This is a genomic window from Pseudomonas sp. 18173 (genome assembly GCF_050432945.1).
Classification (GTDB): domain Bacteria; phylum Pseudomonadota; class Gammaproteobacteria; order Pseudomonadales; family Pseudomonadaceae; genus Aquipseudomonas.
Map to the genome: position 1 here is coordinate 115344 of NZ_JBKFTN010000006.1, position 115343 is coordinate 230686.

At 60.4% G+C, this 115343-nt stretch carries 100 protein-coding genes, 8 tRNA genes and 1 pseudogene (2 of these 109 cut by a window edge); 22 read left to right on the forward strand and 87 right to left on the reverse strand.

Translation table 11 applies throughout. From position 1 onward, the window contains the following. The 22 genes from araH to ACLD1X_RS09135 form a co-directional block, all read right to left on the reverse strand. Positions 1–265 carry the 5' end (the start) of an L-arabinose ABC transporter permease AraH gene (gene araH, locus ACLD1X_RS09030; protein WP_429367008.1) on the reverse strand. 704 nt of this gene lie to the left of the window's left edge, so only the first 265 of its 969 coding nucleotides appear in the window; it begins with the start codon at positions 263–265; its stop codon lies beyond the left edge, outside the window. 12 nt (positions 266–277) lie between these two features. Next, a complete protein-coding gene (araG, locus tag ACLD1X_RS09035; protein WP_429367009.1) occupies positions 278–1816 on the reverse strand; it encodes an L-arabinose ABC transporter ATP-binding protein AraG in 1539 nt (512 codons plus the stop codon). A 65-nt stretch (positions 1817–1881) separates the two neighbouring features. After that, positions 1882–2886 carry a substrate-binding domain-containing protein gene (locus ACLD1X_RS09040; RefSeq protein WP_429367010.1) on the reverse strand — a complete coding sequence of 335 codons (1005 nt, stop codon included), beginning with the start codon at positions 2884–2886 and terminating at the stop codon, positions 1882–1884. A 141-nt stretch (positions 2887–3027) separates the two neighbouring features. Next, positions 3028–3846: an SDR family oxidoreductase gene (locus tag ACLD1X_RS09045; protein ID WP_429367011.1), complete on the reverse strand. Its 819-nt coding sequence runs from the start codon at positions 3844–3846 to the stop codon at positions 3028–3030. Between the two features lie 273 nt (positions 3847–4119). Then, positions 4120–4995 carry an SMP-30/gluconolactonase/LRE family protein gene (locus tag ACLD1X_RS09050; protein ID WP_429367012.1) on the reverse strand — a complete coding sequence of 292 codons (876 nt, stop codon included), beginning with the start codon at positions 4993–4995 and terminating at the stop codon, positions 4120–4122. A 73-nt stretch (positions 4996–5068) separates the two neighbouring features. Further along, positions 5069–5785, reverse strand: a complete 717-nt coding sequence (locus ACLD1X_RS09055) for a FadR/GntR family transcriptional regulator (RefSeq protein WP_429367013.1) — start codon at positions 5783–5785, stop codon at positions 5069–5071. A 192-nt stretch (positions 5786–5977) separates the two neighbouring features. Beyond that, the gene (locus ACLD1X_RS09060) at positions 5978–6538 is read right to left on the reverse strand and encodes a DUF1285 domain-containing protein (protein WP_413704199.1); all 561 of its coding nucleotides are present in this window, start codon (positions 6536–6538) and stop codon (positions 5978–5980) included. A 16-nt stretch (positions 6539–6554) separates the two neighbouring features. Then, positions 6555–7163: a DUF4823 domain-containing protein gene (locus ACLD1X_RS09065; protein WP_429367014.1), complete on the reverse strand. Its 609-nt coding sequence runs from the start codon at positions 7161–7163 to the stop codon at positions 6555–6557. 168 nt (positions 7164–7331) lie between these two features. Further along, complete coding sequence (locus ACLD1X_RS09070) at positions 7332–8300, reverse strand: GTP 3',8-cyclase MoaA (RefSeq protein WP_429367015.1); 969 nt, start codon at positions 8298–8300, stop codon at positions 7332–7334. 138 nt (positions 8301–8438) lie between these two features. Beyond that, entirely contained in the window at positions 8439–9077 is a 639-nt protein-coding gene (locus ACLD1X_RS09075; RefSeq protein WP_007997056.1) for a TetR/AcrR family transcriptional regulator, read from the reverse strand. 342 nt (positions 9078–9419) lie between these two features. Continuing rightward, complete coding sequence (locus ACLD1X_RS09080; RefSeq protein ID WP_429367016.1) at positions 9420–10205, reverse strand: TatD family hydrolase; 786 nt, start codon at positions 10203–10205, stop codon at positions 9420–9422. Positions 10206–10277: 72 nt separating this feature from the next. After that, the gene (locus ACLD1X_RS09085) at positions 10278–11264 is read right to left on the reverse strand and encodes a DNA polymerase III subunit delta' (protein WP_429367017.1); all 987 of its coding nucleotides are present in this window, start codon (positions 11262–11264) and stop codon (positions 10278–10280) included. Next, positions 11257–11889 carry a dTMP kinase gene (gene tmk, locus ACLD1X_RS09090; RefSeq protein WP_429367018.1) on the reverse strand — a complete coding sequence of 211 codons (633 nt, stop codon included), beginning with the start codon at positions 11887–11889 and terminating at the stop codon, positions 11257–11259. The genes ACLD1X_RS09085 and tmk overlap by 8 nt, the downstream gene beginning before the upstream one ends. Before the next feature lie 19 nt (positions 11890–11908). Next, complete coding sequence (mltG, locus tag ACLD1X_RS09095) at positions 11909–13144, reverse strand: endolytic transglycosylase MltG (RefSeq protein ID WP_429367019.1); 1236 nt, start codon at positions 13142–13144, stop codon at positions 11909–11911. 3 nt (positions 13145–13147) lie between these two features. Then, on the reverse strand, positions 13148–13963 hold the full coding sequence (pabC, locus tag ACLD1X_RS09100; protein ID WP_429367020.1) for an aminodeoxychorismate lyase: 816 nt from the start codon (positions 13961–13963) through the stop codon (positions 13148–13150). Further along, on the reverse strand, positions 13963–15207 hold the full coding sequence (fabF, locus tag ACLD1X_RS09105; RefSeq protein ID WP_429367021.1) for a beta-ketoacyl-ACP synthase II: 1245 nt from the start codon (positions 15205–15207) through the stop codon (positions 13963–13965). Before fabF ends, pabC begins: the two co-directional genes overlap by 1 nt. 111 nt (positions 15208–15318) lie before the next feature. Next, complete coding sequence (acpP, locus tag ACLD1X_RS09110) at positions 15319–15555, reverse strand: acyl carrier protein (RefSeq protein WP_003175607.1); 237 nt, start codon at positions 15553–15555, stop codon at positions 15319–15321. Between the two features lie 196 nt (positions 15556–15751). After that, positions 15752–16492 carry a 3-oxoacyl-ACP reductase FabG gene (fabG, locus tag ACLD1X_RS09115; protein ID WP_008016438.1) on the reverse strand — a complete coding sequence of 247 codons (741 nt, stop codon included), beginning with the start codon at positions 16490–16492 and terminating at the stop codon, positions 15752–15754. Positions 16493–16508: 16 nt separating this feature from the next. Further along, positions 16509–17447: an ACP S-malonyltransferase gene (fabD, locus tag ACLD1X_RS09120; RefSeq protein WP_429367022.1), complete on the reverse strand. Its 939-nt coding sequence runs from the start codon at positions 17445–17447 to the stop codon at positions 16509–16511. A 123-nt stretch (positions 17448–17570) separates the two neighbouring features. After that, positions 17571–18581: a phosphate acyltransferase PlsX gene (gene plsX / locus ACLD1X_RS09125; protein WP_429367023.1), complete on the reverse strand. Its 1011-nt coding sequence runs from the start codon at positions 18579–18581 to the stop codon at positions 17571–17573. 4 nt (positions 18582–18585) lie between these two features. Next, positions 18586–18768, reverse strand: a complete 183-nt coding sequence (gene rpmF / locus ACLD1X_RS09130) for a 50S ribosomal protein L32 (RefSeq protein WP_003179396.1) — start codon at positions 18766–18768, stop codon at positions 18586–18588. A 13-nt stretch (positions 18769–18781) separates the two neighbouring features. After that, on the reverse strand, positions 18782–19309 hold the full coding sequence (locus ACLD1X_RS09135) for a YceD family protein (RefSeq protein WP_007942001.1): 528 nt from the start codon (positions 19307–19309) through the stop codon (positions 18782–18784). A 105-nt stretch (positions 19310–19414) separates the two neighbouring features. On the opposite strand from ACLD1X_RS09135, the gene ACLD1X_RS09140 reads away from it, so the two are divergent. Then, positions 19415–19993 (forward strand): Maf family protein, encoded by a 579-nt coding sequence (locus ACLD1X_RS09140; protein ID WP_429367024.1) that lies wholly within the window; start codon positions 19415–19417, stop codon positions 19991–19993. A gap of 55 nt (positions 19994–20048) precedes the next feature. Here ACLD1X_RS09140 and ACLD1X_RS09145 read toward each other — a convergent pair whose 3' ends face one another. Genes ACLD1X_RS09145 through rluC form a run of 3 tightly spaced genes read right to left on the reverse strand, consistent with a single transcriptional unit; the run spans position 20049 to position 22674 of the window. Further along, positions 20049–21038 carry a S49 family peptidase gene (locus ACLD1X_RS09145; RefSeq protein WP_429367025.1) on the reverse strand — a complete coding sequence of 330 codons (990 nt, stop codon included), beginning with the start codon at positions 21036–21038 and terminating at the stop codon, positions 20049–20051. A 24-nt stretch (positions 21039–21062) separates the two neighbouring features. Next, positions 21063–21725 carry an HAD-IA family hydrolase gene (locus ACLD1X_RS09150; RefSeq protein WP_429367026.1) on the reverse strand — a complete coding sequence of 221 codons (663 nt, stop codon included), beginning with the start codon at positions 21723–21725 and terminating at the stop codon, positions 21063–21065. Beyond that, positions 21712–22674 (reverse strand): 23S rRNA pseudouridine(955/2504/2580) synthase RluC, encoded by a 963-nt coding sequence (rluC, locus tag ACLD1X_RS09155; RefSeq protein ID WP_102669889.1) that lies wholly within the window; start codon positions 22672–22674, stop codon positions 21712–21714. The genes ACLD1X_RS09150 and rluC overlap by 14 nt, the downstream gene beginning before the upstream one ends. A gap of 702 nt (positions 22675–23376) precedes the next feature. On the opposite strand from rluC, the gene rne reads away from it, so the two are divergent. Then, positions 23377–26577 (forward strand): ribonuclease E, encoded by a 3201-nt coding sequence (rne, locus tag ACLD1X_RS09160; RefSeq protein WP_429367027.1) that lies wholly within the window; start codon positions 23377–23379, stop codon positions 26575–26577. 191 nt (positions 26578–26768) lie between these two features. Here the strand turns inward: rne and ACLD1X_RS09165 are convergent, their stop codons facing one another. The 12 genes from ACLD1X_RS09165 to ACLD1X_RS09220 form a co-directional block, all read right to left on the reverse strand. Then, on the reverse strand, positions 26769–27365 hold the full coding sequence (locus ACLD1X_RS09165; protein ID WP_429367028.1) for a nucleotidyltransferase family protein: 597 nt from the start codon (positions 27363–27365) through the stop codon (positions 26769–26771). Continuing rightward, positions 27362–28345: an XdhC family protein gene (locus ACLD1X_RS09170; protein WP_429367029.1), complete on the reverse strand. Its 984-nt coding sequence runs from the start codon at positions 28343–28345 to the stop codon at positions 27362–27364. Before ACLD1X_RS09170 ends, ACLD1X_RS09165 begins: the two co-directional genes overlap by 4 nt. Continuing rightward, a complete protein-coding gene (locus tag ACLD1X_RS09175) occupies positions 28345–30675 on the reverse strand; it encodes a molybdopterin cofactor-binding domain-containing protein (protein ID WP_429367030.1) in 2331 nt (776 codons plus the stop codon). Before ACLD1X_RS09175 ends, ACLD1X_RS09170 begins: the two co-directional genes overlap by 1 nt. Then, positions 30672–31142, reverse strand: a complete 471-nt coding sequence (locus ACLD1X_RS09180; protein ID WP_429367031.1) for a (2Fe-2S)-binding protein — start codon at positions 31140–31142, stop codon at positions 30672–30674. Before ACLD1X_RS09180 ends, ACLD1X_RS09175 begins: the two co-directional genes overlap by 4 nt. A gap of 241 nt (positions 31143–31383) precedes the next feature. Further along, positions 31384–32403, reverse strand: coding sequence for a UDP-N-acetylmuramate dehydrogenase (gene murB, locus ACLD1X_RS09185; RefSeq protein WP_429367032.1), 1020 nt, complete (start codon positions 32401–32403; stop codon positions 31384–31386). Beyond that, positions 32400–32864 (reverse strand): low molecular weight protein-tyrosine-phosphatase, encoded by a 465-nt coding sequence (locus tag ACLD1X_RS09190; protein WP_429367033.1) that lies wholly within the window; start codon positions 32862–32864, stop codon positions 32400–32402. Before ACLD1X_RS09190 ends, murB begins: the two co-directional genes overlap by 4 nt. Further along, on the reverse strand, positions 32864–33628 hold the full coding sequence (kdsB, locus tag ACLD1X_RS09195; RefSeq protein WP_429367034.1) for a 3-deoxy-manno-octulosonate cytidylyltransferase: 765 nt from the start codon (positions 33626–33628) through the stop codon (positions 32864–32866). The genes ACLD1X_RS09190 and kdsB overlap by 1 nt, the downstream gene beginning before the upstream one ends. Continuing rightward, positions 33625–33810, reverse strand: coding sequence for a Trm112 family protein (locus ACLD1X_RS09200; protein ID WP_003179363.1), 186 nt, complete (start codon positions 33808–33810; stop codon positions 33625–33627). Before ACLD1X_RS09200 ends, kdsB begins: the two co-directional genes overlap by 4 nt. A gap of 24 nt (positions 33811–33834) precedes the next feature. Then, positions 33835–34845 carry a tetraacyldisaccharide 4'-kinase gene (gene lpxK, locus ACLD1X_RS09205; RefSeq protein WP_429367035.1) on the reverse strand — a complete coding sequence of 337 codons (1011 nt, stop codon included), beginning with the start codon at positions 34843–34845 and terminating at the stop codon, positions 33835–33837. Next, positions 34845–35273, reverse strand: coding sequence for an ExbD/TolR family protein (locus ACLD1X_RS09210; RefSeq protein WP_429367036.1), 429 nt, complete (start codon positions 35271–35273; stop codon positions 34845–34847). Before ACLD1X_RS09210 ends, lpxK begins: the two co-directional genes overlap by 1 nt. Next, complete coding sequence (locus ACLD1X_RS09215; RefSeq protein WP_019689340.1) at positions 35270–35905, reverse strand: MotA/TolQ/ExbB proton channel family protein; 636 nt, start codon at positions 35903–35905, stop codon at positions 35270–35272. Before ACLD1X_RS09215 ends, ACLD1X_RS09210 begins: the two co-directional genes overlap by 4 nt. 98 nt (positions 35906–36003) lie before the next feature. Continuing rightward, a complete protein-coding gene (locus ACLD1X_RS09220; RefSeq protein ID WP_429367037.1) occupies positions 36004–38238 on the reverse strand; it encodes a DNA internalization-related competence protein ComEC/Rec2 in 2235 nt (744 codons plus the stop codon). 135 nt (positions 38239–38373) lie between these two features. Here ACLD1X_RS09220 and ACLD1X_RS09225 point away from each other — a divergent pair, with 135 nt between their 5' ends. Further along, positions 38374–38889 (forward strand): DUF2062 domain-containing protein, encoded by a 516-nt coding sequence (locus tag ACLD1X_RS09225; protein ID WP_429367038.1) that lies wholly within the window; start codon positions 38374–38376, stop codon positions 38887–38889. A gap of 155 nt (positions 38890–39044) precedes the next feature. Here the strand turns inward: ACLD1X_RS09225 and ACLD1X_RS09230 are convergent, their stop codons facing one another. From ACLD1X_RS09230 to ACLD1X_RS09245, 4 genes are all read right to left on the reverse strand, one after another. Then, entirely contained in the window at positions 39045–39824 is a 780-nt protein-coding gene (locus ACLD1X_RS09230) for an ABC transporter permease (protein ID WP_007996641.1), read from the reverse strand. Further along, positions 39821–40753: an ABC transporter ATP-binding protein gene (locus ACLD1X_RS09235; RefSeq protein WP_429367039.1), complete on the reverse strand. Its 933-nt coding sequence runs from the start codon at positions 40751–40753 to the stop codon at positions 39821–39823. The genes ACLD1X_RS09230 and ACLD1X_RS09235 overlap by 4 nt, the downstream gene beginning before the upstream one ends. Positions 40754–40886: 133 nt before the next feature. Beyond that, entirely contained in the window at positions 40887–41510 is a 624-nt protein-coding gene (locus ACLD1X_RS09240) for a glutathione S-transferase (RefSeq protein WP_429367040.1), read from the reverse strand. Positions 41511–41553: 43 nt separating this feature from the next. Beyond that, complete coding sequence (locus ACLD1X_RS09245; protein ID WP_429367041.1) at positions 41554–42213, reverse strand: transglutaminase-like domain-containing protein; 660 nt, start codon at positions 42211–42213, stop codon at positions 41554–41556. A gap of 252 nt (positions 42214–42465) precedes the next feature. Between ACLD1X_RS09245 and ACLD1X_RS09250 the strand changes: the two genes are divergently transcribed. Continuing rightward, positions 42466–44913 carry an acyl-CoA dehydrogenase gene (locus tag ACLD1X_RS09250; RefSeq protein WP_429367042.1) on the forward strand — a complete coding sequence of 816 codons (2448 nt, stop codon included), beginning with the start codon at positions 42466–42468 and terminating at the stop codon, positions 44911–44913. Between the two features lie 74 nt (positions 44914–44987). Continuing rightward, positions 44988–45395, forward strand: coding sequence for a PA2817 family protein (locus ACLD1X_RS09255; RefSeq protein ID WP_007991629.1), 408 nt, complete (start codon positions 44988–44990; stop codon positions 45393–45395). Between the two features lie 59 nt (positions 45396–45454). Here ACLD1X_RS09255 and ACLD1X_RS09260 read toward each other — a convergent pair whose 3' ends face one another. Then, a complete protein-coding gene (locus tag ACLD1X_RS09260; protein WP_253559296.1) occupies positions 45455–46453 on the reverse strand; it encodes a LysR family transcriptional regulator in 999 nt (332 codons plus the stop codon). An 89-nt stretch (positions 46454–46542) separates the two neighbouring features. Here ACLD1X_RS09260 and ACLD1X_RS09265 point away from each other — a divergent pair, with 89 nt between their 5' ends. The 4 genes from ACLD1X_RS09265 (at position 46543) to ACLD1X_RS09280 (ending at position 50158) form a co-directional block, all read left to right on the forward strand. Then, positions 46543–47169 carry an alanyl-tRNA editing protein gene (locus ACLD1X_RS09265; protein WP_429367043.1) on the forward strand — a complete coding sequence of 209 codons (627 nt, stop codon included), beginning with the start codon at positions 46543–46545 and terminating at the stop codon, positions 47167–47169. A 638-nt stretch (positions 47170–47807) separates the two neighbouring features. Next, complete coding sequence (locus ACLD1X_RS09270; RefSeq protein WP_429367044.1) at positions 47808–49031, forward strand: type II and III secretion system protein family protein; 1224 nt, start codon at positions 47808–47810, stop codon at positions 49029–49031. 119 nt (positions 49032–49150) lie between these two features. Next, entirely contained in the window at positions 49151–49864 is a 714-nt protein-coding gene (locus ACLD1X_RS09275; RefSeq protein ID WP_429367045.1) for a tetratricopeptide repeat protein, read from the forward strand. An 18-nt stretch (positions 49865–49882) separates the two neighbouring features. Further along, entirely contained in the window at positions 49883–50158 is a 276-nt protein-coding gene (locus ACLD1X_RS09280) for a DUF3613 domain-containing protein (protein ID WP_429367046.1), read from the forward strand. Between the two features lie 141 nt (positions 50159–50299). Here the strand turns inward: ACLD1X_RS09280 and ACLD1X_RS09285 are convergent, their stop codons facing one another. The 12 genes from ACLD1X_RS09285 to ACLD1X_RS09340 all read right to left on the reverse strand — a co-directional run bounded on the left by ACLD1X_RS09285 (position 50300) and on the right by ACLD1X_RS09340 (position 60587). Then, positions 50300–51262 (reverse strand): type II secretion system F family protein, encoded by a 963-nt coding sequence (locus ACLD1X_RS09285; RefSeq protein ID WP_429367047.1) that lies wholly within the window; start codon positions 51260–51262, stop codon positions 50300–50302. Positions 51263–51290: 28 nt separating this feature from the next. Beyond that, on the reverse strand, positions 51291–52277 hold the full coding sequence (locus ACLD1X_RS09290) for a type II secretion system F family protein (RefSeq protein WP_429367048.1): 987 nt from the start codon (positions 52275–52277) through the stop codon (positions 51291–51293). After that, on the reverse strand, positions 52274–53707 hold the full coding sequence (locus ACLD1X_RS09295; RefSeq protein ID WP_429367049.1) for a CpaF family protein: 1434 nt from the start codon (positions 53705–53707) through the stop codon (positions 52274–52276). Before ACLD1X_RS09295 ends, ACLD1X_RS09290 begins: the two co-directional genes overlap by 4 nt. A gap of 3 nt (positions 53708–53710) precedes the next feature. Then, positions 53711–54931, reverse strand: coding sequence for an AAA family ATPase (locus ACLD1X_RS09300; RefSeq protein ID WP_429367050.1), 1221 nt, complete (start codon positions 54929–54931; stop codon positions 53711–53713). After that, the gene (locus ACLD1X_RS09305; RefSeq protein ID WP_429367051.1) at positions 54925–55419 is read right to left on the reverse strand and encodes a TadE/TadG family type IV pilus assembly protein; all 495 of its coding nucleotides are present in this window, start codon (positions 55417–55419) and stop codon (positions 54925–54927) included. Before ACLD1X_RS09305 ends, ACLD1X_RS09300 begins: the two co-directional genes overlap by 7 nt. Next, positions 55419–55898, reverse strand: a complete 480-nt coding sequence (locus ACLD1X_RS09310; protein WP_429367052.1) for a TadE/TadG family type IV pilus assembly protein — start codon at positions 55896–55898, stop codon at positions 55419–55421. The genes ACLD1X_RS09305 and ACLD1X_RS09310 overlap by 1 nt, the downstream gene beginning before the upstream one ends. Before the next feature lie 8 nt (positions 55899–55906). Continuing rightward, the gene (locus ACLD1X_RS09315; RefSeq protein ID WP_429367053.1) at positions 55907–57253 is read right to left on the reverse strand and encodes a TadE/TadG family type IV pilus assembly protein; all 1347 of its coding nucleotides are present in this window, start codon (positions 57251–57253) and stop codon (positions 55907–55909) included. A 75-nt stretch (positions 57254–57328) separates the two neighbouring features. Then, a complete protein-coding gene (cpaB, locus tag ACLD1X_RS09320; RefSeq protein ID WP_429367054.1) occupies positions 57329–58147 on the reverse strand; it encodes a Flp pilus assembly protein CpaB in 819 nt (272 codons plus the stop codon). A gap of 15 nt (positions 58148–58162) precedes the next feature. Then, positions 58163–59491 (reverse strand): AAA family ATPase, encoded by a 1329-nt coding sequence (locus ACLD1X_RS09325; protein WP_429367055.1) that lies wholly within the window; start codon positions 59489–59491, stop codon positions 58163–58165. A gap of 2 nt (positions 59492–59493) precedes the next feature. Further along, entirely contained in the window at positions 59494–60024 is a 531-nt protein-coding gene (locus ACLD1X_RS09330; RefSeq protein ID WP_429367056.1) for an A24 family peptidase, read from the reverse strand. Between the two features lie 27 nt (positions 60025–60051). Continuing rightward, complete coding sequence (locus ACLD1X_RS09335; RefSeq protein WP_429367057.1) at positions 60052–60243, reverse strand: Flp family type IVb pilin; 192 nt, start codon at positions 60241–60243, stop codon at positions 60052–60054. Between the two features lie 152 nt (positions 60244–60395). Further along, positions 60396–60587 (reverse strand): Flp family type IVb pilin, encoded by a 192-nt coding sequence (locus ACLD1X_RS09340; RefSeq protein ID WP_429367058.1) that lies wholly within the window; start codon positions 60585–60587, stop codon positions 60396–60398. A 408-nt stretch (positions 60588–60995) separates the two neighbouring features. Between ACLD1X_RS09340 and ACLD1X_RS09345 the strand changes: the two genes are divergently transcribed. Further along, a complete protein-coding gene (locus tag ACLD1X_RS09345; RefSeq protein ID WP_429367059.1) occupies positions 60996–61865 on the forward strand; it encodes a helix-turn-helix domain-containing protein in 870 nt (289 codons plus the stop codon). Positions 61866–62016: 151 nt separating this feature from the next. Here the strand turns inward: ACLD1X_RS09345 and ACLD1X_RS09350 are convergent, their stop codons facing one another. Beyond that, a complete protein-coding gene (locus tag ACLD1X_RS09350) occupies positions 62017–73059 on the reverse strand; it encodes a peroxidase family protein (RefSeq protein ID WP_429367060.1) in 11043 nt (3680 codons plus the stop codon). 298 nt (positions 73060–73357) lie between these two features. Further along, positions 73358–73780 (reverse strand): hypothetical protein, encoded by a 423-nt coding sequence (locus tag ACLD1X_RS09355; RefSeq protein ID WP_429367061.1) that lies wholly within the window; start codon positions 73778–73780, stop codon positions 73358–73360. 72 nt (positions 73781–73852) lie between these two features. Between ACLD1X_RS09355 and ACLD1X_RS09360 the strand changes: the two genes are divergently transcribed. After that, positions 73853–75346, forward strand: a complete 1494-nt coding sequence (locus ACLD1X_RS09360) for a sensor histidine kinase (protein WP_429367062.1) — start codon at positions 73853–73855, stop codon at positions 75344–75346. A gap of 45 nt (positions 75347–75391) precedes the next feature. On the opposite strand, the gene ACLD1X_RS09365 is transcribed toward ACLD1X_RS09360, so the two are convergent. The 9 genes from ACLD1X_RS09365 to ACLD1X_RS09405 form a co-directional block, all read right to left on the reverse strand. After that, positions 75392–76102, reverse strand: coding sequence for a response regulator (locus ACLD1X_RS09365; RefSeq protein WP_429367063.1), 711 nt, complete (start codon positions 76100–76102; stop codon positions 75392–75394). Positions 76103–76689: 587 nt separating this feature from the next. Beyond that, positions 76690–76765: transfer RNA gene (locus tag ACLD1X_RS09370), tRNA-Gly, on the reverse strand. A 3-nt stretch (positions 76766–76768) separates the two neighbouring features. After that, positions 76769–76844 (reverse strand) — tRNA-Glu (locus ACLD1X_RS09375). 104 nt (positions 76845–76948) lie between these two features. After that, a tRNA-Gly gene (locus ACLD1X_RS09380) sits at positions 76949–77024 on the reverse strand. Between the two features lie 2 nt (positions 77025–77026). Beyond that, a tRNA-Glu gene (locus ACLD1X_RS09385) sits at positions 77027–77102 on the reverse strand. A 104-nt stretch (positions 77103–77206) separates the two neighbouring features. After that, positions 77207–77282: transfer RNA gene (locus ACLD1X_RS09390), tRNA-Gly, on the reverse strand. Between the two features lie 2 nt (positions 77283–77284). Beyond that, a tRNA-Glu gene (locus ACLD1X_RS09395) sits at positions 77285–77360 on the reverse strand. 104 nt (positions 77361–77464) lie between these two features. Beyond that, a tRNA-Gly gene (locus ACLD1X_RS09400) sits at positions 77465–77540 on the reverse strand. Between the two features lie 2 nt (positions 77541–77542). Next, a tRNA-Glu gene (locus ACLD1X_RS09405) sits at positions 77543–77618 on the reverse strand. A 382-nt stretch (positions 77619–78000) separates the two neighbouring features. Between ACLD1X_RS09405 and ACLD1X_RS09410 the strand changes: the two genes are divergently transcribed. Further along, entirely contained in the window at positions 78001–78759 is a 759-nt protein-coding gene (locus tag ACLD1X_RS09410; protein WP_429367064.1) for a hypothetical protein, read from the forward strand. A gap of 639 nt (positions 78760–79398) precedes the next feature. On the opposite strand, the gene ACLD1X_RS09415 is transcribed toward ACLD1X_RS09410, so the two are convergent. The 4 genes and pseudogenes from ACLD1X_RS09415 to ACLD1X_RS09430 all read right to left on the reverse strand — a co-directional run bounded on the left by ACLD1X_RS09415 (position 79399) and on the right by ACLD1X_RS09430 (position 83883). After that, a complete protein-coding gene (locus ACLD1X_RS09415) occupies positions 79399–80280 on the reverse strand; it encodes a methyl-accepting chemotaxis protein (RefSeq protein WP_429367141.1) in 882 nt (293 codons plus the stop codon). Then, positions 80260–81363: pseudogene (locus tag ACLD1X_RS09420) on the reverse strand (HAMP domain-containing protein); the annotation flags it as partial. The gene ACLD1X_RS09415 and the pseudogene ACLD1X_RS09420, both read right to left, overlap by 21 nt. A gap of 108 nt (positions 81364–81471) precedes the next feature. Further along, on the reverse strand, positions 81472–82857 hold the full coding sequence (locus ACLD1X_RS09425; protein ID WP_429367065.1) for a PLP-dependent aminotransferase family protein: 1386 nt from the start codon (positions 82855–82857) through the stop codon (positions 81472–81474). A 264-nt stretch (positions 82858–83121) separates the two neighbouring features. Continuing rightward, positions 83122–83883, reverse strand: coding sequence for an SDR family oxidoreductase (locus ACLD1X_RS09430; RefSeq protein WP_008003267.1), 762 nt, complete (start codon positions 83881–83883; stop codon positions 83122–83124). A gap of 236 nt (positions 83884–84119) precedes the next feature. Here ACLD1X_RS09430 and ACLD1X_RS09435 point away from each other — a divergent pair, with 236 nt between their 5' ends. Further along, positions 84120–85124, forward strand: a complete 1005-nt coding sequence (locus ACLD1X_RS09435) for an NADP-dependent oxidoreductase (RefSeq protein ID WP_429367066.1) — start codon at positions 84120–84122, stop codon at positions 85122–85124. A 139-nt stretch (positions 85125–85263) separates the two neighbouring features. Here ACLD1X_RS09435 and pyrF read toward each other — a convergent pair whose 3' ends face one another. Then, complete coding sequence (gene pyrF, locus ACLD1X_RS09440; protein WP_173677935.1) at positions 85264–85962, reverse strand: orotidine-5'-phosphate decarboxylase; 699 nt, start codon at positions 85960–85962, stop codon at positions 85264–85266. 296 nt (positions 85963–86258) lie between these two features. On the opposite strand from pyrF, the gene ACLD1X_RS09445 reads away from it, so the two are divergent. Further along, positions 86259–87017, forward strand: coding sequence for a response regulator (locus tag ACLD1X_RS09445; RefSeq protein ID WP_429367067.1), 759 nt, complete (start codon positions 86259–86261; stop codon positions 87015–87017). Beyond that, the gene (locus ACLD1X_RS09450; protein WP_429367068.1) at positions 87017–88066 is read left to right on the forward strand and encodes a sensor histidine kinase; all 1050 of its coding nucleotides are present in this window, start codon (positions 87017–87019) and stop codon (positions 88064–88066) included. Before ACLD1X_RS09445 ends, ACLD1X_RS09450 begins: the two co-directional genes overlap by 1 nt. A gap of 154 nt (positions 88067–88220) precedes the next feature. Here ACLD1X_RS09450 and ACLD1X_RS09455 read toward each other — a convergent pair whose 3' ends face one another. From ACLD1X_RS09455 to ACLD1X_RS09475, 5 genes are all read right to left on the reverse strand, one after another. Then, a complete protein-coding gene (locus ACLD1X_RS09455; RefSeq protein WP_429367069.1) occupies positions 88221–89276 on the reverse strand; it encodes an AI-2E family transporter in 1056 nt (351 codons plus the stop codon). Positions 89277–89345: 69 nt separating this feature from the next. Continuing rightward, a complete protein-coding gene (locus ACLD1X_RS09460; RefSeq protein ID WP_429367070.1) occupies positions 89346–90152 on the reverse strand; it encodes a DUF4892 domain-containing protein in 807 nt (268 codons plus the stop codon). Positions 90153–90160: 8 nt separating this feature from the next. Then, positions 90161–90820 carry a glutathione S-transferase family protein gene (locus tag ACLD1X_RS09465; RefSeq protein WP_429367071.1) on the reverse strand — a complete coding sequence of 220 codons (660 nt, stop codon included), beginning with the start codon at positions 90818–90820 and terminating at the stop codon, positions 90161–90163. Positions 90821–90870: 50 nt separating this feature from the next. After that, positions 90871–91725 carry an alpha/beta hydrolase gene (locus ACLD1X_RS09470; protein WP_429367072.1) on the reverse strand — a complete coding sequence of 285 codons (855 nt, stop codon included), beginning with the start codon at positions 91723–91725 and terminating at the stop codon, positions 90871–90873. Continuing rightward, positions 91722–92528 (reverse strand): alpha/beta fold hydrolase, encoded by an 807-nt coding sequence (locus ACLD1X_RS09475; RefSeq protein WP_429367073.1) that lies wholly within the window; start codon positions 92526–92528, stop codon positions 91722–91724. The genes ACLD1X_RS09470 and ACLD1X_RS09475 overlap by 4 nt, the downstream gene beginning before the upstream one ends. 204 nt (positions 92529–92732) lie before the next feature. On the opposite strand from ACLD1X_RS09475, the gene ACLD1X_RS09480 reads away from it, so the two are divergent. Continuing rightward, positions 92733–95723: an RHS repeat-associated core domain-containing protein gene (locus ACLD1X_RS09480; RefSeq protein ID WP_429367074.1), complete on the forward strand. Its 2991-nt coding sequence runs from the start codon at positions 92733–92735 to the stop codon at positions 95721–95723. 37 nt (positions 95724–95760) lie between these two features. Here the strand turns inward: ACLD1X_RS09480 and ACLD1X_RS09485 are convergent, their stop codons facing one another. The 5 genes from ACLD1X_RS09485 to ACLD1X_RS09505 all read right to left on the reverse strand — a co-directional run bounded on the left by ACLD1X_RS09485 (position 95761) and on the right by ACLD1X_RS09505 (position 99841). After that, on the reverse strand, positions 95761–96204 hold the full coding sequence (locus ACLD1X_RS09485) for a hotdog fold thioesterase (protein WP_429367075.1): 444 nt from the start codon (positions 96202–96204) through the stop codon (positions 95761–95763). Positions 96205–96236: 32 nt separating this feature from the next. After that, positions 96237–97904, reverse strand: a complete 1668-nt coding sequence (locus ACLD1X_RS09490; protein WP_429367076.1) for an AMP-binding protein — start codon at positions 97902–97904, stop codon at positions 96237–96239. A gap of 80 nt (positions 97905–97984) precedes the next feature. Further along, positions 97985–98440, reverse strand: a complete 456-nt coding sequence (gene sixA, locus ACLD1X_RS09495; protein ID WP_429367077.1) for a phosphohistidine phosphatase SixA — start codon at positions 98438–98440, stop codon at positions 97985–97987. Continuing rightward, entirely contained in the window at positions 98437–98784 is a 348-nt protein-coding gene (locus tag ACLD1X_RS09500; RefSeq protein ID WP_008016536.1) for a DUF4389 domain-containing protein, read from the reverse strand. The genes sixA and ACLD1X_RS09500 overlap by 4 nt, the downstream gene beginning before the upstream one ends. Before the next feature lie 31 nt (positions 98785–98815). After that, positions 98816–99841, reverse strand: a complete 1026-nt coding sequence (locus tag ACLD1X_RS09505) for an NAD(P)H-dependent glycerol-3-phosphate dehydrogenase (RefSeq protein WP_429367078.1) — start codon at positions 99839–99841, stop codon at positions 98816–98818. 195 nt (positions 99842–100036) lie between these two features. On the opposite strand from ACLD1X_RS09505, the gene ACLD1X_RS09510 reads away from it, so the two are divergent. From ACLD1X_RS09510 to ACLD1X_RS09535, 6 genes are all read left to right on the forward strand, one after another. Beyond that, complete coding sequence (locus ACLD1X_RS09510) at positions 100037–102160, forward strand: TonB-dependent receptor plug domain-containing protein (protein WP_429367079.1); 2124 nt, start codon at positions 100037–100039, stop codon at positions 102158–102160. Between the two features lies 1 nt (position 102161). Further along, a complete protein-coding gene (locus ACLD1X_RS09515) occupies positions 102162–103094 on the forward strand; it encodes an ABC transporter substrate-binding protein (RefSeq protein ID WP_429367080.1) in 933 nt (310 codons plus the stop codon). Further along, a complete protein-coding gene (locus tag ACLD1X_RS09520) occupies positions 103091–104992 on the forward strand; it encodes an ATP-binding protein (protein ID WP_429367081.1) in 1902 nt (633 codons plus the stop codon). Before ACLD1X_RS09515 ends, ACLD1X_RS09520 begins: the two co-directional genes overlap by 4 nt. Before the next feature lie 247 nt (positions 104993–105239). Continuing rightward, entirely contained in the window at positions 105240–105755 is a 516-nt protein-coding gene (fabA, locus tag ACLD1X_RS09525) for a 3-hydroxyacyl-[acyl-carrier-protein] dehydratase FabA (protein ID WP_003179264.1), read from the forward strand. An 11-nt stretch (positions 105756–105766) separates the two neighbouring features. Then, entirely contained in the window at positions 105767–106987 is a 1221-nt protein-coding gene (fabB, locus tag ACLD1X_RS09530; RefSeq protein WP_008016529.1) for a beta-ketoacyl-ACP synthase I, read from the forward strand. A gap of 287 nt (positions 106988–107274) precedes the next feature. Beyond that, the gene (locus ACLD1X_RS09535) at positions 107275–107463 is read left to right on the forward strand and encodes a hypothetical protein (RefSeq protein ID WP_056728002.1); all 189 of its coding nucleotides are present in this window, start codon (positions 107275–107277) and stop codon (positions 107461–107463) included. 67 nt (positions 107464–107530) lie between these two features. On the opposite strand, the gene ACLD1X_RS09540 is transcribed toward ACLD1X_RS09535, so the two are convergent. From ACLD1X_RS09540 to ACLD1X_RS09570, 7 genes are all read right to left on the reverse strand, one after another. Then, a complete protein-coding gene (locus tag ACLD1X_RS09540) occupies positions 107531–108415 on the reverse strand; it encodes a hypothetical protein (RefSeq protein ID WP_429367082.1) in 885 nt (294 codons plus the stop codon). Between the two features lie 243 nt (positions 108416–108658). Further along, on the reverse strand, positions 108659–109201 hold the full coding sequence (locus tag ACLD1X_RS09545; protein ID WP_008016527.1) for a DUF2058 domain-containing protein: 543 nt from the start codon (positions 109199–109201) through the stop codon (positions 108659–108661). 28 nt (positions 109202–109229) lie between these two features. Beyond that, entirely contained in the window at positions 109230–110063 is an 834-nt protein-coding gene (gene mazG / locus ACLD1X_RS09550) for a nucleoside triphosphate pyrophosphohydrolase (RefSeq protein ID WP_429367083.1), read from the reverse strand. Positions 110064–110187: 124 nt separating this feature from the next. Further along, complete coding sequence (relA, locus tag ACLD1X_RS09555) at positions 110188–112431, reverse strand: GTP diphosphokinase (protein ID WP_111281583.1); 2244 nt, start codon at positions 112429–112431, stop codon at positions 110188–110190. Positions 112432–112552: 121 nt separating this feature from the next. Then, positions 112553–113905 carry a 23S rRNA (uracil(1939)-C(5))-methyltransferase RlmD gene (gene rlmD / locus ACLD1X_RS09560; protein ID WP_429367084.1) on the reverse strand — a complete coding sequence of 451 codons (1353 nt, stop codon included), beginning with the start codon at positions 113903–113905 and terminating at the stop codon, positions 112553–112555. Further along, positions 113905–114807, reverse strand: coding sequence for a cysteine synthase CysM (gene cysM / locus ACLD1X_RS09565; protein WP_056728010.1), 903 nt, complete (start codon positions 114805–114807; stop codon positions 113905–113907). Before cysM ends, rlmD begins: the two co-directional genes overlap by 1 nt. Positions 114808–114974: 167 nt before the next feature. Further along, a protein-coding gene (locus ACLD1X_RS09570; RefSeq protein ID WP_429367085.1) for a histidine kinase sensor domain-containing protein crosses the window boundary here: on the reverse strand, positions 114975–115343 show its 3' end. 1035 nt of this gene lie beyond the right edge of the window; the window shows 369 of its 1404 coding nt (coding positions 1036–1404); the start codon falls outside the window, past its right edge; it ends in the stop codon at positions 114975–114977.

The window sequence follows — 115343 nt, forward strand, 5'->3', positions numbered from 1 at the left end:
CTCCGGCACAGGCGATCACCGAGCCCACCGACAAGTCGAAATGCCCGGACGCCAGGCAATACAACATGGTGCAGGCAGCAATGCCCGTGGTGGAAATCGCCAGGCCCAGGCCACGCATGTTCAGTGGTGAAAGGAAGTTGTCGATCAGCAAGGTGCAGGCGACAAAGATGCCGACGGCGGCCAGCAGCATCACCCAGTCATCGAGGAAGCGCCGCAGGTCCAGCGGTCTGCGCGTGGTTGGCAGGGTGTTGTTTTGGGTTGTCATCATAGTCACCTCTCAGTTCGCCACGCCGTCAGCGCGTTGGCGCGGCAAAGCCAGTTGCAGCAGGTTGGATTCGTTGGCCTGGTCGCGGCTCAGTTCGCCACTCAGCGCACCTTCACAAAGCACCAGGATGCGGTCGGAAATGCCCATGACTTCCATCAAGTCACTGGACACCACGATCACCGCGATGCCTTCGTTCGCCAGGTTATGGATGATCTGGTAGATCTCGGCCTTGGCACCGATGTCGATGCCGCGGGTGGGTTCGTCAAGCAGCAGCACTTTCATTGGCATCGACAGCCAGCGGCCGAGAATGGCCTTCTGCTGATTGCCGCCGGAAAGAAACTTGATCGGCTGCCCGGCGTGCGGCGTTTTCACCTTGAGCGCCTTGATCTGCCGGTCGGCGTTGTCCTTCTCCCACAGGCCGCGCAACAGGCAGCCAAAGGTGGAATGGGCGCCGCGTGCGCTGATGTTGATGTTCTCGGCGACGCTGGCCAGCGGCAGGATGCCCTCCTTCTTGCGGTCCTCGGGGCACAACAGGATTCCGGCGGCAATGGCGTCCCGGGGTGAGCGCAGTTGCAGTTCATGGCCACGCAGTTCCAGGCGTCCGGCGCTGTTGCGCGCCAGGCCACTGAGCAGGCGCAGCAGCTCGGTGCGACCGGCGCCGACCAAGCCGAACAGGCCGAGGATTTCGCCTTTGTGCACCTCGAAACTCACCGGCTCGCGTAACCCGGGCCCGAGCAAACCGTCGACCTTGAGTGCCACGGCACCACGTTGGCGGGGGCGGTAATCGTAGATGTCCTGGATGTCGCGCCCGACCATGCAGGTGACCAGTTGATCGTGGGTCAGCTGGCTCATGTCGTCGAACGTGCACACGTATCGCCCGTCCTTGAACACCGTCACTGCATCACAAATGCGGAACACCTCTTCCATGCGATGGGACACGTAGAGCACCACTTTGCCCTCGTCCCGCAGTCGGCCGATGATCGCCATCAAGCGCTCGATCTCCCGCGCCGACAGGCTGCTGGTGGGTTCGTCGAAGGCAATCACATGGGCGCCACGGGACAACGCCTTGGCGATTTCCACCAGCTGTCGCTGGCCGAGGGACAGGCGCCCGACTTTCTCTTGCGGGTCGATTTCATCGGCTAGGCCTTTGAGGCAGGCCAGTGCCCTTTGGCGCAGGGCAGCGCGGTTGATCAGGCCGAAACTGGCTGGCAGGTGCCCGAGAAACAGGTTCTCCGCCACGCTCATTTCCGGCACCAGATGCAGCTCCTGGTGGATCACCGCGACGCCACTGCCGATGCTGTCGGCGGTGGACTTGAAGTCCATCGTCCGCTCACCGATCTGCAAGGCACCACTGCTGGGAATGTACGCCCCGCCGAGGATTTTCAGCAGCGTCGACTTGCCGGCGCCGTTCTCGCCCATCAAGGCATGAACCTGCCCCGGATGGGCGGCGAAGCTGATGTTGTCCAGCGCCTTGACCCCGGGAAAGGTCTTGCCGATCCCGTTGAAGCGCAAGCTGCCGCTGTGTTGTTGAGTATTTGTTTGCGCGTGCATAACCCACCTCTTCACACCGATCAGGCAACCCCATCACCGAGGCCGCCACTGAAATCCAACGGCCGTCAGTTCCACAAGCCGATCTTTTCCAGTTCCTGCTTGAAGTTGTCGCGGGTGATCAGCGTCACGTCGTCCATGGCCGTGAATTTCGCCGGTTCAGTGCCGGTGGTGACCCACTCGTACATCATGCTCGCGGTGTTGTAGCCCTCGATGTGCGGGCTTGGCAGCATCGAGCCGTAGAAGCCGCTGTCGGGTTTCTTCAGCTCGCCGATGGCGTCGGTACCGTTGATGCCGATGCCGATCACGTTGGCCGCAGCGAAGCCGGCGCTCTCGGTGGCGCGCACGCCGCCGAGCACGGTGTTGTCGTTCATGCCGCCGATGATCAGGTTCTTCGCCGCACCCGGCAGCTTCACCAGGGCCGAGTTGGTGGCGTCCATGCTGCCCGGCACATCGAGGGTTTTCAGGGCCGCGAACAGGATGTGGTCCTTCGGCATGCCAGCATCTTGCAGGGCCTTGACCGAGCCGTCGGTGCGCTTCTTGCCGGTATCGAGTTCGTTGTAGGTGTTGATCACCGCATAGGTGTCTTTCCAGTCCCAGCCGCGCTTCTTCGCCTCAGTGGCCATGGCGTTGCCCTGCTTCTGCCCGACTTCGAACGCGGCCATGCCCAGGTACGGCACGTCTTCCATGAATTTGCCGCTGGCATCGACGAAACGGTCGTCGACAGCAATCACCTTCAACCCGTTGAGTTTGGCCTTGGCCATGATCGCAGGGCCCAGGGACACGTCCGGCGGACAGATCACGAACCCCTTGGCGCCATTGGCCGCAAGGCTGTCGATTGCAGACAGGGTTTTCTCACCGTCCGGCACGGCGATCTTGATCAGGGTGAAACCCTTCTCTTTCCCGGCCTTTTCGGCAAATGCCCATTCCGTCTGGAACCAGGGCTCCTCCGCTTGCTTGACCAGGAAACCGATTTTCACTTCCTCGGCCGCCAGCAGCGTGCTGCTCAGGCTGACCGCCGAGACCGCCAAAGCGGCACAGCACAGGGAACGGATAGCGTGACGACGATTCATAAGCAGACTCCTTGTTATTGTTCTTGAGCGTTCTTTGAAAGCGTTCTTTGTAGCCAATGGACGGTACAGCCGTACTGCCAATAGTCATATCGTATGATGATTGAATTTCGGACGTAGCAAGACGCCCAAAAGCCCGATCACTCAGTCGTGGTACATCACCGAGCGCCCGCCATCGATGGTGATGCACGAGGCATTGATGAACGGCGCTTCATCACTGGCCAGGAACACGGCCGTCATTGCCACCTCGATCGGCTGCCCGATGCGGCGCGGCGGGTGCAGGTCGAACGCGCGCTGACGTTCGGCGTGGGGGTCGGCGAAACCGTTCCAGTAATCGATGTTGATCTGGGTTTCGATGTAGCCCGGTGCGATGGCATTGACGCGGATGCCCCTGGACGCATATTCGATGCCCAGCGCGCGAGTCAGGCCGAGCAGGCCATGCTTGGCCACCGGGTACGGGAAGCAGCCCGGAATGATGTGGCTGGAATGGGTGGAGGCAATGTTGATGATGCTGCCGATGCCCTGCTCGATCATCTGTGGCAATACCGCCTTGCAGCCGTACCACGCACCGTCCAGGTCAATGGCAAAGCAGCGGCGCCAGTCTTCCTCGCTCATTTCCAGCGGATCACGGAACACGTTGACCCCGGCGCAGTTGACCAGCACATCGATCCGGCCGTGCAGGTCGATTGCCAGCCGGGCCATGGCCTGCAGATCCTGCTGGCGCGATACGTCGGCCTTGATCGCCACCACATCGGCGCCTTGACCGCGCCAGTGCGCCGCGACCCTCTCGACCTTTTCGGCCTGGATGTCGCTGATGATCAACCTGGCTTGCTGGGACGCAAAGGTCGCCACAATCGCTTCGCCAATGCCCTGGGCGGCACCGGTCAGCAATACGACCTTGTTTTTCAGGCGTTCGCCCTTCGGCGGTTCGGGTACCGGTGGCAATGACAACGGTTCAGCCATGGATCAGGACTCCTGTTCGAAAACACGACGAAAACCGGGCATCTGGCGATGTCCGGTCAAAAGGCGTTGAGCAAGAAACAGGTGAGCGCAAAAACGTTTCAGCCTGGAAACGGTCTGAGGCCGTGTCTGCGCAAGGAAATGCGGGGGAGTTTCGCTGCATCACTTCACCTGTTTTGTTTTTTTAAGTGTGAGTGCATGTCACTGGTGAGGCCGACTATAAACCCGGCTTGCGAAAAATCTCAATATATATATTTACATCCCATATTTTGGGATTCAGCCAGCAAAACGAGTGCAATGCTTTCCAGGCACATCCACCGCAATTGACAACACGGCCCCATCCAACGGATGGCCCAGCGGACTTGCCGCGCTGGTGATGTACAGGGTTTTCAGGTCCGCACCGCCGAATACACAACTGGTGGGACGGCTGATCGGCAGTTCGATGATCCGATCGACCTTACCGTCAGGGTTCAACCTGAGCAGACAGTGGCCGTCCCAACGGGCATTCCAGATAAAACCTTCGGCATCCATCGCCGAACCGTCCGGACCGCCGCGCCCATGGGGGCCAAACCAGACCTGCGACGCATCGAGGGCTCCGTCGGTACGGATGAAATGTCGATACAAAGTGCCATCGAGGCTATCGCCGAAATAAACGCCGGTGGCGTCATCGCTCCACAACAGCGTGTTGGGGATGCCCAACCCTCGGAGCAGCGGCATGACCCGAGCGTCCCGATCAATGCGAAACAGCCCGCCGGAGCGCCGTTCGATGGGCAAGTCTTCGCCCCGCTCGCCGATGTTGTTTTGCATGGTGCCGAGCCAGAGCCGGCCCTGGGCATCGCAGCGGGCTTCGTTGGGGCGATTGCCCGGTTGCGGATCGGCCACACAGAACAATGTCAGGCGCGGGTCCAGCCCGGGGGAGTCCAGGTCCAGCCGATACACACCACTGCCCAGTGTCACCAGGGCGTCGCCGCTGGCGCAGGGGATGAATGCCGACACATGCTCCGGCATCTGCCAGATCTGCACATTGGCGCCAATCAGCCGCAACGCCTGTTTACCGGCGATATCCACCCAATACAGGGCCTGGGTCGGCGCATCCCAGAACGGGCCCTCGCCCAGTTTCGCCCGATGCCCGGTAACCGCGGTCCACGTCATGAAGCCTCCTGCAGTGTTCTTGTTTTTATTGTGCAGGAGCGAGCTTGCTCGCTCCTGCAACAGCTCTTCGTTTTCAGCTGGCTTTTCTATCGGCCATGACTTGCGGGTAGTAACGCTTGATCGCCAGGGCGGCGTTATCGATCAGGGTCATGCAGGCCCAGACGCCCCGGGCGGTATCACGGGCCGCGATGGCCTCGGCCAGGTCCCGGTGAATCGGCAAGGTACGACGCAGTTCATCCGGGTCGGCGGCGGACACTTCAAAGGCCACGGCCAGTAACGCGCCGAGGGCGGGAACCATCTGTTCGATGAACTGATTGTGGCTGGCAGCGAGGATGCATTCGTGAAAGAACTGGTCGGCACGGTTGTAGTCGATGCCGCTGTCCACCGCCCGCTCCAGTGCGTTGCAGGCCATCAGGATGGCGTCCACCTGCTCGCCGGTTGCGCGCTCGCAAGCCCAGCGCACCGCCATCGGTTCGATGGTGCGGCGCAGGTCGAGCAGATCGTCGACGAAGTTTTCCGGCAAGCCGCTGCGCGACAACCAGCCGACGACTTGGGGATCGAAGAGGTTCCAGCGCCGCACCGGCAACACCCGCGTGCCGACTTTCGGACCGACCTCGAGCATGCCTTTGGCAACCAGGGTCTTGATCGCTTCGCGGATGACCGTGCGGCTCACGCCAAGTTGTTCGCCGAGCTCGGCTTCGACCTTGAGTGACTCACCCGGCTTGACCTGCCCCGTGGCGAGCCAGCATCCCAACCAGTCAACCGTCGACGCATGAAAGCTGCTGGACATGGACACCTCAAAGCCGTTCGCAATGGAAGCCCACGCTAATCATCATACGATTGGGTGTCAATTTGATTTTTTGGAGAAACTCATAAGCCTAATGTGGGAGCGGGCTTGCTCGCGAAGACGGAGTCACATCCGACAAAGATGTCAGCTGACCCGGCGCCTTCGCGAGCAAGCCCGCTCCCACAGGGTTATGCGTCAGGGCTCGAGGCCGATGGGGAAGAACTCGCCGCCACTCCAGACACCGAGCCAGCGCTGGCCATCTATTTCGCGACTCACCGCCAGCTCCACGAGTTGATAGAACACATTGCGGTGAATCAATGCTTCAAGGTTGCTGCGCACATGCACGTAAGGCGCGGGTTCCTGCGTTACCGGGTCGATGACCACCCGCATCGGGTGCTCGCTGCCTGCCTCGGTGGTTTCATCGACGTTGGTGGTAAAGCGCAACACCTGCGCTTCGCCCTCGCCTTCCACGTCCACCGCAATCGCCACGAACGGCGCATCGTCGACCTTGATGCCGACCTTTTCGACCGGGGTGATCAGGAAATAATCATCGCCGTCGCGGCGAATGATGGTGGAGAACAGTTTGACCATCGGCTTGCGGCCGATCGGCGTGCCCAGGTAATACCAGGTGCCGTCCCGGGCGATGCGCATGTCGATGTCGCCGCAGAAATCGGGATTCCACAGGTGCACCGGCGGCAAGCCTTGGGTCTTGGGGATTTGCCCCAGCAGGTCGTTGGCTTTTTGCGGGCCACTCATGGCGTTCTCCTTGGTTTTACTGGTCGCTGAGCCCCAGCAGGCTGCGCGCATATTGTTCCAGCGGCGGGCCCATCAGGTCTTCGGGTTTTTTATCGTGAAACGTCAGTAAACCGCCACGACTCTTGATGGTCGCAGTATCAATCAAATACTGGGTGCTGGTCTCGATCAACATGATCTGAATCATACCGCTGTCGATGCCGAGGCGGTCCAGGGCTTCCTGATCCAGCCACTCGTCTGAGTTGCCGATACGGTCGTCAGACTTGGCAAACCGGGTGTAGAGCAGATAGTGCGCACCGGCGGCACGGGCTTCGCCCATGGCCTGGTCAAGGCCTTCCGGTGTACGGGCACGGCGGACCATCGGGAAGTATTCGACGAAGCCATCGAACGCGACTTCGGCTATCACGTTGGGTCGTGGATAAAGGGTGCTGCCCGGCGGCACGAAAGCGCCCTGGGCGATGTAGACAAACGAGTCAGGCTGAATGCGCAGGTTGTTTACGCGACGGCTGTCGCTGTGATCGAGCAAGCCCGCATCGCTCATATGGTAACGAGTCCCCTCGGCCATATCGCTGACGTTCATGCAGCCACCAAGTGCCAAAACGGCCAGCAGCAAAACCAGGCTACGCATCCTATCCTCCAGAGGCCGGTGTCGGAAAACCGGCGAATGGCCGTAGGATGCAGCTTTTGCGCCAGCTTGTGACCAGCAAAACTTCATAGACCTCTTCGCGAGCAGGCTCGCTCCCACAGGGTTTGCGCAAATCCCTGTGGGAGCGAGCCTGCTCGCGAAGAGGCCGGTTCAGCCGCCGATAATCTTCATGACAGTCGCGCCGCCGGAGAACGCCACTTCCTGCTTGTCGCCCAAGGCTTTCACCAGCAGGCGTTGCAAGGCCGGCAGCGCCTGGTGACGGGGCTTGTCCAGCAGGTCGCCGATGTAATGGCGATTGCTCGACGACAGGCAGCCATGCAGCCACCCGGTGGAGGACAGGCGAAGTCGCGAGCAGGTACGGCAGAAAGGCACGCTTTCGTTGGCGATCACGCCGAAGTAACCCTGGCCGGGAATTTCATAGCGAACGGCCGTCGCATCGACCGGGGCATCGGCCTGCAGGTACTCATAGCGCTCGCCGATCAGGCCCAGCAGATGCTGAAGGCTGACGAACTGTTGCAGAAAGGCATTGGAATCGTTGGCCAGGTGGCCCATGCGCATCAGCTCGATGAAGCGCAATTCATAACCGCGCTCCAGACAGTAGTCGAGCAACGGCATTACTTGATCAAGGTTCTGCCCGCGCAGCGGCACCATGTTGACCTTGATCTTCATGCCGGCCGCACTGGCCTCGCTCATGCCGTTGAGTACAGTGGCCAGGTCGCCGCCCCGGGCAATGCCGCGGAATGCACTGGCGTCGAGGGTATCGAGAGAGACGTTGAGGCGCCGAATGCCGGCGTTCACCAGCAGAGGCAGTTTCTTCGCCAGCAACTGACCATTGGTGGTCAGGCTGATGTCTTCCAGGCCCATCTTCCCGACCGCCGTCATGAACGCCTCGAGTTTCGGGCTGACCAGCGGCTCGCCGCCGGTAATGCGCAGGCGTTCGATTCCCGCCGCCTCAATCAGATAAGCCACACCGCGGGCCATGGCTTCTGCCGACAGTTCGTCCTGCGCAGCCACCAGCCGCTTGCCGTTGGGCACACAGTAGGTACAGGCGTAATTGCAGGCAGAGGTCAGACTGATTCGCAAGTTGCGAAAACGCCTGCCTTGACGGTCAACGATCATGGTCACTCCGGCGGAAGAATATCGGGTTGCTAAAACTTGACTCAGAAATCAAGTTTTAGCAAGTCCCACTACCTGAGTATATTCCTGCGGTACTGCGCCAAGTAGCAAAATCATGGCGCAATAAGACAACTGAATGGCTCAGCTGCTCGGTGTGTCGGTGTCGCGCTTGCGCTTGTTGCCCATGCGCACGCCGATGTCCATGAGGAACTGGAAGAAACCTTCCTGATCTTCCAGCACATTGCTCCAGAATGGCGAGTGATAGAGCGCGACGGCACCGTGCACCAGCGCCCAGGACGCGCAGTAATGGAAGTAAGGCGGCACGTCTTCAAGCTTGCCTTCGCTGATCCGGCCCTTGATCAGCAGGGTCAGGCGTTCGAAGTTCGAGGCGCGGATCTTGTGCAGCTCCTCGATCATCTCCGGCACCTGGTTGCCCTTGACCACTTTCTCTTCGAGGCGGTCGAACAGGCGATAGCGCTGAGGATCGCGCATGCGGAATTCGAAATACGCGCGGGACAAGGCTTCCTTGTCCTTGTCGACATCAGCCGAATGCAGCAGTGCGTTCAAATCGCGCTCGTAGTCGAGCATCAGGCGCAGGTAGATTTCCGCCTTGGATTTGAAGTGCTTGTAGATCGTGCCTTTGCCGATACCGACGGCATCAGCAATCATCTCGACGGTGACACTGTCTTCACCTTGTTCGAGGAACAGCTTGAGCGCGGTATCGAGAATTTCCTGCTCGCGGCGACGAAACTCACGGACCTTACGAGGTTCTTTATGCATAAGAAAAGGTCTGTCGGGGTCAAAATTCGAAGCCGCGTATTATGCCTAACTTGCACAAAAATGCACGGATCATCCGACCATATCTGTGCTTTCCGGTCATTTCGCGCACGTTTACGGGTTGATGAGAACTCTTCCGAAGCGCATGTATTCCAAATTTGTTTAAAAACCCGTGCCACCAAACTGGACTAGGCGCAATCCTGATCAATACTTGAAATGTCGGCGGGGCATCTCCCCCAAGTGTCACGCCGATATTGGTACCAACGGACCGCGTGCCATTGTTTTACTCCTAATGGTCTTAACCCGGATTCACCCCCCAGAACCCGGGTTTTTTTTGCCTGCGATTTAACCTTTCACATGCGCCAGCGGGAACAGCCGCTTGAAATTGGCCGTGGTTTGCTCGGCAAACCGCTCGTAGGGTTCACCGCGCAACATTGACAGAAATTCCGCTACTTCACGCACGTACTGCGGCAGGTTTGGCTTGCCGCGATGGGGAATCGGCGCCAGGTAGGGTGAGTCGGTTTCCACCAGCAATCGGTCGGCCGGTACCTTGCTGGCCACATCGCGCAACGCATCGGCATTGCGAAAAGTGACAATCCCGGACAGGGAAATGTAATAGCCCATGTCCAGCGCAGCCTTGGCCATTTCCCAGTCTTCGGTAAAGCAGTGCAGTACGCCCGCCTGGGGCAGTGCCGCCTCGCGCAGCAAGTCCAGGGTATCGGTGCGGGCCCCGCGGGTGTGGATGATCACCGGCTTGCCGGTCTGCTGCGCCGCCTGCAGGTGCAGGCGAAAGGACTCTTGCTGCAACTGCGCCGCTTCCGGCTCGTAGTGGTAATCGAGGCCGGTTTCGCCGATGGCGACCACACGCGGGTGATTGAGCTCCTGCAACAGCCAGTCCAGCGCGGGGGCGGCACCCGGCTGCACATCCAGAGGGTGCACACCCACCGAGCAGTCGACGTCGTCATAACGTTCGGCCAGGGCCTTGACGTCGGCCGCGTTGTCCGCGCTGACACCAATGCATAGAAAGTGCCCTACCCCGCGCTGCCGGGCAGCCTCCAGGGCAGCATCCAGGGAGCCGTCGTGGGCGGCGAGGTCGAGGCGATCAAGGTGACAATGGGAATCTACGAGCATAAAGGGCTGCAACTTGCATCGAATGGGTGGGACGGCCGGATGTTCTGATATTCAGAGTCTAGGCGCGGGCAGTCATCTTTGGCCAGGCAACGACGCCCATTGCACCAGCAAGGCCTCCAGCAGCAAGGCCGGATTGAGGTTGGCTTTGCTCAAGACTTTCTGTCGCTGGGCGAGGATCCAGTCCTGAATATCGAGGACTTTACCCTGGGCGCTTTTCTGCGCCAGGTATTGCACGACTTTGCGCATGTCGGCCAGGCCGAGGCCGGCTTCATCCTGGGTCAATTGATAGCGCAGGATCAGGCTCGACCAATCGCAGAACCAGTCGAACAGGCGCAGCATCGGAATGTTTTTCCATTCTTCTGCCAACTGCGTCGGCGATTGCTGTTGCTTGAGGAGTTTTTTCACCCCTTCGACCACCTGCGTGCGCTGTTCACGCACGCCCTGGGCCTGAAGATTGACCGCTGCCAGTGGCGAACCGGCGGCCAGCGTCAGCAGTTCGACGCGCTCATCTTCGGAACACTCCGGCAATGCCTGAGCCAGCCACTTCAAGCTCATGGCCTCGCCCGGCAGCGGACAGGCTTGCTGAACGCAACGACTCTTGATGGTTGGCAACAAGCGGCTTGGCTGATGACTGACCAGCAACAGAACGGTATCGCCGGACGGTTCTTCAAGGCTTTTGAGCAAGGCGTTGGCGGCGTTGATGTTCATCGACTCGACCGGCTCGATCAGCACCACTTTGCGACCGCCCAACTGCGCGGTCTGCACCACGAAACCGACCAGGTCGCGAACCTGATCGACCTTGATCGCCTTGTCGGCTTCCTCCGGCTCCAGGATGTAGTTATCCGGGTGGCTGCCGGCCTTGAGCAGCAGGCAGGATTTGCATTCGCCGCAGGCGTCCAGCGCGACCGGACGCTGGCACAGCAGGCTGGCCATCAGGCGCTCGGCCAGTGCCCGCTTGCCGATCCCGGCCGGGCCATGCAGCAGGTAGGCGTGCGCATGCTGGGTGCGACCCGCCAGTTGCTGCCAAAGGTTCTCCTGCCACGGATAGGCCTCAGCCACGGCTCAACTCCAGCAGACGCGGCAACAAGTCATCCAGCGATTGCTGGACCTGTGCCAACGGTTGGGCAGCATCGACCAGCACATAACGCGCCGGATCAGCTTTGGCCCGCTTGAGGAAGGCATTGCGCACGGCATCGAAAAAGGTCCGTCCTTCGAGTTCGAAGCGATCCAGGCGACCGCGAGCACTGGCGCGGGCCAACCCCACCTCGACTGGCAGATCGAAAATCAGTGTGAGGTCCGGGCGCAGATCGCCTTGAACGAAGGTTTCCAGGTTCGCGATGCGCTCCAGCGACAAGCCGCGACCACCGCCCTGGTAGGCATATGTCGAATCGGTAAAACGATCACACAAGACCACGGCACCGCGGGCCAGCGCCGGGCGAATCACCTCAGCCAGATGCTGGGCACGCGCGGCGAACACCAACAGCAACTCGGTATCCGGATTCATGACTTCGTCGACGGGGGCCAGCAGAACTTCACGGATGCGCTCGGCCAGCGGCGTGCCGCCCGGCTCGCGAGTCAGCACCACCTCGATGCCGGCAGCGCGCAAGCGCTCGGCCAGGTACTCACGATTGGTGCTCTTGCCGGCGCCTTCCGGGCCTTCCAGAGTAATAAACAAGCCAGTCACAGGCAGTCCTTAGTCAGAGTCATTGCGGGCTTTTCGGTGCGTTGGCATCGGGGGCTGGCGTTTCAGGGGCCGGCGCTGGATCTTGCGACGGCACCTGCGGCAGCGCCTCGGGGGCCGTGTTCGGTGAAGCCGCCGGGATCGGCATCTGCTCTTGCGAAGCCTTGGCCTGCTGCGTACCGCCTTGTTCAGCCTGGGATGGCGGTGGTGTCTCTGGCGTGGAGACGGGCGCCGGGCTGGAACGGTAATCGGCGCGACGCTTGAGCTGGAACTCCTTCACCGCATTGTTGTGGGCATCCAGGTCATCGGAGAACACGTGAGTGCCATCACCGCGCGCCACGAAGTAAAGGCTGTTGCCCTCCACCGGATTGAGTGCCGCATGGATGGCTTCGCGACCGACCATCGAAATCGGCGTCGGTGGCAGGCCTGCATTCATGTAGGTGTTATAGGGCGTCGCTTCCTTGAGGTGCGCCCGGGTCAGCTTGCCGCTGTAGCGGTCGCCGAGGCCGTAGATCACCGTCGGATCGGTCTGCAGCAGCATGCCAATCGCCATGCGCCGTACAAACACGCCGGCAATCTGCCCCCGCTCCTGGGGTACGCCGGTTTCCTTCTCGACCAGCGAGGCCATGATCAGCGCCTGATAGGGTTCGGTGTACGGCGCATCCGCGGCGCGCTGCTCCCACTCCTTGGCGAGCACTTCGTCGAGGCGGTCGTAAGCGGTTTTCAACAACTCGATGTCGGACATGCCGCGCACGTAGCGATAGGTGTCAGGGAAGAAACGTCCTTCCGGAAAAATCCCGGTGTGGCCGAGCTTCTCCATGACCTGGCTATCGCTCAAACCGTTGAGGCTATGATCGAGCTTCTCTTCCTTGGCCAGCGCGGCACGAACCTGACGGAAATTCCAGCCTTCGACCAGGGTCAGGCTGTACTGAACCATTTCCCCGCGTTTCCACAGGTCGATCAGGCTTTCGACGGTCATGCCCGGTTGCATGCGATATTCGCCACTGTGCAAGGGTTGTTTGGCGAGATTGAAACGCCAATACACGCGCAGCCAGAATGCGTCCTTGATGACGCCATCGGCTTCGAGTCGGTAGAAGGTTCGGGTCGGCGTGGTGCCCTTCGGCACATTCAGCAATTGTTCCTGGGCAATGTTCAACGGCTGTACCAGCGCCGAATGAATTTTCCAGGCTGAAGCACCCAACAGCAGCCCTGCCAGAACCAGTCCGGTTTCCAGCAGCAGCAAGAGTTTACGTCTCACGTATCAAGCATCCAGTAGTGCACGGGCAATGGATTGAAGTTTACGGGTGAGCGGCCCAACCGGCCAGCTCAGTGCTGCATAAGCACGCACCGGCCACACGCCATACACACTGTTACAGACAAAGACTTCGTCAGCCCATTGCAGCTGTTCGAGGGGAATATCGGTGATTTGCGTGGGAATTCCCAGCGACTTGGCCTGAAACAATATTTCGGCGCGCATCACGCCGGCCACGCCACAGCGCTTGAGGTCAGCAGTGATGAGCACCCCATCACGCACCAGGAACAAATTGCTGAACACGCCTTCGATCACACGCCCGGCCTGATCGAGCATCAAGCCTTCGGCATGTTCGGCGTCCTGCCATTCGGCGCGGGCGAGGACTTGTTCAAGACGATTCAGGTGCTTGAGCCCGGCAAGCAATGGTTGCCTGGACAATCGCGTGGCGCAAGGGAACAAACGAACACCCTGCTCGCCATGCACGGCAGGGTAAGCCGCCGGGGGATTGCCTTGCAGAATGCGTCGGGCCTGGGCCGAAGGATCGGGGGCGTAACCGCGCAGACCGTCGCCGCGGGTGAGAATGAGCTTGAGCACGCCATCACCCAGCGCTGCGGCGTAGGCCAGCAGTTCGCTGCGGATCAGTTCATGCCCGGTTGTTATCGCCAGGCGCGAACAGCCATCCGCCAGACGCGACAGATGTCGGTCCAGCAACACTGGCTGGCCGTTGCGCACGGCAATGGTCTCAAACAGACCATCGCCATAAGCCAGGCCGCGATCCTTCAGCGACAAAGCGTCAGCCGGCTGACCGTCGACCCAGCTGTCCATCAGCCTGCGAACCGGCGGAACACCAGCGAGCCGTTGGTGCCGCCAAAACCGAAGGAGTTGGAAACGACCACATCGATATCCATGTTGCGCGCCGTGTGCGGCACGAAATCGAGGTCGCAGCCTTCGTCCGGCTCATCAAGGTTGATGGTCGGCGGCGCTACCTGGCTGTTGATTGCCAGCACGCTGAAGATCGCCTCGACCGCGCCCGCCGCACCCAACAGGTGGCCGGTCATGGACTTGGTGGAACTGACGGCCAGCTTGTAGGCGTGATCGCCAAACACCGACTTGATCGCACAGGCTTCGGCAAGGTCGCCGGCCGGGGTCGAGGTGCCATGGGCATTGATGTACTGGACCTGATCGCTGTTGATCTTCGCATCGCGCAAGGCGTTGGTGATGCAACGGGCGGCACCGGCGCCATCGGCCGGCGGTGATGTCATGTGGTAAGCATCGCCACTGGTGCCGAAGCCGATCAGCTCGGCATAGATGGTCGCGCCGCGAGCCTTGGCGTGCTCCAGTTCTTCGAGAACCAGCGCACCGGCGCCATCGGACAGCACGAAGCCGTCGCGGCCCTTGTCCCATGGACGGCTGGCGCGGGTCGGTTCGTCGTTGCGGGTCGACAGCGCGCGGGAGGCACCGAAACCGCCCATGCCCAGGCCGCAGGCCGCCATTTCGGCGCCGCCGGCAATCATCACGTCGGCTTCGTCGTACATGATGTTGCGGGCTGCCATGCCAATGCAGTGGGTACCGGTGGTACAGGCCGTGGCGATGGCGTAGTTGGGTCCCTGTGCCCCCAGATGGATCGACAGGAAGCCGGAAATCATATTGATGATCGAACCTGGCACGAAGAACGGGGAAATCCGTCGTGGGCCAGTGTCGTGCAGGGTGCGGCTGGTTTCTTCGATATTGGTCAGTCCGCCAATACCCGAACCCATGGCCACGCCGATGCGCTCACGGTTGGCGTCGGTGACTTCCAGGCCGGCATTGCGTACCGCCTGAAAACCTGCGGCCAGACCGTATTGAATGAACAGGTCGAGCTTGCGGGCTTCCTTGACCGACAGGTACTCCTCGACATTGAAGCCCTTTACCGAGCCGCCAAAGCGGGTGGAATAGGCAGAAAGGTCGGTGTGTTCGATCAGACCAATGCCACTGCGGCCAGCCAGAATGCCCTGCCAGCTGCTTGGCACATCCGTGCCCAGTGGCGACAACATACCCATACCGGTGACTACGACGCGTCTACGCGACACAGCACTCTCCTTTTTTTCAAATGACGACTTTTGCATCAGGCCTAAAGAAAAAACCGCACGCCATGATGGCAGTGCGGTTTTTCCATGACAGCGAGCAACGATTACAAACTATTACGCCTGGTGGCTAGTAACGTAGTCGATTGCAGCTTGTACAGTAGTGATCTTCTCAGCTTCTTCGTCAGGGATTTCGGTCTCGAATTCCTCTTCCAGAGCCATCACCAGCTCAACGGTGTCAAGGGAGTCGGCACCCAGGTCTTCTACGAAGGAAGCAGTGTTGACCACTTCTTCTTCTTTAACGCCCAGTTGCTCAGCAACGATTTTCTTGACGCGCTCTTCGATGGTGCTCATACCTTGTTTTCACTCCTAATGGACAAATTCAGGCAGCTGGCCAGTGGGTAAGTGTATAGAAAGGCTTTTCAGCTTTTCAACTGAAAGCTTCACTCCTCAAACCCGGTGACCCTCTGCCTATAAATAGATTGCAGCTTTATAACGGATTTTAGACAGCTCGTATGACATTTTTTTGAAGCAATCCGTCACATTTGAATTACATGTACATCCCGCCGTTCACCGGGATTGTAGCTCCGGTAACGTAAGCCGCACCGTCCGACGCAAGAAAAGCGACCACGGACGCGATCTCTTGAGCTTGCCCCAGACGACCCAGCGGAATCTGCGTCTGCAAGGCTTCACGCTGTGCCTCGGGCAGTTCACGGGTCATATCGGTATCGATGAACCCAGGGGCCACCGAGTTTACCGTAATCGAACGCGAACCGACTTCACGCGCCAGTGCACGGCTGAAACCTTCGAGGCCGGCCTTGGCGGCAGCGTAGTTTACTTGGCCTGCGTTGCCCATGGCACCCACAACCGAACCAATACTGATAATTCGGCCCCAACGGGCTTTGGTCATGCCACGCAAAACGCCCTTGGACAGGCGGAACAGACTGTTCAGGTTGGTATCGACAACGTCGTGCCACTCGTCGTCTTTCATGCGCATCATCAGGTTATCGCGGGTGATACCGGCATTGTTGACCAGGATCGCCGGTGCACCGAACTGCTCCTGAATGCTCGCCAGGACCGCAGCCACGGACTCGTCACTGGTGACATTGAGTTCCAGGCCGGTGCCCTGGATACCGTTTTCCTTCAGGGTGGCGGCAATGCGCTCGGCACCCGACGCGGAGGTCGCCGTACCGATAACGATGGCGCCCTGACGACCCAGCTCCAGGGCGATAGCCTGGCCAATGCCACGGCTTGCACCGGTGACCAGTGCAACTTTACCTTGCAGACTCATGCAAGCTTCTCCTGATTCAGGCCAACGCTGCGCGGGCGGCAGCGAAAGCGTCTGGGGTATTGAGGTTGGATGTCGATACGCCTTCGGCGCAACGCTTGTTCAGACCAGCGAGCACCTTACCCGGGCCGCACTCGACCAGACCGGTTGCGCCCTTGGCGGCCAGGGTCTGTACGGATTCGACCCAGCGTACCGGCTTGTACAGTTGCTCGAGCAGATCGCGCTTGAGGGTTTCCAGATCGGCCGGCACTTGGGCACTGACGTTCTGCACTACAGGAATCTGTGGCGCCTGCCAGTCGATAGCGGCAATGGATTCGGCGAAACGCTCGGCAGCCGGACGCATCAGCTCACAGTGCGACGGTACGCTGACCGGCAGCGGCATGGCACGCTTGGCGCCACGGGCCTTGCAGCCTTCGATGGCGCGTTCAACGGCAGCCTTGGCGCCGGCAATCACCACCTGGCCCGGCGAGTTGAAGTTGACGGCGCTGACCACTTCGCCTTGCGCCGCTTCGGCACAGGCAGCCAGCACATCGGCATCTTCCAGACCGAGGATGGCAGCCATGCCACCCTGCCCGGCCGGAACCGCTTCCTGCATCAGCTGGCCGCGGCGCTCAACGAGCTTCACCGCGTCAGCCAGCGTCAGGCTACCGGCAGCAACCAGGGCGCTGTATTCGCCCAGGCTGTGCCCGGCAACGAAAGCCGGGCGCGCGCCACCTTCTGCCAGCCACAAGCGCCACAGGGCAATCGAAGCGGTCAGAATGGCCGGCTGGGTTTTATCGGTTTGATTGAGTTGCTCTTCCGGCCCTTGCTGGGTCAGTGCCCACAGGTCGTAACCCAGTGCTTCGGAAGCTTCTTTGAATGTTTCGAGGATCAGCGGATATTGTGCGCCCAGCTCGGCCAGCATGCCGAGGGACTGCGAACCCTGTCCTGGAAAGACGAATGCGAGGGAAGCAGACATGTAACAAGCCCCTAATGATCTTGTCGCCGGAGAATGACGCCCCCCTTGGGGACGCAAGAAACTGACAGTTGGATGGCCCATCGAACCAAGCGGTCACATTTAAGCATTGTCCGACGAAAACGCCTAAGACAACAAATCCTCCAGACGGCCGTGGAGACGCTCAGGCAAGTTCTCCTGAATCTCTATCAATGCACGTTGAATCGCACTCTGGAAGCCCTGAACCCCGGCGGAACCGTGACTCTTCACCACGATGCCCTGCAAACCGAGAAAGCTTGCACCGTTATGTCGCGCCGGCGCCAGATCAGCCTGCAAGCGCTTCATCAAAGGCAGCGCCAAGGCACCGACAGCGCGAGAGGCGAGGTTTTTCCTGAACAAGGCTTCGATGCGCGTGGCAATCATGGTCGCAAGACCTTCGCTGGACTTGAGCAGGATATTGCCGACAAAACCATCGCAGACCACTACGTCCGCCTCACCGCGATACAAGCCATCCCCTTCGATGAAGCCGATATAGTTGATACCCCGGGCGGCCTGCAGCAACGTCGCAGCCAGCTTGACCTGCTGATTGCCCTTGATGTCTTCGGTACCGATGTTCAGCAGCGCTACCCGTGGACGGGCTATGCCCAGGGTCTCGGCCGCCACCGAGCCCATGACCGCAAACTGCAACAGATGCTCGGCACTGCAATCGACGTTGGCACCCAGGTCGAGCAATTGGCAGTAACCCTTTTGCGTCGGAATCGCCGCCACCATGGCTGGGCGGTCAATGCCCGGCAGGGTTTTGAGCACGAACCGCGACAACGCCATCAGCGCACCGGTATTGCCGGCACTGACACAGGCCTGGACCTTGCCGTCGCGCAGCAACTCAAGGGCCACGCGCATCGATGAGTCCGGCTTGCCACGCAAGGCCTGGGCGGGTTTTTCGTCCATGGTGATGACTTCACTCGCCGGAGCAATCGACAGGCGCGCGCGATCCACAGCCGAATGGCCAGCGATCAATTCTTCAAGAAGGGAGGGTTGACCGACGAGGGTCAGGTGCAGCGAGGGCGTAGCAGACAGACAAGCAAGGCTGGCCTGGACAATGCTGCGGGGACCGAAGTCCCCGCCCATTGCGTCAATCGCGATGACTTGAGCGGACAAGTGATTACTCGTCAGCGCCCTTGTCGATCACTTTACGGCCACGGTATACGCCTTCTGGCGATACGTGGTGACGCAGGTGAACTTCACCGGTGGTTTTTTCTACAGACAGGGTGCTAGCCTCGAGAGCGTCGTGCGAACGGCGCATGTCACGGGCAGAGCGGGATTTTTTGTTCTGCTGAACAGCCATAATTGATTAACTCCTAAACGTTTGGGTCACGCTTTAACTGCGCCAATACACTGAACGGGTTGGACCGCGTTACCTCGTCCTCGCTCGGTTCGGGCTCATCTGCTCCCGCCGGCTGCTGGCATTCTTCCGGATGATGAGCAGGCACAATGGGCAAGGCGAGCAGAAGCTCCTCCTCGATCAGTGACTGCAGATCCAAAGGATCTTCGCCCAGTTCCAGCACGTCATAACCTTTCGGCAACGACTGGGTATTCGCACCCTCCTTCACCACAGCGTAACTGCATTCGCTATGGATCGGCAGGGTGACCAGCTCAAGACAACGCTGGCAAACCATTTTGACTTCAGTGTCGATAAAGCTGTGGATAACCACAGATTTACGTTCATCTCGTTCAAAAACGAATTTAGCCTGCACCGTACCGACATTGTCGGAAAGCGGGTCGCAGAGTCTCTCCAAATCGGCCAGCAGCATTTCACCTTGAAGGGTGGTGCCACGATCAGCCAATTTGCGCGGGTCAACGTGAGGTGGAATCGGGTCATTCAACATAGGCGCAGCATTATAGGGATGCACCCGCCCATGTCAAAGGAAATTCAGCCCTGTCCGTCACTTGGAACCCTCGCTAGAATTCGCACCTGCCTTCTGGAGATGCGCATGCTGCCTTTATTACTCGCTTCCGGCTCGGTCTATCGCCGGGAATTACTGACTCGCCTGCAGCTGCCTTTCATGTGCAGCTCGCCGGATATCGACGAAAGCCACCGTCCAGGCGAACCCGCCGTCGAGCTGGTCAAGCGCCTCGCCGAAGAGAAAGCGCGCGCCCTGGCCGACAGCCATACCGCTCATCTGATAATCGGCTCCGACCAGGTCGCCGTGCTGGGAGACCGAATTATCGGCAAGCCCCACACGTTCGAAAAGGCCCGCGAACAACTGCTGGCCGCCAGCGGTGCGAGCGTGACCTTCCTGACCGGCCTGGCCCTGCTCAACAGCCAGACCGGGCACTGCCAGGTCGATTGCGTTCCGTTCACCGTACACATGCGCACACTCGACGCACCCCGTATCGAACGCTACCTGCGTGCCGAGCAACCCTACGACTGCGCTGGCAGCTTCAAGGCCGAAGGCCTGGGGGTCAGCCTGTTTCGCAGCACCGAGGGACCTGACGCCACCAGCCTGGTCGGCCTGCCACTGATTCGCCTGATCGACATGCTGCTGGCCGAGGGCGTGCAAATTCCCTGAGCCCCAGCAATGAAAAAACCGGCCACGCGGGCCGGTTTTTCATGTCACCCGCAAATCAGCGCAGCGACGGACCACTGAACCCCATCCACATCGCCAGATGCTCAGCCACGCTGGCACCGAGTTTTTTCGAGAAGCGATCGAACGGCGACTCCTGAACGGTAAAGTCCACCAGTTCCTTTTCGCCGATCACATCCCGCGCAACCGAACTGGCATTACCCAGCCCATCGATCAACCCCAGTGGCAGCGCCTGCTCGCCGGACCAGACCAGGCCGGAGAACAGCTCCGGATGCTCCTTGTCCTTCAGGCGATCGCCGCGCCCCTGCTTGACGCTGTTGATGAACTGCTGGTGGGTCGTATCGAGCACGCCCTGCCAGAAGGCGGTTTCATCCGGCTTTTGCGGCTGGAACGGATCGAGGAATGACTTGTGCTCGCCAGAGGTGTAAGTACGACGCTCGACACCCAGCTTCTCCATGGTGCCGACAAAACCATAACCGGCCGCCGTCACACCGATGGAGCCGACCAGGCTCGCCTTGTCGGCATAGATCTGATCCGCTGCGCTGGCGATGTAGTAGGCACCGGAAGCCCCGAGGTCGGAAATGACCGCATACAGCTTGGTGTCCGGATGCAGACCGCGCAAACGACGGATCTCGTCATAGACATAACCCGACTGCACCGGACTGCCACCCGGACTGTTGATGCGCAGGATGACACCCTTGACCTTCTCGTCCTCGAAAGCCGCGCGCAAGCTGCCGACGATATTGTCCGCACTGGCCGGCTCCTTGTCGGCAATCATGCCAGTCACATCGATCAGCGCCGTGTAATTGGCACTGCGGGTGGCGGCCTTTTCCATATCCATCAGCGGCGAAAACAGAGCAATAGCGCCGAACAGGTAGATAAAAGTCAGAAGCTTGAAGAATATTCCCCAGCGACGGGACCGGCGCTGCTCCTGCACACTGGCCAGCAGCGTCTTTTCCAGCAGCTTCCAGCTTTTGTCGTCACCGCCCTCTGCGCTCGCCTTGGCGGGCGCCTTCCATTCGTCGGTCATGCCATCCACCCCAAAAACAACCGGTTAAGCCCGCTGACTCAGCCAGGCATGCAATTCTGAAAAACGGTCGATGGCCAGTCGCGGCTCATACAACTTCAACGCATCGATCGATTGAGCACCATAGCTGACAGCCACTGAGCCCATGCCGGCGTTGCGCGCCATCTGCAAATCAAAAGACGAATCCCCCACCATCAACGCCTGCTCCGGGCGAACCTCGCAATGAGCGAGAATCTGCTCGAGCATCAACGGATGGGGCTTGCTGGCAGTCTCGTCGGCGGCACGGGTGATGTCGAAGTAATTCTCCCAGCCATGGGACTTCAACACCCGATCCAGCCCGCGACGGGCCTTGCCGGTCGCCACAGCCAGATGATAACCCTCGGCGCGGAATGCCTCGAGCGACTCGACCACACCCTCGAACAGCGGCGAAGGAACAGCCTCGGAGGCAATGTAATGCTCGGCATAATGTTCGCGAAATGCGATCAGTTCGGCGTCGCCAATCTCGGGGTACAGGGTGCGGATCGCCTCCGGCAAGCCCAGGCCGATAATGCCTTTGACGGCAAGATCATCGCGCTGTTCAAACCCGGAACGCTGCGAGGCAACATGCATCGCCTCGACAATCCGGCCAATGGAGTCGGCCAGGGTACCGTCCCAATCGAAGATCAGCAGCTTGTAATCAGATGGGCGCACTCAATCGCTCCACGGTCTTGGCCCACATCTCGTCGACCGGTGCCTGCAACTTCAGCTCGCCACCGTCAGGCAGCGGCACGGTCAGCATGTAGGCGTGCAGGAACAGGCGCTTGCCACCCAGATCGCGGATTTCCTTGCTGAAACCCTCGTCGCCATACTTGGTGTCGCCAGCGATGCAATGCCCGGCGTGCAAGGTATGGACGCGAATCTGGTGAGTACGACCGGTAATCGGCTTGGCTTCGATCAGGGTGGCAAAGTCGCCGAAACGGCGCAGGACCTTGAACACGGTCACGGACTCCTTGCCCTCCTCCTCGTCGACCTCGACCATACGCTCGCCGGAGCGCAGATTGCTCTTGCCCAGCGCCGCACGGACTTGCTTGATCGAGCTCGCCCAGTTACCGCGGACCAGCGCCATGTAGCGCTTGTCGACGCCATCACCGCGCAACGCAGTGTGCAAGTGGCGCAACATGCTGCGCTTCTTGGCGATCATCAACAGGCCGGAGGTATCTCGATCGAGACGGTGAACCAGCTCGAGTTCCTTGCAATCGGGGCGCAACTGACGAAAGGCTTCGATCACACCGAAAGTCAGCCCGCTGCCGCCATGCACCGCGATGCCCGCAGGCTTGTTGATCACGATCAGCGCCTTGTCTTCGAACACAATCGAGGCTTCGAGCCGCTGCAGCAGGCCCTGTGCCAGTGGCACCGGCTCGTCGCGCTCAGGCACGCGAACCGGCGGCACACGCACGATATCGCCCGCCTGCAGCTTGTACTCGGGCTTGATCCGACCTTTGTTCACGCGCACTTCGCCCTTGCGCAAAATGCGGTAAATCAAGGTCTTGGGCACGCCTTTGAGTCGGGCGAGAAGGAAATTATCAATACGTTGGCCGGCATATTCCGGCGAGACCTCAAGCAGTTGTACGCCTGGAGTCGGGGGGGTAGTCGTCGTCATGGCGCGGATGATAACAATTTTTTATGGAATTGAAGCACTTAATCATTGCTGCTATAGTCGCGAACGTCGCCAAAAGCGGCCTGGACAGCGGACCAACGGTCAAAAACCGGCCCTGACCAACGCAATTCACCAGGACGCGAGGCCGTCCTACGGGGCTTTCGCTGCGTAACGGTGGAGTTCGCAGGTGTAACGAGCGCAGGTGACATGAGGCCTGAATCACGCCACAAAGCAGAGTTTTCCACTCGTTTTGCGAGCCATATTCACGGCCAGTTCACAAAGTGCAGTCAGCTGCGAATGACCCCGAGCGAAGGCATCGGAAACAACGCCTAAATTAGCCATGATGCGTGACCTCCCCTTTCGGAGCTCACGGTAAATGCCAACCCGCTGCGGATTCTGCGCGCGGCAGCACCCGAATTATCAGGGATACGTGTAGGGTGGAGATGCACAACCGCCGGACTGTGTAGCAACAGGCTTTCTCAAGACGCTTCATCTCGTCCACAGCCGCTGGTTGATTCCTCCTCCTGACTGAGTGCTTAAGTAGCCACAGCAAGCAGGACGCGTACGTCGCGATGAAGGCCCACATTGGCCGGACTTCGCTGGACACGGGAAATGGCCAACCACTCCCGACGCACCTGACACCGACCGTGAGAAGTCGTGTGTGCCGAACGCCGTTTCCGGCAGCCCGGAAACCGACGGTACTACATGAAAAGAATGCTGATTAACGCAACTCAACCCGAAGAGTTGCGTGTTGCACTGGTAGATGGCCAGCGCCTCTACGACCTGGACATCGAATCCGGTGCACGCGAGCAGAAGAAGGCCAACATCTATAAAGGCCGGATTACTCGCATCGAACCAAGCCTTGAGGCTGCCTTTGTCGATTTCGGCTCTGAGCGCCATGGCTTCCTGCCCCTCAAAGAAATCTCCCGCGAATACTTCAAGAAAGCCCCGGAAGGTCGCGTCAACATCAAGGACGTCCTGAGCGAAGGCCAGGAAGTCATCGTTCAGGTCGAAAAAGAAGAACGTGGCAACAAGGGCGCCGCCCTGACCACTTTCATCAGCCTGGCCGGTCGTTACCTGGTGCTGATGCCGAACAACCCGCGTGCCGGCGGTATCTCCCGTCGCATCGAAGGCGAAGAGCGCAATGAACTGCGTGAAGCCCTGAACGGCCTGGTTGCCCCGGCCGACATGGGCCTGATCGTGCGCACTGCCGGCCTGGGCCGCAGCAGCGAAGAAATGCAGTGGGACCTCGACTACCTGCTGCAACTGTGGACCGCCATCAAGGAAGCCTCGCTGGACCGCGCCGCGCCGTTCCTGATCTACCAGGAAAGCAACGTGATCATCCGCGCGATCCGCGACTACCTGCGCCAGGACATCGGCGAAGTGCTGATCGACAGCGTTGAAGCCCAGGACGAAGCCCTGACCTTCATCCGCCAGGTGATGCCGCAGTACGCCAGCAAGATCAAGCTGTACGAAGACAGCGTTCCGCTGTTCAACCGTTTCCAGATCGAAAGCCAGATCGAAACCGCTTTCCAGCGCGTTGTCGAACTGCCTTCCGGCGGTTCCATCGTTATCGATCCGACCGAAGCCCTGGTGTCCATCGACATCAACTCGGCGCGCGCCACCAAAGGCAGCGACATCGAAGAAACCGCGCTGCAAACCAACCTTGAAGCAGCCGAAGAAATCGCCCGTCAGTTGCGCCTGCGCGACATCGGCGGTCTGATCGTCATCGACTTCATCGACATGACCCCTGCCAAGAACCAGCGCGCCGTGGAAGAGAAAGTCCGCGAATGCCTGGAAGCCGACCGCGCTCGCGTGCAAGTCGGTCGCATCTCGCGCTTCGGCCTGCTGGAAATGTCCCGTCAGCGCCTGCGTCCATCCCTGGGCGAAAGCAGCGGCATCGTCTGCCCGCGTTGCAACGGCACCGGCATCATCCGTGACGTTGAATCGCTGTCCCTGGCGATCCTGCGCCTGATCGAAGAAGAAGCCCTGAAAGACCGTACCGCCGAAGTTCGCGCACAAGTGCCGATCCCGGTGGCTGCGTTCCTGCTCAACGAAAAACGCAACTCGATCACCAAGATCGAACTGCGCACCCGCGCCCGCATCGTCATCCTGCCGAACGATCACCTCGAGACGCCGCACTTCGAAGTGCAGCGCCTGCGTGACGACAGCCCGGAAGCGGCGACCAACCAGTCCAGCTACGAAATCGCCGCTGCCGCTGCCGAAGTCGAAGAAGTCCAGCCAGCCGCTGCAACCCGCACCCTGGTTCGCCAGGAAGCGGCAGTCAAGACGGCCCCGGCCCGCGCCAACGCTCCGGTTCCGGCCGAAGTTGCCACTCCGGCCCCTGCTCCGGTTGCCGTGCCAGAGCCAAGCCTGTTCAAGGGCCTGGTGAAGTCGCTGGTGAGCCTGTTCGCCACCAAGGAAGAGCCTGCTGCACCGGTTGTGGTTGAAAAGCCTGCAACCACCGAGCGTCCGGCCCGCAACGAAGAGCGTCGCAACGGTCGCCAGCAAAGCCGCAGCCGTAACGGTCGCCGCGATGAAGAGCGCAAGCCTCGCGAAGAGCGTGCACCGCGTGAAGAACGCGCACCACGTGAGCCGCGCGAAGAGCGTCAGCCACGCGAAGTTCGTGAACCTCGCGAGACCCGTGAAGAAACGCCGGCAGTCGCCCGCGAAGAACGCGCACCTCGCGCGCCTCGTGAAGAACGTGCACCGCGCGCTCCGCGTGAAGATCGCAAGCCTCGTGGCGAGCGTGAAGAACGCGTTCGTGAACTGCGCGAGCCTCTGGATGCCGCTCCGGCTACTCCGACCGTTGCTGCTACCGCTGAAGAACGTCCGGCTCGCCAGCCACGCGAAGAACGCGCTCCACGCCCACCGCGTGAAGAACGTCAGCCACGTGCCGAGCAAGCCGCCGCTGCCGCAGCCGAAGAAGAACTGACCAGCAACGAAGAGCAACTGCAGGAAGAGGGTCAGGAAGGCGCCGAAGGCGATCGTCCACGCCGTCGCTCCCGTGGCCAGCGCCGTCGCAGCAACCGTCGTGAGCGTCAGCGTGACGCCAACGGCAACGTGATCGAAGGTTCGGAAGAGTCCGAGTCCGGCGAAAACGCTGAAGCGCCAGGCACTGCCGATCTGGCCGCCGGCCTGGCTGTCACCGCAGCCGTTGCCAGCAGCGTGATCAGTGCTCCGGCTGAAGCAGAAGCCAACGTGCAAGCCGAACGCGCCACTGCCGCGACCCTGGAGTCTGCTCCGGTTGAAGCGCCAGTCGTTGAAGCGACCACGCCGGTCGAAGTCACTGCGTCGCCGGAAATCGAAGTGGCCCCAGCACCTGAGGCACAGCCTGCCGTTGAGGCCGCTGCCGAGCCGGCCCCAGTGATTGAAGCACCTGCCGTGGTTGCAGAAGCCGTCGTCGAGACCGTGACTGAAACCGTTCGCGAAGTACGTGAAGAGCAAACCGCGTTCAACTGGGTGGCCGAGCCGGCCGTCACTGAAACCGCTGCACCAGCCGCCGAAACCCAAGTGGCTGAAGCCATGGTTTCCGAGCCGGTAGTTGCCGCAGCAGAACCGACTCCAGCGCCAGTCGTTGAAGCACCGGTCGTTGCCGAAGCGCCTGCTCCGGTAGTCGAGGCTGCGCCAGCCAGCGCCCTGACGCCAAGTGGTCGTGCGCCTAACGACCCACGTGAAGTGCGTCGTCGCAAGCGTGAAGCCGAGCGCCTGCAGAAGGAAGCTGAACTGGCTGCCGCTGCTGCTCCGGTTGAAGCGGTTGTCGCCGAGCCTGCACCGGTTGTTGCTGAAGTGGCTGCCGAGCCTGTTGAGTCGGTGATCCACGAAGCGCCACGTTCCGTTCAGGAAGCGGTGGAGCAACACGAGCAAGCCCAGGAAAAAGAGCACGAGCCTAAACCTCTCGTCTGATTCCATCGGCTGTTAAAAAGCCCCGCCTGGTGACCCAGGCGGGGCTTTTTTTATGCCTCGACTTCACAGTTATCCCTTGTGGGAGCGAGCCTGCTCGCGATGACGGCGGATCAGACTGCATCACTGTTGGATGTCAGATCGCTTTCGCGAGCAGGCTCGCTCCCACAGGAAATCCGGGCGGACCTGACGATTCAGACAGACTTGAAGTTCAATGCCAGCGGCACATCCACATCCAGCAACACTCCGGGATCCTCCACCACAACTTCAACCACCCGCCCCTGGGCAAACAATGCCTTGGCCCCACGATTCCCCGATAAAGCCATCAACCCTGGACCGAAGCTGCGTCCAAACCCTACCGGGTGCCCGTATTCGCCGCCCTGAAGCGGCACACTGATGCAATCATCTGCCACCTGCTCCACGACTTGCTCAATACTCGCGGGAAGGATGAACGGCATATCCCCCAGCACCATCAACCAACCGTCGAGTCGTGTGCTGGCAGCTACCCCAGCCGCAATGCTGTCGCCCATTCCCGTCGACTCGATCAGCACAACCTCACAACCATAGGCCTGAGCCATGCGAATCACTTGCGGGCGATCAGCGGTCGTCACCAGTACGCGCTTGTCCAGGGCTGCTGGCAAATTGACCAACGTGTGCTCAATGACGGATCGAACCGCGCTGTCACGACCGGTGCATTCGGCCAGCAATTTATCCTTTTCGGCACCCGCCACCTGGCGAAACCGGCTGCCCTGCCCCGCCGCCAGCACGATGACGCCAATCGACTTGCTCATACCCTCTCCTGCTGGATCTTCTTCTGTGTCAGTTCGACGCCATTTTTGACCGCGACGATTTCCGCCATCAGCGACAAGGCAATTTCCGCAGGATTATGACTGCCGATGTGCAAACCGATCGGACCATGCAAGCGGTCAATCGCCGATTGCGACAACCCCAGTTGAGCCAGGTTTTCCCGGCGCTTCTGGCTGTTGACCCGCGACCCCAACGCCCCGACGTAAAAAGCCCTGGAATCCAGGGCCGTGAGCAACGCCATGTCGTCCAGGCGCGGATCATGGGTCAAGGCCACGATGGCCGTGCGTTCGTCGGTCTGGATATTCAATACCGCCTCATCCGGCATGCCCGAAACGAATCGTCCGTGCTGCTCCTCCCAGCCATAGACGAACTCGCTGCGCGGATCGCAAATCAGCACCTCGAAATCCAGCAGACGGGCCATTTCAGCAACATAGCGCGACAGCTGCCCCGCGCCGATCAGCAACAAGCGCCAGCGCGGACCGTAGATTGCGCGCAAGGTCTGGCCGTCGAACGTCAACACATCAGCCTTGTTGGCCGACTGCAAACACACCTCACCGGTGGCCAGGTTCAGTTCACGCGCAACGATTTCATGGGCCTCGCAACGAGCCAGCAATTGCTCGACCCAATCCCCATCGTCGATACGCTCCTCGGTCAAGCGCAAGGTGCCACCACAGGGCAAGCCGAAACGTGCAGCTTCCTCGCGGGTTACGCCGTATGTGATCAACTGCACCGGCGGCCCATCGAGCGCAAGGCGCCCGTCGTGCAGCCGGGCAATCAAGTCGTCTTCGACGCAACCGCCCGAAACCGAACCGATCACCATGCCATCTTCACGCAAGGCCAGCATGGCACCGGGTGCCCGGGGTGCGGTGCCCCAGGTTTCGACCACGCTGTACAACACCACCCGCTGACCGGCGCGATGCCACTGCAACACGCTGCGCAGGACGTTCAGATCGGCGCTGTCCATCAGGCTTTGGCCTGCTGCCAGCCCGACAGCTGATAACGAACCGGCAGGTTGCGGATGCGTTTGCCGGTGGCGGCAAAGATCGCATTGCACAGGGCCGGCGCAATCGGTGGCACGCCCGGTTCACCGACACCACCCAACGGGACGTTGCCCGGCGGCGTCACCAGGTGCACGGCCACCTCTTTCGGCGCCAGGGTCATGCGTGCCACTTCATACATGTGGAAGTTATCCTGCTGGACCTTGCCGTCCTTGAAGCTGATTTCCCCCAGCACCGCATTACCCAGGCCCATGACGCAGGCGCCCTCGAACTGCGCGCGAATCCGCTCGGGGTTGATCTGCGGTCCGCAATCGACGGCGATGTCGGCCTTGTGCACCACCAGCGTACCGTCGTCTTTCACCTCCACCTCGATGACCGCCGCCACATACGTCACAAAGCTGTAATGCACCGCCAGGCCCAGGCCGCGCCCCTTGGGCAACTCGCGCCCCCAACCGGCGGCTTTGGCGGCGGTCTCCAGTACCGTGCGCAGTCGCCCGGTGTCGATCGGATAACGCTCCGGGGACTCACCGTAGTTCCACTCGTCACTCAAGGTGTGCGGATCGATCTGACGGTCCGGGCCGAGCAATCTGATCTGGTATTTCAGCGGGTCTTCCCCGGCCTTGTGCGCCAGTTCATCGATAAAACTCTGGACCGCGAAGCCATGGGGAATGTTCGACACCGAGCGATACCAGCCGACCCGGGTATGCACCGTTGCCTCGGGGTTTTCCAGGCGAATGTTGGGGATCGCATACGCCATGTTGGTGAAACCCATGCCCAGCTCGAACGCCGCCTCATGGTTCATGCCCGGCGCAAACAACGCAGTGATGCTCGGCGCCACCGTACGGTGCAACCAGCCGGACGGCAGGCCATCCTTGTTCAGGCCGGCCTTGAGGTGTTCGACCGATACCGTGTGGAAGTAGGAACAGTGGATGTCGTCTTCGCGGGTCCATTGCACCCGCACCGCTTTACCGGGGAACTCCTTGGCGAGGATGGCGGCTTCGATGATGAAGTCAGGCTTGGACTTGCGCCCGAATCCGCCACCGAGCAGGGTCACGTTGAATATGACGTTGTCGAACGGCAGGCCCAGGCGTTCGGCGATCCGTTCCCGGGTGACCTGCGGCGCCTGGCTTGGCCCCCAGGCTTCGCACGCACCGTCCTTGAACCGCGCAATGGCGACCATCGGCTCCATCGGCGACTGTGACAAATGCGGCAAGTAATACGACGCTTCCAGCGTGCTATCGGCGCTGCTCATGGCTTCATCGATGTTGCCGGTATTGCGCACCACCTTGCCGGGCTTGAGCGAGGCCGCTTCAAGCTCCTTGCGGTAGGCGATCGAGTCGTAGCTGGCGTTGGGCCCGTCGTCCCACTCGATTTTCAGCGCCTCGCGGCCCTTGATCGCCGCCCAGGTATTGCTCGCCACCACGGCGATACCGCCGAGCGGTTGAAACTCCGAAGGCAAAGGCCGGCTTTCGATCTGCACCACCTTGACCACGCTCGGGACTTTCATCGCCGCGCTGCCATCGAAACTTTTGACTTTGCCGCCATACACCGTGGGCCGCGCAATGGTCGCGTACAGCATGCCGTCGAGATGCACATCGGCGCCGTACACCGCTCGGCCGTTGACAATGTCCTCACCATCTATGGCCTTGGTGCCTTCCTTGCCAATGTAGCGAAATTCCGAGGGTTGCTTGAGTTTCAGGCTGTCCCGCGCAGGAACGGGCAACGCTGCTGCGGCGGCGGCAAGCGCTCCATAACCCAATTCGCGGCCGGAAGGTTCGTGTATGACTTTATGCAGTTGCGCGTGACATTCGCCTGCCGGCACTTTCCACTGTTCGGCGGCGGCCTGTTCGAGCATGGTTCGCGCGGCGGCACCGCAGCGACGCATCGGCTCGTACCAGTGGCGCATGCTGCGCGAGCCGTCGGTGTCCTGGTTGCCGAAGCGCACTTCATCGCCGGGGGCCTGCCGCACCCTGACCATCGCCCAGTCGGCTTCCAGCTCATCGGCCACCACCATGGTCAAGCTGGTGCGCACACCCTGGCCCATCTCCGAGCGGTTGCAGATCACGGTCACCGTGCCATCGGCGGCGATGCTCACATAGACTTTCGGATCGTCGACCCAGCCGTGGGGCATGCCGTCAGCGCCGAACTTCTTGTCTTTTTCTTCGGCAAAAGCGTCTTGCCAGCCCCAACTCGCCACCAAGACCAGCGCACTGGTGGCGCCCACGCCTTTCAGAAAACCACGGCGACTGAGCTGGCTCAGATTGCTCAGGGCAAAATCATTCGGTAAACGGCTCATGCCTTGGCCTCCTTCAGGTGAGTGGAGGCCTGGCGGATCGCCGTCTTGATGCGGTTATAGGTGCCGCAGCGGCAGATGTTGCCGACCATGGCTTCTTCGATCTGTTCGTCGCTCGGGTCCGGATTGGTCTTGAGCAGCGCGGTGGCGGACATGATTTGCCCGCCCTGGCAGAAACCGCATTGGGCGACCGCCGTGTCGAGCCAGGCCTGTTGCACGACTTTGCCGACCGGGTCGGCGTGCAGGTTGTCGATGGTGCTGACATTCTGCCCGACGACTGATCCGATGGGCGTGATGCAACTGCGTGCCGGGGCTCCTTGGATATGAATGGTGCAGGCCCCGCACAGGCCCATGCCGCAGCCGAATTTGGTGCCGTTGTAACCGGCCACGTCACGGATGGCCCAGAGCAGCGGCATATCCTCGGTGACGTCGAGTTGATGGTCTTGACCGTTGAGTTTCAGGGTAATCATGGGCACGCCCGCATAGTTCTCGAGTTATGGGGTCGAGCAATCTGCCGCTGGATCTCGGTGGGTTGCACGCAGATCGACTCAGGCTAATGGGCTCTCTTGTGCAGAAACAAACGCTCTGCACCGGGCCTTTGATGGAGCAAGTGTGTGCATCGTTAGCTGACTAAGTTAACCGGGCATTAACAAAAAAGCCCTGCACAATGTTTATTGTGCAGGGCTTGTTGATCCGTCCTGAAAGCTTAGCTCAATACCGGTTCGGCTCCATTTCCAGATCGACATGGAAACGTTCTGAAATGTCTTTCTGGATACGCTGCGCCAGGTCGAGCAACTGCAGACCGGTCGCGTGGCCGTAGTTGACCAACACCAGCGCCTGCAGTTTATGCACACCCGCATCGGCTTCGCGAAAACCCTTCCACCCTGCCCGCTCGATCAACCAACCGGCGGCCAGCTTCATCTGCCCGTCAGGTTGCGCGTAGGCCACCAGGTCCGGGTATTCGCCCTTGAGCCGTGCAGCCAGCGCCGCAGATACCAAAGGGTTCTTGAAAAAGCTGCCGGCATTGCCGAGCACGGCCGGGTCCGGCAGTTTTTCGTTGCGGATGCTGCAAATGGCCCGGCTTACATCGCTGGCGGTCGGATGCTCGATGCCTTGTTCGGTCAGGCGCTGACGCACCGGGCCGTATTCGAGGTGCAAATGCGCGGCGCGGTCGAGGGCGAAACGCACACGCAGGATCAACCAGCGCCCCGGTTCCTGCTTGAACAGGCTGTCGCGGTAAGCGAAGTTGCATTGCGCCAGGCTGAAGTCGCGCAATTCGCCGGTCTGGCGATCGAGGGCGGTCAGGCCGGCGAACACGTCCTTGATCTCGACCCCATAGGCGCCGATGTTCTGCATCGGTGCCGCACCGACGGTACCGGGAATCAGGCTGAGGTTTTCCAGGCCGGACAACCCCAGGGCCAGTGTGTGTTGCACAAATGGATGCCAGGGCTCGCCCGCCTCGGCCTCGATCACCACTTTGCCGGCGTCGTCGCTCAACACGCGAATCCCGCGAGTGGCCATGCGCAGCACCAGTGAATCGATATCCGCCGTCAGCAACAGGTTGCTGCCACCCCCGATCACCAGCACCGGGACCTGGTGTTCCAGCCCATAGGCCAGGGCTTCACGCACATCGGCGTCGCTATGGGCCTGGGCAAACAGCCGGGCCTGCACGTCCACGCCAAAGCTGTTGAACGGCTTGAGCGACACCTGCGATTGAACCTGCAAACTCATAACCGTCCCTTCAATTCGATGACCAGCAGATCACTGGCGCGCTCGATCAGGTCCAGCACCTGCTCGAAACCTTGTTCGCCGTCGTAGTACGGGTCCGGCACTTCATCGATTGGCGACTGGTAACGACGCAGGAACAGATCAAGTTCGGCCTTGCCCTGGGCCGGCTGCAAGGCCTTGAGATGGCGCAGGTTGCTGTTGTCCATCGCCAGGATCAGGTCGTAGGTGGCGAAATCGGCGCGGGTGACTTGCTGGGCGCGCTGGGCGGACAAGTCATAACCGCGCAGCTTCGCCGCGGCCTGACTGCGCTTGTCCGGTGCCTTGCCGACATGCCAGTCACCGGTGCCGGCGGAAGCGACTTCGACCCGCTCAGCCAGCCCCGCTTCGCGCAACTTGTGCCGCAACACGCCTTCGGCCGTGGGAGAGCGGCAGATATTGCCCAGGCAGACAAACAGAACCCGCATCACGCCTCCAGCAGGCGACGAACGCGCTCAAGGTCTTCAACCGTGTCGACGCCGGCTGGCGGCGCGATCAGCGCGTCGGCCACATGGATCCGTACGCCGTGCCACAGGGCACGCAACTGTTCCAGGCACTCGGTGTTTTCCAGCCAGCAGGGACCCCAACTGACGAAATCCTGCAGGAAACCGGCGCGATAGGCATAGATGCCGATATGGCGTCGGTACGGCACACCTTGCGGCAACTGCTCACGGTTCACCGCGAATGCATCTCGCGCCCAGGGCAAGGTGGAACGGCTGAACGTCAGCGCCAGGCCGTTGAGGTCGCTGACGACCTTGACCACGTTGGGATTGAACAGGGTGTCCACGTCTTCGATCGGCTCGGCCAGGGTGGCCATGCGCGCTTGCGCGTGGGTTGCCAGGTTGGCGGCAACCTGATCGATCACGCTCGGCGGGATCAATGGTTCGTCGCCCTGCACGTTGACCACGATGGCATCAGGCGCCAGGCCCAGCTTCATCGCGACTTCGGCCAGTCGGTCGGTGCCGGAGTTGTGATCTTCACGGGTCATCACCACTTCGGCACCAAAACCATTGCAGGCCTCGACGATGCGCGCGTCGTCGGTGGCCACCACCACCCGCCCGGCGCTGCTTTTGCTCGCCTGTTCCCAGACGTGCTGGATCATCGGCTTGCCGGCGATCAGCAGCAGCGGCTTGCCCGGCAGGCGGGTGGAGGCATAACGCGATGGAATGACGACGGTAAAGGCTGTGGTCATTTATCCAGGCGCTCATCGGTGGTCAGGGTGCGCGCTTCCGATTCGAGCATCACCGGGATGCCGTCGCGAATCGGGTAGGCCAGGCCTGCGCCCTTGCTGATCAGCTCGGTTTTGTCGGCGCTGAGCTTGAGCGGGCCTTTGCAGACCGGGCAAGCGAGGATGTCGAGCAATTTGGTGTCCATGAGCATTCCCTGGAAAAAACGGAGTTAAGGCAACAAACGAGCCGGTAACAGGCGCATCAGCTGTGTGTCGAACCAGGCCACGAAGGCCGGCGATGGCACAGCATCGACCGCCAGGTACCACCAATCGGTGGCGGCAAAGGCGCGGCACTTCACCGCGTCCTTTTCCGTCATCACCAGCGGCAACGACGGCGCAAAATTCAAAGCCTCCACGCTGTATTCGGCGTGGTCGGCAAACGCATGTGGAACCGGCTTCCAGTGTAGCGTTTCGAGGGTCTTGAAGAAACGTTGCGGATTGCCGATGCCGGCCACCGCGTGCAAGGCCTGGTCGCTGGGAAAATGGTCGAGGGGGCGCCGTTCGCCGCTGCGCAGATTGACCAGTGCGGTGGGCTGCAATTGAAAGGCAAACCCGTCAGTGCGGTCAGTCGCGGCGCCGTTATAGAGGACCGCGTCGACGCTTTGCAGGCGCTCGACCGGTTCACGCAACGGCCCGGCAGGCAGGCAACGGCGATTGCCCAGGCCGCGGGCGGCGTCGATCAGCACCAGCTCCAGGTCACGGGCCAGGCGGTAGTGCTGCATGCCGTCGTCGGACAGGATCAGGTCCAGCGGCTCACTGGCCAGCAACGCCTGGACAGCGTTGCTGCGATTGGGGTCGATCATCAGTGGCACGCCCGTGCGCTGGACGATCAGCAACGGCTCGTCACCAGCGACGTCGGCGCTCTGCTCGGCCTCGACCCGCCATGGCAACTGCGGCGGCCTGGCGCCGTAGCCACGGCTGACCACGCCGACCCGCAGGCCGCTGCGCTGGCAGTGCTCGATCATCCAAAGAATCAACGGCGTCTTGCCGGTGCCACCCACGGTGATGTTGCCAACCACGATCAACGGCACCGGCGGCTGGTAGATCTCGCCCTCACCCGCCAGAAAGCGTTTGCGCTTGTTCATGACCACGCGCCGGTACAGCCATTCCAGCGGCTGCAACAGCTTCAAGGCCGGATGACCTGCGTACCACGCCGCGAGCAATCGTTCGGACATGGCCATCAGGACGCCGGTGGCGCCGCTTCGACAGTGGTCATGCGCAAATGGCTGAAGCCGAGCTTGCCGGCCGCATCCATGGCGGTGATGACGGACTGATGCTGCGTCTTGCCATCAGCGCTGATCGACAGCGGCCTGTTGGTGTCGCCATTGGCTTCCTTTTGCAGCGCGTCCATCAGGGAGGCCAGGTCGCTTTTCGGCAGGATCTGGTTGTTCACCGAGAACACGCCGTCGGCGCTGATGGCGATTTCCAGTGGCTTGTTCTGGTCTTCGGCCGGGGCGCCGCTGACCGCTTCCGGCAGGTCGACACGCAGCTGGGTCTCACGGGTAAAGGTGGTGGTCACGACGAAGAACAGCAGCAGGACAAACACCACGTCGATCAGCGACACGAGGTTGATGTCCACGTTCTCCCGTTGCTTGCGACGGAATTTCACGCTTTGCCCTCAGCCAGATCAACGTCACGGTCGCCCTGCACCACTTCAACCAGCTTGATGGCTTCCTGCTCCATGCCCACGACGAGTTCATCGATGCGCCGTTGCAGAAACCGGTGGAAGAACACCGACGGGATACCGACGATCAGACCCGAGGCCGTGGTAATCAAGGCTTTGGAAATACCGCCGGCCAGCACTGCGGCGTTGGTCGTCATCCCCGTGCTCATGAACGAACTGAAAATGTCGATCATGCCCAACACGGTACCCAGCAGCCCCAGCAGAGGCGCCATGGCGGCGATGGTGCCCAGCGCGTTGATGTAGCGTTCCAGCTCGTGAATCACCCGGGCGGCGGCCTCTTCGATGCACTCTTTCATGATCTCGCGACCATGCTTGGAGTTGGCAAGACCAGCTGCCAGGATCTCGCCCAACGGGGAGTTGGCGCGCAGTTCCTTGAGTTTTTCCTTATTGAGCTGTTTGTCCTTGATCCAGACCCAGACCTGCCCGAGCAAGTGCTCCGGGGTCACGCGACTGGCGCGCAGTGTCCAGAGACGCTCGGCGACGATCGCCATGGCCGCGATGGAACTCAGAATGATCGGCAACATCATCCAGCCGCCGGATTTGACCAATTCCCACACAGTGACAGTCCCCTCGAAAAAGTGCGCCACTCTAACATAGGGGGTGGACGCACCGAAGACCGCGATATCGCATCCGGTCGGGCATTGATAACACTCGATTATTGGCTCGAGGGCGGCGGATCGCGCCAGAAACGCCGTTCCTGACGCATTGACCACGGCGGCTCGAAGCGCCCCAGTTGCAGACGAATGGCACCCTGTTCGGCGCTGTCGTAGATCGCCATTCCACGTTTTTGATAACGCGCGATCACCGTGGGGTGCGGATGGCCAAACGAATTACCCTGCCCTCGGGAGATCAGCGCACCTCTGGGTTGCAGGACATCCAGCAGGGCACTGGACGACGAACTGCGACTGCCGTGGTGTGGCGCCTGCAGCCAGTCGGTGCGCAGGGCCAACGGACTGTCCAGCAGGGCCCTCTCGGCGGCAGCATCGATGTCGCCGCTCAACAGCAACCGCTCGCCATTGGCCTCGATCAGCAGGACACAGGAATTCTGATTGCTGTCGCTAGCCAATGGCCAGTGCCAAAGCTGGAAATCGACTTTATCCCAGGTCCATTGCCGACCGCTCTCACAATGCCCGGCCTGCAACTCCACGGGCAAGTCCGATGGCTCACCACTGACCACCTGTTTCACCGGCAATCCACTGGCAACCGCCCGGGCACCGCCGGCATGATCGGCATGGGCGTGGCTGATCAGCATCAGGTCGAGGTCCTTTACCCCCAGTTTGCGCAACACCGGCAGCACCACCCGCTCCCCCTGGTCAAGTTCACCGAAACGCGGTCCGGCGTCATACAGCAACGCGTGATGCCGGGTGCGCACCAGGATCGCCAGACCTTGACCGACATCCAGTTGCCAGACTTCGGCCCTGCCTTCCGGCAACATCGGCCTGGGCGAAAAAACCAGGATCAACAGCATGGGCCACCCTAACGGGCGCATCGGCACGCCTCGCGGCAGCAACAGCAAAAAGGCGCCAATGGCACCGATTGCCCAGGCCCATGGCGGGACGGCCATGGGCATCCACGCGGGAACCTGAGCGGAGACGAGCCCCAGTCCCCTGAACCACCCGTCGATCAAGCCGCCCGCCAGCCACAGCAATGGCTCACCCACGTAGGGCACCGGCAGCAACACCGTCCCGAGCAACGCCGGTGGCAGTACCACCAGACTGATCCAGGGCACGGCGAACAAATTGGCCAGCGGCCCGCTGAGACTGATGGGCAACCCCAGCGCCAGCAGCAACGGACACAGCCCGATTGCAATCAGCCACTGGGCACGAGTCCAGGCTTGCCACCATCGCCATGCCCCCAACCGGCCGCCGAAGGTAAATATCAAGATTGCCACGGCCGCGAAAGACAGCCAGAAACCCGGCTGAAGACTCGCCAGCGGCTCCAGCAGCAAAATGCCGTTGAGTGCCAACAACAGGGGCCACCATGCACCGAGATGGCGGAACCGCAGGCGCCACAACAACACCAGGCCGAGCATCAGGCAGGCCCGTCGCACCGGCACCTCGAAACCGGCCAGCATCCCGTAACCGAGCGCAGCGGCGAATGCCAGGCCACACGCCCAAGGCAACCATGGCAGGCGGTTCGGCCATAACCCAAAACGCGCCAGGCCGGCGATCAGCAGGTACACAGCGCCCGCCAGCAATCCGATGTGCTGCCCGGAAATCACCAGCAGATGCACCGTGCCAGTGTCCTGCAATACCTGCCATTCTTCGCGACTCAGCCCGGCACCGTCCCCGAGAACCAACGCCGTCAATGCGCCGCCTCGCCCCTGGGCATCCACTGCCAGCAAACGCTGGCGAATACCATCGCGCCAGGCCCATCGGGCTGGCGCAAGGCGTTCGCCCGCCTTGACCGTTCCGGTCGCCCCGATGCGTTGTGCCAGCAACCAGGCCTGGTAGTCGAAGGCCTGCGGATTGAGAAGCCCGACCGGGCGCTTGAGCTTGACCGCCAGGCGCCAGCGCTCACCGCTTTTCACCGGCGCCCCGCCATACCAGGCCAGACGCATTTGCCGCGGCAGCCGGGTGCGCCGGGACTGGATGTCGTTCATTTCGAAACGCACGACATTGTCGTCTTGCCGGGGCAAACCCGTGACCCGCCCTTCGACCCAACGGGTTTCTCCATCCAACGCCGCAGGCAAGCGGTCATCCAGCGCCCACTGCGCATTCGCGCAGGCCCAACTCAAGCCGAACAGGTAACACGCCAGCGGATACGTCCTGAACGGCAACAACATCAAACCTGCCACCGGCATCGCCAGCCACAACCAGACCGGCGGCAATGCCGGTAAAAAACGCAAGGTCAGCAGACCCAACGCCAGCGCCATCATCCCTGTGCGCATAAGCCCGTCCTTGAGAGTCCCCTCCAAGGCTTAGCCCGCTCGTCGCGCAGGCGTCGTTATTAATTGTCACAAAGTCTGAATAGGCGGTTCATAGAATCCAGACATACTTGCCACCCTGACCGACCGAGAAGCCTTATGCCCCGGCGCTTATTCAAACGTTACATGCCAGACCCGATGAGCATCAGGGAACACAAGTCCTTACGCTTTCTCGGCACGCTGTTGCATGACCCGAACCTGTGGCATCTCAACCGCCACTCCGTTGCGCGCGCCATGGCGGTGGGTCTGTTTGCCGCGTTCCTGCCGATCCCCTTGCAGATGCTGCTGGCGGCAGTCCTCGCCATCATCGTACGCGGCAACATGCCGATTGCCGTGAGCCTGGTCTGGCTGACCAACCCGATCACCATGCCCGCCGTATTCTTCTGCACCTACCAGGCCGGCGCCTGGCTGATGGACGTTCCTGCCCGGCAGTTGCCGGACTCGCTGACCTGGGAATGGATCAGGGGTGAAATCTCGACCTTGTGGCAACCGTTTCTGTTGGGCTCGGTCGTGACGGGGCTGGCACTCGGTGCACTGGCCTACTTTCTGGTGATGATGTATTGGCGCTGGTGGGTGGCCAGGCAATGGAAGCGGCGCAAGAAAAGCCGGATGTGAGAATGCAAAAACGGCCTCCACTTGGGAGGCCGTTTTTTTGTGGTGTCAGATATAAAGCTATCGCGAGCAGGCTCGCTCCCACACTTGATCCGAGCTGCCCCGAAGATCTCCTGTGGGAGCGAGCCTGCTCGCGATTGAAAGCGACGCGATGTCCCTCAGGTACGCATCCCGCGCCCGCTGACCAGCAACCGCGCACAACCGAGATACAGCACCACGGTCGCGACCAGCATGAAGGCGATGGCCACGCTGATCCGGATATCCGATACGCCGAGGATGCCGTAACGGAATGCGTTGACCATGTGCAGCACCGGGTTGGCCAGGGATACGGTCTGCCAGAACGGCGGCAGCAAGGTGATCGAGTAGAAGACCCCGCCCAGGTAGGTCAGCGGCGTCAGCACGAACGTCGGGATGATCGAAATGTCATCGAAGTTGCGCGCAAACACCGCGTTGATGAAGCCCAGCAGCGAAAAAATCGTCGCGGTCAGCACCACCACCAGAATGGTCACGCCCAGGTGATGCACCTGCAAATGCGTAAAGAACAGCGACAGCAGGGTCACGATGATCCCCACCATCAATCCACGCAGCACGCCGCCCAGGGTGTAGCCGATCAGGATGGTGTGCGGCGACAACGGCGAGACCATCAATTCTTCAATGGACCGCTGGAACTTGCTGCCAAAGAAGCTCGACACCACGTTGCCGTAGGAGTTGGTGATCACCGACATCATGATCAGCCCCGGCACGATGTACTCCATGTAGGTGAAGCCACCCATGTCGCCGATTTGCCGACCGATCAGATTACCGAAGATCACGAAGTACAGGACCATGGTGATGGCCGGCGGCAGCAAGGTCTGCGGCCAGATCCGGGTGAAACGCCGGACTTCACGGTAAACGATGGTGTTGAGGGCAACGAGGTTGGGGCGCAGCTCGGAACTCATACCGCCACCTTCGACAGATTTTTCTCCACCAGGGACACGAACAACTCCTCGAGGCGATTGGTTTTGTTACGCAGGCTCAGCACTTCGATGTTCTGCTGTGCCAATTGGGTGAACAGCGCGGTGATGCCCATGGACTTGTCCACCTGGACTTCCAGGGTGTGGCTGTCGATCAGCCGGGACGGGTAGCCGAGCAACTGAGGCGCGGCCGGCAGGACGCCCTTGAGGTCCAGCAAAAAGGTTTCGACATGCAGTTGGCTGAGCAACTGACGCATGCTGGTGTTCTCGACGATGGTGCCGTGGTCGATGATGCCGATGTTGCGGCACAACTGCTCAGCCTCTTCCAGGTAGTGGGTGGTGAGGATGATGGTGATGCCTTTCTGGTTCAGTTCGGTGAGGAAGCTCCACATCGAGCGACGCAGCTCGATGTCCACCCCGGCCGTCGGTTCGTCGAGGATCAGCAGGCGCGGTTCATGAACCAGCGCGCGGGCGATCATCAGGCGACGCTTCATGCCACCGGACAGTGAACGCGAAGGCACGTCCTTCTTGTCCCACAGGCCGAGCTGGGTCAGGTACTGTTCGGCGCGTTCCTTGGCGATTTTCGCCGGAATGCCGTAGTACCCGGCCTGGGTCACGACGATGTCGAACGTCTTCTCGAACTGGTTGAAGTTGAATTCCTGAGGCACCACGCCGATGGAGCGCTTGAGCTGCGCAGGATTCTTGTCCAGGTCGTGACCGAAGATATTCACCGTGCCGCTGGTCTTGTTCACCAGGGTCGACAGAATACCGATGGTCGTGGACTTGCCGGCACCGTTAGGGCCGAGCAAGGCGAAAAAGTCACCTTCGGCGACCTCCAGATCGATACCACTCAGGGCCTGGAAACCGTTGCCGTAGGTTTTGGTTAGCTGCCGGATGGACAGAGCGGAACTCATATCGGATTTACGCACCAAGAAGGGAAGAAAGGGTCAGTTAAGGGCGGGCGGCGTGCATTGCAACCACGTCGCATCTGCACAATGGTGCTTGTCGCCGCCACACAAGTACAGTCAAGTGTGTCGATAGTGAGTATTAAGTCAACGCGGTCATGACGGCCTTGCGATACGCCGGACGCTGTTTCAATCGTGCATACCAGGCCTCCAGATGCGGCTGCGGCGCACGCTCGATCGGCATCTCGAACCAGGCATAAATGAAACTGCCCAGGGGAATATCACCCATGCCGATCGCGTCTCCGGACAGGTAGGGCTTGCTCGCCAACGCCTGGTCGGCCATCGCCAGCAGCGTGTCGCACTCCTTGATCGCGGCGTTGATGGCGGCCCAGTCCTGCTGGTCTGCCGGGGTCCGCAGCACACCCCAGAACACGGTACGGAAAGGGCCGGCAAAGCTTGAGGTGGTCCAGTCCATCCATTTGTCGGCGCTGGCACGGGCTTGCAGATCCGCCGGATACCAGGCCGTGCCGTCGGCGTGACGGGCCATCAGGTAGCGCACGATGGCGTTGGATTCCCACAACACAAAACCGTCGTACTCCATCACCGGAACCCGACCGTTGGGGTTCATCGCGCGGTACTCGGGCGTATCGACGACACCAAAGGCGCCACCGGCATCGACAGCCTCGTAGGCCAGCTCCAGTTCTTCGGCGGCCCACAATGGCTTTCTGACATTCGATGAGTTTTTCCGACCCCAGATCTTCAGCATGACCGCCTCTTTTTCGGTAAGTGGGCAGGCAGCATACGCCGGATCAGGCGCGACTCAAATCGCTCTGCATATCCCCCAGCAGCGGTTGCTGTTGCTCACCGAACAGGTGCGGATAGCATTTTTCCAGGTGCTCGAAAAAGAACGCCTCGGGCACGTCGGCGAACTGCCCGTGGTCGACCAGGTACTCCATCAGCTTCGCGCCATCGCGGTTGAAGGGATGAAAAACGCTGTCGTTGATCCCGTCGAACTCCAGCGGCGCCACATTGAACAGGTCGCAGAGTTTCCGGTTGAACGCTGGTGTCGCCTTGACCCAGCGATCCTGCAAATAAAGCTCGGTGTAGCCATGCATGGCGAACATGTCGCTCTTGAGCAATTCAAGCAGCCGTGGTGTCGACAAATGATTGCGCACATCCGCCAGGCCGATCCGTGCGGCAATCCCGCAATGCCGCGCAGCACCTGCCAGCAACGTGGCCTTGGGCACGCAGTAACTCTCCCCGGCCGCCAATGCATGACTGCCGCGCAGGGTCTGCGGATCGCGACTGAAGGTGTACGGGTTGTAACGCACTGCTTCACGCACGGCGTAATAGAGACTGATTGCCTGTTCAACCGGATCGCGGCTGGCGCCACGGTGTTTTTCGGCGAACTCCACCACCGACGGATGGTCACTATCGATGAAGCGGCCGGGACTCAGATACTCGTGCATGAGAACAATCTCCTGGGGAAGCCCCGAGTCTAGCGAGAGCTTCAGCACAGAGATAACGACGTTTCGGCCAAACATGGGCGCTTTGCCGCTCGCTCAATGAACACTTTTCCCACCTGTGCGGCCGCCCGACTGCCGCACGAAAATCATCCGGGGCTTGCCACGAACCCAGTCACATCGCTCTGATCCGCCTGTTTTGCGGATGCCGTCTAAGCTCTGAAGGCTGGTTCGCCCTGGTATCACGGAGGAATGAATATGCTGCTGTTGTGGATACTGGTTCTGCTGGTCGCAATTGCTTATCTGGCCCACCGCCGCATCGCCCCGCTGCCCACGCTGGCCATCGTGGCCGTCTATGTCGTGGCAATGGGCGCTTTCAGCCGCGCGCCAGGCGGGTTGCTGCTGGTCTTGTGGGTCTTGATCGCCGCCGTCGCCGCACCCTTGCTGCTGCCCGACCTGCGCCGCAAATTGTTCAGCGCACCGATGTTCAACTGGTTCCAGAAAACCTTGCCGCCCATGTCGCAAACCGAACGCGACGCCATCGACGCCGGCACGGTCTGGTGGGACGGCGAACTGTTCAGCGGCCGTCCGGACTGGAGCAAACTGCTGTCCTACCCCAAAGCGCAATTGAACGAAGAGGAACAGGCCTTCATCGACGGGCCGACCGAAACGCTTTGCGCCATGGTCAATGACTGGCAGCTCGGTCAAACCATGGACCTGCCGCCCGAAGCCTGGGCATTCATCAAGGACAACGGTTTTTTCGCCCTGATCATCCCCAAGGAGTTTGGCGGCAAGGGTTTTTCCGCCTATGCCCACTCGCAAGTGGCGATGAAACTGGCCAGCCACAGCGGCGACCTCGCCTCCACCGTGATGGTCCCCAACTCCCTCGGCCCGGCCGAACTGTTGCTGCATTACGGCACCGACGAACAACGCAATCATTACCTGCCACGCCTGGCACGCGGCGATGACATCCCGTGCTTTGCCCTGACCGGTCCGCTGGCCGGCTCCGACGCCGGCGGCATGCCGGACTCCGGAGTGATCTGCAAAGGGCAATGGGAAGGTCAGGAAGTCCTTGGCCTGCGCCTGAACTGGGAAAAGCGCTACATCACCCTCGGCCCGGTAGCCACCCTCCTCGGCCTGGCCTTCAAGGCCTATGACCCGGATCACCTGCTGGGCGACAAGGAAGACCTGGGTATCAGCCTGGCATTGATACCGACCGACCTCGCCGGTGTCGAGATCGGCCGCCGGCATCTGCCGCTGGGCGCCGCCTTCATGAATGGCCCGAACTCGGGCAAGGACGTGTTCGTCCCGCTGGAGTTCCTCATCGGTGGCCAGGAAATGCTCGGCAAAGGCTGGATGATGCTGATGAACTGCCTGTCGGTCGGGCGTTCGATTTCCCTGCCGGCGGTAGGCACCGGCATGGCCAAGTTCACCAGCCTGGTGACGGGCCAGTACGCTCAGGTTCGCGAACAGTTCAATGTACCGATTGGCGCTTTCGAAGGCATTCAAGAGGCCATGGCCCGCATCGGCGGCAATGCCTGGATGATGGACGCCGCACGGATGCTCACCGCCAACGCGGTGGACCTCGGCGAAAAACCGTCAGTGCTGTCGGCGATTCTCAAGTACCACCTGACCGAACGCGGCCGCGAATGCATCAGCCACGCCATGGACGTGCACGGCGGCAAGGCGATCATCATGGGGCCGAACAATTATCTGGGGCGCATGTGGCAGGGCGCGCCGATCTGCATCACCGTGGAAGGCGCGAACATTCTTTCGCGCAACCTGATGATCTTCGGCCAGGGCGCGATTCGCTGCCATCCCTTCGTCCTCAAGGAAATGGCCCTTGCCGGCCGAGAAGACAAGGATCAGGCACTCAAGGAATTCGATGACCTGCTGCTCAAGCACATCGGCTTTGCCGTGGGCAACGCCGCCAGCACGCTGGTGTTGAATCTCGGTTTCGGGCACCTGGAACACACCCCGGGCGACAAACTCAGCCAGGGTTACTTTCGCGCACTCAATCGTCAGGCCGCCGCTTTCGCCATGCTCGCCGACCTCAGCATGATGCTGCTCAGTGGTGAACTGAAACGCCGGGAACGTCTGTCCGCGCGCTTGGGTGACGTGCTGAGCAACCTTTACCTGGCCAGCGCCGCACTCAAGCGCTACCACGATCTCGACTCACCGCAGTACATGACGCCACTGCTGGCCTGGGCCATGGAGGAAAGCCTGGGGCAGGCCGAACGCGCCATGGATGAACTGCTGAGCAACTTCCCGAACAAGGTCATGGGCTGCCTGTTGCGAGTGATCGTGTTCCCGTTCGGTCGTCGGCACAAAGGGCCATCGGACAAACTCGCTGCCGAAGTCGCCGCGTTGATTGGCCGCGCCAAGGGCGACCCGGCCCTGGAGGAATTGCTGCTGGGTTGCTATCGCCCCCAAGCGAACGGCAATCCGGTGGCTGCATTGCAACACGCCTGCAATCTGTTGAGCGCTGCACAGCCGCTGTACAAAAAGCTGCACGTGGCACTCAAGAGTGGCCAGGTCAAACCGGTGGCCGGCGAGTCGGTGATCGATGCTGCGCTCGAGGCTGGCGTACTGCAGCCGGTGGAGGCCCAAACCCTGCGTGAAGCCGAGGCGGCCCGGCGCAAGGTGATCGATGTCGATGACTTTGACCAGGAGGCTTTGGCACTGGCCGAGGGAAAAGTCCGCTGATCCCTGCAACCATGTAAAAACGGGCGCAGGGGCTTTATACTCCTGCGCCCGTTTTGCTCTTGAGGACTTATCTCGTGTCCAACATCGTTGCCGATCATCTCGTTTTACTCGACCACCTGCGCAGCATCCTGGTCGCCGTAGGTGAGGCCGAGCAGGTTCCCGAAGAAAGCCATGCCTTGTTCCTTGAGCGCTTCGACGAATTGCTGGCGTCACTGCCGATCGATCCGATCGAAAGCCAATACCTGGGCCAGGACATCCTGACTCAAGTCATTTCCCGTTATCCGCAAATCGCCCACCTGATTCCACGGGATCTGCTGTGGTATTTCGCCGGTGACTGCCTGCACTACTTGTCCGATGAAGAAATCGACCTGTATCAGGCCCTGGAAGAGCGCCGCTTCGAAGCCGAACAGAACGACGAACCTTTCGACTGGAATCAGGAAAAGCAGCTGCTGGCGTTGTCGAACCAGGACAGCAAGCACTGACCACCGACTGATTCACGCAAAAGGCCCGCATGGTTGAACATGCGGGCCTTTTTTTGCCTTCAGAACAGGCCGTCACTCTCCGGCAGTTCATATTCCGACGGCGACCAACCAGGGCCATTCGACCGGCCTGGCTTGCCCAGCGTCGGCTCCTTCTCCAGACACTCCACCAGGTAATCGATCAGCACCCGAAGCTTGGGAGGCAAGTATCGGGTTGGCGAGTGCAGCAACCAGGCGCCGCCGTGATAGGACGCCAGAAAGGTCCAGTCCGGCAACACTTGCACCATCAACCCCTTCTCCAGGGCATGGCGCGCCGTGAAATACGGCAGGCTGCCAATCCCGATATGTTGCAACACCGCGCCATAACGTACGCCGGTGTGATTGGCGGCATAGCGCCCACGCACACCGACAGTTACGGTTTTGCTGCCCTTCTTGAATTTCCAGCGCGCATCGCTCGGGGTTTCGCCCAGGTAAATGCAACTGTGGTTGAGCAAGTCATGGGGATGAGTCGGCGTACCGTGCTCGGCCAGATACTGCGGTGTGGCACAGAGCAAATGATCGATGGTCAGCAACTGCCGTCCCACCAGTCCTGCAGGCGGCCGGTCGGTGATGCGAATTGCCAGGTCGACGTGATCGTCGATCAGATCGACCTGGCGGTCCTCAAGCAACAGCTCCACATCCACCTTGGGATAACGGCGCAAAAACTCCGGCATATGCGGGTGGATCACGATTCGACCCACCGCTTTCGGCACGCTGATACGCACCAGCCCCTCGGGCTCGTCAGTGAACTGACCACTGATTTCCATCACTGAGCGGGCGGCATTGACCATTTCCTGGCAGCGCTTGAACACCTCCTCGCCACCGTCACTCAGGCGCAACTTGCGCGTGGTTCGCTGCAGCAAGCGGGTTGCGAGCGCTTTCTCCAGACGCGAAATGCTACGACTGACCGCCGAGGGCGAAGTACCCAACTGACGAGCCGCCTCGGAGAAACTGCCCGTCTCGACAACCTTGACGAAAATCGCCATTTCACCCAGCAGCGGCAGCGGAAGATTTATGCTCACAGCGCAACAGTCCTTTGATGTTTGCCCGGATTATCACGCATTTACCGGCTTTCTATAATAAAAACAGTTATTCAATACGAGCCTGGAATATGACGCTGCGCCTTTTTTTCCATAGTGATGAGCTCAAGGCCAACGTGGAAGTCCTGGAATGCATCCCCCACGAAAACGAGTTTGCGGTGGTCCTGCGCGCGACCCTGTTCCATCCTCAAGGCGGCGGGCAGCCCTGCGACACTGGCTGGATCGGCGACAGCCAGGTGCTGCGCGTGGTCCAGGATCCCGAGCGGATCATTCATTTTGTCGACCGACCGGTAACAACCGGCATGACGCAGATCCGCGTCGACGAACAACGCCGGTTGTTCAACTCCCGCATGCATTCGGCCGGGCATTTGATTGGCCACTTTGTACAAGCCATGGGCTGGATGCCGATCAAGGCGCATCACTGGCCTGGTGAAGGCCGTGTGCAATTCAAGCCGGGGAATTCAGCCCAGGACGTCGAGGCCCGGACAATCGAACAGGGCATCGGGCAGTGGGTCGACGACGACCTGCCGCGCCTGACCTCACTGCGCGAAGGCGTCCGGGAAATCGGCTTCGGTGAACTGCCCGCCTACGGTTGCGGCGGCACCCATGTACGCAGCCTGAAAGATCTGGGCGCGGTCACGATCAACACCCTTTCGCAAAAGAAAGGCACGCTGTCGGTCCACTACCACGTCGACTGAGCACAGGGCGTTCGCAGACGCCTGATTTTATCGCTGCACGCATTGCCTGCCCGAAACGCAAAGACCCGCCTGGTCAGACTGGCGGGTCTTTTTTTGCTTCAGCACAAAGCGTCAACACCAGGCAACCGCAGTGCGCTGCGACCCTGCCCGCCCGCCTGTCTCCTGCTTTTGCCCGAATAGTTTTCTCTTAACTCATGGCACTTTGATTTGATTGAACTAATGTCAAACAACAAGAAGTCATAACGGCTCGAGTTTCCACGTTAGCTTCAGCGATCAGATAGCGAATTGGCAAAAGGAGTTACCTCACTATGATCCTGGCAGGCGCTTTGCGGCTCTGTACCTTCATGGCCGACTACTTTCCGGGGGATCCAGGTCGAAGGACAGTGCCGCCCATGGCCGCGAATATCGCTGCGACAGGCAGTCCAGGTAACCGGATCACTGAAAACCGTTTTTGCAAAGGTCGCTCGCTGTCCAGCCGGGCCAGCGAATTGCGCCCGCTCGTGCGTAGCACGCAGGGAATAACGCCAAGGCCATGGATAAATGGCCTGGCGCATTGGGGGGGATAGTCCGATCCCCGTGAAGTGATCCGAGACAACTGAGCCTGCCTAAAGACGGCCTATCCAGTGAGGATGTACCAAATGAGCCTTCGTCCCTCGCCCGCTTTCAAGCGAATTATCCATGGCCTGTTCTGGGTAGGCCTCAGTATGGATGCGGCCCAGGCCGCGCCGGCCAATTGTTCGCAACTGGACAGTTGGCCGACAACGTACGAGGTCGGCCAAGGGCTGCAGAATGAACTGCGTAGCCCCGTTCCGGTAACGCAACTGGCGGTGGGTGACCCGAAAATTGCCGACGTGCAACCCAGCGGCAGCAGCGCGTTCATACTCACCGGCATTGCGCCGGGGACCACCAGCCTGATGGTCTGGACCGCCTGTTCGAAAACGCCGCGCCAAAGCATGGTGTTCGTCAAGGGTAAAGCCACGTCGGCGCTGACCAGCGTGCCGTCGGTGCCTTCCGACGACCCGCTGCTGCCGAGCCAGGTGCAGACCGATATCCGCTTCGTTGAAGTCAGCCGGACCAAGCTCAAGGAAGCCTCGGCCTCGATTTTCGGGATCCGGGGCAACTTCCTGTTCGGCTCGCCGAGAACCTTGCCCACCATCGGCGGCATTGTCACGCCGTCGATACCGGTGAACAACAACAACTTCAACCTCACATTCGCTACCGGCAATACCCTCGTGGCGCTCAACGCGCTGGAGGGCAGTGGTTTCGCCTACACCCTGGCGCGGCCAAGCCTGGTAGCGCTCAGCGGGCAGAGTGCGAGCTTCCTGGCCGGCGGCGAAGTACCGATCCCGGTGCCCAGTGCAGGCAGCGACAACGTGTTCATCGAGTACAAGGAGTTCGGCATCCGCCTGACCCTCACGCCGACCATCGTCGGGAAAAACCGTATCGCGCTGAAGGTGGCACCGGAAGTCAGTGAACTGGACTTCACCAACGCGGTGAGCATCGCCGGCACCGTAGTCCCGGCCCTGACCGTGCGCCGTACCGATACCAGCATCTCCCTGGCCGACGGCGAAAGTTTCGTCATCAGCGGCCTGATCAGCACCCACAACGACTCCCAGGTGAACAAGTTTCCAGGGTTGGGCGATATCCCGGTTCTGGGCGCATTTTTCCGCGACAACACCATCAACCGCGAAGAGCGCGAGCTGCTGATGATCGTCACCCCCCATCTGGTCCAGCCACTGGCTGCCAACGCACAACTGCCGACATTGCCTGGTGAGCAGATGCGCAATTACGACCCGAACTTCTACCGCATGTTCTTCCTGGAGAATGGCGACTTCGACAATCTCAGTGGGCTCTCGCAATGAACCGAAGCCCGAACAACACTTGCCTCACCCTCACTCGCAATGGTGACGCTGAACGCTTGCCGGGCCAGCTTTATTGCCAATGGCCAGGCGTTCAACGTGTTGTAGCCAGAGGACATTCGATGAAAGCAGTCATTGCAATAACGGCGACATTGATGCTCGCAGGGTGTGCCAGCAATGGCCTGGCTTCGCGCCCGGCCAGCTGTGCCAAGCCCGGTTCGGAGCAGGAACTGGCCCTGAACCTGGCCGACAGCATGGCCGACGAAGGCCGCTTGTACGCCAGCCTGGCGAATCTGGAAGGTTTGTCCGATAACCTGGTCCAGGTTCGCCTGCGCAAGGCTCGGGTGCTGCGCATGATGGGGCACACCAGTGAAGCGCAGCCATTGTACGAAAGCCTGCTCGGCACCTGTCTGGCGGCTGAAGGGGAACATGGCCTGGGCCAGTTGGCCGCCGCCAGAAACGATAACGCCGCCGCTGCCACTCACCTCGAGCGCGCGGTGAAGATGGAGCCCACCGACGAAAAAATGCGCAATGACCTGGGGGTCGTCTACCTCAATCAGCGGCGGGTCCCTGAGGCGCGCTTTGAGTTCATGACCGCCCTTGAGCTCAAGCAGGGAAACACACTGGCGGCACTCAATTTGGTGACGCTGCTGATCTACCAGGATAACTGGAAGGCAGCTGCCGAACTCGTGACCCGCGCCGACTTGAGCCCCAAGCAAGTCGCAGAGGCTCAAACCCGCGCGGAAAAACTCAAGGCTTCCGCCAAAAAAGTGGTGGCTACCGATGGCAATCGCGGCGCTGAGGTAGCCGATGCCTCTGCCAGTGCGAACAAGTAGAACGTACGAGGAGTCAAGATGAATACCAAAAGGCTGTTGATCCTGTGCATGGCTAGCCTGTCCACCACCGCCTGGGCTATCGAGCCGGGTCCCTCTTCGCCTTATCAACAAGGCACCGAACAGTGGTTGCAACTGCAGATTCGCGGCGTGGTGGCCTCCCCTATACTGCAAACCGCTACGGCCACCGAACGTGACCTGGCCATGCAGCGCTGGCTGAATAGCTTCAGCTACCCGATTCCACAATTTTATGATCAGGATTCAGCGGGGAAAATGACCATCAGCAGCGGCAACTGAGGCATGTCGATGGGTGATCAACTTCTGGGGTAGTCCAGAGTGGCCTGGCTGCGAAGCCGGGCTTGATGTCGTGCGCAGGAAAGTGCTGATCAGGCTCGGGTGGCAAGGCCATCGCATTCGACAGCCTCCAGCCGTTTTATCTCACCCGAATGCTCTGAGTACCCCGATCATGGCCGGGCCGATAGCGACCAGAAAGAAGCTCGGCCATAGACAGAAAATCAGTGGAAATACCAGCTTGGTGCCGATTTTCGCCCCCATCTCTTCGGCGGCCTGCGTACGCCGGTCACGGAATTCATCGGCATAGATGCGCAGGGTTTCGGCCACGCTGGTACCGAAGCGGATGCTCTGTGCCAACAGGCTGACCAGCCCCTGTACATCATCCAGGCCAGTGCGTACGGCCAGTTGCTTGAGCGCCGCGGTACTGGAAACCCCCGCACGGATTTGCGCATTGACCAGGGCCAGCTCTTCAGCCAGTTCGACCTGACTGACCGACATCTCCTCGGCTACCCGTTCAATGGTCGTAGGCAAGGCCAGGCCCGACTCCACGCACACCACCATCAGATCCAGCGCATCCGGAAACGCAGCACGCAGGCGACCTTGTCGCAACTGCTTGCGCTTGGCGACATACAACGCGGGCACCAACCATCCGATCCCGGCCACCATGACCACCAACAGCAGCCCAATCATCAGGGAAACCTTGGGAATCATCGGCAATAGCAGCAACGCAATACCGATCAATAACAGCGGCAACATCAAGCGCACTGCCCAGTACATCTGCACCGCCGACGAGGAACGGTACCCCGCATGCATCAACAGGGTCTGGGTGACGGACGTTTGAGCCGATTCGGCCGATCCAAAGCGCTGTCCGACCCGCTCCAGCAACAGTTGCAGATTGCCCGGAGCTTCTTGCCCGACGGTGTTGCTTAAATGACCACGCTTGATCAGCGCCAGACGACGCTGTACCGGATCCTGAAGCCCCATCATCAGCAAGATCGCGGCGAAGACCGCCAGTACTGTACTCAAACCGATCGCGCCGAGAAACAGCAGGCGCGCCAGCTCCTCGTTCGCCGTAACTCGACTGAACAACCCGAGCAAAAAGTCCATGACCTGTACCTCCCGGTAGCGAAACCGCTCAAACCTGAATCCGGATGATTTTTCGTATCCAGAAAATCCCCACCAACATGGCGCAGAACGCCCCGATGATCAGCTTGTGGCCTATGGGATCATTGACCAGCACAGGCAGGTAGCTGGGGCTGGTGACGATGATCGCAATCGCCAGCACGAAGGGAATGGCCACCAGTATCCAAGCCGACATGCGCCCTTCCGCCGACAGGGTTTTGACTTTGCGCTGAAAGCGAAAGCGCCCACGGATCAATCGACTCAGTCGCTCCAGCACCTCGGTCAGATTGCCCCCGGTCTCGCGATGGATGAGTATCGAGGTCACCAGCATCATCACCGTCATGCTCGGCATCCGCTCAAGCAGGCCGAGCATGGCCCGGCGCACATCATTGCCATAGTTGATATCGGCGAAGGTCAGGCCGAACTCATGAGCGACCGGCCCCCTGTGCTCCTCTGCGACCAGGCGCAGCGTTTCGTTGAACGGGTGCCCGGCACGCAGAGCGCGGCACATGGCATCCAGCGCATCTGGCAAACCTTCTTCGAACTGCGCAAAACGTTTGTTTCGGTCGCGCAGGATTTTCAGGACCGGGACCCAGGCCACTACAAAAGCCACCGCCAGCGCCATCCACCAGATCGCCGAAACCACCAGGACTATAGCGCCGACTGCAACGCCCAGAGCAAGCCCGAGCAATATCACCCGATAAGCACGATACTCATGGCCCGATTGCTCAATCAGCTGTGTCAGGTTCGCCATAAAAGGCAACTGCTCGAGCATTGCCTCCAGGGGCGACAAGCGCGTCAGGTATTTCTGCCGCAATACCGTCTGCATGTTGGGCAGATTGTTGGCTTTCTCCAGTACATGCAAGCGGCTGCGGATGAGCTTGCGCATCTTGCCGGCCTCGCCGAACACCGGCACCGCCACACCCTGGGACAGAAGGAACACGGCGATAAACACCATGCCGAGGAACATCAGAATGAATTCACCTGGAATGTTTTTCATGACTGCCGTGCCTCCATCCACTCAGGCCTGAACATCGTGAGCGGCAACTCGATGCCGCGCTTGGCCAGCACATCCCGGAAGGCAGGGATCATGCCGCTGGGTCGATAGTCACCCAGCACTTCGCCGTTTTCGCCCACGCCATGGCGCGCGAAGGAGAAGATTTCGGTCATGGTGATGATCTCGCCCTCCATGCCGTTGATTTCCTGCACGCTGACCAGCCTGCGCTTGCCGTCTTCCTGGCGTTCCAGCTGGATCACCACATCGATGGCTGATGCGATCTGCTGGCGCATGGCCTTGATCGGGAAAGTCGCCCCGGTCATCGACACCATGTTCTCGACCCGGCCCAACGCATCGCGTGCGGTGTTGGCGTGGATCGTGGTCAACGAGCCGTCGTGGCCGGTGTTCATCGCGGTCAACATATCCAGCGCCTCGACGCCGCGTACTTCGCCGATCACGATGCGGTCCGGACGCATCCGCAAGCTGTTGCGCACCAACTCCCGCTGGCTCACCTCGCCGCGCCCCTCGATGTTCGAAGGCCGGGTTTCCAGACGCACCACATGGGGTTGCTGCAGTTGCAACTCGGCCGAATCTTCGATGGTGACGATCCGCTCGTTGTGCGGGATGAAACTGGACAGCACATTGAGCATGGTAGTCTTGCCGCTGCCGGTACCGCCGGAAATCAGCACGTTCAAGCGCCCACGGACTATCGCCTTGAGCAGCAGGGCAATGGCTGGAGTCAATGTACCTACCTGAATCAGGCTGTCGGTATTGAGCAGGTCCACCGCAAAGCGCCGGATCGACATGCTCGGGCCGTCGATGGCCAGCGGCGGGATAATCGCATTGACCCGCGAACCGTCCTTGAGCCGGGCGTCCACCAACGGCGAGGACTCATCGATGCGCCGCCCCAGGCTGGAGACGATGCGATCGATGATGTTCAGCAAATGCTGATCATCGCGAAAGCGCACATCGGTACGTTGCAGTTTGCCGAAGCGCTCGACATAGACCGATGCATGACCGTTGACCAGAATGTCGGACACACTGTGATCGGCCAGCAACGGTTCCAGAGGACCAAGGCCGAGCACTTCGTCGCAGATCTGCTTGATAATCAACTGGCGGCTGGAAGTACTCACCGGTGCCGAATGCTCATCGAGCAGTCGCTGGCAAATATCGCGAATCTGTCGCGCGGCCTCAGCCTGTTCCAGGGCGTCCAGCAAGGACAGGTCCATGACCTTGAGCAACTGCTGATAAATCTTTTCTCGCCACTCGGCCTCCACCGGGGTGACCTGACTTTTGGTTTCGTAAAGAACATCCGGCGTTGCACGTTCCCACGCCATGACTTCCTCTAGCGGATCCGACAGGTCGTCGCTCAATTGGGCAACGGCGGGTTTACCGGGCTGTTTGCGCAGGCGGTTACGAAAATCGCTGATCATGGGTCATCCCCCGAAAAAACGGTTGAAGGCGCGTTTGAGCAAGCCTTTTTTCCCGGCTACCTGTTGACCGACCAGGTTCTCGGTCATGTCGCGTAGCGCGGCAGTAATCGCTGCCCTTGGTGCATGCAGCCCCAATGGCACGCCAGTGTTTTGACTCTGACTTACCTGGTTGAAGTCATTGGGTAATTTCGAGAGGTTCGTGCAGCGCAGCGCCTCACCGATATCCTTGAGGCTGACCGCTGCCCCTTTGTCATAGCGGTTGACCACTATCTGCAGTTGATCCCCACGTACGCCCAGGTCATCGCGAAGAACCCGCACAAGGGAGCTGGCATCGCGAAGATGGCTGACGCTCTGCTGTACCACCACGTACACCCGATCCGCCTGCTCCAGCACGGAGCCGGTGAGGTGGTCGATTTGCCGTGGCAGATCGATCACCACCCAGTCATAGCTGGCGCGGGCCAACTGCATCAGGGTGTCAAGTTGCTCGGATTGAGCATCCTGCGGCAGACACAGCTCGCCGGCACGGCCACCCAGCACATGCAAGGTCGGGCTGAAGTGGCTGCAAAAACCCCGTAGCGCAACACTGTCCATGCCGTCGATCTGATGCAACACCTCCAGATGGCTGTGCGTCTGCGCCACATCCAGGTAATGCGTCACACTGCCGAATTGCAGATCCATATCCAGCAACAGGGCACTGCCACCCTTCATGCTGAGTTGCTGAGCAAGGTTGCAGGCCAGCATGGTGCCGCCGGATCCGCCCTTGGCGCTCATCACGGCGATCAATTTTCCTTCCGCTCCGTTGCCGGTCCGGACCTCCATGACCAGACGATTCAAGGCAGAAACCAGTTCGGTCTCGGCGACGGGCTCCGGCAACACATCACGGGCGCCGGCCTGCATCGCCAGGCGCATGCCTTCCTGTTCGCTCAACAGTCCGCACACCAACATCGGCGGACGCTCATGGGCTGGACGCTGCAACAGCGCCGCCAGCTCCTCGCGCCACAGATGGCTGACGCGCAACAACAGCAGATCGGGCATCCGGTCCAGACCGTAGAGCGGGTCGACATGCCCATTGCTCACCAGCCGGGTACTCACCTCCAGGCTGGGCATGCGTTGGCAGACGCTCTGCAGGTCACGTAACGACGTGGCATCACGGCTGCTGATCAGAAGCCTGAGCCCGGCTTTACCGGTCGAGGCAGAGAGTGGAGTGTCCTTGGTATTCAGCATGGCGTGATCTCCCCGGAACCGGAATGACGCCCAAGGCTTTCGCGTGGCAAGGTTGCCCTGAATGTGGGCAAGGTAATGGGCACGCCGAACCCGGGAATGAACAGATTGAAAACGAAGCTTTGCAGACTCAGCCGAACATAACGGATGGCACGAAAACCGTTGGCGCTGACCAGGTCGCTCGGGGTGGTCACCACTGCACCGTTGACGTCCAGATAGCTCAACGTCAGGTTGGTGGTGGCCAGATTGCCGATCAGTTGGCTCGTACCTGCGTCGGTCGCGGCATTGAAGATCGCCCGCCGCAACACCACCGGATCGCTGATATTGCACACCGCCGCCAGGCGCGTACCGCGGCGCACGGCTTCATCCAGCGCATTGACCGTGAAGTACAGGCGGCCCATTTCCACCACACCGAACAACAACGTGAACATCAACAGACCAACGATGGCGAACTCCACCGTATAGGTGCCGCGCATGTGTTTTCTGTTCATCACAATGCCCTCATCACGGTAGTGGCGACCAGCGGAATGCCCAGTGCAATCGGATTACCAAAAAAACCGGGAATCGATCCGGTGCAGTTACCTGCGCCAATCACCGGGCAGAACGTATAGGTGATGGTGACCCGCACATGGTCAGTACCCACCGCGGCAACGGCCACGTTGCCAGTCGTCAGCCCGGACACCACTGCAGTCCCGGTGTTGGCGGGCACGCCATACACTGCAACGTTTTTCGTCTGGGTCAGTAGCGTACTGTCCAGAGCGACTGCGCCGAGCGTCGAATTCCAGGCATTGCTGGCGACAAAACGGTCGGCATCGCGGCTGGCCTGCAATAGCAGGTTGTACTGATAGAGCATGCGACCGAATTCGCCGAAGGCCAGCAACAGCAGCAGCAACACCGGCAGGACCAGAGTGAACTCCACCATGGCCAGGCCTTGCTGGCGCTGCCGACTCTTGAATCCGTGAAGTCTCATGACGCCCCCTACGAGTCAGTGCTCGGAGTACCGCTGCCGGTGAGATAGGTTTTGTAGAGCTGAATGATCTGCGGGCCGGAATCGGTTGACGGCGAGGGGCCAGCCACGTTGTCGCCTTCGCACTCCTTCACGAACTGACCGAAGATCTGCGAGTCCCCGCCGCCGCCATCCATTGGCTGCACCACGAAATAGCAGCCAAATCCGAGAACCGGGATCGAGGTTGCACCATTATTTTTCCCGGTGCAGTCGCCCACCACGATTTTCAGCATCCGACGCTCGAACACCCCATTGCTCTGACAGCCACTGCCGGACCCTGCCACACACGCGGCAGTGCTCGTACGCCAGTCGTTGTAGCCATATATTGCGTCGCTACCCGCGGTGAGATTGCCGTTGCTCGAGGTGACGGTTTTCCCCTTGTACTTCATCTGTGCCGGTGTGACCGAGTCGTCGTAAGTGATTGCGGGGTTGCTGGACGTGGTCACCAGGTCCGGCGGATAGTCCGAGGAACTGACCGGGCCGTTGTAGATACCGAAGCGAGTATTCAGGCCTTGAGACGCAGGGCCGACCTTGTTGCCAGGGGCGGTATCCACATTTTGGCCCACATTGCGGCAGATCTTGCCACCACCGGCCAGATCCTCCCTGACCGTACTGCCCCCCGAGCCAAAATCGAGCAACTGAAAGTTGCCCGGACCAATGGGCGACGAATTGCCGGCAGCCGTCTTCAAGACCTGCAAATCACCGAATTGAAAGCCCCAGAACATGCCCGCGCCCGGGTTGTATTGGGCAGGGTTGCCACAGACCATCAAAGGTGCGAGATCACAGGGGCTGGTAGGGCTGGGGCCAGCAGTGGCGATTGCCGCCACCGCTTTGCTCCCCAGGCCGCCAGCGCCGAACACCTGGGCGAAGTTCCAGAAAAATCCCGTCAGGCTATAGCTCGGTACCGATACCCGAACGTACTTGGCATCCGTCGGCCCGGGGTAGGAGAACGGGCCATAGACGCTGCTTGCCAGTTCCACCGTTGCAAATGCACTTGCGTTGCCGCCGACCGCCGTGGCCAATTCGTTGTTGCCCGTGGCATTGGCATTCTGTACCAACGTATTGAGCGCGGCGGTCTTCGTCGTGCTGGCACTATTGATACCACCCGCCACCTGACTCAGGGTCTTGGCGCCACTCAGGGCGGCAGCGTCCACGGCATTCTGCAGGCGTGTTTTGTTCAGCATCATATGGCCGCCGTCCAAAGCCAACGCCGCCATCATGGCCATCACCGCCAGCGAGAGCACCATCATTACACTCACCGATCCTTCCTGGCACCTTGGTGCCGAAGTGAACGGCCGCCGAATACGAAGATTCATCATCAAGCCCTCGAATGCCGATACCGATCCGGATCGGCTCCGCCAATACTGTGCTGCCCAGGAACCTGTTGTGCCCTGTCAGCGAATTCTGACTTCCTTGGCTTCGATCCCGCGGATAACGGTGATTTCCCCGCCCCCCTCGCCCCTGCTGCGCGGTACCACGCGTTTTGGCTCCGAGACGGCGGCCACAGCCATGGCCGGCGCAGGAGGTGCAGCAGGTGTAACGGCTGCGGTTTTCTTTTCGAGGTTCAGTGGGTTACGCAGCGCCAGTTGCAACTTGCCTTCCGTCTGCGCCGTGACCAGGGCTTCCGCTTCAGCGGTCGACATCTCCAGCGTCACTGCACGCACCACGACCGGCTGGGTCTTGTCGGTACCTGCGGTCTGATCTACCGCCAATACTCGCAAGTTCTCGAGGATGGTCCTGGACGTGGCGCTGTTACTGCCGGCATTGGTGGTCTTGGTCGCCAGTACATCGACCCGGTTCCCCGGCAACAGGAATCCGCCGACGCCGACCACGTCGTCCACGCGTACCGATATGGCACGCTTGTCAGGCGCAATCAAAGAGGCCAGGGTGCTGCCCCCCAGGTGCTCGCTCAGACGCGCACCGCGCACAATGTCGCCGCGCAGAATGTCGAACGTTGCGATCTTGCCGACGGCTTTTTCGCTGGAGTCGAAGGCATCGTCCGGGATCGTATCCATCGGCATGCGCACGGTCGTGACCTGCTGGGCCTCGACCATCTGCCCGAATGGAATCTCTACCGTGGCGACCACCACGCTTCGAAGGTGATCATCCGGGCTGGCATTGAGCCGCGCGCTCAGCCAGGAATCGGCCATCCATGCAGCCCCAAGGCCCATGGCCAGAGATACGCCTATCAGGGTAAGAGTACGAGAGCTCATGTCAGTATCTCCGCATCAAAGAAAGTTGAGCTGGACGAAGTAGTTGTGCCAGGCCCATTCCAACTCTTTCGGTGACAGTGCGCCGGAACCGCCCATGTAGCGCTGACGATCGAGGGCCATGTTCAGGAGATCACGGGGATGGCAGGGCACCAGGGGCATGCCCTCATTTGCATAAAGCCGATGCAGCGCATAGCGCACCAGCAGCGGGTCATGGGAAATGCCCAGACGTTCGCTTTCCTGCCGCCAGATCTTTTCGTACTCCTCGGGCTTCAGGTAACCGAATTGCAGTTTGTAGCCAATCCGGCGAAGGAAGGCCTCATCGGCCAACTCCAGGGGATTGAGGTTGGTGGAAAACACCAGAATCAGATCGAACGGCAACTCGCAATGCCGACCGCCGCCCAGATTGAGGAAGTCACGTTTCTCTTCCATGGGCACGATCCAGCGATTGAACAGCTCGGCGGGTTCCATGCGCTGGCGTCCCATGTCGTCGATGATGAACAGGCCATTGCTGGCCTTGAGCTGCAAGGCCGCCTGGTATTGCCGGGTGAAGGGGTCGTAGCGAACGTCCAGTTGTTCCATGCTCAACTCACCGCCGGTAATGACAATCGGGCGTTTGCAGCACAGCAGTCGACGGTCGATCCCTTCGTTGAGCATCAGACTGCTCTGTTGAACGTTATCATCGAGCCGCTGATGCACCTGTGGGTCATAGATCTCGATCACCGACTCGTTGATGACGATGGCATGAGGGACCCAGATGGCCTCGGCGAACAGACGGATCAGCCGAGTGCTGACATACGTCTTGCCGGTCCCCGCGGGGCCATAAATCATGATTGCGCGCCCGGAGTTCATCGCCACACCCAACTGGTCGAGCATCCCCTCCGTGAGCACTACCCCGGCAAGGGCATTGCGCATATCGTTGGCAGTGATGCGACCATGGTGAATGGTCTGCAGTTTGATCAGCGACCGGTAGGTACTCACCGGGAAGGGGGCCGCACCGATATAGCCACTGCGCGACAAGGCATCGCGGGCGACACTGCGACCCCGTTCGGTCAGGCCATAACGCAGCATCTGCCCGCCCGTTTGATTCAGTTGGCCAAGCACTTCGACACGGCCATCCTTGCGCAGAAACGCCAGGATTTCTTCCAGTACCGCGCCGGTCAACGCCAGGCGTTCCACCAGGCGCGACATGTCCAGTACACCGGCATCGAACAAATGCTTGCACACCAACTCACCGAGAAAACTGTCTGTCAGACCGGTTTCGCGGATTGTGCACGGCTGAGGAGCCAGTCGTTGCACCGCTTCCCGCTCATTGGGGAAGACATCAGTATCAACCATGACGTGCATGACTAAACTCCCAACCCACTGGCAACAAGTTGCCAGTAGGTGCTGCCCAGCGTGCCGAGCAAGATTGCAACCGTATAAGGGAAAGGTTTGCCGGCGACTTCATCTGAAGTCGGCGCAAAATAAGCTCGCGCTCTCAGAATCAACCAATAGCGACCCAGGGTCTGAGACAATTGACCTCGATACAGCACGATCAGAAAACCGCATACGCCGCCGGCAATCAGGCTGAACATTGCAGCCCACAACGCGAAATGGAATGGTAGAAAACTGCCGACCATGGCCATCAACTTGACGTCGCCAGCGGCCATGCCACCGAAGGCGTACATGGGCAGGAACAACGCAAAACAAATCAGAATGCTCAACAGGCTGTCACCCAATCCGCTGATGCCACCTGAATACATTTGAGCCCCCAGCCCCAGGGCAAGACCCAACAAGACCAACATGTTGGGAATACGGTGGCGAAGCAGATCGCTCACCACCGCGACGCCCAGCAGTCCTAGCAGTACACCTGTCGACAAAAGCAATTCCATGGACATGGCGCGTCTCCCCTGGCGGGATTATCGTTAGCAGGCAGAACCTTTAACCGCAGCGCACAGCGCTGTGATCCTGGTGTTCACCTCGCCGCCCAAAGTCACAAACATTGCGGCAACAGCTACCGTAACCAGCCCACCGGCCACGGCGTACTCCACAATGGTCAGGCCATCTTCATCTTTGGCGAACTTGCTTATCGAAGCTCTGATTGTTTGCAGAGTCATTTTTGAGTACCTCACTTCAGTGGTCATAGGGCTCAGAAAGTACATTGGCGGGGACTGCGCGATTTCCTTTGAGCTACCCGGTCTATCAGCGAAACGGTAAAACCGGTTACTCCATGGATATCACCGCGCCCCGCCAGCGTGGTTTTCTATCATCAGCAGGCAGAACCTTTAACCGCGGTGCACAGTGCGGTGATCTTGGTGTTCACGTTGGTGCCCAAAGTCACAAACATTGCGGCAACAGCCACAGTAATCAGCCCGCCGGCCACGGCGTACTCCACAATGGTCAGGCCATCTTCGTCTTTGGCGAACTTCACTACCGAAGCCTTGATTGTTTGCATGTTCATTTTGCCCACCTCACTCGAATGTTGTTTTTTCTGAGGCAGAACTTTCTGCGCTGCCTGAGTGCAACACTAGTCAGGGGCAAGGCATGGGCGTTAGGAGGATTTTGCACATCGCTAGGACTTTTTTGCGGGGCAGCCACTCAAGAGGGGGTGGCCTTTGCAAAAGTACCAAGGGGGGATAAACAAGACACTGAAACTCAAAGGCAATTGTCATTTATTCACAAGCGACAAACGGCTCAACCCGGGTTCATCGAGCACATACGAACAAACAGACGCCCGGAGCTGCCTTCCAGGTCGACCATAGAGCGAGTAGTACTAAAAACTGTCTTTTTTATAGGGATTAAATCTGCAAAATGATGGCACCTTGGTAATACTAGCGAAAAGAGTCACCTAGACCCCCAGAGTAGTGACATGACGTCCCATTTGACCAAAAGGCCAACATTGCTATGGTTCGATCTGACTCATGATCGGTCCACGAAAGAACTTGTCGCGCAATTCGAGGATTTCTGCGACTGCAAACTGGCAAAAAACTCCATATTGCCTGTCCGGGAACAGGCAGACATGATCTGCATCCACTTTGATCGCCCCGACACGCCAGGCTTGCGGCTTTTGCTGGAGATCAAACGCACCACCCCCACCATCCCGATCACCATGTTCACCGTGCAGCACTCTGAAGAACTGGCTGTATGGGCCATGCGCTCCAGCGTCTGGGAATACATGGTGCTCCCGCTTTCGATCAGCGAGAAGAAGCGTTACCTGGCGGCGCTGGTACAGCTCTGCGAGCTGCGCCGAAATGCCAACGGCCAGGGCAAGTCATCGCAGATCGACCACTCCCCGACCCTGCCGGACAGCATCCGGCTGACTTCGGGACACCAAAAGCACCAGGCGTTGAACAGCGTCATGCTGTACATCGAGCAGAACTTTCGAGACAGCATCGATCAGAGGGATCTGGCGCAGCGCTGCGGCATGACGACATTTCGCTTCAGCCGCCTGTTCAAGGAAGCCAATGGACTTGGCTTCACGGATTACATCCTGAACAAGCGCATGAACTTCGCCAAGGAACTGCTCGACAACAGCCAGATGCCGATTACCAGTATCGGCTATGAGGCCGGCTTCAAGGATCCTTCCTACTTCGCTCGTGCCTTCAAGCAGTTCGCAAACTGCACGCCCAGCGAATACCGCCTGGCGCGCCAACTCAGAGCGACTGCAGCTTCGCAAATGGTGCAGGATGAACAAATCACTGAAGCGCTCGACAGCCTGGTAGAAAGCCTCGGCAGTTGATCTGGTTTTATGCCTGACACTTCCCCTTGCCAGCGTGTAGAGGACTTTCACGTCCGAGTGATTTCGCCCGGCCTGGCGCATAAAAAAACGGTGTGTGGCAATCGCCACACACCGTCATTACTTTCAGTTCAACGTTGTCGAATAGGCCTCCTTATCCCGCCAACACGAAGTCTGACTGATCAACGGTCGCACTGCTGACACCCACCAGGCGGATGCTGTCTGCCCCGATACCGACCAGCGTGTCCGCCCCGTCAGCCACTATGCTCACGCTGGCAGCGAAGGTCGCGCTGTTGATCCCCAGCCCCGCGATATCGAGCATGTCCTGCGCTCCGACCGGACTGGCGCCAAAGCCGACGATCGTATCGTTGCCGAAACCCGCTGCAGCAAACACGAACGTATCGTTGCCGGCGACACCGCCACTCATCACGTCGTTACCGCCACCGCCGACGAGAAAGTCATTACCCGCCCCCCCTACGAGCGTGTTGCCGAGCGCGTTGCCGACGCCAATGAAATTGCCGCTGCCGCCGAAAAACAGATTGTCGACGTCGTTACCCAGGGTGTAAGTCCCGAGCGAGGTCCAGACCGTGTCGTTACCAGCACCGGCGGCCTCGAAAACACTGTCCCCGGAATCGGTGACTTCATAGGTATCGCTGCCGATGCCACCGTCCATCGCGTCGGCACCTGTGCGACCGATGAGGACGTCGTTACCGCCGCCACCGATAAGGACGTCGTTACCCGTACCGCCGGCGAGCGTGTTGTCGAGTGCGTTGCCAGTGCCCGCGAAGTTGCCGCTGCCACCGAAATACAGACTCTCGACGTCGGCACCCAGCGTGTAGCTGGCAAGCGAGGTCCAGACCGTATCAGTACCCTCACCGCTAATCTCCGCCACCACATCCCCGAGGTCGGTCACTTCATAGGTATCGTTGCCGACACCACCCACCATCGTGTCGGCACCTGCGCCACCGATGATGACGTCGTTACCGACGGCACCGATAAGGACATCGTCACCCGCACGACCCACGATCATGTTATCCAGCTCGTTACCGGTGCCCGCAAAGTTGCCGCTACCGCCGAAGAACAGGTTCTCGACGTTGGCCCCCAGCGTGTAGCTCGCAAGCGAGGTCCAGACCGTATCCTGGCCGGCACCGGCGAGCTCGAACACAACGTCCCCGGAGTCGGTGACTTCATAGGTATCGTTGCCGCCGCTGCCGCCATTCATCACGTCGTTGCCGCCCCCGCCGATCAGGACGTCGTCACCCGCACCACCCACGAGCGTGTTGTCGAGCGCGTTGCCGATGCCCACGAAGTTGCCGCTGCCGCCGAAGAACAGGTTCTCGACGTTGGCCCCCGGCGTGTAGCTCGCAAGCGAGGTCCAGACCGTATCCTGGCCGGCACCGGCGAGCTCGAACACAACGTCCCCGGAGTCGGTGACTTCATAGGTATCGTTGCCGCCGATGCCGCCATTCATCACGTCGTTGCCGCCCCCGCCGATCAGGACGTCGTTACCCGCACCACCCACGAGCGCGTTGTCGAGCGCGTTGCCGATGCCCACGAAGTTGCCGCTGCCGCCGAACGAGAGGTTCTCGACATTGGCGCCCAGGGTGTAGCTCGCGAGCGAAGTCCAGACTGTGTCCGTGCCTTCGCCGCCAAGCTCGGTCACCACGTCCCCGGCATCGGTCACTTCATAGGTATCGTTGCCCAGGCCTCCCGCCATGGTGTCGGCACCCGTCCCCCCGATGAGGATGTCATTGCCCGCGTCACCATTGAGGATGTCGTTGCCGCCCAAGCCGCTCAGGATGTCGTCGCCAGCACCGCCGCTGGCTATGTCGTCGCCTGCGGTGCCGGTCCAGACGTCGACACCGGCGGTGCCGACAAACAGATCACCGACCACAGTCGTTGCGCCAGAGGTGACTTGCTCAAGTGTGCCGAGGTCATCGGTGTAACTCGCCACGACACGCAGTTGCTGACCGACCTGCGCCAGGCCGGGCGTGAAGGTCGTGCCCGTCTCGCCGACGATATTGGTAAAGAGCGCACCGCTCCCCGCCTGCCATTGATGGGTAATCACCGAGGTCGTGGTCCCGTTGGCGTCGGTGAACGCATCCGTGGCGGTCAAGGCAGTGCCGGCCGTCGGGGTCGTATCGCTGAGCAGCACCGTTCCAACCGGCAGCACATTGACGGTGCCGGTACCGGCCGCCGTGATCGGTGCGGTCGGCGCCGAGAACACCTCCTCCAGCACGCCATTGGCGTCCTTGTAGACCGCCCTGACGCGCAGAGCCAGCCCGGTTGCCACGACGAGTTGCGGAATAGCCGGTACGGCGCCAATGAGGGTTGCCGGTGGTGCGATCCTGAGTTCCGAGCCCACTGTGACAGTCGTACCCTCTGCGCGCGCAACCTCACCGGCGGCAAAGAAGGTGATGTCTTCGAAGACCCCCGAGCCCGGGCGCGCTTCGAACTGCCAGAAGTAACTGATGGGGCTGGTGATCGCGCCGCCGGTCGCAATATTGTCGGCATCGGCGATGTTGGCCGCCGAGACGGTCAGCGTCTGGCCGACGGCTGGCGTAGGGTCGTCGATCCTCAGCACACCGATTGGCTCCGAGTTCACACCACCGAGCACAACCGACTGATCGGCGAACTGCAACCGCTCGATATTGCTGAGGGTGTCAGTCCCGTCCCTGCCAGCGACACTGTCGGTGACCGTAAAGGTGCCGTTGGCGTTATTGACCACGGTGTAATCCGCCATGTTGCCGGAGTACAGCGCCGTGTCGAAGTCCGGACCGGTCGCCGTGAGGATCTCACGGACAACCTGGAGCTGGCCGGGGTTGTAGGTGCCGTTCATCATGAGCGGAACCAGCGGTGTCATGTTGTCGAAGGTGGCGATTTCCGGGCCGGTGCCATCGATGTTCTGCCGCACGCTGATGCGTACGTTGAGCCACTTGTCGCCGTCGATGAGGTCATCGCCGCCGCGGCCTTCGATGACGTCGCTGCCAGCGCCGCCCAGGACGATGTTGCCAGCGTCGAACTTGTCGTCGGCCGTGCCGGCGATGCCATCTGCCCCGTTGCCGGCGGCGCCGACGAACGCCCGCAGTCCGCTGATGAGGTCGAAGTTGGTGAGCACGCTGCCCCTGGCGCCAGCGACGGCGAGCAATGCGGCATCGGAGTCATCGCCGCTGAGGAAGTCGGCGTGTGACGAACCCGACAACCCTTCCACCAGGTCCAGCCGGGCAAGGATCGACGCGTTGGAACCAGGTACCGCCGGTTGGTCGAAGAAGCGCAGCCTGGAGTTGAGGCCGATGGTCACGCCAGCCGGGTCGTCCTTGAAGGTTGCCCAGTCATAACCGGAGAAGCCGATGAAACGGTCCGCCTCGCTGGGGCTGCCGATCATGATGTCATCACCGCCCTCCCCGTCGAAGTTGTCCGGTCCGCCATCGCCCATGAACACGTCGTTGCCATTGATCGGATCGTTGCCGAACGGGTCGAAGTTGTCGCCGGCAACACCATCGGCGGATCCGCCCTGGATCCAGTCGTCACCTTCACCGCCGCGCGCGAATTCGTTCGCCTTGCTGCCGAGGATGAAGTCGTTGCCCAGCCCGCCGCTGGTATCGGCCGCATCCTCGCCGGTGATGATGAAGTCCTGACCGGCCTGGCCGAGGATCAGGTTGAGGCCGTTGCCGCCCTGGATGACGTCGTTGCCGTCCTCGCCGTGGATGACGTCGTCGCCGCCCATGTCCGTGATGATGTCGTCACCGGTACCGCCAAAGAGTTGGTCGTTGCCGTAGCCGCCATCGATCCGGTCGTTACCGGCATCGCCATAGACCGTGTCGTCGTCCGAGTCGCCGGCAATGAGGATGTCGTTGCCGGGCGTACCGCCCAGCACCACCGTATCTGCACCGGTGTAGTGCAGGTAGTTGGTATCCAGCCCCGGTGTGGCGGGGTTGTCGCGGATCACCAGTGGTGTGAGGAAGTCACTGCGTGGTGAGCCAATCGGGTGGTTCGAGGGGCCAAACGGATCGGCGTTGGCTGGCAGATCGTCAATGGTGCCGACAATGCCGTCGGGACCGGCAATCACACTCGGGTTGTACTGGTTAGCCTGGTTGACCTCCAGAGTGTAGGCAGGCGTCAGGAAAACCCTGCCTGGAAGGTGTGTTGCGTCGGTATTGGCCATCACCAGCGAGGAGAACGTGTTGTTCTCAAGCTCGGCGCCAAAGTCCATCGAGGCGGTGCGTTCCAGGTAGTAGAAGCGGTCACCGTCCTGGAGTTTCTCCATCTGGTTCTCGAAGACGAAGTTGAAGGTCGAGCCGAGCATGCCGCCAAAAGGCATTTTCTCCTCGGCCAGCCCGCCAACCCAGAAGTCGACGTTATCCAGGCCGGTGATGGTGACATCGTCTGGCGTGTGCAAGACACCGTCCGCACCAGCGGTGCTGGTCCAGGCGCCGGTGCTGTTGAGGAAGTCGACACGGTCGGCCGGTGCGGTCGCGCCCCCCAACACCAGGTCCGCAGCCGCGGCGCGCTTCGCGTCGAGCGTGGTGGCGGCGGTGATCGTTGGGTGCGTGCCGTAGGCGGCGATGAAGTTGATCAACGACTCCGGATGCTTCATGTGCTGCACGAAATCGGCCCAGCTCGTGTAGGGCTTGAGCTCGGCGTCACCGGTGGGCAGATAGAACTCCCGCCGCGCAGCGTTCAGGGACGGAATGCCGGTATCGCGGCCGCGCGCCAGGTTGATGGCGGGCAGGTCGAGCGGCAGACCCAGCAGGTTATTACGCAGGGCTTCGGTGACGAACTCATCGATTTCGTTACCTACCTGGCGGGTCACGCCGCGCACGATGGCGCCGGCGGCCTGTTCCGGAGTCGGACCGCTGCCTGCGAACTCCAGCGGATTGAGGAACGCCTGAATCAGCCCGATATCGCTCGAGGCGAAGTTCGGATCCAGCCGGTCGACCTGCTCCAGCAGCATCGAGTGCCCGAAGCGATAGACCGTGTGCGCGAACTCGGCAACGATGCTTGGATCGATCGCCGTGTCGTACACCTGGCCAGGGGCGAAGAACGGATCGACCATCGGCTGGATGGTACGCGCGAACTCCTCGAACACCAGGTGCTGGTACTGCATCTCGGTGCCGAACTTCGCAGTCTGGAACAGGCGTTCGCCGTTCCAGTCGAGGGTCGAGGTATCGGCTGGAAGCGCAGTGACAGGCGTCAGCAGCCACTCGTTCAGGAACGATACATCGCCGCTTGCCGCTGTCGCCAGGACCACCTCCTTGGTGTGATCGACGAGACGGTTGTGCTCGTGGTGGAAGATGGAGTGAACGGTGGTCAGGCCGATGTTCTCGTTGACCCGACCGTCACCGGCAATGTAGTGCGCGTCCAGCAGTTCGTTGTCGTAGAAGCCCGGTGCAGGTGTACCACCAATGATGTTGTCCGCATCAGGCAGCAGTGCTGCGCCGGTCTGGTCGTCCACCGGAACCGCGGTGTGCGCGATGTCGTTGAGGAAGGCATGGCCGGTGCGCGCAGCGTTCGCCAGGCTGATAGGCGCCGCCGGGTTGCCTTCAACGAGCACATCGTCGGCCGTGCCGGCAATGCCGTCCGGGCCCAACATCACCACTTGCGGAAAGCCGTTCGGTCCCTTGATGAAATTGCCGTAGGCGTCGGTCGCCAGCAATGGCACGTTGTCGAAGTCGGCATCGGTGAGATTGATGCCGAGCAGGTCATGGGCTTGCGCCTTGACCACCTTCCAGGTGGCCATGCCACCGATCCCGACGTCATCGGCCGTACCGAACACGCCATCGGCGCCCAGATCACGATTTTCGATCAACTTGCCGGTAGCCACCGGATCGCCAGCTGCGTTGAGCTCATAGGCACGCAGGAACACCTGGTGCGAAGGATGCGAGCTGTAGGTCTGGTTCTGGTCGACAAACGGCGAGGTGGTGTTGGTGTTCTCGTGGATGTCGTCGGCCGTGCCCAGAACGCCATCGGGGCCGGGTTGATTGGTGGCGCGCGTCAGCACCATGAAGTTGGTCGGGCTACCAGGCACGAACAGCGGATCATCCGGCTGCAGCGGAATGAACACAGTGCCCGAGCCGCCCTTGGTGACCAGGTCCAGGCCATGGTCGAAGAACTGGCCGAAGAAGGTCATCCATTGGTTGAAGGGCGCGGTCAGGCCCGCGTCGGGGCTCACGTTCGGATCGAAGAAGGTCTGGAACGTCGTGCCGTCGGTACGGGTTCCGGTCACCACCTGCGCACCGGCCTTGAGGACGTCGTCAGCCGTGCCGAGGATGCCATCCACACCAGGATCGAAGGTGGCCGCGACCGCCGCCGGGTTGTGCGCGGTCTGATCGACGATCAGGTTACTGATGGTGCGCGGCTGCGAGTCGATCACCAGGCCGCTGGTCTGGGTGTAGCTCGTGCCGGCGTCGGCCGGGCGGAAGTTCGGCGTGGTCAGGCGCGGGAAGACATTATCGGCGGCCCCGAACTCGGGATGGAGCAGATTGTTTTCCGTCCCTTCGACCGTGCGTAGACCGAACGGCATCCGTACGTTGTCGAGCAGCGAGCTGAGGTTCTCACCGGCCGCGTTGTGTTCCGCTATCTTGATCTGGTCAAGGATGAACGCCAGGTCCGATTGCGTGTAACGCACACCATTGCTTGGGGCCGTGGTCTGCGGATCGATCAGCGAAGGCGCCACCACAGGGGCCGGCGCCGCAGCCACAACTGCCGTCGTCGGTGCCGAGAATACCTGCTCGGTCACGCCATGATCGTCGGCATAGAAGGCTTTGACACGGATTGCCAGGCCGGCAAGATCCGGCGTCACCGTGAAAGTGGACTGGTCCGCCCTGGTAAATCCGATACCGATGCGGCCTGGGCCGAGGATGATGTCCTCGAAGACGCCCGAACCCGGTGTCGCTTCAAACTGCCAGATGTAGCTGATGGAATTGTGGATCGCCCCACCCGCGTTGTCGCCATCGGTGATGCCCGCCGCCGACGCGGTCAGCGTCTGGCCAACGGTTGGTGCGGTGTTGCTCACCGTCAGCGCACCCACAGGCTCGGCGTTGACCCCCTGCACGAGGACCACTGCCTGATCGGAGAACTGCAACCGCTCGATGTGGGTGAGACGGTCGGTTTCTTCCTGGCCGACATTGTCGGTCACGGTGACGACGTCGGTGCCGACGATATTGAGGGGAACGGCGGGATCAACGACGATGCCGTTGACCGCGATCGAGTAGTTCGCCAGAGGGCCCAGGAAGTTGACGGTGTCGAACGCAGCCCCGCCTGCGGATGTACCGGGCAGGATCTCACGCACGGCGACGAGCTGGCCGGGATTGAAGGTGCCATTGAGCATCAGCGGGATCATCGGTGTCATGCTGTCGAAGCTGGCGATCTCCGGCCCGGTGCCATCGATGTTCTGCCGCACGCTGATGCGCACATTGAGCCAACTGTCGCCGTCGATGAGGTCGCTGCCGCCACGGCCTTCGATGATGTCGCTGCCATCGCCGCCGAGGATGATGTTGCCCGCGCCGAACTGGTCGTCGGCCGTCCCGCCGATACCGTCGGCACCGAAACCGGCGCTGCCGACGAAGGTCCGCAGGCCGCTGACGAGATCGAAGTTGGTGAGGATGCTGCCCCTGGCCGTGATGTTGGCGAGGATGGCCGCGTTCTGTTCATCGCCGCGCAGGAAGTCGGCGAAGGACGACCCCGACAGGCCCTCCACTTCCGCGAACCGGTCATAGACCGCATCGGGCGATTGCGCGAATGCACCCACGATATTGGCCGTTGCATCGGGCACCGGGTGATAGGGGCTGAAGAAGGGGACGACCATGTCGACGGTCACGCCGTACTTGTCATTCTTGTAGGTGGTCCAGTCGTACCCGGACATGCCGTCCATCTTGTCCTGGGCATCGCTGGCGACGAAGACGTCGTCGCCACCCTCACCGATCATTTCATCGAATCCGCCGGTGCCGATGAAGATGTCGTTGCCGGGCACATCGTCGGTCAATGTCGGGCTCATGTTATCGCCGGGTGCACCGTCCTGGGTGCCGCCCTCGATCCAGTCATCGCCTTCGTTACCGGTTGGCGCCAGGTTGACCTTGGCGCCAAGGATGAAATCGTCACCCGCGCCGCCGAAGGTCATCGTGATGTCTTCGGTGGTGATGATGAAGTCTTTACCATCACCGCCGAGGACCAGGTTGTTGGCCGCCAGGATCGAGTTGCCGGCCTGGATGACGTCGTTGCCGTCGTCGCCGTGGATGACGTCGGCGCCGCCGATGTCGGTGATGATGTCGTCACCGGCGCCGCCAAAGAGGTTGTCGTTGCCGTAGCCGCCGTCGAGCCGATCGTTGCCGGCATCGCCATAGACGGTGTCGTCGTCCGAGTCGCCGGCAATCAGGATGTCGTTGCCGGCCGTGCCGCCGAGCACGACCGTATCACCGCCGGTGTAGTGCAGGTAGTTGGTATCCGGGCCCACTGTGTCGGGGTTGTCGCGGATCACCAGTGGCGTGAAATGGTCAATCCGTGGTGAGCCGATCGGGTGGTCCGACGGGCCAAAGGGGTCGGCGTTGGCTGGCAGATCGTCGAGCGTGCCGACGATGCCATCCGGCCCGGCCACCACGCTCTGGTTGAACTGGTGCAACGGGTCGGTCTCGAGGATGAAGGCCGGCGTCAGGAATACGTTGGCTGGGAGGTGTGTTGCGTCGCTGTTGAGCATCACCAGGTTGGCGAACGAATTGTTCTCAAGCTCGGTGCCGAAGTTGAGTCCCGCGGTGCGGGCCAGATAGTAGAAGCGGTCGCCATTCTGCAGGTTTTCCAACTGGGTTTCGAAGACGAAGTTGAAGGACGAACCCAGCAGGCCGCCAAAGGGCATCTTTTCCTCGGCCAGGCCGCCAATCCAGTAGTCGACGTTGTCCAGGCCGGTGGTGGTCACGTCATCTGCGGTGTTCAGAATACCGTCCGCACCGGCGGTGCTGGCCCAGGCACCGGTACTGTGCAGGAAGTCCAGGCGATCCGCGGGCGCCGTGGCGCCGCCGAGCACGAGATCGGCAGCCGCGGCTCGCTTGCCTGCCAGCGTCGTAGCGCTAGTGATGGTTGAGTGCGTGCCGTAGGCGGCGATGAAGTTGATCAGCGATTCCGGGTGTTTCATGTGCTGCACGAAATCGGCCCAGCTCGTGTAAGGAGTCAGCTGGCTGTCGCCAGTCATGTGGTAGAACTCGCGCCGCGCCGCGTTCAGCGACGGGATGCCGGTGTCGCGGCCGCGCGCCAGGTTGAGGGCGGCCAGGTCCAGTGGCAGACCGACCAGGTTGTTGCGCACCGCGTCGGTCACGAACTCATCGATCTCGTTGCCGACCTGGCGGGTCAGGCCGCGCACGATGGCGCCTGTCGCCTGCTCGGGGGTCGGGCCGCTGGCCGCAAATGCCAGCGGGTTGAGGAAGGCCGCGATCAGGCCGGTCTGCTGATTGCCCGGGTCAACCGGATTGCCGTCGCCGACGACATTGAAGTTGGGATCGAAACGATCGACGGTCTCAACCAGCATCGAGTGACCGAAGCGGAAGACCGTGTGCGCAAACTCGGCGACGATCGCCGGGTTGATCGTGGTGTCGTTACCCATGGGGGCCAGGAAGACGTCCACTTGCGGCTGGATGGTGCGCGCGAATTCCTCGAACACCAGGTGCTGGTACTGCATCTCGGTGCCGAACTTGGCGGCCTGGAACAACCGCTCGCCGTTCCAGTGCAGGGCTGCGATGTCGGCCGGCGTTATCGGCAACGCTGTCAGTTGGGCGTCGGGCATCAGCCACTTGTTCAGGAAATCGAGGTCGTTGGAGGCCAGCACCGTCTGCTTGGTCTGGTCAACCAGGCGGTTGTGCTCGTGGTGGAAGACGGAGTGAACGGTGGTCAGGCCGATGTTCTCGTTAACCCGGCCATCGCCGGCGATGTAGTGCGAATCCAGCAACTCGTTGTCATAGGTGCCGGGCGCTTGCACCCCGCCTATGACATTGTCCGCGTCGGGCGTCAGGCCGCCAGTCGGATCGGCGCTGTGCGCGATGTCGATGAGGAACTGGTGGCCGGTGCGCACGGCGTTCGTCAGGTCGATGGGAGCTGCGCGGTTACCCTCGACGAGTATGTCGTCGGCGGTGCCGGCAATGCCGTCCGCGCCCTTCATCACCACTTGCGGAAGGCCGTTGGGGCCCTTGATGAAGTTGCCATAGGCGTCGGTCGCCAACAGCGGCAGATCGAACACATCCGCATCGGTCAGGTTGATGCCGAGCAGATCATGGGCCTGGGCCTTGACCACCTTCCAGGTGGCCATGCCACCGATTTCGACATCGTCGGCAGTGCCGAACACACCATCGGCACCCACGTCACGATTGGTGATCAACTTGCCGGTGGCGACCGGATCGCCGGCGGCGTCGATTTCATAGGCGCGCAGGAATACCTGGTGCGAGGGATGCGAACTGTAGGTCTGGTTCTGGTCGACAAACGGCGAGGTGGTGTTTTGCTGTTCGTGGATGTCGTCGGCCGTGCCGAGGATGCCATCGGGGCCGGGCAGATTGGTGGCCCGCGTCAACACCATGAAGTTGTTCGGGCTACCAGGCACGAACAGTGGATCGTCGGGCTGCAGCGGAATGAACACCGTGCCGCTGCCCCCCTTGGTGACCAGGTCGAGGCCGTGATCGAAGAACTGGCCGAAGAAGGTCATCCAGGCGTTGAAGGGTGCGGTCAGGCCCGCGTCCGGCGTGATATTGGGGATCTTGAAGACGGAAACGTCGTCGGCGGTGCCGAACAGACCATCGAGCCCTGGGCTGGTGACAGCCTGTGAATCCGGATTGAACGCTGCGGCCGCGACCGCCGCCGGGTTGTTGGCGGTCTGATCGACGATCAGGTTGCTGATGGTGCGCGGTTGCGAGTCAAAGACAAAACCGCTGGTCTGCAGGTAGGAGGTCGGTGTGGTTCCACCAGGATCGGTGGGGCCGAAGAAACCGGCGGGCTGTACCTGCGCGGTATTGAACTGCGGCGGTACCATGCGCGGGAAGATGTTGTCGGCGGCACCGAACTGGGTATCGGCCAGGTTGTTGTAGATGCCGGAGACGGTGCGCAGGCCGAAAGGCACTTCTACGTTTGGCAGCATGTCAGCCAGACTGGCGCCTGCCGCATGCCGTTCGGCGATGAAAATTTGTTCGAGAATAAACTCGAGATCGGACTTGATGAAGCTGGCCATGGCTGTTTCCTCGATGCTTAACCAATCAGGAAACCACACGCATAAAACACGGCTGCAAACGTGTGATTAAGTGTTGAACCCCATATTTAAAATTTGAAAAATGAACGACGGGACCTGGTATTGCGGCCGCACCGAGCCCTTGCTGAATGACAGGCAATCAGCAGTACTCAACTGAGGATCAATTCCCCATGACAACCGTATCTACAGGCTGGTATTGCGCCTCAAGGAGGCGACGGCCCATGAATCCAGGTTGAATAGAAAGTGCAACTTGTTAACGGCCCCGTCACGAATCGGGGCGCTATGCATCTGTCCATGAAGCTCTCTCAGGCATAGGGGGCTTGTCACAGATGCCACACATCCAGCGATCAGAGTCATTGGCCGGAATATGCTCGCGAAGATCGCCATAGTCCGGGACTTCCTGAGGGGTGTTGGCACAGTTCTGCGTCCATGCCGCTTCGTCAACAAGCCTGTTGCCCATGAGAAAACCGGCATCGGCCACGAATTGACTATTATGTATTGGAGGCTGGTTCCACGCGCTTGGTGGTGAACCGGGTTTGACCTGGATACCAAGCGTGCAGACGTTTCCATCCTGGCCTGCATGACCAAAAAGTGACAGTACAGGGCGCGAAAGACCGACCACAGCATCGGTAATAACCCCCGGCTGTTGCCGCCGGAAATAGTGATTACCCTGATTGATCGAGAATCTCTTCAAACTATTCATCGCCCCTCCCGCCTTCAACCTCAAACCTCAGCTATACACTCCATTAAAAATGAGTATTGAGGTGCTCCCCGGATGTGTACAGAGACGAAAGCCCAATCAAATTCTGAGACCTTGGTCAAAGAATCGGATCAGACCTTGGTCCAATCCGCTGAGCAAACGTCCAGTGGTGGAGCGCCCGGGAGACAGGGCATCCGTGCGAATCTGCGCCATTTGAGCCGTTCAACCCAGTTCGTGATCTGCGCCACGATCATTCTGGGTTTGACCATGACGTTCGTTGGCAACCTCGTAAGCCAGAGTATCGAGGATGCAACGGTTCAAACTGCGGCAGAGGCAGGGGCGCGTTATATGGAGAACTTTCTCGAACCTTTCGTCCAGGGATTAGCCACGGCCAATGCACTCCCCGATGAAACTATTCAGACTATTGATCACCTGTTGTCCAGCACCTCGTTCAGTACACATGTCGTCTCGGTGAAGATCTGGCTTCCAGATGGCACGATTGTCTACAGCACCAATAAATCCGAAGTGCAAAAAAGTTTTCCGACAGAGGAGATCTCACAGGCGCTCACCGGCAAGATCTATACAGAACTGGACAGTGATCTTGATGCCGATGCTGAAGATGCTTTTGAGCGCGACATGAATATTCCGCTCTATGAAATCTTTGCCCCACTGCGCGAAGCGGGTACTGGAAAGATTGTTGCGATTGGCGAGTTCTACGAAACCGCGGAAGCGTTACAGCAGGAAATAAATAACGTTCGCAAGAAAGTATGGGCGATTGTTGGTGCAGCAACGATGGCCATGATCTTGCTGTTATTTTTTATCGTTCGGCGCGGTGACAAGATAATCAAGCACCATGAAGCAGCACTTAAATGGCGAATGGACGAGCAAGCCAGGCTGCACTCAAATAATGCCGCCCTTGAGCGCAAAGTCACGATGGCCAACCGCGAGTTTTCCCGAATCAATGAACTCACTCTTCGTCGGATCGGGGCAGATCTACATGATGGTCCTGCTCAGCTATTGTCACTTATTCTCCTTCGCCTTCAAGAGCTCGAGGATTCGCAAGGCGCCCCGGATATGGAAGCCCTTGAAATGATCAGGCGTGCCGGCGCGGATGCGTTGAACGAAGTGCGGGAAATATCACTCGGCCTGGCACTTCCGGAAGTCAATGACCTGACCCTGCACGATGCGCTGGTATTGGTTGCCGAGCGGCACGAGGAACGAACCGAGACGCAAGTCGACCTTGAGCTTGGTACGCTTGCGGACGATGTGCCCATAGCGTACAAAATCTGTATTTACCGCTTCGCCCAGGAAGCGTTGAACAATGCCTATATTCACGCCGGAGGAAAAGGCCAAAAACTCAGCGCCTCTCACTCCGAAGGGCTACTGGAAGTGCAAGTCGAAGATGCGGGAGTGGGTATTTCAAACGAGAAACCAAGTGTGCCAGGTCGAGGTAGAACCCACCTGGGCCTTGTCGGCATGCGCTATCGCGTCGAATCCCTCGGCGGAATATTCACCATTGAATCTGCGCCCCATGCCGGAACCAAAGCCAGGGCGCAGTTCAAAATCTGATCCCCCCGAGCCAAAACGATCGTTGCACTCAACCAACCGCAGCGTTTATGGCTCACTACTCGGTTTACCGCTGTCGTTCAAATCGCGGCGTTGAAGAGCAGCACACAAGCTGGAGATATGGTCACTCTCCCAATGCCGTATCACGGCTGCGACTGCCTGCGTGCGGTTACGAACGTGCAGCTTGTACATGACACTCGTCATGTAGTGCTTGATGGTCTTCTCGCAAAGTTCAAGCTTGATCGCAACCTCGCGGTTGGTCAGGCCCTTCGATACTTCCCGGATAACTTGTTCTTCGCGATGGGTCAGCTCGACCTTCTGCTTGTCGCCCGCGTGCTTTCTGACATTGCTCAACAGCTTGCTGGCAAGTTTAGGTGTAATGAAGGTTTCACCGCCTGCAACATTCCTGATGGCCTGTACAAGCTCACGGCCGCATATGCCCTTCAACGCATACCCCTGCGCGCCCGCTTCGAGGGCGGAAAATGCGTCTTCAATGGACTCCGATACCGTCAGCATCAAAATCCTGACTGCTGGCGAAGAAGCCGAGATCGCTCGCACGGCAGCAAAACTATCGCCCGGCATATTTACATCCATCAACAAAACATTCGGAGCAAAGCGAGCGGCAATTTCCAGCGCATCATCAGCAGACCCGCCCTGCTCGACTACCTGAAAGTCAGCTATTTTCTTCAGCGCCATTGTGACCCCATCCCTTAACAGAGGGTGATCATCAACGATGCCAATCTTGATCATGGAACTCATAAGAAGCTCCTTATAAGTGGCGATGGAGCTGCATGAAGGTGTCGCGCGTTGCATTTTTCAACCCGCGCGTCATGCCGAATCCGGCAAACCCCGTCGTCGCCAGGATGCCCGGGACGACAGCAGTTGCGGGTACCGTGGGGGCTGCAACTAATGAGCCATATGAATAGGGCGAAAAAAAGTTCAAATGAATTAATAAGCTACTTCTGAGTGTTTCAAGCACGAGAATGGGTGAGGTGGGGAATAATCCTCAATTTGGGTGATAAACGCCTGGGTGGGTGGGTGAAATTCCCCATTTCTGGAGATACGCCGAGCGCTTCCGGTAGGGGCTGCGTGCCCTGAGATGGTGGCGATTCAAAGGGTCGAGAAGACCGTTTCTGGCAAACAGCCACTCGGAAAACAGACGCGCAATGCCAACTATTGGCATTCCCGGAGCCCACAAAGAGGGCCAGCCCATCTGTTTCGGCCAGGGTGTTGTCTTTGTTGGCGGACTTGACCTGCCGGGCGGCCGTGCTGCAAGCCCCAGCGGTTGATGCGTTTTTTACGCGCAAACAAAAACGCCGCTCAATGAGCGGCGTTTTTGTTAAATATGGAGCGGGAAACGAGACTCGAACTCGCGACCCCGACCTTGGCAAGGTCGTGCTCTACCAACTGAGCTATTCCCGCAAATGGCGTCCCCTAGGGGACTCGAACCCCTGTTACCGCCGTGAAAGGGCGGTGTCCTAGGCCACTAGACGAAGGGGACACGCTGCCCGGAACACATGGTGTGTGTTTCGGTGCCCAGATCCGCATCCGAAGACTTGGTTCTGGTTTCACTCAGCCCTGCCCGAAAGCAACGCTGTTTAAAATTGGAGCGGGAAACGAGACTCGAACTCGCGACCCCGACCTTGGCAAGGTCGTGCTCTACCAACTGAGCTATTCCCGCATTGGCGTCCCCTAGGGGACTCGAACCCCTGTTACCGCCGTGAAAGGGCGGTGTCCTAGGCCACTAGACGAAGGGGACACACTGCCCGGAACACATGGTGTGTGTTTCGGTGCCCAGATCCGCATCCGAAGACTTGGTTCTGGTTTCACTCAGCCCTGCCCGAAAGCAACGCTGTTTAAAATTGGAGCGGGAAACGAGACTCGAACTCGCGACCCCGACCTTGGCAAGGTCGTGCTCTACCAACTGAGCTATTCCCGCATTGGCGTCCCCTAGGGGACTCGAACCCCTGTTACCGCCGTGAAAGGGCGGTGTCCTAGGCCACTAGACGAAGGGGACACACTGCCCGGAACACATGGTGTGTGTTTCGGTGCCCAGATCCGCATCCGAAGACTTGGTTCTGGTTTCACTCAGCCCTGCCCGAAAGCAACGCTGTTTAAAATTGGAGCGGGAAACGAGACTCGAACTCGCGACCCCGACCTTGGCAAGGTCGTGCTCTACCAACTGAGCTATTCCCGCATTGGCGTCCCCTAGGGGACTCGAACCCCTGTTACCGCCGTGAAAGGGCGGTGTCCTAGGCCACTAGACGAAGGGGACACACTACAACATTCACTCCCTGCTTCGTTTCGCTGTGTGCTTTACGCTGCAAGTGGCGCGCATTCTATGGATGGATTGAGAGGTCGTCAACCCCCTGTATTAAATTTTTTTAAATCAATGACTTGGCCCTGCTTTTGGGCGCCATTGAGTTTTTTCGCTGCCCGGCGTTTGACGCCTATATTCTGGCACCCGCCAAGACGTTATAGTCAACCGGTGATGGCAATCTGTATATCGCGTGCCACCATTTATAGAAGCGGGGCTGCGGCCGATATAAACGCAGGCATGTCCGATCCAACCCGTCATGCGGGCTTGGGCGCTCAAACGCCAGGCCACTAAACTCGCATGCGTACCCTTATAAGAGGTCTTACCGGTGACGCCACTCATGATCACCCTGCTCGTTGTAGCCGGGATCGCACTGTTGATCGCCATTGGTTACATCAACCATGTGGTGGAAAACAACAAGCTGGAAAAGGCCCGTACCAAGATTGAGCTCAACGACCGGCTGCGACGCTGCGGCGAGATCACCGAGACGTTCCCCGGCCAACTGATGACCCCGGCGCTCAAGCTGCTGTTGGCCCGCCTGGAGCTGAACGTCTGCCTGCGCCTGCTCAACCTGGAAAAATCCAGCGCCAACCTCAAGGCACGGATCACCGAACTGGAGACCCTTGTCGGCCAGGGTGAGTCCATCCCGGTCAACAACCCACCGGCACCGATCCAGACCGAAGCCAAGGCCAAGGATGTACGCTTCCTGCTCGAAGCCCTGCACGGCCAGATCACCCGCGCGGCACAGGACGGCTTCCTGGCCCCCAACGAGGCCAAGCGCTGGATCCGTGAAGTGCGCCACATCCTTGTGCTGCTGCACATCGAGTTCTTTAACAACCTCGGCCAGCACTCCCTGCAACAGAACCAGCCCGGGCAGGCTCGCCTGGCATTCGAGCGTGGCGTGCAGTACCTGCGCAAACAACAGGAGCCACAGGTCTACGCCGAGCAACTGGAGTACCTGGAAAAACTCCTGGCCCGCGCCAATGACCAGGTCATGGATCGCATTGCGCCGGTCGAAGGCGAGGTCAACCAGTTGACCGAAGGCCTCAAAGACGTCGAGGCTGACGCGGACTGGAAAAAGAAAGTGATCTACGACTGATCAACGAAAACAGAAAAGCCACCGAGAGGTGGCTTTTTTTGTATCGGGTTTGGGAGGTGAGTATAGATTGGGGGTAGACACATCGACTGCGTGGCCGTCATCGCGAGCAGGCTCGCTCCCACACTTCTGAGCAGAGTACACCCGCAGCTCTTCACCACCCAACAGGTAGAGCGTTAGCTCGCCTGAAGCTTTTGATTTTGATCCACCCGCCCCTTCGGGAGGCTGAGTGGAGGTTCTGCGCAGTGGGCAGCCCGGCATGGATGCCGGGCTAGCCGCCCCCGGCCATGGATGGCCGATGGCGGCGGGCCCACGGAGCAGGACCGGAGCGAAGGTACGCCGAGCCTAAGCGAGGTGCCGGACGCTGGGGCAAAGCCTTTTGCTTACTTTTCGGCGTTTGGAAAAGTGAGTCGCCGTAAGGGCGAAACCTTAAGTGGCCGTTACCGCAGAAATGGATATACACACCATCCAAAAGCTCGACCGGCGTTCCGGCCGCCATCGCGGGCAAGTCGGATCGCCGCACCGCCGCGCCCACAGGGTTCCGGGCACATCCGCAGGAACAGGTCGGCTGTCAGGTTGCCTTGGCGAGCAAGCCCGCGCCCATTATTTCCAGGCCAACACCCGCCATTTACGCCACAAGATTCAAAGCCTGAAATGCCCCACCATCCCCTTCAGCTCAACCCCCAGTTGCGCCAGTTCGATACTGGAGGCGGCATTGCCCTGCATCGCCAGCGATGATTGATCGGCACTGGCGCGGATACTGGTGACACTGCGGTTGATCTCTTCGGCCACCGAGCTCTGTTCCTCGGCAGCCGCAGCGATCTGCTGGTTCATCTGCTGGATCAAGGATACCGCCGCCGCAATACTTCCCAGTGCACTCTCGGTCTGCAAGGCATCGCTGACCGCCAGTTTCACCAATTCGCCACTGCTCTGGATCTGTTGCACCGACGACTGCGCCGCCGAGCGCAAAGCGCTGACCAGGCGTTCGATTTCCTCGGTCGACTGCTGGGTTCGCCTGGCCAGTGCACGGACTTCATCGGCCACCACGGCAAAGCCCCTGCCCTGCTCGCCTGCCCGGGCCGCCTCGATCGCCGCATTCAATGCCAACAGGTTGGTCTGCTCGGCCACGCTCTTGATCACACTCAAGACCGTGCCGATGTTCTGGATTTCCGCACTCAGGCTTTCGATGCTCGCACTGGCCGAAGAGGCCGAATCCGCCAACTGTTCGATCCGCGCCATGCTCTGGCGCACCACTTGCTGACCGCTTTCAACCTTGCCGTCAGCCGTTTGTGCGGCCAACGCTGCTTCTTCGGCATTGCGTGCGACATCATGCACCGTGGCCGTCATCTGATTCATCGCGGTGGCGACCTGTTCGGTCTCCTCTTTTTGCGTGCTGACTTCGAGATTGGTCTGTTCAGTCACCGTCGACAGCGATTGGGCGGAAGTCGCCAACTGCTCGATACCCGACTGCAAGCCGCTGACGATATGACTGAGCCCCGCGCCCATTTGCTGCATTGCCTGCATCAACTGACCGATTTCGTCACGGCGGCTCACGTCAATGGTCGCACTCAAATCCCCTGAGGCAATCTGCTGCGCCACATGAATCACACTGCGCAGCGGCGCCACGATCAACCGCGTGATGAACCACGCGGCAACCAGCCCGACCAGCAAGGCCAACGCGGAAGAGCCGATGATCAGCAGCGAGTTCTTTTTCAGTTCAGCCTGCATCGCCAGGTCTTCGGCGACATAGGCCTGATCCACCCGCTCGACCACCTGGGCGGCGCGCTGGTGCAATTGTTGATAGACGGTCTTTTCCTGTTCCAGCAGGCCGGTGTACTCGGCAAGCTTGTCACTGAAACTGGCGATATGACCCGTCACCTCATTGAGGACGGTCTGGTAACCCTCGTCCTTGACCGTGGTCTTGAGCTGCTCGGCCTGGGCCAATGCCTGGCTGGCCTGTTCGATCTTGCCCTGCCCGGCGCTGTCGTCGCCTTTGCGGCTTTGATCCAGGCGCACGCGGGCTTCATTCATGGCTTGCAGCATCAAGCGTGAAACCTGGCTGACCTGACTGGCCTGCTCGATGAATTGCGCACCGTCCTTGCCTTCGGAATCTTTCAGCGTATAGGCACCGTCATCGGCAAGCCCGGATTGCAATACATCAAGATTGTTGGCCACGCTGGACACCGACCAACTGGCCATTTCCAGCGCCAGGTCCTTGGCCTGGGTGAGCGAGACAAACTCGTCGAAAGCCTTGCGATAGGCGCCCAAAGACTGTTCGACATCATTCATCGCCGGCCCGTTGGCCGCAGACGCGGTCTTGAGCTGGCCGGCCAGGGTGATCAGGCCATCGACGCCCTCGTGCAGGGCATCGGCGGTTTTCGGATTGCCGTGCAAGGCGTACTCCTGCTCCAGCAGCCGCACCTTGAGCAGATCGCTGTTGAGCGATGACATTTGCTTGAGCCCGCCGAAGCGCTGGCTGATGGTTTGCAGGGACCAAACGCCAATGCCCGCCACCAGCGCAGTCAACAACAGCACCAGGACAAACCCGACGCCCAGTTTTTTCGCCATACCGAGGTTTGCAAAACGTCCTTGCACGGCCGAAATCATTGCACTTAGTCCCCTGCCAAAGTCTGTAGACGCAGATTCGCAACGGGCCAGTGGCAACACAAGGCTCTGGCGCCGGAATAATGGCAAAAAGCTACGCCAACGTCGTTTTCAGAACGCTTGAGGTCGATCCCGAGCAGTGGCCTGAAACAACGCGCGGGCACGCGGGTCGCAGGCATATGCCACATTGATCCGCTGCCAGTCACTGCTCTCACCCGAAGGGTTGAAGGCAGTCTTCGATGACAGCAGCACACCCAGACGCCGTGCCTGGGTCCGCACCTGATCGTAGTCGGACATTGGTGATCGCGCCCAGATGAACAGGCCGCCCACCGGTTTGCCGAAAACCTCCCATTCGGCATCTTCAAGCAACTGCAACGCCGCCAACCGGTCGCAGTTCAGGCGTTGGCGCTGACGCTGCACCAGTTTGCCGTAGGCACCATTAGCCAACAGGCACGCCAGCACCGACTCGCAAAATCGCGAGGCGCCCATACCGGTAGTCATCTTGACCTCGGCCAGGCGCGTAATGACTTCAGAACCGGCCACCACAAAACCAACCCGCAAGGAACTGCTGAGGGTCTTGGAATAGCTGCCGACGTAGATCACATTGTCGTCCAGCGCAGCCAGGCGCATGCCGGAACCGCTGTGCAAATCCGCATAAACGTCGTCTTCGATCACCTGCACGCCAAAGCGCCTGGCCAACTGCAGCACGCGGTGTGCCACCAACGGTGCAAGGTTGCTGCCGGTCGGGTTGTGATAAAAGCTATTGATGAGCAGCCCTTGAGGCCGGTGTTTGACCAGCAGCGATTCGAGCACTTCCACGTCCGGCCCGCGGGGTGTTCGCGGCACCTCGACCATGTGGATGCCGTGCAGCCTGAGCAGATCGAACAGCACCGGATATCCGGGGCTCTCCACGACCACACAGTCTCCGGCCCTGAACAGTGTTCGCACGATCAGGTCGAGCCCCTGGCTGGCACCTGCCGTGGTCATGACCCGGTCCTCCTGCACCCGGATGTCCAGTTGCCTGAGGCGCTTGAGTATCTGCTGGCGCAAGGCAGGCAAACCCAGAGGCGTGCTGTAGTTGAACAGGCTGGCCGTATCGCTGCGACTGACTTGCCGAATCGCGTAAATCAGATCGTCGGTCTCGCGCCAGCTTTCAGGCAGCCCGCCACAACCCAGCCGCAAGTCACTCGAACAGCGCCCGTGTTCGGGCTCAGCCCCCTCGAACCACGCAGGCTCGTGCCTTGCACCCGTGGCCAATGCCGGGTCGGCAACCCTATAGCCGGCCCCATGACCTGACACCAGCACCCCCTGCGCCACCAGGCGCTCGCAGGCCTGAGCGACGCTTACCTGACTGAGCAAATTGATTCGCGCAATCTGTCGCACCGAAGGCAGGCGCGTACCGGGCGTTGCCCCGCTGGAACGAAGCCAGCAAGTCAGCGCGTCAACCACTTGCTGTACGACAGGCACCAGCGCCTGTCGGTCGATTCTCAAATCCATGAGCAAACAAACTCCTGTTGTTTTTGCCAGAAGCAGTTAATCACAGGAGTGTTCGAAGGCCTGTGCGACAACGCCGCCAAAATCAATGGATCCAATGATTTGAAACACTTTCCCCGGTTCTTCAACGAAACCAGAAAAACAGTGGGAGCGAGCCTGCTTGCGAAGGCGGTGTACCAGCCAACGTAAATGTCGACTGACATACCCTCTTCGCGAGCTGGCTCGCTCCCACAGGTTGCAGCTTTTTCTCAGTAGTGATGCATGGGTTCAGAACGCGGTAACGCCACCATCCACAGCCAGCGAGTGCCCCGTAGTGAACGCCGCACCATCGCTGCACAGATACAGCACCGCGCTGGCGATCTCTTCGACCTTGCCGATGCGACCTACCGGGTGCATGGCGTTGGCGAACTCGCCTTTTTTCGGGTCGGCTTCATAGGCGCGACGGAACATATCCGTGTCGATCACCGCCGGGCACACTGCGTTGACCCGGATCTTTTTCTTGGCGTACTCAATGGCCGCCGACTTGGTCAGGCCGATCACTGCATGTTTAGAGGCTGCGTAGATGCTCATCTTCGGCGCCGCCCCAAGGCCGGCCACCGATGCCGTATTGACGATCGCACCGCCCCCTTGCGCCAGCAGCAGCGGCAATTGGTATTTCATGCACAGCCAGACGCCTTTGACGTTGACGCCCATGATCGCGTCGAACTCATCGAGCGTCCCCTCGGCCAGCTTGCCTTTCTCGATTTCGATGCCGGCATTGTTGAAGGCATAGTCAAGGCGACCGTAAGTATTGATCACCTCATCCATCAGGTTTTTTACATCGCTTTCCAGGGTAACGTTGCAGCGCACGAAGGTCGCTTCGCCACCGGCCGTACGAATCAGCGCCACCGTGCCCTCGCCGCCCGCCGTGTCCATATCGGCCACTACTACTTTCAGACCCTCGGCGGCAAATGCCTGGGCGGTCGCGCGGCCAATACCGGCCGCCCCGCCTGTCACCACGACCACCTGGCCGGAAAACGTCATGCTCATTGTTTTGTCCTCGAAAAGAAGAAAGCGGGGAATCGCGCATGGCCAGTCTAGCCACGGAGGTCCAGACCACGGCAGCACTATCAAGACTCCAGTTAAGCGCCCATGAGTTGCAGTGATGGAACTACCGTGCCAACTATCACTGCACTGGATCAACATGCATTCGCCGCATCAGCCGAACTTGCGGCATCGTCGCTGACCGGCTATCAACAAAGCTCCTTTCATCCTGAGTGCCTGCCATGACCTCCCAGACCAATCGCCAATTCCTGCTCGCCAAACGTCCGGTTGGCGCGGCGACCCGCGAGACATTCACTTACCAGGAGGTGCCAGTCGGCGAACCGGCGGCGGGTCAGATCCTGGTCAAGAACGAATACCTGTCCCTGGACCCGGCCATGCGTGGCTGGATGAACGAGGGCAAGTCCTACATCCCGCCGGTCGGGCTCGGCGAAGTCATGCGTGCATTGGGTGTAGGCAAGGTCATTGCGTCGAACAACCCGGGCTTTGCCGTCGGGGATTACGTCAATGGCGCCATCGGCGTACAGGATTACTTTCTCGGCGAGCCACGGGGCTTCTACAAGGTCGATCCGAAACTGGCACCCCTGCCACGTTACTTGTCCGCCCTGGGCATGACCGGGATGACGGCGTACTTCGCCCTGCTCGACGTCGGCGCGCCGAAGGCCGGTGACACCGTGGTGCTGTCAGGCGCGGCCGGTGCCGTGGGCAGCATTGCCGGGCAGATCGCCAAGATCAAAGGCTGCCGCGTGGTTGGCATCGCCGGCGGCGCGGACAAGTGCAAGTTCCTGATCGACGAGCTGGGTTTCGATGGTGCCATCGACTACAAGAGCGAAGACGTCCTCGCCGGTCTCAAGCGCGAGTGCCCGAAAGGCGTCGACGTGTATTTCGATAACGTGGGTGGCGACATCCTCGACGCGGTGTTGAGCCGCCTGAACATGAAGGCGCGGGTGGTGATTTGCGGCGCCATCAGCCAGTACAACAACAAGGAAGCGGTCAAGGGGCCGGCCAATTACCTGTCGCTGCTGGTCAACCGCGCGCGCATGGAAGGCTTTGTGGTGATGGACTACGCCGCCCAATACGCCAGTGCCGCACAGGAAATGGCCGGCTGGATGGCCAAGGGGCAGCTCAAGAGCAAGGAAGACATCGTCGAAGGGCTGGAGACGTTCCCGGAGACGCTGATGAAATTGTTCAGCGGGGAGAATTTCGGAAAACTGGTGTTGAAGGTTTAACCCGATAGTTGAAATAACCCCAAAACCAATGTGGGAGCGAGCCGGCTCGCGAAGAGGGAGTGTCAGCCGACATCAATGTTGACTGACATACCATATTCGCGAGCAGGCTCGCTCCCACAATGGGTTCTGCGGTGTCGGATCAGGCCAGTTCAGCCACCACCGAGGCCAGTGCCTTGGCTGGATCCGCTGCCTGGCTGATTGGACGGCCGATCACCAGGTAGTCGGAACCGGCATCCAGCGCCTGACGCGGAGTCAGGATGCGGCGTTGATCGTCCTGGGCGCTGCCCGCCGGACGAATCCCCGGGGTCACCAGCTGCAGCGACGGATGCGCCGTTTTCAGGGCCTGGGCTTCCAGGGCCGAGCACACCAGGCCGTCCATCCCGGCTTTTTCCGCCAGGGCGGCCAGGCGCAGCACCTGCTCTTGAGGCTCGATGTCCAGACCGATACCCGCCAGATCTTCACGCTCCATGCTCGTCAGCACGGTCACGCCGATCAGCAATGGTTTCGGACCGGTGCGCTGATCCAGCACTTCACGGCACGCGGCCATCATGCGCAGACCGCCGGAGCAATGCACGTTGACCATCCACACGCCCATTTCCGCAGCCGCCTTGACGGCCATCGCGGTGGTGTTCGGGATGTCATGGAACTTGAGGTCCAGGAACACTTCGAAACCCTTGTCGCGCAGGGTGCCGACGATTTCCGAAGCGCAGCTGGTGAACAGCTCCTTACCGACTTTGACCCGGCACAGTTTCGGGTCCAACTGATCGGCCAGCTTCAGTGCGGCGTCACGGGTAGGGAAATCCAGGGCGACGATGATAGGAGTCTGGCAGGCGGACATGAGTGGGCTCTCAGGCAAGTCGAAATCGGCGCGCATTGTAGCGGAACCAGCGCCACTGCGGGACCCGATGATCGGTAAATCGTCGCGACGGCTCAGGCAAGACTAGCCCTTGAGGCCATTGTGTCGAGATCGATACACACACGACACGCCCGCAACACCCGGGCCCGCTACCCTCGGCAACCGCAACAGGTCCTTACAACAGCACTTCCCGCCTCAGGGCCGGACGCCTATGCTGGAACCACAACCTCGCAGCCTATCTTTGTGGTTGGCAGCCTACCTGGCAGATGAACGCACGCATGCAAAACACCCAAGCACCCGTTAACGACGACCAGAAAACGCCCGGTGACGACAAACGCTGGAGCATTCGCGCCCTGATCGTCGACGACGACGTCCCGATCCGCGAACTGATGATCGACTACCTGGCCCGGTTCAATATCCACGCCAGCGGCGTCACCGACGGCGCCGCGATGCGCCAGGCGATGCAGGCGGAGCATTTCGACGTGGTGGTGCTCGACCTGATGCTGCCCGGTGAAGACGGTCTGTCGCTGTGCCGCTGGCTGCGCGCCGAATCGGACATCCCCATCCTGATGCTCACCGCCCGCTGCGAACCGACCGACCGGATCATCGGCCTGGAACTCGGTGCCGACGACTACATGGCCAAGCCATTCGAGCCCCGTGAACTGGTGGCGCGGATCCAGACCATCCTGCGTCGGGTGCGCGATGACCGCAGCGAACAGCGCGCGAACATTCGCTTCGACAATTGGCGCCTGAACAGCGTGCTGCGACAACTGATTGCCGACGATGGCCTGGTGGTGCCGCTGTCCAACGCCGAATTCCGCCTGCTCTGGGTGTTTATCGAACGTCCGCGCCGCGTGCTCAGCCGTGAACAACTGCTGGACGCCGCTCGCGGTCGTTCGATTGAAGCCTTTGACCGCAGCATCGACCTGCTGGTGTCGCGCCTGCGCCAGAAACTCGGCGACGACCCCAAGGCTCCGCAGTTGATCAAGACCGTTCGCGGCGAGGGTTACCTGTTCGATGCCCGAGACATCGGCTGATGCGCGGGCGCTTCGATACGCTGTTCGGCCGCCTGTTTGGCGTGTTGTTGCTGGCGATCGCCCTCGCGCACCTGCTGGCCTTTGCCTGGTTTCACCATTACGGCCCGCCTCCGCCGCCGCCTCCACCGGCGTTTTCCGAAGGCCTGGACGGGTCACGCCCGCCACTGGACCCACGCCTGGAGAAGCGGCCACCACGGCCGTGGTTCGGCGGCCCCCTGGTGCCCCTGACGTTTCAATTGATCTCGCTGATCATTGCCGCCTGGTACGGCGCCAAACTGCTGAGCCGGCCGATCCAGCGCCTGAGCGACGCCGCCGAGCGCCTGAGCGAAAACCTCGACAGCCCGCCACTGGAAGAATCGGGGCCATGGGAAGCGCGGCAAGCGGCGCACACGTTCAATAAAATGCAGCGCCGCATCCTTGAACAGGTCAAGCAGCGCTCACGCATGCTCGGCGCGGTGTCCCACGACCTGCGCACACCGCTGTCGCGGCTCAAGCTGCGGCTGGAGAAAATCGACGACGACAAGCTGCAAGGCCAGATGCGCCAGGACCTCGACGACATGATCAGCATGCTCGACGCCACCCTCACCTATCTGCATGAACAGCGCACCAGCGAAGCCCCGCAGTGGATGGACGTGCAGGCGCTGGTGGAGTCCCTGAGCGAAAATGCCCAGGACCAGGGCGCCAACGTCCAGGCCAGCGGCCACTGTGCCCCCCTGCAGGTCCAGCCGATGGCCTTGCGCTCCTGCATAAACAACCTGATGGACAACGCCCTGCGCTACGCCGGGCAGGCGCTGATCAGCCTGGAGGACCAGCGTGAACAGCTGCTGATCAGGGTCATCGACCATGGGCCGGGTATCGCCGCAGAACAACGTGAAGCCGTGTTCGAACCCTTCTTTCGCCTTGAAGGCTCGCGCAATCGCAATTCCGGCGGCGTTGGCCTGGGCATGACCATTGCCCGCGAGGCTGCGCAACGAATGGGCGGGCAACTGACCCTGGAAGAAACCCCCGGTGGCGGCCTGACGGCCGTGATTCGCCTGCCACGCGCCTGAAAGCCACACCGTTCCCACAGATGACCTGTGTGAACACACAACTTTTGACCGACTCAGGCCAATGTGGGAGCGAGCCTGCTCGCGATGAGGCCCTGTGGCGCAACAAAAAGCCCACTGCCCCTCGGCGATTCAGTGGGCTACGGGGCCTGGAACTTCAGGGCCGGCGATCCTCAACCCGCGCCTGGGTCTTGCTCCAGTCGATCAACAGGCTGTAGGCCACCGCCAGTAATGTCGGGCCGATGAACAGGCCGATGAAGCCAAAGGCAATCAACCCGCCAAACACCCCAAGCAGCACGATGACCAGCGGCAGGTTACCGCCACGGCTGATCAGGTACGGCTTGAGCACGTTATCGACACCGCTGATGACAAATGTGCCCCAGATGCCGAGGAATATGGCCAGCCCGTACTCGCCTTTCCAGGCCAGCCACGCGGTCGCAGGAATCCACACCAACGGCGGGCCCATCGGGATCAGGCTGAGCATGAACGTCACAATGCCGAGCACCAACGCACCTGGTACGCCGGCAATCAGGAAGCCGATCAGCGCCAGGATCGCCTGGGCCGCTGCCGTGCCGATCACACCGTTCACCACCCGCTGTACCGTGCCTGCCACCAGCTCGATGTAGTAGCCGGCCCGCTGACCGATCAGCCGCTCCAGCAATGTGTGTACAAAGGCTGCCAGGCGCGGCCCGTCACGATAGAAAAAGAACACGAAGACGATGCTCAGGGTCAGTTCGAGAATACCGCCGCCGATCTGCGCGCTGCGTGCCAGCAACCAGTTACCCACCTGCCCCAGATAAGGCTTGAGCGACACCATCATCGCCGCGCCCTGCTCATCGATGCTGTTCCAGATCCCGACCAGCCGCTCACCCACCAGGGGAATCGAACCCAGCCAGACCGGTGCTTCGGGCAGCCCCTCGACCTGCGCATCCTTGATGAATGCCGTGGCATCGCGCACATGGTCGGCAAGGTTGAACCCCAGCCACACCAGCGGCGCCGCCACCAGCACCATCCAGCCCAGCGTCAACAATGCCGCCGCCAGGGACTCGCGGCCGTTGAGCCAACGAGTCAGCAGGCGCATCAGTGGCCAACTGGCGAATGCCAGGACCGCGCCCCAGAACATCGCCGACCAGAACGGCGCCATCACCCAGAAGCTCGCGCCGAACAACACCACGAGCAGGATCTGCACCAACAGGCGATCGTTATTGATCATTAAAAGTCTCGAAAAAGTCAGTCAGCAATAGAGTAGGCGAACACAGCGTGCATGTTCGACCGATACAGCCTACCGCAATAGCTCGATATGCAGGCCAGAGCCCTCGACACGGCCGGTTTCCATCCGCGCGGCACGCACGCCCTGGTCAATCAGCGCCTGACGCCAGGCTTCGGCGTTCGCCCCGGAAATGCTGACCCGCAGGGTCGTGTCCAGATTCAGTCCGCGTGAAATCAGGCGTAGCCAGGTCTCGTCGGGTGCACTGTTCAGCGTGGAAAAATCGAGCTCCCCGGTGCTCTTGAGCTCACGCAGCAAGGTCGCGGAAGTCGGCAACAGCTCGCCCAGCGGCGTCGAAGCGTCGAACTGCTCGACATGCAGATAGGCTTTGCGATTACCGCGGGTGATGCTGTACAGCGCGACGAGCGTGTTGTCCCGTGGAGCAGCAAGTCGCAGCAGCAAGTAGGCTTGTTGATCGTCAGCGCCGTACAGCTTGGCGTTGCCAAAGACCTGGTTGGCCCAGAGGCTGCTTTCACCGCAATCACGCGCCTGGCACCAGAAGAGCAGCCCGGCGTCCTGCTGTTGCAAAGCCTCGCGGGCTGCGGTGAACGCCTCGTTCGATGAATGCTCGGCAGGCAACTCGTAGGTCACCGAAGTAACGTTGCCGCGGGCACTGACCTGACCGTCGAAACGTAACTGACCACTGATTTTGCGGATCGAACCCAATGGGTAGATCCGCTCCAGTTCGGCGCTGGGGCGATAGTCGACAATTTGGGCGTCGACCATGCGCGGCACTATCGGCAGGTCCTGACTGCCCGGAATATCGGCGGCGAACAACAAGGGACTGAAACTGCACAGCACCAGCAAACTGAATGAACGCATGGATAGACTCATCGGATCAGCATGGCCTGGGCACCCTTGATGACACTGGCCTCATCGGCGCGTTGCGGTACCTGCAGACCACGCTGCACCGCCGGCCGGGCCTCCATGGTTGCCATCCAGCGTTGCAACGCCGTCAAGCCCTCCACCGAGACGCCCGACCACTCGTAACCACGCACCCACGGAAAGGTGGCGATGTCGGCAATGCTGTACTCGCCAGCGAGGAATTCCACGCCTTGCAAACGCGTGTCGAGCACTTCATAGAGGCGACGGGTTTCATGCTGGTAGCGGTCGATGGCGCCCTGGAGTTTTTCCGGAAAGTAGCGGAAGAACACGTTGGCCTGGCCCTGCATCGGGCCGATGCCACCCATCTGGAACATCAGCCACTGCAATACCAGCGAACGTCCCTTCGGGTCGCTCGGCATCAATTTGCCGGTCTGCTCAGCGAGGTAAATCAGGATGGCGCCGGATTCGAACACGGCGAAATCGCCGTTGGCACGGTCGACAATCGCCGGAATCCGCCCATTGGGGTTGATCTTGAGGAAGTCCGCGGACTTCTGCTCCTTTTTGTCGAAACTCAAGGCATGCACCGTGTAGGGCAGGCCGAGCTCCTCGAGCACGATAGAGACCTTGTGGCCATTCGGGGTCGCAGCGGTGTAGAGATCTATCATGGTTGTCTCCCTTTTCAACCCGCCCAGCCTCGACAGTTGCCCGACGCAAGTCAAGGAATGGCGAAGAACCGATTGAAACAGTCTGCGACAAGATCGGCGCCGGACTCATCATTGAGATGCAAATGATGGCCGCCTGGCAGCTGTTCACGGCTAAAGGGTAGACGCTCCAGCAATTCGGAGTGCTTGGCGAGCATGCCGTCGGCAGCGACCACCAGCGTTGCAGGACATTTGACCCGCTGGACGAAGGCCATGGCCTGCTCGGTGGAAAGACGCAGTGGCGATGGCAGCGTGAGACGACTGTCGGTGCGCCAGGTGTAACCGCCCGGTACCGGCATCAGGCCACGTTGCGCCAACAGTTCGGCGGCCTCGCGGCTGACCGCCACCAGGCCCTTCATGCGCGCTTCGACGGCACGGTCGAGAGTGGCGTAGACCGGCTTGCGCTTTTCCCGCAGGTCCAGTTGCGCTTGCAGCGCCATGCCCATGCGTTCGGCAGCGTTTTCACCGTTGTCCGTAGGAGGAATGATGCCGTCGATCAATGCCAGGTGGGTGACCCGCTCGGGCAGCGAACCGGCGATGATCAGCGAAGCAATGGCCCCCATCGAATGCCCCATCAGTGCAAACTTTTTCAGTCCAAGCTGTTCGGCGACTTGCAGCACATCGTGGGCATATTCCCACATGGCGTAGCCGGCTCCCGGCGGACGATGCCCGGAATGACCATGACCGGCCATGTCCAGGGCAATGATGCGCAAGCCTTTGAGCTTCGGCGCCAGGCGGGCAAAGCTGTTGGCGTTGTCCAGCCAGCCATGCAGGGCAATGACCGGCAAACCGTCTTCAGGACCGAACAGATGCGCCGCCAGTTCGATGTGCGGCAGGCTCAGGCGGACTTCTTCGACGACGTGGTTCATGCGCAATCCTGTTGTCGGCGGCCGCCCCAGCGGTAGAACAGGCCTTTGAGCATATCAGCGGTATCAAGGGGACGTTCCAGCGGAAACATGTGGCCGCCGGGCATGGTCAGCGACTCGCCCAGCGGCAGGCGGTCGACCGAACTGGCGTGATGGCGCATCACTACGCGGCTGTTGTGCCCGCGAACCACCGCCAGCGGCACTTGCAACTGCCGGGTGCTGCCTGGGCTCGTGTGCGGTACGCCGCGATAGATGCTGATCTCCGTAGCCGGGTCGAAGCGCAGGCGCAGCTTGTCGCCGACCGGGTGCAAACCATGTTGCAGGTAGGCATCGAAGCATTCCGGGTCGAAACCGCGAAACAGGGTTTTACCGGCGAAATATTTCCGGGCGCTTTCCAGGTCGGCGAATTCTTCACGGCGGCCCAGGGTACGGCCGGCCGGGGTCAAGCGGTCGATGAAACCGAAGCGCTTGGCCGCCCGGATCACCCATCGATCGGTTCGGGTCAACACTGGCGAGTCGAGCATCACCACGCCGCGATACAACTGCGGGCAGCGCAACGCCGCATGCAGATGCAACACGCCACCGAAGGAGTGTCCGACACCCCACACCGGCTCGGCCTGTTGTTGCAGGTGATGGATCAGTTCATCCACCAGGTTGTACCAGTTGTCGTCCGCCGGGAAACGCGGGTCGTGGGCGTGCTGCTCCAGATGCGTCACCTGAAACTCGGGTGCCAGCGCCGCAAACAACTTGCCGTAGGTTCCCGAAGGAAAACCATTGGCGTGGGCGAAAAAGATCTGTTGCGACATACCTGCAAATCCATGAGCGAGAACAGGTATTGATTGTCCGCAAGACCGCGTCCTGCCGCAATGACCGTAACTGCCAGGAATGATGACAGACTTGCCGTGGCTATGACTCTACTGCGGGCGCCACCTGTTATTTCTGACAGTTGACTATCAACCGGCATCAAGCGGATAAGTAAGCTGTCTAATTGAGTCATGGGCAAACTCACTATGACCCACGCCAACACTCCCGCCATCACGGTATTTGACCCGCGCGGGCTGAGCGTACGCGGTGTGGCGTATCACCGTCGCGAGAACGCCTCGGTTCCGGAGCCTTGCATCACCCAGCAGGAATTTGACGGCCCCGGTCGTGCTGTTCTAAGTCGTGATCCACGCCAGTTTCGTTTGCATCATGACGGACAGACGGCAGCCAATCAGCAAAACGTTTTCAGCTTGTCGGGCACTGTCGTACTTTCGCAAAACAGTGACGCCGGATGGCGCCTGGGATTGCTCGGCGTGCATGGGCAAAGTGTTGAAGGGTGGGATCAGAAACTCAGCCGGAGCCGTGTGGACTATGACCCCCGGCGTCGCCCGGTCGCTACGTTCGAGCGCGCATGGCAAGGAGCGGAACGCTGCATAGCACGGTTCACCTATGCCGATAACGATGCTGATGCCGGCCGCAACCTGCGCGGTCAGTTGATTCGGCAAGACGATACCACCGGCACCCTGCTCTTCACCGAGTTCAGTCTGAACGCTATGCCGTTGCAGCACGGCCGCACCTTCATCGCCGACCCGCAATGGCCAGTGGACTGGCCCGAGTCAATGCCTGAACGCGACGCCTTGCTGGAGAACGAGCCAGCCATCACTCGCCTGCATTACAACGCCGCCAGCGACCCCGTCAGCCAGACAGATGCATTGGGCAACCGGCAGACGTTCATTCATACCTGCGCAGGCGAAATGCGTGAGGTTCGTCTGAAACTCGCCGGACAGGCTGATGAATCGGCACTGGTCCAGGGCATTCAGTACAACGCCTTCGGCCAGATCGAACAACAACGTGCAGGAAACGGCGTTGTTTCATTTGCAAACTATCGGCACGACGACGGCCGACTGGAACACCTGAAAGCCTATGTGCCAGGGCAGCCGGCATTACAAGATCTTACCTACCAATACGACGGGGTGGGCAATGTCACCAGCATCACCGACGCCGCTGAAGCGACTCACTATCACCGCAACCAACGCATCGAACCAGTCAATCGCTACTGCTATGACAGCCTTTACCGCCTGATCGAGGCCAGTGGCCGGCAATTGCGCAATGCGCCGGGTGGGCCTCAGCTCCCGGACTTCCAATCCACCATCGATCCCGGACAACTGGAAAATTACACGCGTATCTACACCTACGATGAAGCCGGCAACCTTACGCTCATGCAGCATCACGCAAACAGCGCCAGCCGAACCGAACGCACGGCTGTCGCCCGGCTCAGCAATCGCAGCCTGCCCGAAAAAGCCAATGGCGAGCTGCCCGACGAACAGGAAATTGCTTTCGGCCATGACCTGAACGGCAACCGTACCGGGCTTCAACCGGGGCAATCCCTGCAATGGGATCTGCGCAACCAACTGCGGCAGGTCGATCAGGTGGTGCGTGAAGATGAACCGGACGATTGCGAGTTTTATGTGTATGACGGCAGTGGCCAGCGTCAACGAAAAATCCGTCAGGCCTACACCGGCACATGGACCCGCACCCACGAAACCCGTTACTTGCAGGGTGTCGAAGTGCGTACTTCTGCCAACGAGACGCTCCACGTCGTGACGATCAAGGCCGGACGCAGCACGGTGCAAATCCTGCACTGGCAGACTGAACCGCCAGCCGGCATTTCCCAGAACCAGTATCGCTACGGTTTTACCGATCATTTGGGCTCCAGCGCTCTGGAACTGGACGCAGCGACCTTGCTGATATCCCGGGAAAGTTACTACCCCTATGGTGGAACCTGCTGGTGGGCCGGACGCAACAAACTCGAAGCCAGCTACAAGACACTGCGCTATTGCGGGCAGGAGCGAGATGCCACCGGGTTGTACTACTACGGGATGCGCTACTACGCACCTTGGTGCCAGCGCTGGTTGAACGCGGACCCGGCGGGAGTTGCCGATGGATTGAACCTGTATGCCATGGTGCACGGCAATCCGGTCAGGTTTGTTGATGTGCGGGGGCTGGCAGGCTTTGACACGTTAACCGCAGTGACAGCGACAGCGAGCCGTGAATGGGCCAGCGCGTTCATCGCCTCGGCTGCGCAATACGCCGCAACCACCGTGTTGAGCCCGATCAGCTGGGGTGTCACCGTCACGGGCGCAGTCCTGGGTGGCGCGTCCGGCGCTGTGAGCGGGTATGCCACCGCGAACTGGGCGCAAAATCGGCTTTCCATTGATGATCCACAAAGCTTGACGCCGCTCCTCGCCAAGGCTTCCGGAGCGATACTGGGCGCCGCGCTGGGGGTCGCGCCGTCACTTGTCGGTCACTTCAATCCTGCTGGCAATACCGCCGCTGCTGCGCAGATCGGCAGCGCTTTCGGCACCCTGTTTCGCGAACTGTCCGCTCAAAAACTGCTGAATGCAGGTCCGAACAATTCGATGCCCGGCGGCCCTGACATTGTCACAGGGTTGACCGGCTCAGCTGTCGTGGGCCTGACAGGAGGCGCAGCTGGTTACGCAGGCGCAACAGTGTTTGGCAGCAGCAATGCCGGCCGGGCGCTGCAAGCTACGGTGGCTGCACCCTTGGCCACGATGCTGGGGGCTGGCAGTTCATCGATAGTCAGAAGTACAAGGGGGGCTGCCAACGCACAGGCAAAGCCGGAAGATCCGGCCTTTAGTCTGGCCAAGGGCGTGATCGGCGCAACCAGTCGGCACTTCCTCGCTACTTTGGGCCAACTGGCCAACCAGGCCGTGGAACAAATACCCGGCTTCAGCGCACTCTCCCCGGAAGTCAGAGCTGGCGTGACACGGGCTGTTGGCAATGCGATTGGTGAGATGCGGCTGACCTATTTGAACGCCCTCGCCCCTGGGCTGCATGCGGACCTGGGGGAAACGTCCTGGGACGTGGAAAGCAATAGATCCGGATTCGGCGTTGATCAAGTACCTACACCATCTTTACCAAGCAGTCCGACGGACTCCATCATTTTCACTTTTGAAAACGAAATACTCAGCAAGCAACGACACAGATCAGCGCCGTAACACTGACCGTGTCATTTCGCTGGAAAACCACGCGTCCTCAACGCCCCGGCGGATTCTCACCCAACGGCACCACCGCCATGGTCAGGCGCGACACGCAACTGGCCTTGCCCTCATCGCTGGTCAACCTGATGTCCCAGACATGGGTGGTGCGTCCGATGTGGATCGGCCTGGCCACCGCCGTCACCCGCCCGCTGCGCAGGCCACGCAAATGGTTGGCGTTGATTTCCAGGCCCACGCAATAGAACTTGCTGGCATCGATGCACAGGAAGCTGGCCATGGAGCCGACCGTCTCGGCCAACACCACCGAGGCGCCGCCATGCAGCAAGCCGTAAGGCTGGTGAGTGCGATGGTCGATGACCATGCTGGCGGTCAGGGACTCATCGTCGAAAGCCTCGAAACGGATGTCCAGCACTTCGCCGATGGTGTTTTTCTGGAATGCGTTCATTTGCTCGACGTTGGGGGTTGTACGCCACAGGCTCATCGCAGAGTTTCCTTGTTGGTCTTGTTCGTGAATCAATCCTGCCACAGCACTGCTTCGCTGCGCTCGCTCCATTCTTCAAAGCGCTCACCGTAAGCCGCTTCGATCACATTGCGCTTGATCTTCAGGGTCGGGGTGAGGAAGCCGTTTTCCACGGCCCAACTGTCCTTGACCACCACCAGGCGCCGCAGTTGCTCATGTTTGTCGAGGGCAGCGTTGACCTCTTCCAGCAGTTTTTCCAGGCTCGAATGCAGGCCCGCGCGCGCGGCACTGCCGGCATCCTGCTGGCCGACCGCCGACAACACGCACAAACCCAGCGGCGCGCTCAAGCCATCGCCCACCACGCAGACCTGTTCGATGCGCGAATGCACGGCCAGTCGATTTTCAATCGGTGCCGGCGCCACGTATTTGCCTTTGCTGGTCTTGAAGATTTCCTTCAGGCGACCGGTCAGGCGCAGATTGCCTTCGGCGTCCTCCTCGCCTTTGTCGCCGGTGCGCAGGAAGCCGTCCTCGGTAATGGTGTCGGCGGTTTTTTCCGGTTCCTTGAAATAGCCGAGCATGGTCGCGCCACTGCGTACCATGACCTCCCCTGTTTCATCGATCCGCACCTCGACTTCCGGGCACGGCTTGCCGATCCAGCCCGGTTTGTTCTGGCCCGGCATGCAGATGTGGGAATAACCGCAGCTTTCAGTCATGCCGTAGACCTCCAGCACATCCAGCCCCAGTTTGCGGTACCACAGCAACAGGGTCTGCGGTACCGGCGCGGCACCGGACAGCGCAATGCGCAATGCATCCAGCCCCAACCCGGCGAGGACTTTATGTCCGACCCGCTTGCCGATGAACGGCAGGCCGAGCAGGAAGTCGAGGCGTTTTGTCGGGATCTTGCTGTACACGCCCATCTGGAATTTGGTCCAGATGCGCGGCACGCCAAACAGCGCGGTCGGGCGCGCACGCCGCAGATCGGTGAGAAAGGTGTCCAGGCTTTCGGCGAAAAACACCGTTTGGCCGGTATAGATCGACGCCAGTTCGACGAACATCCGTTCGGCAACGTGGCACAACGGCAGGTAGGACAACAGGCGGTCCGACTCATTGAGGCCGAACAGCGAAGTGCCGTGTGTGGTGGCAAACCCCAGATTGCCAAAGCTGTGCATCACACCTTTGGGCATGCCGGTGGTGCCGGAGGTGTAAATGATGGTTGCCAGTTGATCGGCGGCAGGTTTGGGATCGTCCTGGATCGGCGAACTGCGTTGCAGGTCGGCCCAACTGAAATCGAACGTACCCGGCGGATGCAGGGGCAGGCTGATGCTCGCCAGCTCGCGGCGGACGCCACGGGACATGCCTGGCCAGTCGTCGAGCTTGCCGATGAACGCCAGCACCGCTTGCGAGTGATCAAGTACCTGGGAAACCGATTCGGCGGTGAGGTTGGGGTACAACGGCACCGACACATGCCCGGCCATCCAGATCGCCAGGTCGGCAATGATCCAGTGCGCACAGTTTTTCGAGATCAGGGCGATATGGCTGCCCTGCGGCAGATCCCGCGCTCGCAACCAATGGGCCGCACAACGGGCCTGGTGACCGACGTCCGCCCAGGTCAATGTCTCGACCTGGCCACCTGCGACAGGCTGGACCAGAAATCGCTGGCGGGGATGACGGGCCTCACGCTCGTAGAAAACGTCCAGTGGCAAACGAAACGCAGCAGACATGACTCGCTCCTGTTTTTTTGGTCTGGAGCAAGCGTAGTCAACCAAGCAAGTGCTTGGTTGACTAATTCATACAAAAATATTCAAGAATGCTTGAGACTGTTGAGCTTCATCGAACCGACCAGCAACTCACTATGCTCAAGCTCTGCCAGTCCAGCGGTGCTGACTTTTTCCGGTGGTTTCCCGGCGCCATGTTGCAGGTAGCTCAGCAAGTTGCCCACCAGCGGGTTGTGGCTGACCAGCAGGGCTTCACTGACGGAAACCAGTTGCTCGGCGACCTTGTCCGGGTCGGAGTCCGGGGTCAGCCATTCGACGGTGCGGATTTCCGGTTCGAACCCCAGTGTTTCACGCACCAGTTGCGCGGTCTGCTGCGCTCGCATGTAAGGGCTGGCATAGATCGCTGTCAGCGGCTGGCCCACCAGGTTGGCGGCGGCGCGCAGCACTTCTTTACGACCGTTGGCAGTCAGTTCCCGCTCCGAATCGTGGGGTTTGGCACCGTGTGGTTCGGCTTCCCCATGACGCAATACCCAGAGTTTCATAGCTTGGGTTCCTCATCTCGAGCCGGATGCGGTGCCGGTGCCACGACATGCGGCGCTTCACCTTCCGGCGTACGCGGCGTCGGCCAATCGGCGAACGGCCAAGGCTTCTGGTCGCTGTGAAAGCTGCCGAAACGACCGATCTGCGCCAGGAACTGGCTCAGGCTGTCGCCGAAATTCATCAGGCTGGCGCTCGGGGCGCCATAGAACAAACGATAGATCAACTGCACCAGTACGACGGCGCCAAGGATGAACTGCGCCACCTGCCACACCAGCACAAAGACGATCATCCACAACACGCGCAGCAGGATGGATTCGTAACTGGCTTCTACTTTTGGATCGTTCATGCGCAACTCCCGGCTTTTCTGGCAAGCGTGATTAGTTGAAACCACTGGTGGAAATAAAGTCGACGTCGGTTTTCGGCTCGCCACGCATCAACAGACCGATGACCTGCTCCAGCGTGCGGCCTTCGAACAGGATCGCGTGCAGCCCGGCGACCAGCGGCATGTACACGCCAACTTCCTGGGCCTTGGCCTTGAGCACTTTAAGGGTATTGACCCCTTCGGCGACTTCACCCAGGCGCGTGACGGCTTCGTCCAGGCTCAGGCCCTGGCCGAGAGCGAAGCCGACCTGATAGTTGCGGCTCTTGGGCGACGAACAGGTCACGATCAGGTCGCCCACGCCCGCCAGCCCCAGGAAGGTCATCGGGTTGGCGCCCTGATTCACCGCGAAGCGGGTCATTTCCGCCAATGCCCGGGTGATCAGCATGCTCTTGGTGTTTTCACCCATGCCCATTGCCACCGCCATGCCGGCGATGATCGCGTAGACGTTTTTCAATGCCCCGCCCAATTCCACACCAAAACGGTCGGCGCTGGCGTAAACGCGAAAGGTGCGCCCGTGCAGCGCAGCCTGAACCTGCTGGCACAGCTCTTCGTCTTCACTGGCGACCACCGTGGCGGTCAGCGCATGTTCGGCGATTTCACGGGCCAGGTTGGGACCGGACAACACGCCGATGCGCGCTTGCGGGGCGATCTCTTCGAGGATCTCGCTCATCAGCTTGAATGTGTGGGCTTCGATGCCTTTGGTCAGGCTCACCAGCAATTTGCCAGCCAGGCGTTCGGCGAACGGCACCAGCACCGAGCGCAGTGCGCTGGAGGGCAATGCGACAAAACACAGGTCGCAGGCGTCCAGGGTGGCTTGCAGGTCGGTGACTGCAGTCACACCCGGCAAAATCCTGATGCCTTTGAGATAACGCGGGTTTTCGCGATTGACCCGAATGGCCTCGGCCTGTTCGGGGTCACGCATCCACTGAAGGACCTGATGCCCATTCTCGGCCAGCAGATTAGCCACGGCGGTTCCAAAACTTCCGCCTCCCAGGACCGCAATCGGGCGCTGTTCAGTCATATGCAATCCGTTAATCCATACCAGTGGCGATGTCGGCATTATACGGGGCAGCCCATCGGCGGCCAGCCCCGCCATCAAATACAGGTGCCCGTAGGAAGAAGACCAATAAAACCTGGGAAAATGCCGACATCGCGAATGGAAAAGTCATTCGGCTCGGTTAACATGCGCGCCTTCAATCGCTGACAGGGATGTGTTGTGTCTCCGGGTGCTCCTTCACCGCGTTCGCCTCTGGTACTGGCGCTGATTTTCAGCTCGCCATTGCTGGCCGACGACTTGTTCCTGGACAGCGAACCACTGCCGCAGGTGCTCACGGCCACGCGCCTGAAGCAGTCGCCGGCGGCCGTTCCGGGAAGCATGACGGTCCTCGACAGCGCCCTGATCCACGCCAGTGGCGCCCGCGACATCAGCGAGCTGCTGCGCCTGGTGCCGGGGATGATGGTCGGCAACATCAGCGGCAATCAGGCGGCAGTGAATTACCACGGCACCAATGCAACTGAAGCGCGGCGCATGCAAGTGTTGATCGACGGGCGCTCGGTGTATCGCGCTGGCCTGTCCACCGTGGACTGGAGCGACATTCCGGTCGCCATGGAAGACATCGAGCGCATCGAAGTCTTTCGCGGGCCGAATACCGTCAGCTACGGCGCCAATGCCCTGATGGCGGTGGTCAACATCATTACCCGGCGACCGGCCGACAGTCACGGTACGCGCATGAAGGTCACCCGGGGCCAGCGCGGCATCAACGACTTTTATGCCAGCCAGGGCGTGGGCTGGGAGGATGGTGACTTGCGCCTGTCCCTGTCCGGCCAGCAAGACGACGGCTTCGACACCGACCGAACCGGCGCCGCCTACCATGACAGTCGCCGCCTCGATCGCTTCAACCTCGCCGTGAGCCAGAGCCTCGACGAACGGCAAAGCCTCGATTGGCAATTGAATGCCAAGGACGGCACCAACCAGCGTCCCTATACCTACCGGCCAGTGTTCCCGGGGATTACCCGTGCGGGCGACAACTCCGACGTCACCGCCAAGGATTACGCCGGGTCATTGCGCTGGAATCTGGACATCAATCCCGACCACAGCCTTTATATCCAGGGATCGGCCCAACACTGGGATCGCCAGCAAACCTGGCGCGCCTGCGACGCAGAAATTTCGTTCAGCCCGCAACTGACCGAGCTCTGGCAACTGAACCCGAACTACACCGAACGCCTGGCCCGCAACATCACGCGCTTCATCGGTCCAGGTGCTGCGGCCGGCACACCCGCCGAACGGGCGCTGGCCAACCAGGTCCTCGATCAATGGCGCAACGGCGCGAACCAGACCCTGTGCGGCGATATCGACCAGAGTACCCGGGAATCGCGCTACGACCTGGAGTTGCAGGACACCCTGAGCCTTGCCGATAACCTGCGGCTGGTCAGCGGGATGAACTACCGTTACGACCGGGCGGATTCCCAGACCTACTTCAATGGCATCCTCGATGACAGGATCTGGCGGGTATTCGGCCAGCTCGAGTGGCGTGCCAGCGAACACTGGCTGCTGCAGGGCGGTGCCATGTTCGAGGACACCCGGTTGATCGGCAGTTCGCTGACACCTCGCATGGCCGTCAACTACCTGATCAACCCGCGTCACGGTTTGCGTGCGGTGTACTCCGAGGCCATCCGTTCGCCGGACATGTTCGAGAACAACGTCAACTGGAGTTATCAGGTCACCAACCTCAGGCCCGGCGCCTTTGGCCAGTCCAGCGCCCGTTATTTCGTCAAGACCCGTGGCCCCGGCGACCTCGATCAAGAGCACATGCGCTCCCGGGAGCTGGGATACAATGGCTACTTTCCCGAACCTGGGCTGGCGCTCGACGTGAAGCTGTTCCACGACGAAATCACCGGCATGATCAGTGAACCGCTGCGCAACAATCAGTACATCGCCAGCAATGCCAACAAAGCGCGTTTTTCGGGAGCCGAAACCCAGCTCGACTGGCGTGTCGGCAGCCTCGATCGCTTGCGACTGACCTATGCCTATGTCGATGCCGACGCCAGCAACCCGCTGGACGCCAGACAGACTGCACGCAACAGCGGTTCGGCCGGATGGCTGCGCGATTGGGGCCGAGGCTGGAGCAGTGCCCTGTTCTACTATGGCGATGACGCCCTCAATGGCTACCGCTTCGAACGGGTCGATACGCGCATCGCCAAACGTATCGCCCTGGGCAAGGCCAGCCTGGAGCTGGCCGGGGTGCTCCAGCAACGGCTGGACAATCAGCCGACCACCTTCATCGACAACAACTATGAGCAGCGCCACGTGATGTATTTCAGCGCGGAGCTGGAACTCTAAGATGCCGTATTGTCCGGCCTGGAAAATGCCGCCCCTGCGCCGGCTGCTGGCAGTGCTTTTTCTATTGTTCAGTTGCATGCTTGCCAGTCTGCCGGGCAACGCAGCCGACATTTTGCTCACCGGGGCCGAAGACAGCCCCGGCGTACGGGCATTTACTCAGGCCCTGAGGGAGTTGCGACCAAGCGATAACGTACGATTCCAGACACTGGCCAGTTTGCCGATTCCTGACAAGCTGCCGGAAAACCTCCGCTTGATACTGCTCGACCTGCCCAGCCTCGACTGGCGCCTGCAGGATGCACAGGGCCCGGCGACACTGGTGTTGCGCATCAGCCGCCTGCAAGCCCGGCAACGCTTGAACCACACGCTGCCTGCGCGCCTTTGCCTGCTGTGGAGCGATCCGCCACTGGACCGCCAGTTGCGCTTGACCCACACCCTGTTGCCACAAGCCAGGCGCATCGGCGTGCTCTACGACAACCACAGTGAATTCCTGTTGAATGAGTTGCGCCAGGCCGCCCTGCCCTTGGGTCTTGAGGTGGTCACTCAACGCTGGGACAACATTCACGACAGTCGTCCGCTACAGGCCCTGCTGAAAAACAGCGACGTGTTGCTGGGGCTGGACGACGCCGACCTGTACAACCCGCAAACCGCAAAGAACCTGCTGCTGAGCAGCTACTCGCGGCAAGTGGCGCTGATCGGGCCCAACGCCGGATTCGTCAAGGCCGGGAGTCTGGCCAGCACCTATAGCGATCAGAGTGACTGGCTGGCGGTCCTCAACGAAATGCTCGACCGGCCACCGGCCACCTGGCCGCGCACGCAATACCCCCATCGATTCAAGGTCGCGAGCAATCCGCAGGTGGCGCGTTCGCTGGGTATCGAACAGATAAACGAAGCGTCTGTCGCCTCGTTACTGGCTGAAGGAGAACGCCGTCCATGAGTTTGCGCCGTCGTTGGGACATCAACACTCGCACCCAACTCATCAGCCTTGGCCCTGCCCTGCTGCTGACCTTGTTGCTGATCAGCTTCTTCACGTTCGTACGCATCCAGGATCTGCGTCAGGAAATCACCCACACCGGCCAGCTGATCGCCAATCAACTGGCCCCAGCCACCGAATACGGCGTGATTTCGGGTAACAGCGAAGTGCTTGAAACCTTGCTCAAGGCGACGCTGGCCACGCCCAATGTGAGCTTTCTGGAAATCCAGGACAGTGCAAACCGGGTTCTGGTGTACGTCGAACAACCGAGCGAACACCACAATCGCGCACAACAGCTCGAAGTGTTCCAGGCACCGATACGGCTCCAGCGAATCGCTTTGCACAATGATTTTTTCCAGAGCAGCAAGACGGCCAGCGCGGCGCCCACCGAAGACTATCTCGGCCGGGTGATCGTCGGGCTGTCCAACGATGCCTTCAGCCAGCGCCAGCAGGAAATCGTGCTCAAGGCCGCCATCCTCGCGCTGTTTGCCCTGCTGTTTACCTTCCTCGTGGCCCGGCGCCTGGCGGGCAGCCTGTCGCAACCGATCCGTGATATCGGCAATGCGGTCAAGGCGATCCAGGACGGCGACTACAAGACACCGCTGCCCATTGTCGACGACACCGAGCTGGGGGCGCTGTCGCAACACATCAACAACCTCGCCAGCGGCCTCGAACAGGCCAGCCGCGAACAGCACCAGGCCATGGCGCAGCTGATCCAGACCCGCGAAGAAGCAGAAAAGGCCAACAACGCCAAATCCGACTTCCTCGCCATGATGAGCCATGAACTGCGCACGCCAATGAATGGCGTACTGGGCATGCTGCAATTGCTGGAAACCACCGACATGACCGAGGAACAGGTGGAGTACGCGGCGCTGGCCTCGGAGTCCACCGAACACTTGCTCAAGGTCATCAACGACATTCTGGATTTCTCGCGGATCGAACGTTCGGAGCTGGAACTGGAGCACATTGCGTTCAACCTCGCCGACCTGATCGGCAGTTGCGCCCAGTCGTTCCAGCACAGCGCCGCGCAACGCGGTCTGGACCTGCAACTGATGATCCCCGACGACATGCGCGGCCTGCAGGTCAAGGGTGACCCGACGCGCATCCGGCAGATCCTGGTCAACCTGGTCGGCAATGCGCTGAAGTTCACCGAGCAGGGCCGTGTCACCATCGCGGCTCAGTGGCAGTCTCTGGACCACGAATTGCTCTGGTTCACCTGCACCGTGCGTGACAGTGGCATCGGGATCCCGGCGCAAAGCCTGGAATTGATGTTCGACGCTTTCCAGCAGGCCGACAGCTCCATTTCAAGACGCTACGGCGGCACCGGGCTGGGCCTGCCGATTGCCCGTACGCTCGCCGAACGCATGGGCGGCACCTTGCGCGCGCAGAGTGAGGAAGGTCGCGGCTCGGTCTTCACCCTGGAAATCCCCCTGGCACTGCACCAGCAGACACACCCGCCGTTGCCCCCCCGCGCGCAAACCGGCAACAGCGACGGCGAAGGGCGCAATGTGCTGCTGGTCGAAGACAACCCGGTCAACCAGACGGTCATCGAGGCCATGCTGCGCAGCCTGGGCTTCAAGGTCAGTATCGCGGCCGACGGCGCGCAGGCGGTACGCAGTGCCGAGAGCCTGATTTTCGAGGCCATCCTGATGGATTGCCGCTTGCCGATCATCGATGGCTATGAAGCCACCCGGCAGATTCGCCAGCTGCCCGGTTGCACCGACCTGCCGATCATCGCCCTGACCGCCAACGCCTTGCAGGGCGATCGCGAAGCCTGCCTGTCGGCGGGAATGAACGATTACCTGGCCAAGCCCTTCAAACGCAATGATCTACAGCAAATTCTGCAACGCTGGGTGCAGTAGAACAGGCCTTTCGACCATCTGCGACTGGCGTGAAAGGCGAAAGTGCGGCAGTCTTAGGCACCTCGACAGGCCCGAAAAGGGGCTTGAATAATAATTTCAGTGCACAAGTGTACATTCATGTCCTTGTTGCTGTGACTTTCACCACAACGCAATAGTCTATGAGTAGGCTGCCGGTTCGAGGCATGAACGCTTCGATCGGCCGGGAAGATTTGCCCCACCTGCCGCATGGGACTATTGAGGAGCTCGCATGACCAAACAAAACGCCTTTACCCGGGAAGACCTGCTGCGCTGCAGTCGCGGTGAGCTGTTCGGCCCAGGTAACGCGCAACTGCCCGCCCCGAACATGCTGATGGTTGACCGCATCACCCTGATCAGCGAAGAAGGTGGCAAGTACGGCAAAGGTGAATTGGTCGCCGAGCTGGATATCACTCCGGACCTGTGGTTCTTTGCCTGCCACTTCGAAGGCGATCCGGTGATGCCGGGCTGCCTGGGCCTCGACGCCATGTGGCAACTGGTCGGCTTCTTCCTGGGCTGGCAAGGCCTGCCGGGCCGTGGCCGTGCGCTGGGTTCGGGCGAAGTGAAATTCTTCGGCCAGGTCCTGCCGACCGCCAAGAAAGTCACCTATAACATTCATATCAAGCGCGTCCTCAAGGGCAAGCTGAACCTGGCCATCGCCGACGGTTCGGTGACTGTCGACGGCCGCGAAATCTACACCGCCGAAGGCCTCCGGGTCGGCGTATTCACTTCCACTGACAACTTCTAAGGGTTATTCGCATGCGCCGCGTCGTTATCACTGGTCTGGGCATCGTTTCTTGCCTGGGCAATGACAAAGAGACCGTCTCCGCTAACCTGCGTGCAAGCCGCCCTGGCATCCGGTTCAACCCGGAATATGCCGAAATGGGTCTGCGTAGCCAGGTTTCCGGCTCCATTGACCTCAACCTTGAAGAACTGATCGATCGCAAGATCTATCGCTTCGTCGGCCACGCGGCAGCTTATGCCTACCTGGCCATGAAAGACGCCATCGCCGACTCGGGCCTGACCGAAGAGCAGGTGTCCAACCCGCGTACCGGCCTGATCGCCGGTTCCGGTGGCGCATCGACCCTGAACCAGATGGAAGCGCTGGACATCCTGCGCGAGAAAGGCGTCAAGCGCGTCGGCCCATACCGCGTAACGCGGACCATGAGCAGCACCGTTTCGGCTTGCCTGGCCACTCCATTCAAGATCAAGGGCCTGAACTACTCCATCGCTTCTGCCTGCGCCACCAGTGCTCACTGCATCGGTACCGCCATGGAACAGATCCAGATGGGCAAGCAGGACATCGTCTTCGCCGGTGGCGGTGAAGAAGAGCACTGGAGCCAGTCGTTCCTGTTCGACGCCATGGGCGCCCTGTCCAGCAAGCGCAACGACACGCCGGAAAAAGCCTCCCGTGCCTACGACGCCGACCGTGACGGTTTCGTCATCGCCGGCGGTGGCGGCATGGTCGTGGTCGAGGAGCTGGAACACGCCTTGGCCCGTGGCGCGAAGATCTACGCGGAAATCGTCGGCTACGGCGCGACTTCCGACGGCTACGACATGGTGGCCCCAAGTGGCGAAGGCGCGATCCGCTGCATGCAGCAGGCGCTGTCCACCGTCGACACCCCGATCGACTACCTGAACACCCACGGCACTTCGACCCCGGTCGGCGACGTCGCGGAAATGAAAGGCGTGCGTGAAGTGTTCGGCGACAAGGCTCCGGCCATCAGCTCCACCAAGAGCCTGTCGGGTCACTCCCTGGGCGCCGCCGGCGTTCACGAAGCGATCTACTGCATGCTGATGATGGAAGGTAACTTCATCGCCGGCTCCGCCAACATCGACGAGCTGGACCCTGAAGTGGCCGACCTGCCGGTGCTGACCAAGACCCGCGAAAACGCCACCATCAACACCGTGATGAGCAACAGCTTCGGCTTCGGTGGCACCAACGCCACGCTGGTACTGAAGCGCTGGGAAGGCAAGTAATTTCCCGCTGCTGAGCCGCACATGAAAACGCCCCGACTGGTTCGGGGCGTTTTTTTGTCCTTCAAAACGCTCCCACAGGGTCGAAGTCGCCCGCTCAATATGAAGTATTTGTCATGGAACTCGACGCCCTGCGACTGAATGTCGCGGATTACGCGGGCTGCAGGACTGTTTCCATTTTTGTAAAAAACCCTTTCCAATCTCGAGCATTTACTTAGCAGGCTAACAAATTCTATAACAGAGGCCTGCACACGCCTTGCTGCAGACAACAGAAGATTTGGAGCTAGCAGATGACTGTAAAAGTAACTGAACGCGACGATTCACATAAATCCCATGAAGGCGTAGCCGCCGGTATCCGTATCTGGGATGTGCATCAACAAGACCTGCTGGTCGGGATGTTCCATTCCGAGACCGACGCGCAAAACTACAGGGCCGAACTGGAGATGCTCGAGCGCAAACGTGAACTTGCAACCGGTTGAATACAGAATCCACCACCTTGCAGCCTGCCCCTTCCCGCATGGGCAGGCTGCGACCGGATCCTACGACTCAGGTAATCTGAATGACCGTTAGATGAAGGCTGTCATCGATCTCGATCGACGGGACAGCCCCGACGATCCATCCAGACTCAAGCCTGACCACCTCGCACTCACCATCGCCCATGCCGTCATTCCTTATTAAATACTGGACCGAAGATGGATGACGCTTGCCGTAATCAAAGCCCATGCCACAGGCTATCAGAAAGTCGATTTTCGCCCCTGTCAGCTCAATTTCCTTGTCCCGTTCGCCATCTTTCAACACTGCATAATCAAGACAGAGGTTGATACCGAATGGACAGCCAGGAACCAGACTGTTAATAAACTTTCCTTCGTATCCGCCAAAATAACTGTGTTCGGCGCTCACACTACTGACGTCTTTTACCCTCACCACAACTTCATCAAACAATTTGAAAAACCAGTAACCGTCCTTTACCCCGACATTCTTTCCGAAATCGATTCCTGATACATGACGCTTCGGCCACATCGACATCAATGGCTGATCGACTTCATATTCCTTATTGGTAATTGTCAGTAAATAATTGATGACATCATAATAACTCGACTCCCCCTCTCCGACTTTGATCAGCACCGCGCAACTTCCCGCCAGCAGCACGATCTTGCCGTATTGTTCCACCGGCAGTTCGCTGATCAACAACGCCACACACTCGGGTACCTTTTGCAGGTAGGCCGAATTCAGCTCATGGAGTTCCTCTTCGCTACGGACCTGATGCCAGGGAATGTTCCAGAAAAACTCAGGCAGGGTAAAGAAAACACACGCGGTCTCACCATGCTCTTCACGAGCGGCCTTTGCGGCGATCCTGATCTTACGGCGCACCAGATAAGCGCGCTCGGCCAGTTCATCGTCCAGATAGTCGAGAATGGATTGTTCGGGCATTCGCGGGTGCGATAACTGCGATTTGAAAGTGGGTTGGCGTAACGAAGCAATACTTATTAGCACTCAAGATATCCTTATCCATTAAAGTTCATTCCATTTGTTTTCTCCTCAACATTCAACCGCTCATCCAAGAGAGATTATTTTCAGCAAAAGAAAACCCGAAAGATCGTATCGATACAATCTTTCGGGTTCAATTAACTAATAAAACAAAATACTAGCAAATATGTAGAGCAAACAAACCGGTTACCACATCAGATCATCCGGAATCTGGTAGGCCGCGTACGGATCGTCCTCGGTGCTGACCTCTTCGGTCTTCACGTTCATCTGCACGATGCGCTGCGGGTCGCGCTCCTGGATCTTCAGCGCCGCTTCACGCGGGATCACTTCGTAGCCACCGGCGTGATGCACGATGGCCAGCGAACCGTTGCTGAGCTTGTTGCGCATCAGGGTGTTGACCGAGAGGCGCTTGACCTTCTTGTCGTCGACGAAGTTGTAGTAGTCCTCGGTCGTCAACTTCGGCAGGCGCGTGGCTTCGATCAATTGCTTGATCTGCGCGACACGGGCCTTGGCCTCAGCCTTTTCCTGCTGCTGGCGGTTGAGCTCCTGGTCGCGCTTGACCTTCTCGGCCATGGCTTCCTGTGCCGCGCGCTGCTGCGAGTCATCCAGCTCGATCTGGCCTTTGTGGGCCAGGCGTTGTTGCTTCTGCTTGTCTTTGCTGACCTGCTTGGCCTGCTTCTGGTTGACCAGCCCTGCTTTGAGCAACTGGTCGCGAAGGGAAATGCTCATGGTGCTTATTACTCACTTAGGCCACTGCTCAACCGCAGCTGGGCAAATTCTTTTCCTGACGTTTGGCTTCGCCCCACAAGGCGTCCAATTCTTCGAGGGTGCAATCTTCCATGGGACGACGGGTCTCGCGCAATGCCTGTTCGATAAAACGAAAGCGTCGTTCAAACTTGCCGTTGGCACCACGCAACGCGGTTTCCGGGTCGACCTTGAGGTGCCGCGCCAGGTTGACCACGGAAAACAGCAGGTCGCCGATCTCGTCGGCTACGGCTTCGGGATCGTTTTCCGACATGGCTTCAAGGACCTCATCGAGCTCCTCACGCACTTTATCGAGCACCGGCAAGGCGTCTGGCCAGTCGAAACCGACCTGCCCTGCGCGTTTTTGCAACTTGGCCGAACGGGACAGCGCCGGCAGTGCGGCTGGTACATCATCGAGCAACGACAGCTGTTCGGGTGCCGCAGATTTCTCCGCACGCTCCTCGGCCTTTATTTCTTCCCAGCGCTGCTTGACCTGTTCCTCGCTCAGACGAGGGACATCCAGCGGCGCATACAGGTCACCGGTGGGGAATACGTGGGGATGACGCCGGATCAGCTTGCGGGTGATGCTGTCGATCACGCCGGCGAACTCGAAGCGCCCCTCCTCCCGGGCCAACTGGCTGTAATACACCACCTGGAACAGCAGATCGCCCAGTTCACCCTGCACGTGATCGAAGTCGCCGCGTTCGATGGCGTCGGCGACTTCGTAGGCTTCTTCAAGGGTGTGCGGGACGATGGTGGCCCAGGTTTGCTTGATGTCCCACGGGCAACCGTACTGCGGGTCGCGCAGGCGGCTCATCAGGTGTAGCAGGTCTTCAAGGCTGTACATCTATCACTCTCACTGCAAAACCCTTGTGGGAGCGAGCCTGCTCGCGAAAGCGGTGTGTCAGGCAACATTGATGTCGGCTGACACACCCTCTTCGCGAGCAGGCTCGCTCCCACATTAATGATCATCAAGGTGTCCGGTTACGCCGGGTTTCGATGATGTTCGGCAATTGGGAAATCCGCCCCAGCAACCGTCCCAATGCATCCAGCCCCGGAATCTCGATGGTCAGGGACATCAACGCGGTGTTGTCCTCCTTGTTCGAGCGGGTGTTGACCGCCAGCACGTTGATCCGCTCGTTGAGCAGCACCTGGGAAACGTCACGCAGCAGCCCCGAACGGTCGTAGGCACGAATGACAATGTCCACCGGATAGGTGAGCACCGGCACCGGCCCCCAGCTGACCTGGATGATTCGCTCAGGTTCACGCCCGGCCAGTTGCAGCACCGAGGCGCAGTCCTGGCGGTGGATGCTGACGCCGCGACCCTGGGTGATGTAACCGACGATCGCATCGCCCGGCAATGGCTGGCAGCAGCCGGCCATTTGGGTCATCAGGTTGCCAACGCCCTGGATCTGGATATCGCCGCGCTTGCCCGGCTTGTAGCCGGTGGCCTTGCGCGGAATCAGCTCCAGCTGTTCGTTGCCGCGCTCCGGCTCGACCAGTTGCTGCGCCAGGTTGACCAGTTGCGCCAGGCGCAGATCGCCGGCACCGAGGGCGGCGAACAGGTCTTCGGCGGTTTTCATGTTGGCCTTGTCGGCCAGCTTGTCGAAATCCACCGCGGGCAGACCGAGGCGATTGAGTTCGCGCTCGAGCAGCGTTTTACCGGCCGCGACGTTCTGGTCACGAGCCTGCAACTTGAACCAGTGAACGATCTTCGCCCGTGCCCGCGACGTGGTGACATAACCCAGGTTCGGGTTCAGCCAGTCGCGGCTCGGGGTGCCGTGCTTGCTGGTGATGATCTCGACCTGTTCACCGGTTTGCAGGCTGTAGTTGAGCGGAACGATGCGCCCGTTGATCTTGGCGCCACGGCAGTTGTGACCGATTTCGGTGTGTACGCGGTAGGCAAAATCCAGCGGCGTCGCGCCCTTCGGCAAGTCGATGGCGTGACCGTCCGGGGTGAAGATGTAGACCCGGTCCGGCTCTATATCGACCCGCAGCTGTTCCGCCAGGCCACCAATGTCGCCCAGCTCTTCGTGCCACTCGAGCACCTGGCGCAGCCAGGAGATTTTCTCTTCGTAGTGATTGGAACCGGACTTGACGTCGGTGCCCTTGTAGCGCCAGTGCGCGCACACGCCGAGTTCGGCTTCCTCATGCATCGAGTGAGTGCGGATCTGCACTTCCAGCACCTTGCCCTCAGGCCCGATCACCGCCGTGTGCAGCGAGCGATAGCCGTTTTCCTTGGGGTTGGCGATGTAGTCGTCAAACTCTTTCGGGATGTGTCGCCACAGGGTGTGGACAATGCCGAGCGCGGTGTAGCAATCGCGCATTTCCGGCACCAGCACGCGAACGGCACGCACGTCGTAGATCTGGCTGAACTCCAGACCCTTGCGCTGCATTTTGCGCCAGATCGAATAGATGTGTTTGGCCCGGCCGCTGATGTCGGCATCGACGCCGGTGGCCTGCAATTCGTTTTTCAGCTGGCTCATCACGTCGCTGATGAAGCGCTCGCGATCCAGTCGCCGCTCATGGAGCAACTTGGCGATCTGCTTGTACTGGTCCGGTTCCAGGTAACGGAAGGACAAGTCCTCCAGCTCCCACTTGATGTGACCGATACCCAGGCGATGGGCCAGTGGCGCATAGATGTCGAAGACTTCACGGGCCACACGGTTGCGCTTTTCGTCGTCGGCGGTTTTCACCGCACGGATTGCGCAAGTACGTTCGGCCAGCTTGATCAGGGCGACGCGAACGTCGTCGACCATGGCCACCAGCATCTTGCGCAGGTTTTCAACCTGGCCCTGGGTGCCCAGCACCAGGGATTTGCGCGGGCTCAGGCTGTCGCTGATCGCGGCCATGCGCTGCACGCCGTCGATGAGCTTGGCCACCACCGGACCGAAGCGCTGGCTGACTGCCGGCAACTTGATCTGGCCTTCGCGCACGCCTCGATACAGGATCGCGGCGACCAGTGAATCCTGATCGAGCTTGAGATCGGCGAGGATCTCGGCGATTTCGAGGCCGGTACGGAAAGTCGAGTTACCTTCCGACCACAGATTCTGTGCCGCATTGGCTTGTTGTTCAGCCTCGCGAGCGTACTCGCAGGCCTCCTTCAAGGCTTCGCGATCCAGTGCCAGATCGACACTCACCGCGTGATCGAGCCAAGCCTCGAGATTGATACTGCCGTCGGTGTTGATCGGCTGGTGTGCTCTCACCTGTACCATCTTGCTTACCTTCCCTACGACGCAGATTCAATGCGTCAAATCGCTGACCTTCGTTGCCCGTGAGCCCACGTCGGGCTGGTGCGCGGCTGCACGGGCGGGCCAGTCGGACCAGACGAGCATCCTAGCTCGCTTCAAATAACGCCATGGCCTCGACATGTGCCGTTTGAGGAAACATATCGAGAATCCCGGCACGTTTTAACCGGTAGCCCTGCTTGATCAATTCAACCGTGTCGCGCGCCAGGGTCGCCGGGTTGCACGACACGTACACCAGCCGTTCGGCGCCCAGGGTCTTGAGCTTGCGCACAACCTCGAAAGCACCGTCACGCGGTGGGTCCAAGAGTACCGCACAAAAGCCTTCGGCGGCCCATTCGGCGTCCGTCAAAGGCTGGGATAAATCGGCCTGAAAAAACTTCGCGTTATGCAGATTATTGCTGGCAGCATTCGCCGCGGCCCGTTCGACCATCACCTGCACGCCTTCCACCGCCACCACTTCGCGAGCGGCCTTGGCCAGCGGCAAGGCAAAGTTGCCCAGGCCGCAGAACAGGTCGAGTACACGCTCATCCGCTGTCGGCTTCAGCCAGTCCAGTGCCTGGGCGACCATCGCTTCGTTGACGCCGGCGTTGACCTGAATGAAGTCCCCGGGACGATATGCCAGTTCCAGATTCCACTGTTCAAGACGATAGCCCAACGACTGACCGGCCTCGACCGGCTGCGGTTCACCGTCGCCATGCAGCCACAACTGGGCTTCGTGGAACGCGCAGAATTCCTTGAGGATCGTCAGGTCGGCGTCGGACAACGGCGCCATGTGTCGCAGCAAAACCGCCAATGTCGAGCCGCTGAACAACTCCACATGCCCGAGTGCCTGGGGTTTGCTCAGGCGCCGCAACATCTGCGGCAGACGACTCATGATCGGTTGCAAGGGCTGTACCAGCACCGGGCAATCGTCGATGGCGACGATGTCCTGGCTGCCGGCGGCGCGGAACCCGACTTCGAGTTTCTTCGCCTTCATGTCCCAGCGCACCGCCACACGGGCGCGACGTCGGTAAGCGAACTCCGCACCGCTCAATGGCGCCGCCCACTCTTCGGGTTCGACGCCCGCGACCTTCGCCAGCTGCTCGGCGAGCATGCGCTGTTTCAGGGCAAGTTGTTCGTTGTGCGGCAAATGCTGCACGCTGCAACCGCCGCAACGGCCGGCATGGGTGCACGGTGCCGGGCGGCGCAAATCGCTGGCCGTGAACACCCGTTCGGTCCGCGCCTCGACCACTTTACCGTGGGCACCGAGTACGCGAGCCTCGATTTCTTCGCCGGCCAATGCGCCGATGACGAACCAGGTGCGACCTTCGAAAAACGCGATGCCGCGACCGTCATTGGCCAGGCGCTCGATGGTCAGGCGCTGCTTTTTGCCGGTCGGGATTTGCGGGGCCTTGCTGCCGCCGGTGGGCTGGAAGCGCAGGCCTCTTTCGTGTTTGGCCATCAGTTGGGCGCGTCGAAAATGCCGGTCGACAGGTATCGGTCGCCGCGGTCGCAAATGATCGCGACGATCACCGCGTTTTCAACCTCTTTGGACAGGCGCAGCATCGCTGCCACCGCACCGCCCGACGACACACCGCAGAAGATGCCTTCTTCGCGAGCCAGACGACGGGTCACGTCTTCGGCTTCGCTTTGGGCCATGTCGACAATGCGGTCCACGCGATCGGCCTGGTAGATCTTCGGCAGGTATTCCTGGGGCCAACGACGGATGCCCGGGATCGCCGAACCTTCCATGGGTTGCAGACCGATGATCTGCACGTTGTCGTTCTGCTCTTTCAAGTAGCGCGACACGCCCATGATGGTCCCGGTGGTGCCCATGGAGCTGACGAAATGGGTGATGGTGCCCTGGGTCTGGCGCCAGATTTCCGGGCCGGTGGTGGTGTAGTGCGCCTCGGGGTTGTCACCGTTGGCGAACTGATCCAGCACCTTGCCGCGACCTTCGGCTTCCATCTTCTGCGCGAGGTCACGGGCGCCTTCCATGCCCTGCTCCTGGCTGACCAGAATCAGCTCGGCGCCATAGGCCGTCATGGCTGCCTTGCGTTCGGCGCTGGAGTTGTCCGGCATGATCAGGATCATCTTGTAACCCTTGATCGCGGCGGCCATGGCCAGGGCGATCCCGGTGTTGCCCGAGGTCGCTTCGATCAGCGTATCGCCGGCGTGGATCTGCCCGCGCAGTTCGGCGCGGGTGATCATCGACAGCGCCGGACGGTCCTTGACCGAACCCGCCGGGTTGTTCCCTTCGAGCTTGAGCAATAGGGTATTGCTGGTGGCGCCGGGCAGGCGCTGCAAACGGACCAGCGGAGTGTTGCCGACGCAATCGGCGATGGTTGGGTACTGCAAGGTCATGGCGTATTCGCAATCCAGACTGCGGGGGCGACTATCATACCGGCAAACGTTCGCAGGCCATATCACGCAAAGTGCGGTGCTTATGGTTTATGGGAATAAGGCTGGGTTTGTATTGATTGTGAAGCCCTCTTCGCGAGCAGGCTCGCTCCCACAGGGACCGGGGGCGATCAAATAATCTGCGGGCTGCAACTATCCATTGTGGGAGCGAGCCTGCTCGCGAAAGCGTCTTGCGCCACCAGCCGCAGATTCATCCGCAACCCGCTCCCGGTGTTCTGCGCCCAAAGCGTCCCGCCCTGACGCTGCACCGCGTTCCTGGCGATACTCAACCCCAGGCCAAACCCGCCATCCCCCGGCCGCGAACCGTCAAGTCGGGTGAACGGCAGGAAGATCCGCTCCAGATCAGCCTCCGCCACACCGCCACCGTGATCCTCCAGCCACAGGTGCCAGAAATCGCCATCACGCCGCCCGCCCAACTGGACAATGCCTCCTTGCGGCGAGTGTCGAATCGCATTGCGCAGAATGTTTTCCAGTGCCTG

Bases quoted from the DNA above. Each gene is read 5' to 3' on its own strand.
- ACLD1X_RS09520 (WP_429367081.1), top strand. From the start codon at position 103,091: ATGAGTTTGCGCCGTCGTTGGGACATCAACACTCGCACCCAACTCATC.
- kdsB (WP_429367034.1), bottom strand. From the start codon at position 33,628: ATGACCACAGCCTTTACCGTCGTCATTCCATCGCGTTATGCCTCCACC.
- rpmF (WP_003179396.1), bottom strand. From the start codon at position 18,768: ATGGCTGTTCAGCAGAACAAAAAATCCCGCTCTGCCCGTGACATGCGC.
- ACLD1X_RS09535 (WP_056728002.1), top strand. From the start codon at position 107,275: ATGACTGTAAAAGTAACTGAACGCGACGATTCACATAAATCCCATGAA.
- ACLD1X_RS09145 (WP_429367025.1), bottom strand. From the start codon at position 21,038: ATGACCGACGAATGGAAGGCGCCCGCCAAGGCGAGCGCAGAGGGCGGT.
- araG (WP_429367009.1), bottom strand. From the start codon at position 1,816: ATGCACGCGCAAACAAATACTCAACAACACAGCGGCAGCTTGCGCTTC.
- relA (WP_111281583.1), bottom strand. From the start codon at position 112,431: ATGGTACAGGTGAGAGCACACCAGCCGATCAACACCGACGGCAGTATC.
- ACLD1X_RS09325 (WP_429367055.1), bottom strand. From the start codon at position 59,491: ATGCACGTCATGGTTGATACTGATGTCTTCCCCAATGAGCGGGAAGCG.
- ACLD1X_RS09430 (WP_008003267.1), bottom strand. From the start codon at position 83,883: ATGAGCATGACGTTTTCCGGCCAGGTGGTCGTGGTGACAGGCGGGGCG.
- ACLD1X_RS09460 (WP_429367070.1), bottom strand. From the start codon at position 90,152: ATGCGTTCATTCAGTTTGCTGGTGCTGTGCAGTTTCAGTCCCTTGTTG.
- ACLD1X_RS09435 (WP_429367066.1), top strand. From the start codon at position 84,120: ATGACCTCCCAGACCAATCGCCAATTCCTGCTCGCCAAACGTCCGGTT.
- cysM (WP_056728010.1), bottom strand. From the start codon at position 114,807: ATGACCTTGCAGTACCCAACCATCGCCGATTGCGTCGGCAACACTCCG.
- cpaB (WP_429367054.1), bottom strand. From the start codon at position 58,147: ATGAGCTCTCGTACTCTTACCCTGATAGGCGTATCTCTGGCCATGGGC.
- ACLD1X_RS09285 (WP_429367047.1), bottom strand. From the start codon at position 51,262: ATGGACTTTTTGCTCGGGTTGTTCAGTCGAGTTACGGCGAACGAGGAG.
- ACLD1X_RS09410 (WP_429367064.1), top strand. From the start codon at position 78,001: ATGATCACCCTGCTCGTTGTAGCCGGGATCGCACTGTTGATCGCCATT.
- ACLD1X_RS09455 (WP_429367069.1), bottom strand. From the start codon at position 89,276: ATGATCAATAACGATCGCCTGTTGGTGCAGATCCTGCTCGTGGTGTTG.
- ACLD1X_RS09540 (WP_429367082.1), bottom strand. From the start codon at position 108,415: ATGCCCGAACAATCCATTCTCGACTATCTGGACGATGAACTGGCCGAG.
- ACLD1X_RS09075 (WP_007997056.1), bottom strand. From the start codon at position 9,077: ATGCATAAAGAACCTCGTAAGGTCCGTGAGTTTCGTCGCCGCGAGCAG.
- ACLD1X_RS09135 (WP_007942001.1), bottom strand. From the start codon at position 19,309: ATGTTGAATGACCCGATTCCACCTCACGTTGACCCGCGCAAATTGGCT.
- ACLD1X_RS09295 (WP_429367049.1), bottom strand. From the start codon at position 53,707: ATGATCAGCGATTTTCGTAACCGCCTGCGCAAACAGCCCGGTAAACCC.
- rlmD (WP_429367084.1), bottom strand. From the start codon at position 113,905: ATGGCCAAACACGAAAGAGGCCTGCGCTTCCAGCCCACCGGCGGCAGC.
- fabB (WP_008016529.1), top strand. From the start codon at position 105,767: ATGCGCCGCGTCGTTATCACTGGTCTGGGCATCGTTTCTTGCCTGGGC.
- ACLD1X_RS09165 (WP_429367028.1), bottom strand. From the start codon at position 27,365: ATGAGCAAGTCGATTGGCGTCATCGTGCTGGCGGCGGGGCAGGGCAGC.
- ACLD1X_RS09485 (WP_429367075.1), bottom strand. From the start codon at position 96,204: ATGAGCCTGTGGCGTACAACCCCCAACGTCGAGCAAATGAACGCATTC.
- ACLD1X_RS09055 (WP_429367013.1), bottom strand. From the start codon at position 5,785: ATGTCCAGCAGCTTTCATGCGTCGACGGTTGACTGGTTGGGATGCTGG.
- sixA (WP_429367077.1), bottom strand. From the start codon at position 98,440: ATGAAACTCTGGGTATTGCGTCATGGGGAAGCCGAACCACACGGTGCC.
- ACLD1X_RS09225 (WP_429367038.1), top strand. From the start codon at position 38,374: ATGCCCCGGCGCTTATTCAAACGTTACATGCCAGACCCGATGAGCATC.
- ACLD1X_RS09275 (WP_429367045.1), top strand. From the start codon at position 49,151: ATGAAAGCAGTCATTGCAATAACGGCGACATTGATGCTCGCAGGGTGT.
- mazG (WP_429367083.1), bottom strand. From the start codon at position 110,063: ATGTACAGCCTTGAAGACCTGCTACACCTGATGAGCCGCCTGCGCGAC.
- ACLD1X_RS09060 (WP_413704199.1), bottom strand. From the start codon at position 6,538: ATGAGTGGCCCGCAAAAAGCCAACGACCTGCTGGGGCAAATCCCCAAG.
- ACLD1X_RS09270 (WP_429367044.1), top strand. From the start codon at position 47,808: ATGAGCCTTCGTCCCTCGCCCGCTTTCAAGCGAATTATCCATGGCCTG.
- ACLD1X_RS09315 (WP_429367053.1), bottom strand. From the start codon at position 57,253: ATGATGAATCTTCGTATTCGGCGGCCGTTCACTTCGGCACCAAGGTGC.
- ACLD1X_RS09180 (WP_429367031.1), bottom strand. From the start codon at position 31,142: ATGATTACCCTGAAACTCAACGGTCAAGACCATCAACTCGACGTCACC.
- ACLD1X_RS09190 (WP_429367033.1), bottom strand. From the start codon at position 32,864: ATGCGGGTTCTGTTTGTCTGCCTGGGCAATATCTGCCGCTCTCCCACG.
- ACLD1X_RS09140 (WP_429367024.1), top strand. From the start codon at position 19,415: ATGCTGCCTTTATTACTCGCTTCCGGCTCGGTCTATCGCCGGGAATTA.
- ACLD1X_RS09310 (WP_429367052.1), bottom strand. From the start codon at position 55,898: ATGAGACTTCACGGATTCAAGAGTCGGCAGCGCCAGCAAGGCCTGGCC.
- ACLD1X_RS09220 (WP_429367037.1), bottom strand. From the start codon at position 38,238: ATGCGCACAGGGATGATGGCGCTGGCGTTGGGTCTGCTGACCTTGCGT.
- ACLD1X_RS09050 (WP_429367012.1), bottom strand. From the start codon at position 4,995: ATGACGTGGACCGCGGTTACCGGGCATCGGGCGAAACTGGGCGAGGGC.
- ACLD1X_RS09425 (WP_429367065.1), bottom strand. From the start codon at position 82,857: ATGGATTTGAGAATCGACCGACAGGCGCTGGTGCCTGTCGTACAGCAA.
- ACLD1X_RS09490 (WP_429367076.1), bottom strand. From the start codon at position 97,904: ATGTCTGCTGCGTTTCGTTTGCCACTGGACGTTTTCTACGAGCGTGAG.
- ACLD1X_RS09040 (WP_429367010.1), bottom strand. From the start codon at position 2,886: ATGAATCGTCGTCACGCTATCCGTTCCCTGTGCTGTGCCGCTTTGGCG.
- ACLD1X_RS09505 (WP_429367078.1), bottom strand. From the start codon at position 99,841: ATGACTGAACAGCGCCCGATTGCGGTCCTGGGAGGCGGAAGTTTTGGA.
- fabA (WP_003179264.1), top strand. From the start codon at position 105,240: ATGACCAAACAAAACGCCTTTACCCGGGAAGACCTGCTGCGCTGCAGT.
- ACLD1X_RS09515 (WP_429367080.1), top strand. From the start codon at position 102,162: ATGCCGTATTGTCCGGCCTGGAAAATGCCGCCCCTGCGCCGGCTGCTG.
- fabG (WP_008016438.1), bottom strand. From the start codon at position 16,492: ATGAGTCTGCAAGGTAAAGTTGCACTGGTCACCGGTGCAAGCCGTGGC.
- ACLD1X_RS09465 (WP_429367071.1), bottom strand. From the start codon at position 90,820: ATGATAGATCTCTACACCGCTGCGACCCCGAATGGCCACAAGGTCTCT.
- ACLD1X_RS09245 (WP_429367041.1), bottom strand. From the start codon at position 42,213: ATGCACGAGTATCTGAGTCCCGGCCGCTTCATCGATAGTGACCATCCG.
- murB (WP_429367032.1), bottom strand. From the start codon at position 32,403: ATGAGTTTGCAGGTTCAATCGCAGGTGTCGCTCAAGCCGTTCAACAGC.
- ACLD1X_RS09355 (WP_429367061.1), bottom strand. From the start codon at position 73,780: ATGAATAGTTTGAAGAGATTCTCGATCAATCAGGGTAATCACTATTTC.
- ACLD1X_RS09415 (WP_429367141.1), bottom strand. From the start codon at position 80,280: ATGCAGGCAATGCAGCAAATGGGCGCGGGGCTCAGTCATATCGTCAGC.
- ACLD1X_RS09200 (WP_003179363.1), bottom strand. From the start codon at position 33,810: ATGGACACCAAATTGCTCGACATCCTCGCTTGCCCGGTCTGCAAAGGC.
- ACLD1X_RS09345 (WP_429367059.1), top strand. From the start codon at position 60,996: ATGACGTCCCATTTGACCAAAAGGCCAACATTGCTATGGTTCGATCTG.
- ACLD1X_RS09305 (WP_429367051.1), bottom strand. From the start codon at position 55,419: ATGAACAGAAAACACATGCGCGGCACCTATACGGTGGAGTTCGCCATC.
- ACLD1X_RS09230 (WP_007996641.1), bottom strand. From the start codon at position 39,824: ATGAGTTCCGAGCTGCGCCCCAACCTCGTTGCCCTCAACACCATCGTT.
- ACLD1X_RS09330 (WP_429367056.1), bottom strand. From the start codon at position 60,024: ATGTCCATGGAATTGCTTTTGTCGACAGGTGTACTGCTAGGACTGCTG.
- ACLD1X_RS09475 (WP_429367073.1), bottom strand. From the start codon at position 92,528: ATGTCGCAACAGATCTTTTTCGCCCACGCCAATGGTTTTCCTTCGGGA.
- ACLD1X_RS09290 (WP_429367048.1), bottom strand. From the start codon at position 52,277: ATGAAAAACATTCCAGGTGAATTCATTCTGATGTTCCTCGGCATGGTG.
- ACLD1X_RS09545 (WP_008016527.1), bottom strand. From the start codon at position 109,201: ATGAGCATTTCCCTTCGCGACCAGTTGCTCAAAGCAGGGCTGGTCAAC.
- ACLD1X_RS09500 (WP_008016536.1), bottom strand. From the start codon at position 98,784: ATGAACGATCCAAAAGTAGAAGCCAGTTACGAATCCATCCTGCTGCGC.
- ACLD1X_RS09365 (WP_429367063.1), bottom strand. From the start codon at position 76,102: ATGAGTTCCATGATCAAGATTGGCATCGTTGATGATCACCCTCTGTTA.
- ACLD1X_RS09470 (WP_429367072.1), bottom strand. From the start codon at position 91,725: ATGAACCACGTCGTCGAAGAAGTCCGCCTGAGCCTGCCGCACATCGAA.
- ACLD1X_RS09450 (WP_429367068.1), top strand. From the start codon at position 87,017: ATGCGCGGGCGCTTCGATACGCTGTTCGGCCGCCTGTTTGGCGTGTTG.
- ACLD1X_RS09265 (WP_429367043.1), top strand. From the start codon at position 46,543: ATGACGCTGCGCCTTTTTTTCCATAGTGATGAGCTCAAGGCCAACGTG.
- ACLD1X_RS09065 (WP_429367014.1), bottom strand. From the start codon at position 7,163: ATGCGTAGCCTGGTTTTGCTGCTGGCCGTTTTGGCACTTGGTGGCTGC.
- ACLD1X_RS09480 (WP_429367074.1), top strand. From the start codon at position 92,733: ATGACCCACGCCAACACTCCCGCCATCACGGTATTTGACCCGCGCGGG.
- ACLD1X_RS09240 (WP_429367040.1), bottom strand. From the start codon at position 41,510: ATGCTGAAGATCTGGGGTCGGAAAAACTCATCGAATGTCAGAAAGCCA.
- ACLD1X_RS09170 (WP_429367029.1), bottom strand. From the start codon at position 28,345: ATGGACAGCGCCGATCTGAACGTCCTGCGCAGCGTGTTGCAGTGGCAT.
- ACLD1X_RS09175 (WP_429367030.1), bottom strand. From the start codon at position 30,675: ATGAGCCGTTTACCGAATGATTTTGCCCTGAGCAATCTGAGCCAGCTC.
- ACLD1X_RS09080 (WP_429367016.1), bottom strand. From the start codon at position 10,205: ATGCTCGTAGATTCCCATTGTCACCTTGATCGCCTCGACCTCGCCGCC.
- ACLD1X_RS09250 (WP_429367042.1), top strand. From the start codon at position 42,466: ATGCTGCTGTTGTGGATACTGGTTCTGCTGGTCGCAATTGCTTATCTG.
- ACLD1X_RS09280 (WP_429367046.1), top strand. From the start codon at position 49,883: ATGAATACCAAAAGGCTGTTGATCCTGTGCATGGCTAGCCTGTCCACC.
- pabC (WP_429367020.1), bottom strand. From the start codon at position 13,963: ATGGACAGCTGGGTCGACGGTCAGCCGGCTGACGCTTTGTCGCTGAAG.
- ACLD1X_RS09360 (WP_429367062.1), top strand. From the start codon at position 73,853: ATGTGTACAGAGACGAAAGCCCAATCAAATTCTGAGACCTTGGTCAAA.
- ACLD1X_RS09350 (WP_429367060.1), bottom strand. From the start codon at position 73,059: ATGGCCAGCTTCATCAAGTCCGATCTCGAGTTTATTCTCGAACAAATT.
- ACLD1X_RS09445 (WP_429367067.1), top strand. From the start codon at position 86,259: ATGCAAAACACCCAAGCACCCGTTAACGACGACCAGAAAACGCCCGGT.
- ACLD1X_RS09045 (WP_429367011.1), bottom strand. From the start codon at position 3,846: ATGGCTGAACCGTTGTCATTGCCACCGGTACCCGAACCGCCGAAGGGC.
- pyrF (WP_173677935.1), bottom strand. From the start codon at position 85,962: ATGTCCGCCTGCCAGACTCCTATCATCGTCGCCCTGGATTTCCCTACC.
- ACLD1X_RS09070 (WP_429367015.1), bottom strand. From the start codon at position 8,300: ATGATCGTTGACCGTCAAGGCAGGCGTTTTCGCAACTTGCGAATCAGT.
- lpxK (WP_429367035.1), bottom strand. From the start codon at position 34,845: ATGGCCATGTCCGAACGATTGCTCGCGGCGTGGTACGCAGGTCATCCG.
- fabD (WP_429367022.1), bottom strand. From the start codon at position 17,447: ATGTCTGCTTCCCTCGCATTCGTCTTTCCAGGACAGGGTTCGCAGTCC.
- ACLD1X_RS09340 (WP_429367058.1), bottom strand. From the start codon at position 60,587: ATGAACATGCAAACAATCAAGGCTTCGGTAGTGAAGTTCGCCAAAGAC.
- ACLD1X_RS09235 (WP_429367039.1), bottom strand. From the start codon at position 40,753: ATGAGTTCCGCTCTGTCCATCCGGCAGCTAACCAAAACCTACGGCAAC.
- acpP (WP_003175607.1), bottom strand. From the start codon at position 15,555: ATGAGCACCATCGAAGAGCGCGTCAAGAAAATCGTTGCTGAGCAACTG.
- rluC (WP_102669889.1), bottom strand. From the start codon at position 22,674: ATGACGACGACTACCCCCCCGACTCCAGGCGTACAACTGCTTGAGGTC.
- ACLD1X_RS09300 (WP_429367050.1), bottom strand. From the start codon at position 54,931: ATGCTGAATACCAAGGACACTCCACTCTCTGCCTCGACCGGTAAAGCC.
- ACLD1X_RS09335 (WP_429367057.1), bottom strand. From the start codon at position 60,243: ATGACTCTGCAAACAATCAGAGCTTCGATAAGCAAGTTCGCCAAAGAT.
- rne (WP_429367027.1), top strand. From the start codon at position 23,377: ATGAAAAGAATGCTGATTAACGCAACTCAACCCGAAGAGTTGCGTGTT.